This window comes from Cupriavidus sp. GW823-FHT06D04 (assembly GCF_058795055.1).
Window position 1 is genome coordinate 1 of sequence record NZ_JBXAHL010000006.1, and the last position, 111,205, is coordinate 111,205.

The 111,205-nt window shown below is 67.7% G+C and carries 106 protein-coding genes, 2 pseudogenes and 1 riboswitch; of the genes and pseudogenes, 64 read left to right on the forward strand and 44 right to left on the reverse strand.

What is annotated here, in order from left to right:
* Window positions 1-261: 261 nt before the first annotated feature.
* The 3 genes from mdeB to AC1Q7H_RS10750 form a co-directional block, all read right to left on the reverse strand.
* Complete coding sequence (mdeB, locus tag AC1Q7H_RS10740; protein WP_211981313.1) at window positions 262-2,958, reverse strand: alpha-ketoglutarate dehydrogenase; 2,697 nt, start codon at window positions 2,956-2,958, stop codon at window positions 262-264.
* Between the two features lie 181 nt (window positions 2,959-3,139).
* The gene (locus tag AC1Q7H_RS10745) at window positions 3,140-3,619 is read right to left on the reverse strand and encodes an Lrp/AsnC family transcriptional regulator (protein ID WP_010809356.1); all 480 of its coding nucleotides are present in this window, start codon (window positions 3,617-3,619) and stop codon (window positions 3,140-3,142) included.
* 168 nt (window positions 3,620-3,787) lie between these two features.
* Window positions 3,788-4,720, reverse strand: a complete 933-nt coding sequence (locus AC1Q7H_RS10750) for a LysR family transcriptional regulator (RefSeq protein WP_153956198.1) — start codon at window positions 4,718-4,720, stop codon at window positions 3,788-3,790.
* 166 nt (window positions 4,721-4,886) lie between these two features.
* Between AC1Q7H_RS10750 and AC1Q7H_RS10755 the strand changes: the two genes are divergently transcribed.
* From AC1Q7H_RS10755 to AC1Q7H_RS10780, 6 genes are all read left to right on the forward strand, one after another.
* Complete coding sequence (locus AC1Q7H_RS10755) at window positions 4,887-5,651, forward strand: SDR family oxidoreductase (protein WP_153956199.1); 765 nt, start codon at window positions 4,887-4,889, stop codon at window positions 5,649-5,651.
* A 128-nt stretch (window positions 5,652-5,779) separates the two neighbouring features.
* Entirely contained in the window at window positions 5,780-6,634 is an 855-nt protein-coding gene (phnC, locus tag AC1Q7H_RS10760) for a phosphonate ABC transporter ATP-binding protein (RefSeq protein WP_013952927.1), read from the forward strand.
* Between the two features lie 55 nt (window positions 6,635-6,689).
* Complete coding sequence (phnD, locus tag AC1Q7H_RS10765; RefSeq protein ID WP_013952926.1) at window positions 6,690-7,682, forward strand: phosphonate ABC transporter substrate-binding protein; 993 nt, start codon at window positions 6,690-6,692, stop codon at window positions 7,680-7,682.
* Between the two features lie 81 nt (window positions 7,683-7,763).
* Window positions 7,764-8,576 carry a phosphonate ABC transporter, permease protein PhnE gene (phnE, locus tag AC1Q7H_RS10770; RefSeq protein WP_013952925.1) on the forward strand — a complete coding sequence of 271 codons (813 nt, stop codon included), beginning with the start codon at window positions 7,764-7,766 and terminating at the stop codon, window positions 8,574-8,576.
* Window positions 8,577-8,580: 4 nt separating this feature from the next.
* The gene (locus AC1Q7H_RS10775) at window positions 8,581-9,117 is read left to right on the forward strand and encodes a phosphonate degradation HD-domain oxygenase (RefSeq protein ID WP_211981311.1); all 537 of its coding nucleotides are present in this window, start codon (window positions 8,581-8,583) and stop codon (window positions 9,115-9,117) included.
* A complete protein-coding gene (locus AC1Q7H_RS10780) occupies window positions 9,114-9,578 on the forward strand; it encodes a GNAT family N-acetyltransferase (RefSeq protein WP_228772686.1) in 465 nt (154 codons plus the stop codon). The genes AC1Q7H_RS10775 and AC1Q7H_RS10780 overlap by 4 nt, the downstream gene beginning before the upstream one ends.
* A gap of 41 nt (window positions 9,579-9,619) precedes the next feature.
* Here AC1Q7H_RS10780 and phnN read toward each other — a convergent pair whose 3' ends face one another.
* The 3 genes from phnN to phnF form a co-directional block, all read right to left on the reverse strand.
* On the reverse strand, window positions 9,620-10,210 hold the full coding sequence (gene phnN, locus AC1Q7H_RS10785) for a phosphonate metabolism protein/1,5-bisphosphokinase (PRPP-forming) PhnN (protein ID WP_013952922.1): 591 nt from the start codon (window positions 10,208-10,210) through the stop codon (window positions 9,620-9,622).
* On the reverse strand, window positions 10,207-10,932 hold the full coding sequence (locus AC1Q7H_RS10790) for a DUF1045 domain-containing protein (RefSeq protein ID WP_153956201.1): 726 nt from the start codon (window positions 10,930-10,932) through the stop codon (window positions 10,207-10,209). Before AC1Q7H_RS10790 ends, phnN begins: the two co-directional genes overlap by 4 nt.
* A gap of 129 nt (window positions 10,933-11,061) precedes the next feature.
* Window positions 11,062-11,796 (reverse strand): phosphonate metabolism transcriptional regulator PhnF, encoded by a 735-nt coding sequence (phnF, locus tag AC1Q7H_RS10795; RefSeq protein ID WP_041228631.1) that lies wholly within the window; start codon window positions 11,794-11,796, stop codon window positions 11,062-11,064.
* 178 nt (window positions 11,797-11,974) lie between these two features.
* On the opposite strand from phnF, the gene phnG reads away from it, so the two are divergent.
* The 7 genes from phnG to AC1Q7H_RS10830 are packed head-to-tail and all read left to right on the forward strand — an operon-like array spanning window position 11,975 to window position 17,863.
* A complete protein-coding gene (gene phnG, locus AC1Q7H_RS10800; RefSeq protein ID WP_153956203.1) occupies window positions 11,975-12,460 on the forward strand; it encodes a phosphonate C-P lyase system protein PhnG in 486 nt (161 codons plus the stop codon).
* Window position 12,461: 1 nt separating this feature from the next.
* Window positions 12,462-13,079, forward strand: coding sequence for a phosphonate C-P lyase system protein PhnH (gene phnH / locus AC1Q7H_RS10805; RefSeq protein ID WP_013952918.1), 618 nt, complete (start codon window positions 12,462-12,464; stop codon window positions 13,077-13,079).
* A gap of 1 nt (window position 13,080) precedes the next feature.
* Window positions 13,081-14,205 carry a carbon-phosphorus lyase complex subunit gene (locus AC1Q7H_RS10810; protein ID WP_153956205.1) on the forward strand — a complete coding sequence of 375 codons (1,125 nt, stop codon included), beginning with the start codon at window positions 13,081-13,083 and terminating at the stop codon, window positions 14,203-14,205.
* Entirely contained in the window at window positions 14,202-15,104 is a 903-nt protein-coding gene (locus AC1Q7H_RS10815; protein WP_153956206.1) for an alpha-D-ribose 1-methylphosphonate 5-phosphate C-P-lyase PhnJ, read from the forward strand. The genes AC1Q7H_RS10810 and AC1Q7H_RS10815 overlap by 4 nt, the downstream gene beginning before the upstream one ends.
* Entirely contained in the window at window positions 15,101-15,877 is a 777-nt protein-coding gene (gene phnK, locus AC1Q7H_RS10820) for a phosphonate C-P lyase system protein PhnK (protein ID WP_013952915.1), read from the forward strand. Before AC1Q7H_RS10815 ends, phnK begins: the two co-directional genes overlap by 4 nt.
* Before the next feature lie 5 nt (window positions 15,878-15,882).
* Window positions 15,883-16,608: a phosphonate C-P lyase system protein PhnL gene (gene phnL, locus AC1Q7H_RS10825; protein ID WP_013952914.1), complete on the forward strand. Its 726-nt coding sequence runs from the start codon at window positions 15,883-15,885 to the stop codon at window positions 16,606-16,608.
* Between the two features lie 37 nt (window positions 16,609-16,645).
* The gene (locus AC1Q7H_RS10830) at window positions 16,646-17,863 is read left to right on the forward strand and encodes an alpha-D-ribose 1-methylphosphonate 5-triphosphate diphosphatase (protein WP_492381303.1); all 1,218 of its coding nucleotides are present in this window, start codon (window positions 16,646-16,648) and stop codon (window positions 17,861-17,863) included.
* A gap of 184 nt (window positions 17,864-18,047) precedes the next feature.
* Here AC1Q7H_RS10830 and AC1Q7H_RS10835 read toward each other — a convergent pair whose 3' ends face one another.
* Window positions 18,048-18,884, reverse strand: a complete 837-nt coding sequence (locus AC1Q7H_RS10835) for an IclR family transcriptional regulator (RefSeq protein WP_013952912.1) — start codon at window positions 18,882-18,884, stop codon at window positions 18,048-18,050.
* A 224-nt stretch (window positions 18,885-19,108) separates the two neighbouring features.
* Here AC1Q7H_RS10835 and AC1Q7H_RS10840 point away from each other — a divergent pair.
* Window positions 19,109-20,005 (forward strand): annotated as a pseudogene (locus tag AC1Q7H_RS10840) (Bug family tripartite tricarboxylate transporter substrate binding protein); the annotation flags it as partial.
* A gap of 71 nt (window positions 20,006-20,076) precedes the next feature.
* Window positions 20,077-22,419, forward strand: a complete 2,343-nt coding sequence (locus AC1Q7H_RS10845) for a cytochrome P450/oxidoreductase (protein WP_492381304.1) — start codon at window positions 20,077-20,079, stop codon at window positions 22,417-22,419.
* 11 nt (window positions 22,420-22,430) lie between these two features.
* Here AC1Q7H_RS10845 and AC1Q7H_RS10850 read toward each other — a convergent pair whose 3' ends face one another.
* Window positions 22,431-22,937: a GNAT family N-acetyltransferase gene (locus AC1Q7H_RS10850; protein WP_013952909.1), complete on the reverse strand. Its 507-nt coding sequence runs from the start codon at window positions 22,935-22,937 to the stop codon at window positions 22,431-22,433.
* 183 nt (window positions 22,938-23,120) lie between these two features.
* On the opposite strand from AC1Q7H_RS10850, the gene AC1Q7H_RS10855 reads away from it, so the two are divergent.
* Window positions 23,121-23,684, forward strand: a complete 564-nt coding sequence (locus AC1Q7H_RS10855; RefSeq protein WP_153956210.1) for a hypothetical protein — start codon at window positions 23,121-23,123, stop codon at window positions 23,682-23,684.
* A 21-nt stretch (window positions 23,685-23,705) separates the two neighbouring features.
* Here AC1Q7H_RS10855 and AC1Q7H_RS10860 read toward each other — a convergent pair whose 3' ends face one another.
* Entirely contained in the window at window positions 23,706-24,611 is a 906-nt protein-coding gene (locus AC1Q7H_RS10860; RefSeq protein ID WP_041228863.1) for a LysR family transcriptional regulator, read from the reverse strand.
* Window positions 24,612-24,824: 213 nt separating this feature from the next.
* Between AC1Q7H_RS10860 and AC1Q7H_RS10865 the strand changes: the two genes are divergently transcribed.
* From AC1Q7H_RS10865 to AC1Q7H_RS10895, 7 genes are all read left to right on the forward strand, one after another.
* Entirely contained in the window at window positions 24,825-26,819 is a 1,995-nt protein-coding gene (locus AC1Q7H_RS10865) for an FUSC family protein (RefSeq protein ID WP_492381305.1), read from the forward strand.
* 26 nt (window positions 26,820-26,845) lie between these two features.
* Window positions 26,846-27,064: a DUF1656 domain-containing protein gene (locus AC1Q7H_RS10870; protein ID WP_013952905.1), complete on the forward strand. Its 219-nt coding sequence runs from the start codon at window positions 26,846-26,848 to the stop codon at window positions 27,062-27,064.
* The gene (locus AC1Q7H_RS10875) at window positions 27,061-27,969 is read left to right on the forward strand and encodes an efflux RND transporter periplasmic adaptor subunit (RefSeq protein ID WP_013952904.1); all 909 of its coding nucleotides are present in this window, start codon (window positions 27,061-27,063) and stop codon (window positions 27,967-27,969) included. The genes AC1Q7H_RS10870 and AC1Q7H_RS10875 overlap by 4 nt, the downstream gene beginning before the upstream one ends.
* Complete coding sequence (locus tag AC1Q7H_RS10880; protein WP_211981300.1) at window positions 27,966-29,429, forward strand: efflux transporter outer membrane subunit; 1,464 nt, start codon at window positions 27,966-27,968, stop codon at window positions 29,427-29,429. Before AC1Q7H_RS10875 ends, AC1Q7H_RS10880 begins: the two co-directional genes overlap by 4 nt.
* Before the next feature lie 181 nt (window positions 29,430-29,610).
* Window positions 29,611-29,964: a hypothetical protein gene (locus AC1Q7H_RS10885; RefSeq protein ID WP_249221282.1), complete on the forward strand. Its 354-nt coding sequence runs from the start codon at window positions 29,611-29,613 to the stop codon at window positions 29,962-29,964.
* An 88-nt stretch (window positions 29,965-30,052) separates the two neighbouring features.
* Entirely contained in the window at window positions 30,053-30,259 is a 207-nt protein-coding gene (locus AC1Q7H_RS10890; protein WP_153956212.1) for a hypothetical protein, read from the forward strand.
* Window positions 30,260-30,364: 105 nt separating this feature from the next.
* Complete coding sequence (locus AC1Q7H_RS10895) at window positions 30,365-30,700, forward strand: cupin domain-containing protein (protein WP_013952900.1); 336 nt, start codon at window positions 30,365-30,367, stop codon at window positions 30,698-30,700.
* An 11-nt stretch (window positions 30,701-30,711) separates the two neighbouring features.
* Here AC1Q7H_RS10895 and AC1Q7H_RS10900 read toward each other — a convergent pair whose 3' ends face one another.
* Complete coding sequence (locus AC1Q7H_RS10900; RefSeq protein ID WP_013952899.1) at window positions 30,712-31,596, reverse strand: LysR family transcriptional regulator; 885 nt, start codon at window positions 31,594-31,596, stop codon at window positions 30,712-30,714.
* A gap of 122 nt (window positions 31,597-31,718) precedes the next feature.
* Between AC1Q7H_RS10900 and AC1Q7H_RS10905 the strand changes: the two genes are divergently transcribed.
* Window positions 31,719-32,150: a VOC family protein gene (locus tag AC1Q7H_RS10905; RefSeq protein WP_010809388.1), complete on the forward strand. Its 432-nt coding sequence runs from the start codon at window positions 31,719-31,721 to the stop codon at window positions 32,148-32,150.
* A 17-nt stretch (window positions 32,151-32,167) separates the two neighbouring features.
* On the opposite strand, the gene AC1Q7H_RS10910 is transcribed toward AC1Q7H_RS10905, so the two are convergent.
* Together AC1Q7H_RS10910 and AC1Q7H_RS10915 are read right to left on the reverse strand one after the other, a co-directional pair.
* On the reverse strand, window positions 32,168-32,491 hold the full coding sequence (locus AC1Q7H_RS10910) for a thioredoxin family protein (protein WP_211981298.1): 324 nt from the start codon (window positions 32,489-32,491) through the stop codon (window positions 32,168-32,170).
* Between the two features lie 126 nt (window positions 32,492-32,617).
* Window positions 32,618-34,927, reverse strand: a complete 2,310-nt coding sequence (locus tag AC1Q7H_RS10915) for an ATP-dependent DNA helicase (RefSeq protein ID WP_211981296.1) — start codon at window positions 34,925-34,927, stop codon at window positions 32,618-32,620.
* A 195-nt stretch (window positions 34,928-35,122) separates the two neighbouring features.
* Between AC1Q7H_RS10915 and AC1Q7H_RS10920 the strand changes: the two genes are divergently transcribed.
* On the forward strand, window positions 35,123-36,700 hold the full coding sequence (locus AC1Q7H_RS10920) for a fatty acid--CoA ligase (RefSeq protein ID WP_211981293.1): 1,578 nt from the start codon (window positions 35,123-35,125) through the stop codon (window positions 36,698-36,700).
* A gap of 3 nt (window positions 36,701-36,703) precedes the next feature.
* Here the strand turns inward: AC1Q7H_RS10920 and AC1Q7H_RS10925 are convergent, their stop codons facing one another.
* The 3 genes from AC1Q7H_RS10925 to AC1Q7H_RS10935 all read right to left on the reverse strand — a co-directional run bounded on the left by AC1Q7H_RS10925 (window position 36,704) and on the right by AC1Q7H_RS10935 (window position 38,752).
* A complete protein-coding gene (locus AC1Q7H_RS10925) occupies window positions 36,704-37,177 on the reverse strand; it encodes an RES family NAD+ phosphorylase (RefSeq protein ID WP_211981292.1) in 474 nt (157 codons plus the stop codon).
* A complete protein-coding gene (locus AC1Q7H_RS10930; protein ID WP_035823930.1) occupies window positions 37,174-37,689 on the reverse strand; it encodes an Xre family toxin-antitoxin system antitoxin in 516 nt (171 codons plus the stop codon). Before AC1Q7H_RS10930 ends, AC1Q7H_RS10925 begins: the two co-directional genes overlap by 4 nt.
* Before the next feature lie 97 nt (window positions 37,690-37,786).
* Entirely contained in the window at window positions 37,787-38,752 is a 966-nt protein-coding gene (locus AC1Q7H_RS10935) for a DNA-binding protein (protein ID WP_492381306.1), read from the reverse strand.
* Window positions 38,753-38,865: 113 nt separating this feature from the next.
* Here AC1Q7H_RS10935 and AC1Q7H_RS10940 point away from each other — a divergent pair, with 113 nt between their 5' ends.
* Both AC1Q7H_RS10940 and AC1Q7H_RS10945 read left to right on the forward strand, forming a co-directional pair.
* Window positions 38,866-39,993: a site-specific integrase gene (locus AC1Q7H_RS10940; protein WP_153956215.1), complete on the forward strand. Its 1,128-nt coding sequence runs from the start codon at window positions 38,866-38,868 to the stop codon at window positions 39,991-39,993.
* 249 nt (window positions 39,994-40,242) lie between these two features.
* On the forward strand, window positions 40,243-40,668 hold the full coding sequence (locus AC1Q7H_RS10945; protein WP_035823937.1) for a hypothetical protein: 426 nt from the start codon (window positions 40,243-40,245) through the stop codon (window positions 40,666-40,668).
* A gap of 51 nt (window positions 40,669-40,719) precedes the next feature.
* Here AC1Q7H_RS10945 and AC1Q7H_RS10950 read toward each other — a convergent pair whose 3' ends face one another.
* The 4 genes from AC1Q7H_RS10950 to cls form a co-directional block, all read right to left on the reverse strand.
* Complete coding sequence (locus AC1Q7H_RS10950) at window positions 40,720-40,902, reverse strand: hypothetical protein (RefSeq protein WP_153956216.1); 183 nt, start codon at window positions 40,900-40,902, stop codon at window positions 40,720-40,722.
* Between the two features lie 77 nt (window positions 40,903-40,979).
* The gene (locus AC1Q7H_RS10955) at window positions 40,980-41,297 is read right to left on the reverse strand and encodes a hypothetical protein (RefSeq protein WP_153956217.1); all 318 of its coding nucleotides are present in this window, start codon (window positions 41,295-41,297) and stop codon (window positions 40,980-40,982) included.
* A 314-nt stretch (window positions 41,298-41,611) separates the two neighbouring features.
* Window positions 41,612-42,256 (reverse strand): TetR/AcrR family transcriptional regulator, encoded by a 645-nt coding sequence (locus AC1Q7H_RS10960; protein WP_153955736.1) that lies wholly within the window; start codon window positions 42,254-42,256, stop codon window positions 41,612-41,614.
* 129 nt (window positions 42,257-42,385) lie between these two features.
* Window positions 42,386-43,822 (reverse strand): cardiolipin synthase, encoded by a 1,437-nt coding sequence (gene cls / locus AC1Q7H_RS10965; protein WP_153955735.1) that lies wholly within the window; start codon window positions 43,820-43,822, stop codon window positions 42,386-42,388.
* A 408-nt stretch (window positions 43,823-44,230) separates the two neighbouring features.
* Between cls and AC1Q7H_RS10970 the strand changes: the two are divergent.
* Window positions 44,231-44,987, forward strand: a pseudogene (locus tag AC1Q7H_RS10970) (response regulator transcription factor).
* On the opposite strand, the gene AC1Q7H_RS10975 reads toward AC1Q7H_RS10970, so the two are convergent.
* Complete coding sequence (locus AC1Q7H_RS10975) at window positions 44,984-46,834, reverse strand: phosphodiesterase (protein WP_041228626.1); 1,851 nt, start codon at window positions 46,832-46,834, stop codon at window positions 44,984-44,986. The pseudogene AC1Q7H_RS10970 and the gene AC1Q7H_RS10975 overlap by 4 nt on opposite strands.
* Before the next feature lie 230 nt (window positions 46,835-47,064).
* Here AC1Q7H_RS10975 and AC1Q7H_RS10980 point away from each other — a divergent pair, with 230 nt between their 5' ends.
* The 3 genes from AC1Q7H_RS10980 to AC1Q7H_RS10990 all read left to right on the forward strand — a co-directional run bounded on the left by AC1Q7H_RS10980 (window position 47,065) and on the right by AC1Q7H_RS10990 (window position 49,966).
* Complete coding sequence (locus AC1Q7H_RS10980; protein WP_211981286.1) at window positions 47,065-48,693, forward strand: methyl-accepting chemotaxis protein; 1,629 nt, start codon at window positions 47,065-47,067, stop codon at window positions 48,691-48,693.
* A gap of 191 nt (window positions 48,694-48,884) precedes the next feature.
* The gene (locus tag AC1Q7H_RS10985; RefSeq protein ID WP_013952884.1) at window positions 48,885-49,481 is read left to right on the forward strand and encodes an HAD domain-containing protein; all 597 of its coding nucleotides are present in this window, start codon (window positions 48,885-48,887) and stop codon (window positions 49,479-49,481) included.
* Between the two features lie 116 nt (window positions 49,482-49,597).
* Entirely contained in the window at window positions 49,598-49,966 is a 369-nt protein-coding gene (locus tag AC1Q7H_RS10990; protein ID WP_035823957.1) for a 5-carboxymethyl-2-hydroxymuconate Delta-isomerase, read from the forward strand.
* A 224-nt stretch (window positions 49,967-50,190) separates the two neighbouring features.
* Here the strand turns inward: AC1Q7H_RS10990 and AC1Q7H_RS10995 are convergent, their stop codons facing one another.
* From AC1Q7H_RS10995 to AC1Q7H_RS11005, 3 genes are all read right to left on the reverse strand, one after another.
* Window positions 50,191-51,177 carry an alpha/beta hydrolase fold domain-containing protein gene (locus tag AC1Q7H_RS10995; protein ID WP_211981285.1) on the reverse strand — a complete coding sequence of 329 codons (987 nt, stop codon included), beginning with the start codon at window positions 51,175-51,177 and terminating at the stop codon, window positions 50,191-50,193.
* A 129-nt stretch (window positions 51,178-51,306) separates the two neighbouring features.
* Window positions 51,307-51,765, reverse strand: a complete 459-nt coding sequence (locus tag AC1Q7H_RS11000) for an HU family DNA-binding protein (RefSeq protein WP_010809407.1) — start codon at window positions 51,763-51,765, stop codon at window positions 51,307-51,309.
* A gap of 181 nt (window positions 51,766-51,946) precedes the next feature.
* Window positions 51,947-52,336 carry a hypothetical protein gene (locus AC1Q7H_RS11005; protein ID WP_013952880.1) on the reverse strand — a complete coding sequence of 130 codons (390 nt, stop codon included), beginning with the start codon at window positions 52,334-52,336 and terminating at the stop codon, window positions 51,947-51,949.
* 78 nt (window positions 52,337-52,414) lie between these two features.
* Between AC1Q7H_RS11005 and AC1Q7H_RS11010 the strand changes: the two genes are divergently transcribed.
* The 3 genes from AC1Q7H_RS11010 to AC1Q7H_RS11020 are packed head-to-tail and all read left to right on the forward strand — an operon-like array spanning window position 52,415 to window position 54,797.
* Window positions 52,415-52,765, forward strand: a complete 351-nt coding sequence (locus AC1Q7H_RS11010) for a PepSY domain-containing protein (RefSeq protein WP_153955732.1) — start codon at window positions 52,415-52,417, stop codon at window positions 52,763-52,765.
* Between the two features lie 16 nt (window positions 52,766-52,781).
* Entirely contained in the window at window positions 52,782-53,456 is a 675-nt protein-coding gene (locus AC1Q7H_RS11015) for a response regulator transcription factor (protein ID WP_114134748.1), read from the forward strand.
* A complete protein-coding gene (locus AC1Q7H_RS11020; RefSeq protein WP_211981284.1) occupies window positions 53,457-54,797 on the forward strand; it encodes a sensor histidine kinase in 1,341 nt (446 codons plus the stop codon).
* Here the strand turns inward: AC1Q7H_RS11020 and AC1Q7H_RS11025 are convergent, their stop codons facing one another.
* Window positions 54,798-55,295 carry an Mpo1 family 2-hydroxy fatty acid dioxygenase gene (locus AC1Q7H_RS11025; protein ID WP_013952876.1) on the reverse strand — a complete coding sequence of 166 codons (498 nt, stop codon included), beginning with the start codon at window positions 55,293-55,295 and terminating at the stop codon, window positions 54,798-54,800.
* A 185-nt stretch (window positions 55,296-55,480) separates the two neighbouring features.
* On the opposite strand from AC1Q7H_RS11025, the gene AC1Q7H_RS11030 reads away from it, so the two are divergent.
* The 5 genes from AC1Q7H_RS11030 to AC1Q7H_RS11050 all read left to right on the forward strand — a co-directional run bounded on the left by AC1Q7H_RS11030 (window position 55,481) and on the right by AC1Q7H_RS11050 (window position 60,833).
* Window positions 55,481-56,233, forward strand: a complete 753-nt coding sequence (locus tag AC1Q7H_RS11030; RefSeq protein ID WP_153955729.1) for a Crp/Fnr family transcriptional regulator — start codon at window positions 55,481-55,483, stop codon at window positions 56,231-56,233.
* A gap of 27 nt (window positions 56,234-56,260) precedes the next feature.
* A complete protein-coding gene (locus AC1Q7H_RS11035; RefSeq protein WP_211981283.1) occupies window positions 56,261-57,127 on the forward strand; it encodes an arylamine N-acetyltransferase family protein in 867 nt (288 codons plus the stop codon).
* 205 nt (window positions 57,128-57,332) lie between these two features.
* Window positions 57,333-58,097: an SDR family oxidoreductase gene (locus AC1Q7H_RS11040; RefSeq protein WP_011617096.1), complete on the forward strand. Its 765-nt coding sequence runs from the start codon at window positions 57,333-57,335 to the stop codon at window positions 58,095-58,097.
* 97 nt (window positions 58,098-58,194) lie between these two features.
* Window positions 58,195-59,943 carry a class I adenylate-forming enzyme family protein gene (locus AC1Q7H_RS11045; protein WP_492381307.1) on the forward strand — a complete coding sequence of 583 codons (1,749 nt, stop codon included), beginning with the start codon at window positions 58,195-58,197 and terminating at the stop codon, window positions 59,941-59,943.
* Window positions 59,944-59,990: 47 nt separating this feature from the next.
* Window positions 59,991-60,833: an acid phosphatase gene (locus AC1Q7H_RS11050; protein WP_492381308.1), complete on the forward strand. Its 843-nt coding sequence runs from the start codon at window positions 59,991-59,993 to the stop codon at window positions 60,831-60,833.
* Window positions 60,834-60,866: 33 nt separating this feature from the next.
* On the opposite strand, the gene AC1Q7H_RS11055 is transcribed toward AC1Q7H_RS11050, so the two are convergent.
* The 3 genes from AC1Q7H_RS11055 to AC1Q7H_RS11065 all read right to left on the reverse strand — a co-directional run bounded on the left by AC1Q7H_RS11055 (window position 60,867) and on the right by AC1Q7H_RS11065 (window position 62,340).
* The gene (locus tag AC1Q7H_RS11055) at window positions 60,867-61,349 is read right to left on the reverse strand and encodes a CreA family protein (RefSeq protein ID WP_013952871.1); all 483 of its coding nucleotides are present in this window, start codon (window positions 61,347-61,349) and stop codon (window positions 60,867-60,869) included.
* Window positions 61,350-61,363: 14 nt separating this feature from the next.
* Entirely contained in the window at window positions 61,364-61,849 is a 486-nt protein-coding gene (locus tag AC1Q7H_RS11060; RefSeq protein WP_013952870.1) for an acyl-CoA thioesterase, read from the reverse strand.
* A 209-nt stretch (window positions 61,850-62,058) separates the two neighbouring features.
* Entirely contained in the window at window positions 62,059-62,340 is a 282-nt protein-coding gene (locus AC1Q7H_RS11065) for an HU family DNA-binding protein (protein ID WP_010814166.1), read from the reverse strand.
* A gap of 507 nt (window positions 62,341-62,847) precedes the next feature.
* Here AC1Q7H_RS11065 and AC1Q7H_RS11070 point away from each other — a divergent pair.
* Together AC1Q7H_RS11070 and AC1Q7H_RS11075 are read left to right on the forward strand one after the other, a co-directional pair.
* Window positions 62,848-64,050: an ammonium transporter gene (locus tag AC1Q7H_RS11070; RefSeq protein ID WP_153955727.1), complete on the forward strand. Its 1,203-nt coding sequence runs from the start codon at window positions 62,848-62,850 to the stop codon at window positions 64,048-64,050.
* 211 nt (window positions 64,051-64,261) lie between these two features.
* Window positions 64,262-65,116 carry a mechanosensitive ion channel family protein gene (locus AC1Q7H_RS11075; RefSeq protein ID WP_153955726.1) on the forward strand — a complete coding sequence of 285 codons (855 nt, stop codon included), beginning with the start codon at window positions 64,262-64,264 and terminating at the stop codon, window positions 65,114-65,116.
* Between the two features lie 19 nt (window positions 65,117-65,135).
* Here the strand turns inward: AC1Q7H_RS11075 and AC1Q7H_RS11080 are convergent, their stop codons facing one another.
* Window positions 65,136-66,341, reverse strand: a complete 1,206-nt coding sequence (locus tag AC1Q7H_RS11080; protein ID WP_013952867.1) for a Bcr/CflA family multidrug efflux MFS transporter — start codon at window positions 66,339-66,341, stop codon at window positions 65,136-65,138.
* 386 nt (window positions 66,342-66,727) lie between these two features.
* On the opposite strand from AC1Q7H_RS11080, the gene AC1Q7H_RS11085 reads away from it, so the two are divergent.
* Window positions 66,728-67,315: a hypothetical protein gene (locus AC1Q7H_RS11085; protein WP_492381309.1), complete on the forward strand. Its 588-nt coding sequence runs from the start codon at window positions 66,728-66,730 to the stop codon at window positions 67,313-67,315.
* A 105-nt stretch (window positions 67,316-67,420) separates the two neighbouring features.
* Here AC1Q7H_RS11085 and mdoH read toward each other — a convergent pair whose 3' ends face one another.
* From mdoH to AC1Q7H_RS11100, 3 genes are all read right to left on the reverse strand, one after another.
* Window positions 67,421-70,033, reverse strand: coding sequence for a glucans biosynthesis glucosyltransferase MdoH (mdoH, locus tag AC1Q7H_RS11090; RefSeq protein ID WP_153955724.1), 2,613 nt, complete (start codon window positions 70,031-70,033; stop codon window positions 67,421-67,423).
* Window positions 70,006-71,601: a glucan biosynthesis protein G gene (locus AC1Q7H_RS11095; RefSeq protein WP_041228861.1), complete on the reverse strand. Its 1,596-nt coding sequence runs from the start codon at window positions 71,599-71,601 to the stop codon at window positions 70,006-70,008. The genes mdoH and AC1Q7H_RS11095 overlap by 28 nt, the downstream gene beginning before the upstream one ends.
* 367 nt (window positions 71,602-71,968) lie before the next feature.
* Entirely contained in the window at window positions 71,969-72,340 is a 372-nt protein-coding gene (locus AC1Q7H_RS11100) for a hypothetical protein (protein ID WP_114134759.1), read from the reverse strand.
* Between the two features lie 201 nt (window positions 72,341-72,541).
* On the opposite strand from AC1Q7H_RS11100, the gene AC1Q7H_RS11105 reads away from it, so the two are divergent.
* Window positions 72,542-72,973, forward strand: a complete 432-nt coding sequence (locus AC1Q7H_RS11105) for an RT0821/Lpp0805 family surface protein (RefSeq protein ID WP_013952862.1) — start codon at window positions 72,542-72,544, stop codon at window positions 72,971-72,973.
* Window positions 72,974-73,002: 29 nt separating this feature from the next.
* On the opposite strand, the gene AC1Q7H_RS11110 is transcribed toward AC1Q7H_RS11105, so the two are convergent.
* The 4 genes from AC1Q7H_RS11110 to ribB form a co-directional block, all read right to left on the reverse strand.
* Complete coding sequence (locus AC1Q7H_RS11110) at window positions 73,003-74,745, reverse strand: mechanosensitive ion channel family protein (protein ID WP_492381310.1); 1,743 nt, start codon at window positions 74,743-74,745, stop codon at window positions 73,003-73,005.
* Between the two features lie 358 nt (window positions 74,746-75,103).
* Window positions 75,104-75,337, reverse strand: a complete 234-nt coding sequence (locus AC1Q7H_RS11115) for a hypothetical protein (RefSeq protein ID WP_013952860.1) — start codon at window positions 75,335-75,337, stop codon at window positions 75,104-75,106.
* Between the two features lie 175 nt (window positions 75,338-75,512).
* Complete coding sequence (locus AC1Q7H_RS11120) at window positions 75,513-76,100, reverse strand: surface-adhesin E family protein (protein ID WP_153955722.1); 588 nt, start codon at window positions 76,098-76,100, stop codon at window positions 75,513-75,515.
* Window positions 76,101-76,205: 105 nt separating this feature from the next.
* Window positions 76,206-76,889: a 3,4-dihydroxy-2-butanone-4-phosphate synthase gene (gene ribB / locus AC1Q7H_RS11125; protein ID WP_492377980.1), complete on the reverse strand. Its 684-nt coding sequence runs from the start codon at window positions 76,887-76,889 to the stop codon at window positions 76,206-76,208.
* A gap of 171 nt (window positions 76,890-77,060) precedes the next feature.
* Window positions 77,061-77,219: riboswitch (FMN riboswitch) on the reverse strand.
* A 322-nt stretch (window positions 77,220-77,541) separates the two neighbouring features.
* On the opposite strand from ribB, the gene AC1Q7H_RS11130 reads away from it, so the two are divergent.
* Window positions 77,542-78,081, forward strand: a complete 540-nt coding sequence (locus AC1Q7H_RS11130) for an acyloxyacyl hydrolase (RefSeq protein WP_041228622.1) — start codon at window positions 77,542-77,544, stop codon at window positions 78,079-78,081.
* On the opposite strand, the gene AC1Q7H_RS11135 is transcribed toward AC1Q7H_RS11130, so the two are convergent.
* The 5 genes from AC1Q7H_RS11135 to AC1Q7H_RS11155 form a co-directional block, all read right to left on the reverse strand.
* On the reverse strand, window positions 78,056-78,949 hold the full coding sequence (locus tag AC1Q7H_RS11135) for a helix-turn-helix domain-containing protein (protein WP_041228621.1): 894 nt from the start codon (window positions 78,947-78,949) through the stop codon (window positions 78,056-78,058). The two genes, AC1Q7H_RS11130 and AC1Q7H_RS11135, sit on opposite strands and share 26 nt — an antisense overlap.
* A 35-nt stretch (window positions 78,950-78,984) precedes the next feature.
* The gene (locus tag AC1Q7H_RS11140; protein WP_492381311.1) at window positions 78,985-79,974 is read right to left on the reverse strand and encodes a LysR family transcriptional regulator; all 990 of its coding nucleotides are present in this window, start codon (window positions 79,972-79,974) and stop codon (window positions 78,985-78,987) included.
* A 54-nt stretch (window positions 79,975-80,028) separates the two neighbouring features.
* Window positions 80,029-81,024 (reverse strand): amidohydrolase family protein, encoded by a 996-nt coding sequence (locus AC1Q7H_RS11145; protein ID WP_153955718.1) that lies wholly within the window; start codon window positions 81,022-81,024, stop codon window positions 80,029-80,031.
* Window positions 81,021-82,358 carry an MFS transporter gene (locus AC1Q7H_RS11150; protein WP_492381312.1) on the reverse strand — a complete coding sequence of 446 codons (1,338 nt, stop codon included), beginning with the start codon at window positions 82,356-82,358 and terminating at the stop codon, window positions 81,021-81,023. The genes AC1Q7H_RS11145 and AC1Q7H_RS11150 overlap by 4 nt, the downstream gene beginning before the upstream one ends.
* An 84-nt stretch (window positions 82,359-82,442) precedes the next feature.
* A complete protein-coding gene (locus tag AC1Q7H_RS11155) occupies window positions 82,443-83,387 on the reverse strand; it encodes a YncE family protein (protein ID WP_153955717.1) in 945 nt (314 codons plus the stop codon).
* 252 nt (window positions 83,388-83,639) lie between these two features.
* Here AC1Q7H_RS11155 and AC1Q7H_RS11160 point away from each other — a divergent pair, with 252 nt between their 5' ends.
* From AC1Q7H_RS11160 to AC1Q7H_RS11170, 3 genes are all read left to right on the forward strand, one after another.
* The gene (locus tag AC1Q7H_RS11160) at window positions 83,640-84,953 is read left to right on the forward strand and encodes a hemolysin family protein (protein ID WP_041228620.1); all 1,314 of its coding nucleotides are present in this window, start codon (window positions 83,640-83,642) and stop codon (window positions 84,951-84,953) included.
* 316 nt (window positions 84,954-85,269) lie between these two features.
* A complete protein-coding gene (locus AC1Q7H_RS11165) occupies window positions 85,270-86,589 on the forward strand; it encodes a GGDEF domain-containing protein (RefSeq protein ID WP_041228619.1) in 1,320 nt (439 codons plus the stop codon).
* A 144-nt stretch (window positions 86,590-86,733) separates the two neighbouring features.
* Entirely contained in the window at window positions 86,734-86,865 is a 132-nt protein-coding gene (locus AC1Q7H_RS11170; protein WP_010814145.1) for an entericidin A/B family lipoprotein, read from the forward strand.
* A gap of 94 nt (window positions 86,866-86,959) precedes the next feature.
* Here AC1Q7H_RS11170 and AC1Q7H_RS11175 read toward each other — a convergent pair whose 3' ends face one another.
* The 3 genes from AC1Q7H_RS11175 to AC1Q7H_RS11185 all read right to left on the reverse strand — a co-directional run bounded on the left by AC1Q7H_RS11175 (window position 86,960) and on the right by AC1Q7H_RS11185 (window position 89,891).
* Complete coding sequence (locus AC1Q7H_RS11175) at window positions 86,960-87,604, reverse strand: bifunctional 4-hydroxy-2-oxoglutarate aldolase/2-dehydro-3-deoxy-phosphogluconate aldolase (RefSeq protein WP_013952849.1); 645 nt, start codon at window positions 87,602-87,604, stop codon at window positions 86,960-86,962.
* Window positions 87,605-87,673: 69 nt separating this feature from the next.
* The gene (locus tag AC1Q7H_RS11180; protein WP_013952848.1) at window positions 87,674-88,609 is read right to left on the reverse strand and encodes a sugar kinase; all 936 of its coding nucleotides are present in this window, start codon (window positions 88,607-88,609) and stop codon (window positions 87,674-87,676) included.
* A gap of 13 nt (window positions 88,610-88,622) precedes the next feature.
* Window positions 88,623-89,891, reverse strand: a complete 1,269-nt coding sequence (locus AC1Q7H_RS11185) for an amino acid deaminase (RefSeq protein ID WP_013952847.1) — start codon at window positions 89,889-89,891, stop codon at window positions 88,623-88,625.
* 224 nt (window positions 89,892-90,115) lie between these two features.
* Here AC1Q7H_RS11185 and AC1Q7H_RS11190 point away from each other — a divergent pair, with 224 nt between their 5' ends.
* From AC1Q7H_RS11190 to AC1Q7H_RS11255, 14 genes are all read left to right on the forward strand, one after another.
* Window positions 90,116-91,021: a MurR/RpiR family transcriptional regulator gene (locus AC1Q7H_RS11190; RefSeq protein ID WP_153955714.1), complete on the forward strand. Its 906-nt coding sequence runs from the start codon at window positions 90,116-90,118 to the stop codon at window positions 91,019-91,021.
* A gap of 2 nt (window positions 91,022-91,023) precedes the next feature.
* On the forward strand, window positions 91,024-92,496 hold the full coding sequence (locus tag AC1Q7H_RS11195) for an N-acyl-D-amino-acid deacylase family protein (protein ID WP_013952845.1): 1,473 nt from the start codon (window positions 91,024-91,026) through the stop codon (window positions 92,494-92,496).
* 51 nt (window positions 92,497-92,547) lie between these two features.
* Window positions 92,548-92,940 (forward strand): RidA family protein, encoded by a 393-nt coding sequence (locus AC1Q7H_RS11200; RefSeq protein WP_012355941.1) that lies wholly within the window; start codon window positions 92,548-92,550, stop codon window positions 92,938-92,940.
* A 111-nt stretch (window positions 92,941-93,051) separates the two neighbouring features.
* Window positions 93,052-94,413: a GntP family permease gene (locus AC1Q7H_RS11205; RefSeq protein WP_013952844.1), complete on the forward strand. Its 1,362-nt coding sequence runs from the start codon at window positions 93,052-93,054 to the stop codon at window positions 94,411-94,413.
* Between the two features lie 156 nt (window positions 94,414-94,569).
* Complete coding sequence (locus tag AC1Q7H_RS11210; protein WP_153955713.1) at window positions 94,570-95,478, forward strand: aldo/keto reductase; 909 nt, start codon at window positions 94,570-94,572, stop codon at window positions 95,476-95,478.
* Window positions 95,479-95,490: 12 nt separating this feature from the next.
* Complete coding sequence (locus AC1Q7H_RS11215; protein WP_492377982.1) at window positions 95,491-96,858, forward strand: NTP/NDP exchange transporter; 1,368 nt, start codon at window positions 95,491-95,493, stop codon at window positions 96,856-96,858.
* Window positions 96,859-97,008: 150 nt separating this feature from the next.
* Window positions 97,009-98,472, forward strand: coding sequence for an MFS transporter (locus AC1Q7H_RS11220; RefSeq protein WP_013952841.1), 1,464 nt, complete (start codon window positions 97,009-97,011; stop codon window positions 98,470-98,472).
* Entirely contained in the window at window positions 98,469-99,992 is a 1,524-nt protein-coding gene (locus tag AC1Q7H_RS11225) for an FGGY family carbohydrate kinase (protein WP_492377983.1), read from the forward strand. The genes AC1Q7H_RS11220 and AC1Q7H_RS11225 overlap by 4 nt, the downstream gene beginning before the upstream one ends.
* Window positions 99,993-100,010: 18 nt before the next feature.
* Window positions 100,011-101,690, forward strand: coding sequence for a glycerol-3-phosphate dehydrogenase/oxidase (locus AC1Q7H_RS11230; protein WP_035816804.1), 1,680 nt, complete (start codon window positions 100,011-100,013; stop codon window positions 101,688-101,690).
* A complete protein-coding gene (locus AC1Q7H_RS11235) occupies window positions 101,687-103,237 on the forward strand; it encodes an FAD-binding oxidoreductase (RefSeq protein ID WP_153955711.1) in 1,551 nt (516 codons plus the stop codon). Before AC1Q7H_RS11230 ends, AC1Q7H_RS11235 begins: the two co-directional genes overlap by 4 nt.
* A gap of 5 nt (window positions 103,238-103,242) precedes the next feature.
* Window positions 103,243-103,827 carry a glycerol-3-phosphate responsive antiterminator gene (locus AC1Q7H_RS11240; protein WP_013952837.1) on the forward strand — a complete coding sequence of 195 codons (585 nt, stop codon included), beginning with the start codon at window positions 103,243-103,245 and terminating at the stop codon, window positions 103,825-103,827.
* Window positions 103,828-104,007: 180 nt separating this feature from the next.
* Window positions 104,008-105,114 carry an S-(hydroxymethyl)glutathione dehydrogenase/class III alcohol dehydrogenase gene (locus tag AC1Q7H_RS11245; RefSeq protein ID WP_013952836.1) on the forward strand — a complete coding sequence of 369 codons (1,107 nt, stop codon included), beginning with the start codon at window positions 104,008-104,010 and terminating at the stop codon, window positions 105,112-105,114.
* Between the two features lie 13 nt (window positions 105,115-105,127).
* A complete protein-coding gene (fghA, locus tag AC1Q7H_RS11250) occupies window positions 105,128-105,970 on the forward strand; it encodes an S-formylglutathione hydrolase (protein ID WP_013952835.1) in 843 nt (280 codons plus the stop codon).
* A 427-nt stretch (window positions 105,971-106,397) separates the two neighbouring features.
* Window positions 106,398-107,609 (forward strand): GGDEF domain-containing protein, encoded by a 1,212-nt coding sequence (locus tag AC1Q7H_RS11255; protein WP_492377984.1) that lies wholly within the window; start codon window positions 106,398-106,400, stop codon window positions 107,607-107,609.
* A gap of 247 nt (window positions 107,610-107,856) precedes the next feature.
* On the opposite strand, the gene AC1Q7H_RS11260 is transcribed toward AC1Q7H_RS11255, so the two are convergent.
* Window positions 107,857-108,159: a helix-turn-helix domain-containing protein gene (locus tag AC1Q7H_RS11260; protein WP_492377985.1), complete on the reverse strand. Its 303-nt coding sequence runs from the start codon at window positions 108,157-108,159 to the stop codon at window positions 107,857-107,859.
* A 194-nt stretch (window positions 108,160-108,353) separates the two neighbouring features.
* Between AC1Q7H_RS11260 and AC1Q7H_RS11265 the strand changes: the two genes are divergently transcribed.
* The 3 genes from AC1Q7H_RS11265 to AC1Q7H_RS11275 all read left to right on the forward strand — a co-directional run bounded on the left by AC1Q7H_RS11265 (window position 108,354) and on the right by AC1Q7H_RS11275 (window position 111,046).
* The gene (locus tag AC1Q7H_RS11265) at window positions 108,354-108,704 is read left to right on the forward strand and encodes a DUF2958 domain-containing protein (RefSeq protein WP_035816801.1); all 351 of its coding nucleotides are present in this window, start codon (window positions 108,354-108,356) and stop codon (window positions 108,702-108,704) included.
* Window positions 108,705-108,968: 264 nt separating this feature from the next.
* Window positions 108,969-110,357: an MFS transporter gene (locus tag AC1Q7H_RS11270; RefSeq protein WP_492377986.1), complete on the forward strand. Its 1,389-nt coding sequence runs from the start codon at window positions 108,969-108,971 to the stop codon at window positions 110,355-110,357.
* Window positions 110,354-111,046: a helix-turn-helix domain-containing protein gene (locus AC1Q7H_RS11275; RefSeq protein WP_492377987.1), complete on the forward strand. Its 693-nt coding sequence runs from the start codon at window positions 110,354-110,356 to the stop codon at window positions 111,044-111,046. Before AC1Q7H_RS11270 ends, AC1Q7H_RS11275 begins: the two co-directional genes overlap by 4 nt.
* The last annotated feature ends 159 nt before the right edge of the window (window positions 111,047-111,205 follow it).

Below are 111,205 nucleotides of genomic sequence, written 5' to 3' on the forward strand. Positions count from 1 at the left end.
CGTGATACCAATGCTGCGTTAAACATTCTCCGATGCGGACGTGCATCGCCAGGTGTGGGAATCCCCTGCCTTTAGGCAGGGGAGGACGAGGACGTCAAATCTGACGCTTTGCGATCATGCTGGGGCGCGGCGCCGGTCCATGGCGGCACGGGCGCGCACCTGGAACGGCTGCAGAGGGATGAAGCTTAACAGCCGCAGCCGGAGCATGTGGAGTCCCGCACCGGTTCGCCCCGCCGGGCCTGCAGGGCGAACCGGACGATATCAGAGCGAGGACGGCGCAGGCTTGTCCGTGTCGATGCCGTAGCGCGCGATCGCCTCGGCCACCACCGACGCCGGCACCGTGCCCTGCGCCGCAAGCGCGCGCAGCGCCGCCACGCAGACATAGGCGCGATCGACCTCGAAGAAGCGGCGCAGCGACGGCCGGTTGTCGCTGCGGCCATAGCCGTCGGTGCCCAGCACCGTGAAGGGGGCCGGCACATAGGGCGCAATCAGCTGCGGATAGGCGCGCACGTAGTCGGTGGCCGCCACCACCGGGGCGTCGCCGGCCAGCAGCGCTTCCACATGGCTGGGGGCGATGCTGTCCTGCGGATGATGCAGGCGTTGGCGCGCGGTCTCGCGCGCCTCGCGCTCCAGCTCGGAGAAGCTGGTGACGCTGAACACCTCGCTGTCGACCTGCCAGTCCTCGGCCAGCATCCGCGCCGCGGCCTCCACCTCGCGCAGGATGGTGCCGCTGCCGAGCAGCCGCACCCTGGCGCGCCCGCCCCCTGCCACCTGCGCAAGCCGGTACATGCCGCGCACGATGTCGCGCTCCACGCCGGCCGGCATCGACGGCTGGGCGTAGTTCTCGTTCATCACGGTCAGGTAATAGAACACGTCCTCCTGGCGCTCCATCATCGCGCGCATGCCCGCGTCGACGATCACCGCGAGTTCATAGGCATAGGCCGGGTCATAGGCACGGCAGTTGGGGATGGTGGCGGCAATGATGTGGCTGGTGCCGTCCTGGTGCTGCAGCCCTTCGCCCGACAGCGTGGTGCGGCCGGCCGTGGCGCCCACCAGGAAGCCGCGCGCACGCTGGTCGCCGGCGGCCCAGATCAGGTCGCCGATGCGCTGGAAGCCGAACATCGAGTAGTAGATATAGAGCGGCAGCATGGCCGTGCCATGGGTGCTGTAGGCAGTGCCCGCGGCAATCCACGACGACATCGCACCGGCCTCGGTGATGCCCTCTTCCAGGATCTGGCCGCGGATGTCCTCGCGGTAGTACAGCATCGAGCCGGCGTCCTCGGGCTCGTACAACTGGCCCTGCGACGAATAGATGCCGACCTGGCGGAACAGGCTGGCCATGCCAAAGGTGCGCGCCTCGTCGGCGACGATGGGCACCACGCGCGGGCCGAGTGTCTTGTCCTTGAGCAGACCAGTCAGCATGCGCACCATCGCCATGGTGGTCGACATTTCCTTCTGGCCAGCGTCCACGGCGAACTGGCCGTATTTCGCCAGCGGCGGCACCGGCACGGCGTCGGCCTGGCGCCGACGCGCCGGCAGGTAGCCGCCCAGGGCCTGGCGGCGCTCGCGCAGGTAGCGCAGCTCGGCGCTGTCCTCGGCAGGGCGGTAGAAGCGCATCGATTCCAGGTCCTCGTCGGACAAGTCCAGGCCGAAGCGGCTGCGGAACACCTTCAGCGCCTCGAGATCCAGCTTCTTCTGCTGGTGCGTGGTGTTCTGCGCCTGGCCGGCATTGCCCATGCCATAGCCCTTGATGGTCTTGGCCAGGATCACGGTGGGCTGCCCCTTGTGCGCGCGTGCCGCGGCAAAGGCCGCATGGAGCTTGCGCAGGTCGTGCCCGCCGCGGTTCAGCGCGGCCACCTCTTCCGGCGTCATATGGGCGACCAGCGCCTTCAGCGCTTCGTTCTGGCCGAAGAAATGCTCGCGCCCGTAGTGGCCGTCCTTGGCCTTGTAGGTCTGGAACTGGCCGTCCATGGTCGAGGCGAAGGCGCGCAGCAACGCGCCGGAGTGATCGCGCGCGAAGATCGGGTCCCAGGCGCTGCCCCACAGCACCTTGATCACGTTCCAGCCGGCGCCGCGGAACAGCGCTTCCAGCTCCTGCACGATCTGGCCGTTGCCGCGCACCGGCCCGTCCAGGCGCTGCAGGTTGCAGTTGATGACAAAGGTCAGGTTGTCGAGTTTCTCGCGCGCCGCCAGCGGCAGCGCGGCGATCGATTCGGGCTCGTCCATCTCGCCGTCGCCGAACACGCCCCACACGTGCCGGCCCGAAGTGGCCTGCAGCCCCCGGTGCTCCAGGTAGCGCATGAAGCGCGCCTGGTAGACCGACTGGATTGGGCCCAGCCCCATCGAACCGGTCGGGAATTGCCAGAAGTCCGGCATCAGCCAGGGGTGCGGATACGAGCACAGGCCCTGCCCGCCCGCCTCGCGGCGGAAGTTGTCGAGCTGGGCTTCGGACAGGCGCCCTTCCAGGAAGGCGCGTGCGTACACGCCCGGTGCCGAGTGCGGCTGGAAGTAGACCAGGTCGCCGCCGTTGCCGGCATCGGCGCCCTGGAAGAAGTGGTTGAAGCCGACCTCGAACAGGTCCGCCGCCGAGGCATAGCTGGAGATATGCCCACCCAGCTCACCGTAGGCCTGGTTGGCGCGCACCACCATGGCAAGGGCATTCCAGCGCACGATGCCGGTGATGCGCGCTTCCATCGCCAGATCGCCCGGATAAGGGGGCTGGCGCTCGACCGGGATGGTGTTCAGGTAAGGCGTGTTGCTTTGCGCCGTGGTCGACACACCCAGCGCGGGCGCGGCATCGAGCAGCCGGCTGAGCAGGAAGCGCGCGCGCTCCTGCCCGCATTGCGCCACCACCGCCTCGAGCGCGTCCAGCCATTCGCGCGTCTCCTGCGGATCGTTGTCGCCCTCGGGCATGGCTTGGGCGAGCAGCCGGGCGTGTGGGGAGCCAAGGTCGGTCATGGGGAAGTCTCCAATGGGTTTTGTCCCATTCTATGGAGTGCCCTCCCGCATGAGATGCTGAAGTTGACTGCCCATTCGGCAGATGGCAGCACAATCCACTGCCGTTCACCGTCCGGGCTACGCGAGAATGCTGAGGCTGCGGCGTATCCCACGCCGGACGCCGGGGGGGCGCATTGCCCGGTTAGCGCGGATTGCGCAGCGGCAACGCTGTGTCGTACATCACTTGCTTGAGTGCGAAGCTGCTGCGGATGTTGGCGACGCCGGGGATGCGCGTGATCTCGTCGACGATCAGCCGCTCCACGGCCTGGACGTCGGCCACCACGGCGCGGATCAGGTAGTCGGCATCGCCCGTCATCAGGTAGCACTCCATCACGTTGGGCAGCGCGCGCACGGCGCGCTCGAAGGCATCGAGCCCCTCACGCGCCTGCCGCTCCAGCGACACGTGGATAAAGACGTTGACGTTGAGGCCAAGCTTCTGCGGATCGAGCAGCGTCACGCGCTGCCGGATGATCCCGCGCTGCTCCAGCGCGCGCACGCGCGCCAGGCAGGGCGACGGCGAGAGGTTGACGCGCGCGGCCAGCTCGACGTTGGTCAGGCTGGCGTCGCGCTGCAACGCCTCGAGGATCCGGATATTGATTTCATCCAGTTCGGGTTCCTGCATGGGGTTCCTGTATGGCCGGCTCGATGTAAAGCGCATGGCGCCCTGCCTCCTTGCGGAAACGGGGCGCCGGGCAGAGCACTAGAATACAGGCCGCGCCACGCGGGCGGCAATCTTCCGGGCTTGCGGGGTCGCCACATGGCGCTCATGGGACCCGGCCAGCAGCCGGCATCAGGTTCCCGCGCCCTCCCCGCGTGCCTGCGCCCATGCGTCCCAGTACGGCGGACTCCCGATGGCCGTGCGCACGCACTCCGCAAACGCGCGCAGCCGCGCCGACACCCGCCGGCCTTCCGGGTGGGCGATATAGATGGATTCCGGCTCGGCCCGCAGGCCGACATCGATCACTGCCAGCGCACCCTGCCGGATGGCATCGCCGGCAATAAAGGTCGGCAACAACGCGATGCCGACTCCCGCGATGGCGGCATCGCGCATCATGTCGCCGTTGTTGACGCGCAGCGCAACGGCGGCACGGGCGATCTCGGTGCCGTCCGGGCCTTGCAGGCGCCAGTCAGCCGCGCCGCGGTTGGCGTAGAAGATGCCACGGTGCTGCTGCAGCTCCGCCAGCGTAGCCGGCGTGCCCATCTGCGCGAGGTAATCCGGGGATGCGACCAGGAGGCGGTGGCTGGGGGCAAGCTGCCATGCCACCAGGCGCGAGTTCCCCAGCGGGCCGTGCCGCACCACGGCGTCATAACTGTCCGTGGCCGCGTCCACGCGCCGGTCGTCCAGGTCCAGGCTCAGCTCCAGTTCTGGATGCCGGGCCAGGAACGGATAGATGGCAGGCCCCAGGTGCATCCGGCCAAATGTGACCGGCGCGGAAATCCGCAACGACCCGGCCAGAGTGCCGCGCCGCTCGGCAACATCGGTTGCCGCCGCCTCCACTTCATGCAGGATGCGCGCGGCCCGCTCCAGGAAGGCGGCGCCGTCCTCGGTCAGCGACAGCCGCCGCGTGGTCCGGCGCAGCAGGTTGGCACCCATCGCCTTTTCAAGCTCGGCCAGGCGTTCGCTGACCACGGACTTGGACAAGTTGAGCCGCCTCGCGGCCTCGCTGATGGAGCCTGCCTCCACCACGGCGACAAAGCTGGCGACACCTTCTAGCTTGAACATTGTTCGGCATATCCGGAAAGTTGTTCCGCGATCTTCAGTCTAGTGCGAACCGCGCGCGGTACCCATACTGGTTTCACGAGGCAGCGGGACGGTTCCTGCTGCCCTACCCGCAAAACCGGCGCCGTCGACCAGCAAGTTGCCCCGCGCGCCAGACCGGAGATCGATCATGGGACGTTTGTCTGGAAAAGTTGCCATCATTACCGGCGCCAGTGCCGGCATTGGCCGCGCCACTGCCTTGCTGTTTGCCGCCGAAGGCGCCAGGGTGGTAGTCGGTGCCCGCCGCCAGTCCGAACTGGACAGCCTGGTGGCGCAGATCAGTGACGCCGGCGGCGACGCGGTGGCGCTCGCCGGCGATGTGCGGCGCGAGGAATACGCCAGCGCGCTGGTGGCGCTGGCGGTCGAGCGCTATGGCCGCCTGGATATCGCCTTCAACAACGCCGGCACGCTCGGCGAGGGCGGGCCCAGCACCGGGGTTTCGGCGGAGGGCTGGAACGACACCCTTGCCATCAATCTCACCGGCGCGTTCCTCGGCGCCAAGCACCAGCTTGCACAGATGCTGAAGGATGGCGGCGGTTCGGTGATCTTCACATCGACCTTCGTTGGCTACACCGTCGCCTTTCCCGGCGTGGCCGCGTATGCGGCAAGCAAGTCCGGCCTGATCGGCCTGACGCAGGCGCTGGCGGCCGAGTATGGGCCGCAGGGCATCCGCGTCAATGCGATCCTGCCAGGCGCCGTGGACACGGACATGTATCGCACCATGAACGACACCGCGGAGTCGCAGGCGTTCATCACCAACCTGCATGCGCTCAAGCGCGTGGCAACGCCGGAAGAACTGGCGCGCTCGGTGTTGTACCTGGCATCGGACGATTCGGCTTTCGTCACCGGCACGGCGTCGCTGGTGGATGGCGGCGTCTCGATCACGCGCACCTGACCCACCGGCGCCGGCGGCCAGCACGGCTGCCGGCGCTGCCGACTGGTTTCAGCCCCCTTCCGCTCAAGTCATCGTTCTGTCATCCGCCCCGGCCAGAATGCGCAGGTCATTCAAGTCAGGGAGTGGACATGACGCACGCAATTGAAGTCCGCGGGCTTTCCAAATCGTTCCGCGCGGACCGCAAGGCGCTTGACGATGTCACGCTGCACATCGCGCCAGGCGAGATGGTCGCCCTGCTGGGTGCATCGGGATCGGGCAAGTCCACGCTGTTGCGCCACGTTGCCGGATTCATCACGGGCGATGCCGGCGCCGGCGAAATCCTCGTCAACGGCCGCCATGTGCAGCGCAACGGCCGCCTCGCCCGCAACGTGCGCAAGGTGCGTGGCGAGATCGGGTTTGTGTTCCAGCAGTTCAACCTGGTGGGCCGTCTTCCGGTCATCACCAACGTGCTGGTCGGCATGCTGGCCCGCGTGCCCAAGTGGCGCAGCCTGCTGCGCATCTTCACGGCCGATGAAGTCCAGGGCGGGCTCGATGTGCTTGCACAAGTTGGTATAGACGACTATGCGTTTCAACGGGCCTCGACGCTGTCGGGCGGCCAGCAGCAGCGCGCCGCCATCGCCCGCACGCTGGTGCAGAACGCCAGCGTGATCCTGGCCGACGAGCCGATCGCCTCGCTCGACCCGGAATCGTCGCGTCGGGTGATGTCGCTGCTCAGGCAGATCAACCGCACGCGCAAGGTCGCGGTGCTGGTGTCGCTGCACCAGGTGGATGTGGCGATGCGCTACTGCCCCCGCGTGGTGGCGCTGCGCCACGGCAAGGTGGTCTATGACGGACCCTCTGCCGCGCTCACGCCCGGCATGCTGCGCGATCTCTACGGTACCGAAGCCGACGAGCTGCTGCACGATTCCGTGCCCGACGAAGACGTATCCACTACGGCCATGCCGGCACCGGCGATGGTCACGATGAACCTGGCGGCCGCCTGAACGGCAGCCTGTCCAGACCGCTTTCCACCCAAACCGCTTCCCACCGGAGTTGTCCATGCTTCGCAGAACCTTTCTCGCCGTCGTGGCCTCGGGCGTGGTCGCCCTGCCCGCCTTTGCGCAGGATGCCAAGAGCCTGAACATCGGCTTTATCTCGACTGAATCGTCATCGAACCTGAAGTCTGCCTGGCAGCCGCTGATCGACGATCTCAGCAAGACGCTGGGTGTACCCGTCAAGCCCTTCTTTGCGTCCGACTATGCCGGCATCATCGAAGGCATGCGCTTCAACAAGGTGCAGATCGCCTGGTTCGGCAACAAGTCGGCCATGGAGGCCGTGGACCGTGCCAGCGGCGAAGTCTTTGCATCGGTGATCGACAAGGACGGCAACCCGGGCTACTGGTCGGTGCTGATCGTCAACAAGGACAGCGACCTGAAGAGCGTCGAAGACGTGATCAAGCGCGGCAAGGATCTCAGCTACGGCGCCGGCGACCCCAATTCCACCTCTGGCACGGCCGTGCCGGGCTTCTACCTGTGGACTGCCAACAAGGTCGAGCCGAAGACGCTGTTCAAGGCCGTGCGCATCGGCAACCACGAGACCAACCTGCTGTCGGTGCTGAACAAGCAGGTGGATGTGGCGGTGAACAACACCGAGAACATGGAGCGCTATCGCATCAACACCGGCAAGAACGCCTATGACCAGGTGCGGGTGCTGTGGAAGTCGCCGCTGATCCCGGCCGATCCGATGGTCTATCGCAAGGACCTGCCGCCGGAGATGAAGAAGAAGATCCAGGCCTTCTTCGTCAACTACGGCAAGGGTGCCGAGGCCGCGCGTGAAAAGCAGGTGCTGGCCACCCTGACCTACCAGGGCTTCCGCACCGCCAGCGATGCGCAACTGGTGCCGATCCGCCAGATCGAGCTGGCCCGCGAGAAGGCGAAGATCGAATCGGACACCACCCTGGCCGCTGCCGACAAGGAAAAACGGCTGGCCGAAGTGAGCCGCCGCCTGGCTGAGCTGGACAAGGCCGCCGGCAACGCCACCAGCACGCAATAAGCCCCACCCCGACGAGGCCGGTGGCACCCCGCCGCCGGCCTCGCATCGCCTTCGTTCCCCCGCTTGATTCCGGATTGCCCCATGACTGTCACCGCCAGGCCCGGCCTGCCTCCCACACCCCGAAGTAACGTGCGCCCGCCGCGCACTTCCCTTGCCGTGATGCTGACCTGGGCAGTCCTGCTGGCCATGCTCGCCCTGTCCTGGCAAGGCGCCGACATGCGCCCGCTGGACCTGCTGCGCGACTCGGATAACATGGCAAAATTTGCCGCCGATTTCTTCCCGCCCGACTTCCGCGACTGGCGGCACTACCTGGACGAGATGCTCGTCACCGTGCAGATCGCGCTGTGGGGCACCGCCCTGGCCGTGGTGATGGCGGTGCCGCTGGGCCTGCTGTGCTCGGCCAATATCGTCCCGGCGTGGGCCTACCAGCCCGCACGCCGCATCATGGACGCCTGCCGCGCCATCAATGAGATGGTGTTCGCCATGCTGTTCATCGTGGCCGTAGGCCTGGGACCGTTTGCCGGCGTGCTGGCGATCTGGATCCACACCACCGGGGTGCTGGCCAAGCTGTTCGCCGAAGCCGTCGAGGCCATCGACCCGCGCCCGGTGGAAGGCGTGCGCGCCACCGGCGCCGGCCCGATCGAGGAGATCGTCTATGGCGTGATTCCGCAGGTGCTGCCGCTGTGGCTGTCGTTCGCGCTGTACCGCTTCGAGTCCAACGTGCGCTCGGCCTCGGTGGTGGGCATCGTCGGCGCCGGCGGCATCGGCACCGTGCTGTGGGAGATCATCCGCAGCTTCCAGTACGGGCAGACCTGCGCCGTGATGATCATCATCATCCTGTTCGTCTCGGCCATCGACATCATCTCCGCACAAATCCGCAAGGTACTGGTCTGACATCATGCTGAACCTGTCCCACATCGAAACGCTGTTTGCCGACCATGGCAATGCCTGGTACGGCGGCGAAGCCATCAGCCAGACCGAGCACGCGCTGCAATGCGCGCAACTGGCCGAGCAGGCCGGCGAGCCCGAGCCACTAATCGTCGCGGCCCTGCTCCATGACGTTGGCCACCTGCTGCTGGCCGAAAGCACCACCACCGACATGCGCCACCAGGAGGCCGCCGCCGATGCGCTGGCCGGGCTGTTCGGCGATGAAGTGACCGAACCCGTGCGCCTGCACGTGGCGGCCAAACGCTACCTGTGCGCCGTCGATCCCGCGTATTCCGGCACGCTGTCGCCCGCTTCCATGCAAAGCCTGGCGCTGCAAGGCGGCCCGTACAGCGCCGCCCAGGCCGATGCGTTCGCCGCGAGCCGCCACGCCGCCGCCGCGGTGCGCCTGCGCCGCTACGACGACCTGGCCAAGGTGGTCGACCTGGCCACGCCGCCGCTGGCGCACTATCTGGACATGGCCGCGCGTTGCGCGCGGACTGGCGCATGAACACCATGGCTGAAGCTGTACTTACCCTGCGTGAAGTGCGCGGTTCCGACTCGGAACTGCGGCACCTGTCCGCGCTGCTGGCCGCGATGGACGACGAAACGCCGCTGCCGCTGGCCACCATGCGCGAGCGCTACGCTACCATGCGCCGCTATCCGGACTACCGCTGCTACATGATGGTGGACGAGGACGAGGTGCCGCTGGGCACCTTCAGCCTGCTGGTATTCCCCGTGATGGTCCACGACGGGCGTCCCGAGGCGATTGTTGAGGCAGTGGTGGTGGCGCCGTCCGCGCGCGGCATGGGCGTCGGCAAGGCGATGATGCGCGAAGCCATGCGCCTGGCCCGTGAGGCTGGTGCGGCCAAGCTGGCGCTGTCGTCCAACGCGCGGCGCCTGCAGGCCCACCAGTTCTATCGCCGGCTCGGGTTCACCGAGCACGGCATCAGCTTCAGCATCGAAATCTGATGGCAAGGCCGTGCCGTAGGCTTCGCTTCGGCACGGGCTTATCAGCTTAATGTTGCGCTATCGGAAGTAGCCCCAACCAACCGCGCGAACGCATCCGCCGCGCTTTCCAGGGCGCCGCTATTGTCGAACTCGACCAGGCGGCACCCAGCCGGCACGGTGAATGCCTGCGCCGCGCGCGCCAGGCGCCGGGCAATCGCTTCTTCCGACTCGCGGCCACGCTGGCGCAGCCGGGTGGCCAGCACCTCCGGGCGCACGCGCACATGCACGGCGCACAGCTTCGGGTAGCGCGCCACGGCTTGCGGCAGGTACTCGCGCGAGCCATTGACGATCACGGTCAGGCCCCTGGCCAGCCACTGCTCGATCTCGATGCCGATGCCGTAATGCAGCCCGTGGCTGTGCCAGTCCAGCGCCAGGCATCCGAGCGCCTGGCGGCGCCGGAATTCATCGGGGGTGAGCGCAACGGAGGCCTCGTTGGCATCGGCCTCGCGGGTGATATAGCGATGCGCGATGACGATGCGGTCGTCCGGCCCGAGGCGCTCGCGCAACGCGCGCAGCAGCGAGTCCTTGCCGCTGCCGGACGGCCCCATCAGGTAGAACAGGCCGTGTCCGTCGGCCGCGCCATGTGCGTTCATGCGTCCAGGTACGCCGCGCCGGCGCCATCGATGGTGTTGCCATTGAAACCGTAGTGGCGAGCAACGATAAAGTCGTCGCCCGGCGCCGGCTGCACGAATACGCTGATTCCGTCCACATGAAGCGGCGCCTGCAGCAACTTGCCGCTCGCGGCCCCCAGGCGCTCGATGGCGGCGCGCTGGGCGGCAGTATCAAGCATGCCAGTCAGCGTGATATGGAAGACGAAGGTACCGAACACGTACGGGTAGCCCCATGCGTCGAGCATGCGGCGCTCTTCGTCGCTCAACTGGTCCGGTTTGCGCCGGCCGAGTTCTTCGGCCGTGGGCGGAGCGCGGAAGCGCTCGAATGCCAGTACGCTTGTATCGGCCAGCGCCTGCATCGGGGGGGATCCGCCATCGGCCAGGCACCATGCCACAAAACCCCGCAGCGCACGCAGCGCCAGCGGCGCGTCGAATGCCTCGCAGCCACGCACGAAGTCCCGTGCAGCGGCGTCGAGCATCGGGCCGTTGGTGCCCTGCGCAAGCCGGAATGGCGGCTTCAGCGTGGCATGCAGGCCGTAGTGAGCCGGGATATGGACCCATTCCGCGGGCGGCGGCGCCATGCCCGCCGGGGCGGGCAGCGCGGTGCCGGTATCGGCGTCGCGGCCCAGCCACTGGCTGCCAAATGTGCGGAAGGGATCGGAGGGCGCCAGGTAGATGGCGTAACGGTGCGCTGGCAAGGTCATGCGGCAAGGTTACCAGCGGCGCCAAACGCCCGGCGGCGGCGACTGCCCTGGTTTGTGGTCTGGACCGCAGACACGTTAGCGCAGGCAGATGACAGCCGGATGTCTAGACCAATGCCACGGCGCTCCGCCTCAATCACTGTCGGAAACCGTCAGCTGCACCCAGTCCCCGGCAAAGCGCACCACGCTGTACTGCACCGGCGCCCCGTCGATATCAACGTTCAGCGCCTCCACCTGCAGCACCGGGCGCGTCTTCGGCTGGTTCAGCAGCCGCGCCACCGGGGCGCTGGGCATGGCCGCCGTGATGCGCGACCACTTGCGCGTGTAGTCGGCAATGCCGAAATGCGCCAGCGCGCGCGACACGGATTGCCTGGCGCGCAGCACCTCGTCGATACCCGGGAAGCGCTTGAGGTCGAAGTAATGCTCGGCAACGTCGATGGTGCGCGCTTCGGTCTTGCCGATCATCTGCACGTGCAGGATCTCCGCCGTGCGCGCCAGGCCCAGTTGCTTTGCCACTTCCGGCGCGCGCACCACCTGGCTGTCGATGATCTCGGTATGCCCGCGCATGCCCTGCGCGGCCAGGTTTTGCGAGAAGCGCGTGCGGCGCCCGATCGCGTAGTCGATCGCATGCTCCTGCACGAAGGTGCCGCGGCCCTGCTCGATCCGCACCAGCCCGCTCAGCTCCAGCTCGCCCATGGCGCGGCGGATGGTGTGGCGGTTGACCGCGAAGCGCGTGGCCAGTTCAGGCTCAGGGGGCAGCTGTTCGCCGGGCAGGTACAGCTTCTTGCGGATGTCGTCCGCCAGCGCCTCGCCAATCTGGCGCCATACCGCCACGCCGGAACCCCGTTCCACTTCTCGATCAGACATCTCGCGCTGCCCTCTTGTCATCAAGCGTTCACCATTGCCATGCGATTGTGCCTCAACCGCGCCGCGATGGCCGGGTGCCCGAGCAATGCCCCGCCCCGTCATGAAACGTTCATCTGCCTGTGGTCTAGTAGCTGCGTGTTCAAGCAGTGACATCTAAACGTATAGACGTATAGGGGTGATGATGCAAAGCGAAACCGCGCAGGCCCATGCCGCCCGCGCCGCCTGGCTCCGGATCCTGGCGACGGCGCCCACCGACGCGCTCGACGGCGCTTACCAGCGGCTTGGCCAGGCGCAAGCCCTGCCGGCCTATAGGCTGCTGCGCAAGCCGGAGTCCGGCATGGCCATGGTCCGGGCGCGCGCGGGCGGCACCGGCGCCCAGTTCAACCTGGGGGAAATCACGGTCACGCGCTGCGCGGTCGTGCTGGAAGACGGCGCTGCCGGGGCCGCTGCAGGCGTGGCCTATATCCAAGGCCGCAGCGCCCGCCATGCCGAACAGGCCGCGGTGCTGGACGCGCTGCTGCAGCGCCCGGCCTGGCACCAGCGCGTGCAGGACCTTGTGCTGGCGCCGTTGGCAAGCACGCAGGCGGAGCGCGCCGCACACGCAGCGGCCACTGCCGCCCAGACCCGCGTCGAGTTCTTCACCATGGTCCGGGGAGAGGACTGAGATGACTGCCATGCAACCGATCCCGTCCACCCCCGCCGCCTCGCTGCTGCCGGGTTTCAACAACCCGGTCGACGACGCCCAGCAGGTCTTCCGCGCCGCGCTGCAGGCGTTTGCCCATCCGGGCCGGCTGCAAACGCTGCCCGTGGCCAGCGGCCTGCCCGACGGCCTGTCGCCTGCGCTGGCCGCGCTGCTGCTGACGCTGGCCGATCCCGATACCCCGGTCTGGCTGCCTGCCGGCGTGCCGGCCGCGGCGCGCGCGTTCCTGCGCTTCCATTGCGGCTGCCCGCTGACCGACGATGTCGGCGCCGCGGCCTTTGTCTGCGTGCCCGCCGGATATGCCATGCCGGCACTGGCGGACTGCGCGCAAGGCGACCCGGCCTTCCCCGACCGCTCGGCCACGCTGCTGATGGAGGTGGCCTCGCTTGCCGATGGCGACACCCTCACGCTGCACGGCCCCGGCATCGAAACCACGCAGGTGCTGCGCGTGGCCGACCTGCCCGCGGACTTCCGCGCCGGCTGGCGCGCCAACAACGCCGGCTTCCCGCTCGGCGTGGACCTGCTGCTGGCCAGCGGCGACCGATTCTGCGCCTTGACGCGCACCACGCTGGTGGAGGACTGACATGTACGTAGCCGTCAAAGGTGGCGAGCGCGCCATCCTCAATTCCTACCGGATGCTCGATGCCTACCGCCGCGGCGATACCGCGGTGCCGGAACTTACGCTGGCGCAGATCCGCGAACAGATGCCGCTGGCGGTGTCGCGCGTCATGGCCGAGGGCTCGCTGTACGACCCGCACCTGGCCGCGCTGGCCCTGAAACAGGCCGCCGGGGACCAGATCGAGGCAATCTTCCTGCTGCGTGCCTATCGCACCACGCTGGCACGCTTCGGCTACACCCATCCGGTGGATACGGGTTCGATGCGCCTGCAGCGGCGGATCTCGTCCACGTTCAAGGATGTGCCGGGCGGCCAGGTGCTGGGGCCGACCTACGACTACACCCAGCGCCTGCTGGATTTCACGCTCGAAGCAGGCCGCGACCCCGAGCCGCTGCCGCCCTCGCCCGAACCCCTCGCCGCCAGCATGCCGCGCGTGACCGGCCTGCTGGAAGCGGATGAACTGGTCGAAGCCGACCAGATCCCCGCGGGCGACCCCACGCCGCCCGACCTGACGCGCGAGCCGCTGGCCTTCCCCGCCAACCGCGCCGCGCGCCTGCAGAACCTGGCGCGCGCCGATGAGGGTTTCCTGCTGTCGATGGGCTATTCCACCCAGCGCGGCTACGGCAACTCGCACCCGTTCGCGGCCGAGATCCGCTACGGCACGGCCGAGGTCGAACTGTTCGTGGAAGAACTGGGCTTCGCGGTCACTATCGGCGAGATCGAGCTGACAGAATGCCAGATGGTGAGCCAGTTCGCCGGCAATGCCGACGAAGCCCCGCGGTTCACGCGCGGCTACGGGCTGGTGTTCGGCTACAACGAGCGCAAGGCCATGTCGATGGCGCTGGCCGACCGCGCCATGCGCGCCGAAGAGCTCGGCGAAGCCGCCGACGCCCCGGCCAACGATATCGAATTCATGCTGTACCACAGCGACAACGTCGAGGCCTCCGGGTTCGTGCAGCACCTGAAGCTGCCCCACTACGTGGACTTCCAGGCCAACCTGGAACTGCTGCGCCGGCTGCGCGCGGAACAGGATGGCGCCGTGACCGCTACCGTCCAGGCGCAACCGCAGCCGCAAGAGGAGACCCTGGCATGACCACCGCCGACACCACCATGGCAACGGGCATTGCCCGCGACGACCACTACAACTTCGGCTACCTGGACGAGTCGACCAAGCGCATGCTGCGCCGCGCGCTGCTCAAGGCCGTGGCGATTCCCGGCTACCAGGTGCCCTTCGGCAGCCGCGAGATGCCGCTGCCTTACGGCTGGGGCACGGGCGGCATCCAGGTGACGGCCGCCATCATCGGCAAGGATGACGTGCTCAAGGTGATCGACCAGGGCTCGGACGACACCACCAATGCCATCAATATCCGCCGCTTCTTCGGCCGCGTCACCGGCGTGCAGACCACCGAGCGCACTGCCGAGGCCAGCATCATCCAGACCCGTCACCGGATTCCGGAAACGCGGCTGCGCGCTGGCCAGACCATGGTGTTCCAGGTGCCCATCCCCGAGCCGCTGCGCTGGCTGGAACCGAGCGAGGGCGAGACTCGCACCATGCACGCACTGGCCGAATACGGCGCGATGCACGTCAAGCTGTATGAGGACATCGCCCATCACGGCCATATCGCCACCACCTACGACTACCCCGTGATCGTCAACCAGCGCTACATGATGCGGCCGTCGCCGATCCCCAAGTTCGACAATCCCAAGCTCGACCGCAGCCCCGCGCTGATGCTGTTCGGCGCCGGGCGCGAGAAGCGCGTCTATGCCGTGCCGCCGTACACCGCGGTCAGGAGCCTGGACTTCGCCGACCATCCCTTCACGGTGGAAAAGTGGTCCAGTTGCTGCGCCCAGTGCGGCGCCACCGACAGCTACCTGGACGAGATCATCACCGACGACGCCGGCACGCGCCTGTTCGTGTGCTCGGACACCGAGTACTGCGCCGACCGCCAGGCGGCCCAGGCCGTCAAGGCCGCTGCCGGAGGTGCCCGATGAGCGCCACTCCGCTGCTGTCGGTGCGCAACCTGACGCGCACCTGGGAGGGCCTGCACGGCTGCCATGACGTCAGCTTCGACCTGTACCCGGGCGAGGTGCTGTGCGTGGTGGGCGAATCGGGCTCCGGCAAGAGCACGCTGCTGCAGGCCTTGTCGATGCAGGCGCCGGCGCAGCGCGGCAGCGTGAGCTACGACATGCGCGAGTCAGGCCTGACCGACCTGGCCACGCTGTCCAGCGCGCGCTTGCGGCTGCTGGCCCGCACTGACTGGGGCTTCGTGCGCCAGCATGCGCGCGATGGCCTGCGCATGCAGGTCAGCGCCGGTGCCAATATCGCCGAGCGCCTGATGGCCGTGGGCGAGCGCCACTACGGCAACCTGCGCGAGCTCGCCGGCAACTGGCTGGAGAAGATGGAAATCGACCTGGCCCGCTTGGACGACGTTCCCGGCACCTTCTCCGGGGGCATGCAGCAGCGTTTGCAGATCGCGCGCAACCTGGTCACGCACCCGCGCCTGGTGTTCATGGACGAGCCCACGGCGTCATTGGACGTGTCGGTGCAGGCCCGCTTGCTCGATCTGCTGCGCCGCCTGGTGGCAGACCTGGGCCTCGCCGCCGTGCTGGTCACGCACGACCTGGCCGTGGCGCGCCTGCTCGCACACCGCACGCTGGTCATGCAGGGCGGCCGCGTGGTGGAGCAAGGCCTGACCGACCAGATCCTCGACGACCCGCAGCACCCGTACACGCAGTTGCTGGTCTCTTCCATCCTGCAGGGCTGACGACGATGCACGCAGAATACCCACAGAAACTGGTCGAGGTTCGCGGCCTCGGCAAGATGTTTACGCTGCACAACCAGGGCGGCATCCGCCTGCCGGTGCTGCGCGCGATGGATTTCGATGCCGCCCGCGGCGAATGCCTGGTGCTGTCGGGGCCGTCCGGCACCGGCAAGAGCACCCTCCTGCGCTGCCTGTACGGCAACTACCTGGCCACCGAAGGCAGCATCCGCCTGCGCGATACCAGCGCCGAGGGCGAGCCGTGGGTCGAGCTGACCCATGCCCCCGAGCAACGCGTGCTGAAGCTGCGCCGCGACGTGATCGGCTATGTCAGCCAGTTCCTGCGCGCGATTCCCCGCGTCGGCGCGCTCGACGTGGTGGCCGATCCGCTGCAGCAGCGCGGCGCCAGCCATGAGGAAGCGCGTGCCCGCGCGGCAGAGCTGCTGGCACGGCTGAACCTGCCGCGCCGGCTGTGGGATTTGCCGCCGGCCACTTTCTCCGGTGGCGAGCAGCAGCGCGTGAACATCGCGCGCGGCCTGATCGGCGGCCACCCGATCCTGCTGCTGGACGAGCCCACCGCCTCGCTGGACGCCGACAACCGCACCGTGGTGGTCGACCTGATCCGCGAGGCCCTGACCGAAGGCCGCGCGCTGATCGGCATCTTCCACGACGAAGCCGTGCGCGATGCCGTGGCCACGCGCCTGCTGCCGCTGCAACCCGCTACCGCCCTTGCCTGATTTGATCCCAGAACGGAATCCCAGAACGGAGCCGGACATGTCTGCTACCTACCTGACGCACGCCACCCTGGTGCTGCCGGACCGCGTGCTGCACGACAGCGCGCTGCTGATCGAAGATGGCCGCATCGCCGCCATCGAACCGGCACCCGCCGCGGTGCCCGCCCACGCCGCCGTGATCGACCTGCATGGCCACACGGTGATGCCGGGCCTGGTCGACGTGCATTGCGACGCCATCGAGAAGGAAGTCGAACCGCGCGCCAGCGTGCTGTTCCCGCTGGACTTTGCCGTGGCCCAGGTCGACCGCCGCAATGCCGCGGCCGGCATTACCACGCCGTACCACGCGCTGTCGTTCGCCGGCAACCAGTTCGGCGTGCGCAATGTCGATACCGCGGCCACGCTGGTGCGCACCCTGGCCGCGTATCGCCGCCACAGCCTGGTCGACAACCGCATCCATTGCCGCTACGAAGTCACCGATTCCAGCGCCGTGCCGGTGCTGGAAGCCCTGATGGCCGAAGGCGTGGTCGACCTGCTGTCCGTAATGGACCACTCGCCGGGCCAGGGCCAGTTCAAGACCATGGATGCCTACCTGGCCTACATGATGGGCAACCACGGCATGAGCCGCGAGGAAGCCGCCGATGCGGCCCACAAGAAGGCCGCCGCGCTGGAAGGCGCCCATGAGCGCGTCAACCGGCTGGTGGCCAGGGCGCACGCGCTGGGCATCCCTACCGCCAGCCATGACGACGATTCACCGCGGCGCATCGCCGCAATGCACGCGCTGGGCGTGCGCATGAGCGAGTTCCCGATCAACCTGGAAACCGCGCAAGCCGCGTGCGCCCAGGCGCTGCCGACCATCCTGGGCGCGCCCAACGTGCTGCGCGGCAAGAGCCAGAGCGGCTCGATGCGCGCCATCGACGCCATCCACGCCGGGGTCGGCACCATCCTGTGTTCGGACTACCAGCCGTCCACGCTGATCGCGGCCGCGTATGCCGCCGCGCGCCTGGCCGACCTGCCGCTGAACCAGGCGCTGGCGCTGGTCACCGCCAATCCCGCCGAGGCCTGCCTGCTGGACGACCGCGGGCGCCTGGCGCCGGGGCTGCGCGCGGACGTCATCGCCGTGTCCGGCGTGGCAGGCCAGCCGATGGTCACGCATACCTGGTCCGGCGGGCGGCTGGTGTTTGCGGCGGGGTATCCGTCGGTGCGGCACGTTGGCGACGCCGCCATGCCGCGCGAAACCGCGCTGCGCGAGGTGGCATAAGGAGGATTGGCGGGATTCGTAAAATTCCGCTGCGCCTCCGCCAGGCTGCTGATTTGAACAGGAAATCGAGCGCAACCTCGGTCAGCGCTTGGACGAGCCGGCGCCGGTCAGGCCGGCAACACTGTAGCGCTGGCTTGGCCGTTCGCTGCTGGCCGATGGCGGCTTCACCGGCTGAGGGACCGGATCAGGCCCCGGGGTTGAACCCCAGCGCCGTGCTGACCGCGCGCGCCTCGCGCCGGACGGCGCTGCCGATGGGCCCGTCGATGGCGGGATCAAAACCGCCGGTGGCGCCCAGCGCCGTCAGCACCGCGCAGACGCGCCCGGTGTAGTCGCGCACCGGCGCCGCCACGGCGCTGATGCCGGTCAGGTTGGTGTCGCGCACCCAGGCGCAGTCGTCGGCCTGCACCGCGCGCCGCAGCGCGCCGATGGGGTCCCTGGCATCGAGCAACGCCAGCCGCGCCGCGCTGGCCGTGGCCAGTTCTTCTTCGGCCTGGGCATGCACGCGCTTTTCATCGAGCAGCCCCAGGAACACGCGCCCGGTGGCGGACCACAGCAATGGCATCACCGAACCCGCGCGCACGTTCACCGTCACCGGCAAACCCGGTTCCTCAAAGCGCATGATGGTCGGCCCCTTGTTGCCCATCACCGCGACAAAGCAGGTCACTTCCAGTGTTTCGCGCAGGCGCACCAGCGAGGCTTCGGCCAGCCGGATCGGGTCGGCCTGCCGCATCGCCGCCATGCCGATCTGCAGCGCCTCGAAGCCCAGATGGTATTGCTGCGTGCCCGCCTCCTGCGCCACTAGCCCCTCTTCCACCAGGCTGACCAAGTAGCGGTGCACCTTGGCCGGGCTTTCGTCGATATGCGCGGCCAGCGCGGTCAGGCTGGCGCGTCCGCCCAGCCGGGCCAGTCCCTTGAGCACCGCCATGCCGGTGACGGCCGATTGCACGCGCTGGCGGCGTTCGCGCGTGCGGGGTGCGTCGGCGGGTTCGATGGGAGGTTGGGCAGCTTTCGGTCGGGGCATGGCGGGAAGGTCCGGCAAACGGAGGTCATTTCAAGGTTAACCCGCATTTAATCATTACGCAATGCGTATATGATTTACGCAAAATAGAAACACCGGTGCTGTACACCGGGCTGACCAACAAGGAGACAAGCCCCATGCCCCGCCCCCACTTCAAGCGCCTGGCCATTGGCGCCCTGGCGCTGCCGATGCTGGCCGCCATCCCCGCGCACGCCGCCGAAGCCTAGCCCGCCAAGCCGATCCGCTGGATCGTCCCCTACGCCGCCGGCGGCGGTTCGGACTTCCTCGCGCGCACCATCAGCCAGGGGCTGTCGGCCAAGGTCGGCCAGCCGGTGGTGGTGGACAACAAGCCGGGCGGCAATACCGCCATCGGCGCGGCCGAGACGGCGCGCTCGGCCGCCGACGGCTATACCGTGCTGTCGGCCGACAACGGCACACTGGTGTTCAACCCCGTGCTGTACAAATCGCTCTCCTACAACCCTGGCAAGGACCTGGCTCCGGTGACGCTGCTGGGCCGCTTCCCGATGATCCTGGTGGTGGGCGCGACCAGCCCGGTCAAGAGCGCCAAGGAGTTCATCGCGCAGACCAAGGCCACCCAGGGCGGCATCAACTACGGCTCGGCAGGCGCGGGCAGCCCGCACCACCTGGCGATGGAGCTGCTGAAGGTGGAAGCCGGCCTGTCGATGACGCATGCCCCCTACCGCGGCGCCGCGCCGGCGCTGTCGGACGTGGCCGCCGGGCAGGTGGTGGCGATGATGGTGGACTACGCCGCCGGCGCCGGCTTTATCAAGGGCGGCAAGGTCCGGCCGCTGGCGGTGGCCAATGCCACCCGGCTGCCGCAGTTGCCTGACGTGCCGACCTTTGCCGAGCTGGGCTACCCGCGCGTGGAAGCTGCCGCGCTGGTGGGCATGGTGGTGCCGGCCGGCACGCCGCCGGAGGTGGTCAACACGCTGAGCAAGGACGTGGTCGCGGCAATCCGTGAGCCCGCTGTCAACAAGCGGCTGGTGGAATTCGGCGTAGAGCCGGTCGGCAACTCGCCGGCGCAGTTCAGCGAGCTGCTGCGCAGCGAGTCCACCCGCTGGACCAAACTGATCCGCGACCTGAAGATCACGCTGGACAACTGAGTCCGGCGGCAACACCGAATGGCCGTCCGGCCCTGACCGGACGGCCCTGTTTTTCGCCAGGAGTACGCAGTATGGCCAAGCCCTCCCCCAGCGCCGCGCGCAGCGGCTGCCCGATCGACCACAGCGCCTTGACCGCGCCCAACGGCTGCCCGGTCAGCCACAACGCGGCGCAATTCGATCCCTTCGGCGACGGCTACCAGCAGGACCCGCCCGAATACGTGCGCTGGTCGCGCGAGCAGGAGCCGGTGTTCTACAGCCCCCCGCTGGGCTACTGGGTGGTCACGCGCTACCAGGACATCAAGGCGATCTTCCGCGACAACCTGACCTTCAGCCCGTCGATCGCGCTGGAGAAGATCACGCCCACCGGCGACGAGGCCAATGCCGTGCTGGCCTCCTATGGCTACGCCATGAACCGCACGCTGGTCAACGAGGACGAGCCCGCCCACATGCCGCGCCGGCGCGCGCTGATGGCACCGTTCACGCCCGCGGAACTGGCGCACCATGAGCCGCTGGTGCGCCGCCTGGCGCGCGAGTATGTCGACCGCTTTATCGACGATGGCCGCGCCGACCTGGTCGACCAGATGCTGTGGGAGGTGCCGCTGACCGTGGCCCTGCATTTCCTGGGCGTGCCCGAAGAGGACATGGACCTGCTGCGCCAGTACTCCATCGCCCATACCGTCAACACCTGGGGCCGGCCGAAGCCGGAGGAGCAGGTGGCTGTGGCGCATGCCGTGGGCAACTTCTGGCAGCTGGCGGGCCGCATCCTCGACAAGATGCGCGAGGATCCGTCCGGCCCGGGCTGGATGCAGTACGGCCTGCGCAAGCAGAAGGACCTGCCCGAGGTGGTCACCGACTCCTACCTGCATTCAATGATGATGGCCGGCATCGTCGCCGCGCACGAGACCACCGCCAATGCCTCGGCCAATGCCATCAAGCTGCTGCTGCAGCATCCGGATGCGTGGCGCGAGATCTGCGACGATCCATCGCTGATCCCCAATGCGGTGGAAGAATGCCTGCGCCACAACGGCTCCGTCGCCGCATGGCGGCGGCTGGTGACGCGCGACGCCGAAGTCGGCGGCATCCGCCTGCCGGCAGGCAGCAAGCTGCTGATCGTCACGTCTTCGGCCAACCATGACGAGCGCCATTTTGCCGATGCCGATCTGTTCGACATCCGCCGCGACAACGCCAGCGAGCAGCTGACCTTTGGCTACGGCTCGCACCAGTGCATGGGCAAGAACCTGGCGCGCATGGAGATGCAGGTCTTCCTGGAAGAACTGACACGCCGGCTGCCGCATATGCGCCTGGCCGGGCAGACCTTCACCTACGTGCCTAACACCTCGTTCCGCGGCCCGGAGCACCTGCTGGTGGAATGGGACCCCGCGCAGAACCCTGAGCGCCGCGACCCGGCGTTGCTCAGCGTGCACCAGCCGGTGCGCATCGGCGAGCCGTCCGCCCACACCATCGCCCGCACGGTGGTGGTCGAGTGCGTCACGCCCGCCGCCGACGGCGTGGTCCGGCTGCGGCTGGCGGCGCCTGACGGCAAGCCGCTGCCGCGTTGGGCGCCGGGCTCGCATATCGACGTGGAATGCGGCGATACCGGGCTGTCGCGCCAGTATTCGCTGTGCGGCGATCCGGACGACGCCGCGGCGCTGGAGATTGCGGTGCTGCGCGACCCCGACAGCCGCGGCGGCTCGGCCTGGGTGCATGGCAGCGTCCAGGCCGGCGACCGCCTGCACATTCGCGGGCCGCGCAATCACTTCCGTTTCGATGAAGGCTGCAAGCGCGCCATCTTTATCGCCGGCGGCATCGGCATCACGCCGGTCAGCGCGATGGCGCGGCGCGCCCGTGCGCTTGGCATCGATTACGAGTTCCACTACTGCGGCCGTTCGCGCCAGGCGATGGCGATGCTGGATGAACTGCAGGCCCTGCACGGTGCGCGGCTGCAAGTCCATGCCAGCGATGAAGACCAGCGCGCCGACTTCGGCAAGCTGCTGGCGCAGCCCGACCCGCGCACCCAGATCTACGCCTGCGGCCCGCAGCGCATGCTGGATGCGCTGGCCGAGTGCTGCGCGGCGTGGCCGGAAGATGCGCTGCGCGTGGAGCACTTCGTATCGAAGCTGGGCACGCTGGATGCGTCGAAGGAGCAGCCCTTTACCGTCGAGCTGAAGGACTCCGGCCTGGTCATGGAAGTCCCGGCCGGCCAGACCCTGCTGAGCGCGCTGCGCGGCGCCAATATCGACGTGCAGAGCGATTGCGAGGAAGGCCTGTGCGGGTCCTGCGAGGTGCGCGTGCTGGCCGGCCAGGTCGACCATCGCGACGTGGTGCTCACGCGCAGCGAGCGCGAGGCCAACCAGCGCATGATGGCGTGCTGCTCGCGCGCCTGTGGCGGCGGCCGGCTGGTGCTGGAGCTCTGAACGCCCGCCCGTCAGGCGGTGGCGTTGAAGGCGTCGTGGTATTGCACGCTGCCCGCCGGATAGCCATCGTCGAACGCCAGTGCCTGGAAGTACTCGGGCGGCACGCCGTCCAGCACCAGCCCGGGCCGCGCGGCAAAGCCGAAGCGGCCGTAGTAGGCGGGATCGCCCAGCAGCACGCAGCCGGCGGCGCCAAGACGGCGCAGGTCAGCCAGCGCCGCGTGCATCAGCTGTGAGCCGATGCCCTGCCCCTGCAGGTCCGGCGCCACCGAAATCGGGCCCAGTCCGTACCAGCCGGTCGCGCCGGATGAGACCGTCACCGGCGAAATCGCCACGTGTCCCACCAGCCTGTCGCCGGCCTGTGCGACCAGCGACACCGTCAGCTGGCCGGCGCGGCGCAGCGCATTGACGACGAACGCCTCGGTGTGGCTGGTGTGCGGCGCCGTCAGGAAGGCGGCGGTGGTCAGCTGCGCGATGGCGTCGGCGTCGGACGGCGACTCTGGGCGGATCTGCACGGACATGGCGGGACTCGGGACTTCGATCAGGTCCTAGGAACCCGGATTCTACGCTCCCCGTTCGCACGCATGCCGCGGCCGCCAGGGCAAGCCACCGTTGCGCCGTAGGACAACGCCTGACAACGGCAGCAACGCGCCAAGGCTAAAGTAGCAGCGCGAACCCCAAGGCAATCCCGTCCCCGTTGTGTCATGCGCCCTGCCCCTGCTGCCCCCGCTGCCCCCGCCGTCCCCGATCGCCATCCTTTGCGCCATGCCGCTGTGTGCCTGGGCCTGTCCCTGCTGGCTGCGCCACTTGCCGTTTCCGCCACCGTGGCTGCCCCGCCTGCGCCGTCCCCGCCACTGTCAGGGCTGGCCACGCTGCTGCTGGGCACCGTGCGCGGCAAGCCGACCGGCATGAACGGCGTGACCCGCCTGACCGCGGGCGATGTCGACCGTGAGCTGCGCATGGCCTGCCAGGAGCTGATGCGCGCCGGCCCGCTCGACCTGGACGACACCACCCGCTTCGACGGCTGCGTGACGCGGCCGGGCAAGATCGTCGAGTTCCAGCTGAAGGTTTCGGGGGTGGATGCCGCGCGTGACGATACCCGCGCGTTCATGGCGACGGCCAAGCCGATCCTGGAGCGCGGCATCTGCCGCAACCCGGATGTGCCGGTGCTCGGCAAGCTGGGGGTCAGGTTGCGCTACCACTACGTGGCCGGGCAGAAATCGCTGGTCTTGCTGGATATTCAGCCCGACCAGTGCCTGAAGAAGTGAGGCCGCCGCACGCGCGGCGGTTCAGGATCCTTTGCCGCCGCCCAGCACCTCATCGCAAACCGCCAGCCACGCCCGCGCCGCATGCGACAGGTAGCGTCCCGGCGACCAGATATGCGCCATGGTCCAGTCCATTGCCGGCTCGGTCAGCCGAGCCATGGCCAGCGTGCCCTGGCCCTGCAGGCGCTCAGCCAGCGGCTGTGGCAGGAAGGTAGTGCCCAGCCCCGCCGCCGCCATCGACGCCAGGAAATCCCAGTGCCCGCTGCGCGCCACCACGCGCGGCTCGATGCGTGCTTCCAGAAATGCCTGCCGCAGCTTGCGCGTCAGCGAGAAGTCATCGGTCAGCATCACCAGCGGCTCATCGCGCAGCGCCGCCAGCGTGACGGTGCGCCCGCGCGCCCAGGCGGCCTTGCGCGGCCCCACGGCCCAGATCGGGTAGCGGCCGAACTGGCGCGTTTCCAGCGCCAGGCCGCTGTCGCCCGGCAGCACCGTGGCGCCGACTTCGAGCTCGCCACTGGCCACCAGTTGCTCCACCACCTGCCCGCCGTGTTCGTCCAGGGTCAGCAACAGGTTGGGATAGCGCTGCCGGAAGGCGCTGACCGCCGGTGAAAAGAACAGGTTGACCATCGGCGGGATCCCCACCGTCAGCTGCCCCCGGCCCAGCGAGGACAGGTCGGACACCTCCAGCGTCAGCCGGTGCACCACGCCCAGCGCCTCCTGCCCGCGCTCGTAGACCACGCGGCCCACGTCGGTCAGCCGCACGCTCTTGCCTTCACGGATCAGCAGCGGCTGGCCGACCTCGTCCTCCAGCTGCTTGACCATCTTGCTGATGGTCGACTGGGTGACGAACAGCGAGGTCGCGGCCTGGGTAAAGCTGCGCAGCCGGGCAGTCTCGACGAAATAGCGCAGCGCGCGGATATCGATGGGCATGGTGCTGAGGGACGGCGGGCGTGCTGCCTGCAGGCCGCTTGCGCCATCCATGAACAAAGGGAATGGAAAGACCAATATTAAATCATGAATGGAATGCGAAAGGTTTGGCTACACTTCGCTTCCACACATCGCCCCCGCCCAACTGCGCCGCCAAATGAAGCGTGGAGCGGCAGGCCGCGGTGTGCCCTCAACTCCTCCTGAAGACCCCGCTCCATGGCTAGCTGGCCGAATGCACGACAGTGGCTGTTCTCGCTGAAGGCATTCGCCGCCGCGATGCTGGCGCTATATATCGCGCTGGCGCTGGGCCTGCCGCGGCCGTACTGGGCCATGGCGACGGTGTACTTTGTTTCCCATCCCCTGACCGGCGCCACCCGTTCCAAGGCGGCCTACCGCGTGGCCGGCACGATGCTGGGTGCCACCGCCGCGGTGGCCACGGTGCCGCAGCTGGTCAACATGCCGATCGTGCTGATGGGTGCAATCGCGCTGTGGATCACCGTGCTGGTATACCTGTCGCTGCTGCAGCGCACGCCGCGCAGCTATGTTTACCTGCTGGCGGCCTACACCCTGCCGATCGTCGCGCTGCCGGCCGTCAGCGCACCGGCGCAGATCTTCGATATTGCCGTGGCCCGGATCGAGGAAATCGTGATCGGCATCGTCTGCGCCGGGCTGGTGGGCTCGGTCGTCTTCCCGGCCAAGGTGGCGCCCGCGCTGCGGTCCCGCGCCGCCACCTGGCTCGCCGACGCGGCGGCCTGGGCATCGGACATCCTCGCCGGCAGCCCGCGCGCCGACGACAGCCGCCACCGGCTCGCCGCCGACATCCTGGCGCTGGACCAGCTGGTCAGCCAGCTGGCCTATGACACCGAGGGCAGCCACACGCTGCGCCATGCCCGCGCGCTGCGCCAGCGCATGACCATGCTGATGCCGCTGCTGTCGTCGCTGGAAAGCGTGCTGCAGGCGCTGCGCAGCCATCCGGACGGCATGCCGCTGCCACTGCGCGAGGCCCTGGCTGCGACGACCGCCTGGCTGGCGACCGATGCTGCCACGCCGCCTCCGGTCGCCACGGGCGGCTGGCTTGCCAATGGCTGCACGGGCGAGGTCGACTGGCAAGCCCGCCTCGCTGCCACGGCGGCGGACCAGCTGCAGCGCCTGGGCACCTTGTACTCTGAATGCCGGGCGCTGCAGCAAGGCATCGGCGACCGCAGTGCCGGCGCGCCGATGCGACGCGGCGACCCGGCCCCGGAGGCTGCCGGCCATCACCACGACCACGGCATGCTGCTGTTCGGCGCCATGTCCAGCGGCCTGGCTGTTTTCTGCGCGGGGCTGCTGTGGATCTTCTCGGGCTGGGAGGACGGCGCCGGCGCGGTCGCGGTGGCATCGATCGCCTGCTGCTTCTTTGCGGCCATCGACGAGCCGCGCCGCATGGCCGGCGCCTTCCTGCGCTGGAGCACGATCTGCCTGCTGGTGTCGTCCGGCTACCTGTTCCTGGTGGTGCCGCACGCGCACACCTTTGAAGCGCTGGCCGCGATGCTGGCGCTGCCCTACCTCGGTATCGGCCTGCTGATCGCGCGCCCGGGCTTCCAGTTGATTGCGATGCTGCTGTCGGTGAACACGGCGTCGTTCGCCAACGTGCAGGCCGTATTCGATGCGGATTTCCTCGGCACCTTCAATACCTGCCTGGCCAGCGCCGCGGCAATGCTGTTCGCGCCGCTGTGGTCGATGGCGGTACGCCCGTTCGGCGCGCGGGCGGCGGCGCACCGGCTGGTGCGCGCCAGCTGGCAGGACCTGGCCCAGGCCGCCACGCTGCGCGCGGCCGATGGTGATGCGCGGCTGGGCGCGCGCATGCTCGACCGGCTCGGCCAACTGGTGCCGCGGCTGGGGGCTGCCGGCGATCCCTTGTCGTCCGATGGCTTTCATGCGCTGCAAGTCGGCTACTGCGCGCTGGCGCTGCAGAAAGCGCTGCCGGCCTTGCCGCCCGCGGCGCGCAAGCCGGTGCGCCGCGTGCTGGCCGCGGTGGCCCGGCATTTCCGGGCACGGCTGCGCGCGGGCCATGCCGTGCCGGCGCCGGCGGGACTGGCCGGCTGGGTGGCCGACGCCATCGCCGGCGTGGCCGCGCTGCCCGCAGGTGGCCGCTCTGACCACCGCGGCACGCTTGGCGCGCTGGTGGTGCTGCAGGTCACGCTGCAGCCTGGCCCGGCGGCTGCCCGCTGATCTCCCCAACTTTCCGCTGCCGCCGAATGCTCAGTGAAATCGATCTCTATGGCGTCTTCGTGCCAGGCGTGCTGGTGCTGATGGTGCTGGCCTTCGCCGTCACTACCGCGATCCGCATGGTGCTGGCCGCGCTGGGCTGCTACCGGCATATCTGGCACCGCTCGCTGTTCAATCTTTCCCTTTATGTGATCGTCCTTGGCGCCGTGGCCGCAGTCTTTGTCGCGGTGCCGGGACTGCCTTCATGACCTTCCGACTCCGCCCCCTGCTTCCCTTGCTGCCAACGCTGCTGGCCGCCATCGCCGCCCTGCTGGTGCTGCGCCACCTGTGGGACTACTACACGGCCGCGCCATGGACCCGCGACGGACACGTACGTGCCGACATCATCCAGGTGGCGCCCGATGTGTCCGGGCTGGTCACGCGCGTGCTGGCGCGCGACAACCAGCGCGTGCAGCAAGGCGAAGTCCTGTTCGAGATCGATCGCGACCGCTACGCGCTGGCCCTGCAGCAGGCACTGGCCACGGTAGCGACGCAGCGCGCCGCGCTGGCGCAGGCGCGACGCGAAGCCGCGCGCAACCGCAATCTCGACGGCCTGGTTGCTGCCGAAGTCGCGGAACAGGGGCGTGCCCGCGTGGAGCAAGGCGAAGCCGCGCTGGCGCAGGCCGAAGCCGCGGTGCGGCTGGCCCGGCTGAACCTGGAGCGCACCAGCGTGCGCAGCCCGGTGGCGGGCTACCTCAACGACCGGCTGCCGCGCCTGGGCGACTATGTCTCGACCGGCCGCCCGGTGCTGTCGATGGTCGACGCCGGTTCCTTCCACGTGGAAGGCTATTTCGAGGAAACCAAGCTGCACCGGATCCGCATCGGCAGCCCGGTCGACGTGCATATCATGGGCGAGCCCCGGCACCTGCGCGGGCACGTGCAGAGCATCGCCGCCGGCATCGAGGACCGCGACCGCAGCGCGGGCTCAAACCTGCTGCCCAACGTCAACCCGACCTTCAACTGGGTGCGGCTGGCACAGCGCGTGCCGGTGCGCATCGTGCTGGAGGACGTGCCCACGGATGTGCGCCTGGTCTCCGGCCGCACCGCGACTGTGGCCGTTCGCGAAGCTAGGCGCGACGATGACGCCAGCCGCCGCGCGGGGCCGCGGTCGTGAGGCCGCGCCGTCTCTGGCTGGCGTGCGCCGCGGCCTGCCTGTGCGCCTGCACCACCGTGGGCCCGGACTATCGCGTGCCCGATCATGCGGCGGTGCGCACGCCCGCGGCCAACGGCCCGTTGCAGGGCGCCGAAGCGCACGGTGTGGCCATCGCGCCCGTGCCCGACGACTGGTGGCGGCTCTATGACGACGCGCGGCTCGACCAGCTGGTCGAACAGGCGCTGGCCGCCAACACCGACATCCGCGCCGCCAGCGCCAACCTGCGCCGCGCGGTGGCGCTGCTGCACGAGGTGGAGTCCGAGAACCTGCCCCAGGGCGGCGCCAGCGCCAGCGCATCGCGAGCGCAGCTGTCGGCCGAGAGCTTCCTGCAGACCACCAAGCCACCGGTATTCAACCTGGGGGACTTCGGTTTCGGCGTGTCCTACCTGATCGACTTCTTCGGCAAGCTCGCCCGCGCCGACGAGGCCGCGCTGGCCGGCGCCGAAGCCAGCGAGGCCACGCTCGACATGGTGCGCATCACCGTGGCAGCACAGACCGTGCGCGCCTACGTGCAGGGCTGCGCCGCCACGCATGACCTCGCCGCCGCCACGCTGCAGCTCGCGGTACAGCAACGCACGCTGGACGCCACCGGCCGCTTGGTCGCCGCCGGCCGCGGCGAGCCCGCCGACGCAGCGCGCGAGCGCGCCCGCACCGAAGCGCTGCGCGCTGCCTTGCCAACGCTGGAAGCCGCGCGTAGCGCCGCCCGCCACCGGCTGGCGCTGCTGCTGGGCAAACCGCCTGCGGCACTGCCAGAGGCCGAGGTGGACTGCTATGCGGAACCCACGCTGCGTGCGCCGCTGCCCGTGGGCGACGGCGCCGCGCTGCTCAGGCGCCGGCCCGATATCCGGCAGGCGGAACGCGAACTGGCCGCGGCCACCGCTCGCATCGGCGTGGCCACGGCGGACCTGTATCCATCGATCCGCATCGGCGCCAGCGCCGGGCTGACCGGCGTGCTGAGCCACCTTGGCAGCGGCCCGACGGCGCGCTGGAGCGTGGGGCCGCTGCTGAGCTGGTCGCTGCCGACCAACGGCGTGCGCCATCGCATCCACGGGCATGAAGCCGCGGCCGACGCCGCCCTGGCGCGCTTTGACGGCGCGGTGCTGCGCGCGCTGCAGGAAACGGAAACGGCGTTGTCGGCCTACACGCGTGAACTGGAACGACACGAAGCCCTGCACGCGGCGCGTGAACAGGCCGCCGAAGCAGCGCGGCTGCAGCGCCGCCTGCAGCAGGCGGGGCGCATCCCGTACCTGGCACGCCTGGACGCCGAGCGCACGCTGGCCGATGCAGAGGCCGCACTGGCTGCGTCTGAAGGCCATGTCGCCGCGCGCCAGGTTGACCTGTTCCTCGCGCTCGGCGGGGGTTGGCAGGCCGCGCGCAAGGTGGCTGACGCCAATGCGACTGGTGATGAAAAAAACGACTGATCTTTCGACGTTTAAATCATCACAGGAATGGATCAGCCTGACTAAACTTCGTCCTGTGCCGCGCGCTTCCCACGCGACGGCACCGCCCAAAAGGCGAACCCGGACGGCGCGGGAGGCAGATCCGCCATCCCCGCGCGGCCCCTCGCGGGCCATGCCGTCCACCTACCCAAAAACAGCAGACATGCATAAAAACGCTCTCAAAGCCCTCCTTGCCACGACCCTCTCGATCGCAGCACTCGGTGCCGCCGCACTGGCCAGCCCTGCCATGGCGCAAGGCCTGAACGACCGCGGCGTCGCCGCCGACCGCTACGGCTACAACCTGCACAACGGCAAGCGCGACCCGTTCACCGACGGCGCGCACGTCAATGGCAAGCGTGACCCGTTCACCGATGGCGCCCGCGTCAACGACCGGCGCGACCCCTTCACCGACGGCGCCAACCGCGCTGCCGCCGCCATGGAAGTGGCGGGCATGGACCGCAGCGGCGTGTCGGCACCTCCGGCCCATAGCGGCTCGCGCGCTTCGGCTGCCGCCTGACCGGCGCCTGCTCGCGCCACGGCAGCCGCCGTGGCGTGTCGACGGGGCGCACGGCCCCGTCTCTTCTCCGTTGCTCCTGAAGACCCTCATGAAAACCATCCTGTTCGCGCTGCTCGGCCTTGGCGCCCTGGCCGCGTCTTTTCCCGCTGCCGCCGGTCCTGACTGGGCTGTGATCGAGCGCGGCCGCGCCGCTGCCAGAACCGCTGCCGAGCGCACCGCACAAGCCCGCAATGCCACGCCTTGCGCACAGGCGGACGTTGCCGCGTCGGCGGCTTCGCCGGTTACATCACGCTGAGTACTACTGAGGTGCGCGCTCCGGTGCTAGATTGAGAAGGCGTGCCGCCGCCAGGCGCCGGCCGTGCCTGACAAGCCACCCCACCAGAAGAGCGAGGAGCCGCGCATGTCCCTTCCCCATCTTGCATCCGGACAGATCGCCAGCGTGCTGCCACTGGGCACACGGCTGGACCAGACCGCCACCCAGGCCCTGTTCAAGGAAGGCCCGCTGGAAGTGATGCGGCTGGTGCTGAAGGCGGGCAAGCATGTGCCGCCCCATGCAGTGGATGGCCCGATGACCGTGCAATGCCTGGAAGGCGAGGTGCGCGTGCGGGTGGACGGCGCCGAGCGCCAGCTGCACCAGGGCGACCTGCTCTACCTGGGGCCGAGCGTGCGCTACGACGTGACCGCCATCTCCGATGCCTCGGTGCTGGTCACGTTGGTCCTGCCCGGCAGCCGCTGAGTCGTCCGGCCTTACGCCACGACAGGCTGCCAGCGCGCGCTGGCGGCCACAAAGGCATCGATCAGCGCCGCCACCGGCTCGCGGCGCAGTGCCGATTCGCGCACCAGCACGCCTACGTCGCGATAGAGCGGCCCGCCCGCCAAGGGCGCCTGCACCACGCCCGCGGACTGCTGCAATGGCACCAGTTCGGACGGGATGATGGCGCAACCCAGGCCCGCTGCCACCATCTGCAGGATCACCGCAGGCTCATCCAGCTCCATCCCTTCCCTGACCCATAGCCGCTGCCGCTTCAGGTAGCCGTCCACCAGCTGCCCGCCGGTGCTGTGGCGGTTGTAGCGAATGAACGGAAGCGTCTCCAGCAGCGCGCGCAGGTCTGCAGGCGCGCCGGCGGGACCAATGCCAACAAAGCCCTCGCGCACCAGCGGCACCCACTTGAGGTCTGGCGGAAAGCCCAGCCGCGGCCGGATCAGCACGGCGATGTCCAGCTCGCGCGCATCCACCTGCGTCAGCAGCTGGGTGGACATGCCCGGCACCACATTGACGTGCGAGTCCGGAAAGCGCCCCCGGAAATGCCGCATCGCATCCGCCAGCAAGGTGGCCTGGACCGTAGACACCGCGCCCAGCTCCACCGGCGCGGCGTCGGCGTGCGGGCCGGCGCGGTCCTTCATCGCGGCATAGAGCTCGACAAAGCGCCGCGCCTCCGGCACCAGCCGGCGCCCGGCTTCGCTGAGCGCGACCGACTTGCCGGTGCGATCGAAGAGTACGCAGTCCAGGTCCTCTTCCAGCCGCCGGATCTGCGTGCTGACGGCCGACTGCGTCAGCGCCAGCCGCGCCGCGGCGGCGGAAAACGAGCCAGTCTCGGCGGCCACTAGGAAGGTCTGGAAGTAGCGGATCATCTATCGAAAAGTCTGATGCTCAGAGCAAAAATGATTCGCTTCATATTACGGGTTGTGCTGGCTACAATCAACGCGCAGGCCAACGCCTGCCCGCATACCGACCCCCGACAAAGGCCCCCCGCATGAGCGCGACTTCCTCTATCCCCCTGTTCCACCTGGCTTTCCCCGTGCGCGACCTGGCCGAGGCAAGGCGCTTCTATGGCGACTTGCTTGGCTGCCCCGAAGGGCGCAGTTCCGAGGCCTGGGTGGACTTCAATTTCTATGGCCACCAGGTGGTGGCGCACCTGTCGCCCGAGGAATGTGGACACCGCGCCACCAGCGCCGTCGATGGCGATGACGTGCCGGTGCGGCACTTCGGCGCGATCCTGCCGATGGCCGAATGGGAGGCCCTGGCCGAGCGGCTGCGCGCGGCGGGCACGCAGTTCGTGATCGAGCCGCATGTGCGCTTCAAGGGCCAGGTTGGCGAGCAGGCCACCATGTTCTTCCTGGACCCGTCGGGCAATGCGCTGGAGTTCAAGGCCTTTGGCGACCTGAGCCAGGTGTTTGCCAAGTAAGGCTGCGCGCGGCCGGGCTATGCAATGCGGCGCATGGCCTCGCGGATCGGGTCGGACTCGGTCGGGCGCACCAGCCGCGCCACTTCCCGCCCGTCGCGCAGGAACACCAGCGTCGGCCACAGCTTGATGTGAAACGACCGGCCAAGCCGGCGCCCGCTGCCGTCCTCGATCTTGAGATGGCGCAACGCCGGATGCACGGCAAAGGCCTCGGCCAGCGCCGGCTGGGCGCGCTGGCAGTAGCCGCACCACGGGGCGCCGAATTCCAGCACGGTGGCGCCCGGCAGCGCATCCACTTCCGTGCGGGTCGGCTCGGTGGCCGCGTATTGTTGGGTCATGGGCATGGATCTGGTCCTTTCGCGATAGCTGGCACTGATGCCATCCGCATGCCTGCCAGATTCGTTCCAGCGGCAACTCCGGGCAGGCACCGCGCAAAGAGGATGCCCCAGACCGGCCCGGCTGTGTAATTTCTACGCCGCCGTGGCGATTTCCCACCATGCCGGCAGCAGCTCGCGCACTTCGGCCGCGGCAAAGCGGTCGTCGATCAGATAGACCACGCCCTGGTCCTGCTGCGTGCGGATGACCCGGCCTGCCGCCTGCACCACCTTGCGCAGCCCGGGATACAGGTAGGCATAGGCATATCCCTGCCCGAACACCTGCTGCATGCGCGCGCGGAACTGCTCGTTGACCGCGTTGAACTGTGGCAGCCCCAGCGTGGCAACGAAGGCGCCGATCAGGCGCTCGCCGGGCAGGTCCACGCCTTCGGCAAAGGCGCCGCCCAGCACCGCAAAGCCGATGCCCTCGCCGCCTTCCGCAAACGTATCCAGGAACGCCGCCTGCGCGGCTTCGTCCATGCCCCGCGACTGCACCCAATGCGGGATGTCGGGGTGAGACTGAGCGAAGCGGGCCACGGCTTGTTGCAGGTATTCATGGCTGCTGAAGAACGCCAGGTAGTTGCCGCGCCGCGCGCGGAACTGGCCGGCCATCAGCGCGACGATGGCCGGCAGCGATTGTTCGCGCCGCGCATAGCGGGTGGAGATGCGCGCTGCAATCCGCACCGACAGTTGCTCGGCGCGGAACGGCGATGGCACTTGCACCCGCGCGCAATCGGCAGGCAAACCCAGCGTATCGAGGTAATAGGCGGCAGGATCGAGCGTCGCGGAGAACAGCGTGACCGAATGCGCGGCGGCAAAGCGCGGGCGCAGGAACGGGGCCGGGATGACATTGCGCAGGCACAGCCACGCATGGTGGCCGCGGCCGCTGCGCGGCACGCGCTGGATATCGAACAGCGAATGCGCGTCGAGCTGCTCGGCCAGGCGGCCAAAATGCAGCGCATCGAAATAGAAGCGCTGCAGCGCCGGATCCTGCGCGCCTGGATGCTCGGTCATATGCGTCAGTGCCGCCGCGCAGCATTCGTCCAGCGCGCGGCGCAAGGCGGCGGGCACTTCGGGCAGGACTTCGTAGGCGTCATCACTCTGGCGCGCCAGCGTGCTCCATTGTCGGGCCAGCCGCGTCAATGGCTTGCGCACGACGGCCGGCGCGCTGCGGCGCACCTCGCGCAGCGATTGGGGGTCGAGTTCCGCGGTGTACATGGCGCGGCCGCGCTCGACCAGGTTGTGGGCCTCGTCCACCAGCACGCTGGCGCGCCAGCCATTGGCCGCGGTCAGCGCGTACAGCAACGCGCTGCGGTCGAAGTAGTAGTTGTAGTCGGCCACCACCACGTCGCTCCAGCGCACCAGTTCCTGCGACAGATAGTAAGGGCAGATCCCGTGTGCCAGCGCCAGCGTGCGCACTGCGGCGCGGTCGCGCACCGGCACGCCGCGCGCGGCTTCGCGTGCTGCCGGCAGGCGGTCATAGAAGCCGCGCGCCAGCGGGCAGGACTCGCCATGGCAGGCCAGCTCCGGATGCTCGCAGGCCTTGTCGCGGGCCACCAGCTCCAGCACATGCAGCGGCTGCGCGCCATGGCCGCGCAGCGCATTGGCGGCGTGCAGCGCCACGCCGCGCCCGGTGGAGCGGGCCGACAGGAAGTAGACCTTGTCGATGCCCTGCCCCGGCATGGCCTTGAGCACCGGGAACAGCGTGCCGACCGACTTGCCGATGCCGGTGGGCGCCTGCGCCAGCAGGTGGCGGCCCGCGCGGTTGGCGTTGTAGACCGCCTGCGCCAGTTCGCGCTGGCCCGGGCGGAAACCCTGGTGCGGAAAGGCCAGCTGCGCCAGCGCGCCATCGCGTGCCTGCCGATGGGCCAGTTCCGCCTGCGCCCAGTGCAGGAACTGCTCGCAGGTCTGCACGAAGAAGGCTTCAAGCGCCTGCGCAGTGAAGTGCTCCGCGACCGGGTGCTCGCGCTGGCTGATGATGTCGAAATAGACCACCGCGATCTCCAGCCCGGGCAGCCCCAGCTTGCGGCATAACAGGCAGCCGTAGACCTTGGCCTGCGCCCAGTGCAGGTGGCGGTGGTTGTCCGGCACGGCGGCATCGCCGCGCACGGTCTTGATTTCTTCCAGCCGGTTGGCGGCGGGATCGTAGCCATCGGCGCGGCCGCGCACATGCAAGGGGCCGAAATCGGCGGCAAGCGCCACCTCGGCCTGGTAGCCCTCCACGCGCCGGCTGGTCACTACGGCATGCCCGGCCACGCCCTCCTGCGACGATGGCGTCGGCACGAAGCGCAGGTCCAGGTCACCCGCCTTGGCAGTGAACTCGCACAGCGCGCGCACGGCCACCACGTAGGCCGGAGCGGCTGGCGTGGCAGGCGGGGCTGGAATGGGCGGCGGGACGGCAGACACAGGAACGGGGCGCGGCAATAACTGTATGAATATACAGTATCACGCAAGGGCGTTACCGCGTGACGGCCGCTCCGGCATAAGGAAAGAGCAAAACGTTATTTCCATGTGCCCCACCCGCCGCTCTATATTGTCTGGCTTACAAGACAACAACTACCTGCCGGCAAGCCGGCGGCGGACCATGACCGGAGCACAACCTTGACCCGCGGCATCACCCTTGGCGACACCCTCTCCTGGCCCGCGCGCTATCTGCCGCGCAAGACCGCGCTGGTCAGCGGCATCGGTGCCAGTCGACGCGCGTGGACGTATGCGGAGCTCGATGCCGAGGTCAACCGCCACGCGCACGCGCTGCAGTCGCTGGGGATCGGCAAGGGCGACGTGGTCGCGGCCTTCCTCTACAACACCCCGGCCTTCGTCTTCACGCTGCTGGCCACGGCGCGCATTGGCGCGGTCTACAACCCGGTCAACTACCGCCTGGCTGCGCAGGAACTGGCCTACATCCTGAACGATGGCGGCGCCAAGGCAGTGCTGTTCGAGCAGGAAGGCGCGGGCGTGGTGGAGAAGGCCGCCGAACTGGCGCCAGGCACCGCGCTGCGTATCTATGCCGACCCCGATGCCGCGCCCGCCTTCGCCACGCACCGGCTCGACACGCTGGCCGCGGGCCAGCCGGCCACGCCGCCCGCGGTGACGGTCCATGAAGACGACCCCTGCATCCTGATGTACACCAGCGGCACCACCGGCCGCCCCAAGGGCGTGGTGCACACCCATCGCAGCAAGCTGCAGCATAACGCGATGATGCACCAGGCCATGACGCTGTCGCGCGAGGACGTGGGCCTGTCGGTCGCGCCGCTGAACCATACTGCCGAGCTGCATACCAGCTTCCTGCCCCGCCTGCAGGTCGGCGCGACGCAGGTGCTGCAGCGCCGCTTCGACGCGGGCGAGGCCTGGCAACTGGTGGAAAGCGAACGCGTCACGCATTTCTTTGCCGCCCCAACCATGGTGGGCATGCTGCTGAACCATCCGGATGCCGACGCACGCGACGTGTCTTCGCTGCGGCTGGTCGAATACGGCGGCGCATCGATGGCGCCGCACCTGATCCGCGAGTGGGACCGCAAGGTCGGCGCCGGGCTGGTGCAGGTGTACGGCACCACGGAGATGGGCCCGTGCATGTCGGTGCTTTACCCACATGAGCAGCTGAGCCACGCTGGCTCGGCAGGCCTGCCCGCGCTCGGCCATGAACTGGTGGTGGCCAGGCTGCGCGACGACGGCGAGCCGACCGACCCCTTGCAGCCGTGCGCGCCGGGCGAAGTCGGCGAAGTGCTGGTGCGTGGCCCCTGCATGATGCAGGGCTACCTGAACCGCCCGGATGCCAATGCGCGCGCGCTCGCGCACGGCTGGTACCACACCGGCGACCTCGGCAGCCTGGATGCGGACGGCTACCTGTGGATCCGCGACCGCATCGACTACATGATCAATTCCGGCGCGGAGAACGTCTATCCGCGCGAGGTGGAAGACGCACTGATCGAACACCCAGCCGTGCTGGAGGTAGCCGTGCTGGGCGAACCCGATCCGACCTGGGGCCAGGTGGTCGGCGCCTATGTGGTGACGCGCGGCGACGCACCGGTCAGCGCGGCGCAGCTCGACGCCTTCCTGCTGCAGGGTGACCGGCTGGCAGCCTACAAGCGCCCGCGCCGCTATCACTTCCTGGACGCATTGCCCAAGACCACCAGCGGCAAGATCCAGAAGCACATGCTGCGCGCCGGCGCCACGGCCTGAGCCTCAGACTAGGCGCGCGTCATAATGCCAGCGGCGCAGCTTGACGTAGGCCAGCCGCGCCGCGTCGGGGTGTGCCGGGTTGACCAGCACGTTGTGTTCTTCAGGGATGACGATAGAGGGCACCAGCAGCAAGGCGCTGGTGCCCGCGGCGGTCCAGGCTTCGCCGGTGTCGAGGCTGGTCTTGCCGGCGGGAATGGCATCCCATCCAACGGGGGCGGTGTCCGCGCTCAGTTGCTGCGCCGCCGCCCATAGTTCGTCAGGGATGTCGATCCGGACCAGGTAGCGGTTCAGTGGCAGCCCGCCCGCGCCCAGGTGGACCAGCGTTTCCAGGCAAGCCAGCGCGATGCTGGACGCCGCATAGATCAAGGGCGTGCCCTGCCGGTTCCAGCGCCCGCCGGTGGCCTTGGCGCCGGCGCCGCTGGCATCGTCCGCGGTGTAGTCTGGGGTGTCGGTCGCGATCCGCCAGGCTGGCCTCACGCGTACGCCCCGCTCTGCATCCTGGCCACTAGGTCGGAAACGATGCGCTGGCCGGCGAGCGTATCCATCAGCTCAGCGGGGCGGCGCCCGCCCAGCGCCGGCGACGGCTGCTCCAGCCACTGCGCCACCCACTGTGCCGCGCTGAAACCGCGCGGATCGCCCGAGCTTTCCACCAGCGCCTGGACCTGCCCGACCAGCCGCGCCATGCCCAGCACACGCTCGCTCTGCTCGCTCGACAGGTTCTGGTGCGCCCGTGCCTTGCGGTCCACAGTGGCGCGCGGCAAATCCAGTGTCTTGATCAGCTGCTCCTTGGTCGTGCCCATGGATTCGGCCAGGCGGGTCAGGTCTGAAGCCGGCACGCCTTCACGAATCGCGCGGATGACCGACATGGCACCTTGCGTCGACAGGCTGGCCTCATAGACGGCGACATAGTTGTTGACGCTCAGCTCGGGCGGTGCCGGGCGTTCATGAGCCAGCGGATAGCGGCCTTCGGGAGTGAGCGTGAGCGGCATGGCAGACCTCATCAAATGAGCATTCAGTATAGCTCAATTGACAAAAGCCGCCTGCGCACCCGCCATGCATCCGTTGGTGGTTGCCCTGCCAGGCGCACTATAAGCCCCGCGTGTACCGCCGGCTGCCCTTGCCGGCGGCCAGTGCAGCGCGGGCCGGCCGTGTGCGGCGGACTGCCGGACTGGCGGGGCCGGCGGCGGCCGTGGATGCGGCATCCGCCTGGTCGCGATACTCGGCCAGCAGGCTTTCCCGCTGCCGCACCCGTTCTTCCAGCACGGCGAGCGTCTGGCCAAGGCGTGTCATCTCGCTGCCCTGGCGCGACGCGGCCTCGGCGGCACGCGTCAGCCGCTCAACGGCCGCCTTGCGCTCGGCTTCCAGCAGCTTCTGGGCTTCCCTGGCCGCCACGCGCGCGGCATCCAGCTCCAGCGCCATGCGGCGCTCATTGGCAGCGGCGCGCTGGGTCACGGTTTCCCGCTCTTGGTCCCACGCCGCCCGCTGCGCGGCGAAATCCTGCTGCATCGCGTTGTGTGCCAACAGCGCCGCGGCCGATTCTGCGCGCATGGTCTCCGCCTGTTGCTGCAAGGCGGCGGTCGCTGTTTCAGCACGCACGGCGCGCTCCGTGGCGTCGTCTCGGGCCCGTGTCAGTTCCGCCATGGCCGTCTCGGCCCCTTCCAGTCGGACCTGCATGACCTGGCGTTCCTGCGCCAGCGCCTCGCGCTCCTGCTCCAGTGCCGCCCGGGCCTCGGCCAGCGCCGCCTCACGCTGCACCAGCGCGGCCTCGGCCGAAGCCTTGGCCACCTGCAGCGCCGCTTCCCACAGGTAGCGCGCTGCCTCCGTGACTGGCTCCGGGCATCCTGGTGCGGGCGCAAAGCCCTGTGGATCCTGGATACGTCCACCCAGCGCTGCAAACCAGGCATCCAGGTGCGGGCTGACCGTATTGGGCGAACCCCGCCCCAGGTGCAGGCGGATGCGTTCGATGGTGGGCCGCTGGCCGGCCTTGAGCAGGCTGTCGGCGGCCTGCCAGACGTCGTCTCGGGTAATGCCACGGCTGCGGAGGGTTTCCATAATGGGATCCGGCAAAAGTCTGTGAGGAAGACAAATAAGGTTCGATAATGGAGAGTTATCGGCTGTTATTTGTCTTTTCAGTATGATATATTACAGCATACATCATATTTAATATGGTAAAAACCCGAGAAGCCCACGAGGCCTACTTTCCACCGATCGCATCCGATGTCGAACTACCGGCGCCGCTTCGCCCGTCCGAACTGGATCCTCTTGCCGAGCAAGCGGCCAATGCCCTGCGCCGCGAAGGCGAATCCCAAAACACGGTGGCGAGCTACCGGTCCGCATTGCGCTACTGGTCTGCCTGGTATGCCCTGCGCTACCGGCAACCTGTGCGGCTCCCGCTCGCGCCTGCCGTCGTCATCCAGTTCATCGTCGACCACGCCACGCGCCAGACGCCGCAAGGCCCTGTCTGCGAGATGCCTACGGCCATCGACCAGGCGCTGGTCGCTGACGGATACAAGGCACGACCCGGCCCGCCCGCGCTGTCCACGCTGACCCACCGGCTGGCGGTACTGGCCAAGGCCCACCGTCTGCAGGCCCTGCCCAACCCCTGTGCCGAAGCTGCGGTGCGCGAACTGATGGCCGGCATCCGGCGTGCCTATGCGCGCCGCGGGCAGCGGCAGGCGCGCAAGGCGGCGCTGACCCGCGATCCGCTGCTGCGCCTGCTCGATACCTGCGATGACTCGCTGCGCGGCCTGCGCGACCGCGCGCTGCTGCTGTTTGCGTGGGCCAGTGGCGGGCGCCGCCGCTCTGAAGTCGCGCGCGCGACCCTTGAGCACCTCACCCGGCTTGGCCCGGGTGACTTCGTCTATGCACTGGGCTGGTCCAAGACCAACCAGTCGGGCAACGAGCACGCCGATACCGCCAAGCCCGTCACCGGTGCCGCCGGCCAGGCGCTGGAGGCATGGCTTGCGGCCGCCGGCATCAGCAGCGGGCCGCTGTTTCGCCGCATCCGCCGCGGCGGGCATGTGGCAGAAGCTTTGTCCGATGCGGCAGTCAGCCGCATCGTCAAGACGCGCTGCGCACTGGCGGGACTGGAGGGCGACTACTCGGCGCATTCACTGCGCTCGGGCTTTGTCACGGAGGCTGCTGCGCAACAGGTGCCGCTGGCCGAGACCATGGCCATGACCGGCCACGCGAGCGTGTCGACGGTAGTGCGGTATTTCCGCGCCGCGGACGCGCGGCGCTCGCGTGCGGCCGACCTGCTGGCGCAAGCGCCGCAATCCGCCGAAGGCGACTGACGGCGGCTTGCAACTGGCGCCAATCATGCCGCGCAGCCGGCGCAAATACGGGTATTTCGCTAGCTGGCAGCGCTGGCTCGGGCTGCGGGGGGTGCCTATACTGGCAGCGCGCCGCACAGTGCCAGGCATGGCCGGCCGCGCCCGGAGAATCCGGCAGGCAATCGCCACTGGCACGATGTGCAGCGGCGGCCCATGGGATGCCATTGCGCACCACCTGCCTGGACCGGAACAAGCAGAAACGCGGAGAAGATGGGGATGCCCAACGAACAATTCCTCGCCACCCAGGAAACCCGGCGCTCGGGGCTGAAAGCCCTGCGGGCTGCCTTGCTGCAGGTTCACAAGGAAGTCATCGGCTATGACAGGACCCAGTATGAGCGCCTAAACGGCCCGATTCCGGCTGGCCTGTTTGTGCAACTGGTGACTGAAGACAACTACTTCCGCTGGCTCGACCCGCTGTCGCGCCTGATCATCGAGATCGACGAAGAGCTGGAGGCCAAGGAACACCACGACGAAACCTGCCGAGCAGTCGGACGCGCCGCGGAAAGGCTGTTCAGCGACGGTTCTGACCCGGCCTTCCGCAAGCGTTACCAGGAAGCCCTGCAGGACGAGTCCGGCGTCATCGTGGCGCACGGACGGCTGATGTCGGTGATCGGGCAGCTGCGCCAGTTGCCATAGCACGGCGGATTGCGCGGGCGCGTTGCGCGCCCCACGGTATAGCCTGCCCGCCTACTTCGCCGGTTTCGGTTCCGGCCCGGGTTTGCGCGGCGCATGGGTATCGACAGCCACGGGGTCGCTCGCCGGGAACGTCTCTTTCAGCGCCTCGTCCAGTTCGCGCTCGATCAGTTCATCCTTGCGCTGTTGTTCACTGGAGGCCGGCGTCTGGTGCTTCTGCGTTGCGGGCTTGGTCATGGCGATGGGGCTCCGTTGGCGTCCATGAGCGGATGGTAATCCCGTGCGGGCCGCCTTGCCATCACGGCGACGCATGGTCATCGGCCCCTGCCACCGTGGCCGCCACCGCGTCCGCCTCCATGCCAGCCGCCATTCCTGTGGCCACCACCGCCATGCCAGTGATGCCCGCCGTAACCGCCGCCATGGATATAGGTAAAGCTGCCGTAGAAGCCACCGTAGCCGGGCCAGGCACCGTAGTACGGGTAGTACGGCGCAACCGGGTAGCCATCGTAGTAGTAGGCAGACGACACCGGATAGGCCGGATAAGCGGGGTAGTAAGGGTCACCTGCATAGGGATAGGCGACGCAGCCAGCCAGCACTGCCACGCAGAGGGCCGCTCCCAATCCATATCGCATGATCTGCTCCTCACCGTGGCGCCGGTATTCGGCTGTCTGACAGCAAGTTAGACCGCGCCGCAAGCCTCACAATTCCTCGAAATGCAGCCGCGTCCTGATGACGTGCGGGCATCGACGTGCGCATATCGGGACAATTCAACGCCCTATTTAGGAAATATCCGATATTCAGATGAGAAACAACAGAATGCAGTCCTCTTGCACCCGGCCCGCGGGTGCCCCGACTGAGTCAGGTTGACCACCTTCCTGGTTCCTTACACTGCCACGTTGGTCCCCGCCATCGTGGCATTTTTTTCGCCGCGTTCCTGCTGCAGGCGCTACAGGCCCTTCTCGACCATGTCGAGCAAGCGCTGCCCGAGGATCTCTGCCTGCTCCCTGGCGCGGCTGCGCAGCGGGCCGTCGATCAGCAGGATGGCGAGGCCATGCACGGCCGACCACGCCAGGTACTCCGCGCCCGGCCGGCGCTCGGGCGGCAGCACGCCGGCTTCCACCAGCTTGTCGAGCGCCGCGCCCAGCAGCTGGAACGGATTGAGGCCGCTGTTGCCCGCCTTGGCCGGGTCGGCATCGTCTTCCACTTCATTCGGCACCGAAAACGCGGTGCGGAACAGTCCGGTCTCGGCCAGCGCAAAGCGCAGGTAGCCGGTGCCGACCGCACGCAGGCAGGCACGCGCATGCGCGGCGGCCCCGCGGCCCGGCCGCAGCCCGCCGATTTCACCCTCCATGGCAATGGCAAGCGACGACAAGGCCGAGGCCCGCACCGCCTGCAGCAGGTCCTGCCGGCTGGCAAAGTGCCGATACGCGGCATTGGGCACCACACCGGCACGGCGCGTGGCCTCGCGCAGCACGATGGCGTCGGGGCCACCCTCGCGCGCCAGGTCGATGCCGGCGTCCAGCAGCGCGCGGCGCAGGTCTCCGTGGCGGTAGGTGGCGCGCGCCGGGGGCGCGGGGACAGCCCGGGTCATGCGGACCCTCTTGAATATGGATAACGGTTCATGATGTGCATACGCTTATAGTGAACAGTGTACACAATCAAGCGAAAACAAGTCTGTCGCAACGAGGATTGCAGGAATCAGCGGACCGGAATGCGGGCTTCAGAGGATTGGCGCGAACAGCTTGGCGACGTGCATCGCCACGCGCAGCGGCGCCGGCGCGTCAAGGAACTCGTCTACGCCGATGCGCCGGGCCTGGGCGAAGTCGGCTTCGAGCATGGTGGCCACGCTCGCGGCAAAGCCCTTGTCGGCGGTCATCACCATCAGCTCGAAGTTGAGCCGGAACGAGCGGTTGTCCAGGTTGGCCGTGCCGACAGCCGCGGCTTCGTCGTCGACCAGGATGACCTTCTGGTGCAGGAAGCCCGGCTGGTAGCGATACAGCTTGATGCCGGCGGACACGGCCTGGTACGCATAGATGGTGGAGGCGGCATAGACTACCAGGTGATCGGGCCGCGCCGGAATCAGGATGCGCACATCCACGCCGCGCAGCACGGCCAGCCGCAGCACCGCAAACACCGCCTCGTCCGGCACGAAATACGGCGACGTGATCCACAGCCGGTGGCGCGCCGACTGGATGGCCTCGACAAAGAACAGCGAACAGGTCTCCTGCGCGTCGGCAGGGCCTGACGGCACCACCTGGCAGGTCATGCGCCCGCCCACCTCAGGCGGCGGCATCAGCAGGTGCGGCACCTCGCGCGCGGCCCAGAACCAGTCTTCGGCAAAGGCCATCTGCAGGTCCAGCACGGCGCTGCCGCGCAGCGCGATATGGGTGTCGCGCCACGGCGCCAGCGGCGGGCGTTCGCCCAGGTATTCGACGCCGACGTTGTGGCCACCAACAAAAGCCTCGCTGCCGTCGACGATCACCAGCTTGCGATGGTTGCGAAAATTGAGCTGGAACCGATTGACAAAGCCGCGGTGCGTGGAGAACGCCCGCGCATCGACACCGGCCTCGGTCAGCGTACGCACGTAGCGGCGCGGCAGCGCGTGGCAGCCGATGCGATCGAACAGGAAGTACACCTTGACGCCGGCCCGTGCACGCTCACACAGCAGCGCCTGCAGGCGCTGGCCCAGCGCGTCGTCATGCACGATGAAGAACTGCACGATCAGCACCTGGCTGGCCCGCGCGATCGCGGCAAAGATCGCCTCGAAGGTCTGCTCGCCATTGACCAGCAAGCGCACGTCATTGTTGGCCAGGCACGGCATGCCGGTCAGCCGGGGCAGCGCACGCATGCAGACCTGCGCCGGCGCATGGACCACGCAGGCGCTGCGCGCCTCGCGCTCGCGCGGGGTCATGCCGTGGCGCAGCTCGCGCAGGTGGTCGTCATTGAAACGCCGCGCATCGACGTAGCCGGCGAAGGTGCTGCGCCCGAAGACCAGGTAAGGCACCAGCGTGAAGTACGGCATCATCAGCAGCGACCCCGCCCACGCGATCGCGCCGGGCGCGGTGCGCACCGTCATGACGGCATGCAGGGCGGCCACCACGCCGACGACGTGAAAGCACAGGACGATGATGGCGATGACACTCGGGCTCTGCAGCATCGGTGGGCTTGAGTCCCCGGACCAGAACGGGATGCGCGCTATTTTGGCACACCCCGCCCGGATGTTGACAGCACGGCGCCCATAACTTCAACGCGGCTGCCTTCTTTTTTGGCACGCCGACAGCATCACGGTGCCAGGCCGTAGTCTGGCCACTGTTCCCTGGCTTGTCCACAGGAACTGTGGACAACTTTCCATATCGCCATCGGCCCCGTCGACACGCGCTCCGTCACGCCAACAACGCGAGCGCCATCAAAAAAACAGCAGAAATTTCAGAAATGTCTGATTGTCCTGTTGACCGCACTTTTTGTACGCTTGCTGCTTGCGAGCGGTAGTGCTGCGTGCGTGCGCGCCTGCCTTCGTTCCATCGCGGTCCGGCCGTCCCTGCCAAGCTCTCGTATTTCGCCATCGATGAATATTGCGCGGCTCATGGACAAGTCGCCCCAACTCCGGCCGGTGCCGGAACTGCTGGCACGTTCCGGTTATCGTTGCAACGTGTTTGAATCGGGCCGCGACCTGATCCACGGTGTCAGCCAGGTACCGTTCGACCTGCTGCTGATCGATGACGAGTTGCCGGACCTGCCAGCCGTCGACGTTATCCGTGCCGTGCGCTGTGCGCGCTCACGCGATGTGCCCATCATCATGCTTGCGGCCGACAGCAGTGAAGATGGCCTCGTCGATGCACTCGAAGCCGGCGCTGATGACTACGTATGCCGTCCGCTCAATGCGCGCGTGCTGATGGCACGCATCACGGCGCCGCGCCGCCGGGTGACCGGTGAGCGCCTGCGCCAGGGCCTGGTGGTGCGCGTCGGCCCCTATCAGCTCAACAGTGTGGGCCGCTTTGCCACGCTGCGCGACGAGCGCATCGAAATGACGCCGAAGGAATTCGACCTGGCCATGCTGTTGTTCTCCAATGTCGGCCGGGTCCTGTCCAACGACCGCATCCAGCAGGATGGTGTGGCGGCATGAACTGGCGCCGCTGTCACGGGCACTGGCCGGACTGATCTCGCGCCTGCGCAAGACCCTGCGCATCGGCATCGCCAACGGCATCGTCATCACCGTCGTCTACGCGCACGGCTACCGGCTCGACGTACTGGAAGGGGGCGACGCGCCCAGGCTGCCCGCAGTGGGCCGCCGGGTCACCAGACGCAGGCAGCCGGACCGCTAGACCGACAGCGTCGCGGCCAGCGACAGGAAGTCCAGCACGGCCATGCCGGTTGCCGAGCGCTTGGCCTCGCGCTTGGCCGCCGCCGCCGCGGCACCGATATGCTGGCTGCCCAGCCGCTGCAGGCCCGCCACGCCCTCGCCGCTCACACACACCACGCCAACCGCCATCGATACTGGCGCAAAGAAGACCGGCCGCCCGTGCCGGTCTTCGCCATGCATGCCACCGGCGCTGCGATCGGCGGGCGAATACATGGCGCGCGCCGCATCGTTGAAGCGCCGGATTGCCGCTTGCAGGCGCGCGGCCCAGTCGCTGCTCTGGTACAGCACCAGGAAATCGTCGCCGCCCACATGGCCGAGAAAATCGCGTGCGGGATCACAGGCCTCGGCCAGGATGGCGGCCGCGCCCTTGAGCATCTCATCGCCCTTCCAGTAGCCATACTTGTCGTTGAAAGGCTTGAAATGGTTCAGGTCGACATAGCAGGCGCGGAACTCGCTGGCGGCTTCGATCAGTCGCTCGATATGCTGGTTCAGCGGAATATTGCCGGGCAGAAAGGTCAGCGGATTGGCGTAGCGCGCCGCCTCCATGCGCACTTCGGTGATGGCCCGGATCAGGTCGGCGCCGGTGCCCAGGCCGATATAGCAGCCCTGTTCGGTGATCACGAAACCATCGGCAAGCGAACGCGTGTTCTCGCCGGACAGGATCTGCGCCATTTCCTCCAGGCTGGCGCGATGGTCAAAGCAGGCCGGCTCGCGGTTGGCCATGGCGATGCAGGCCTTCTTGCCATACAGCTCGCGATGGAACGGCGCCGCGTAGCGGTCGACAAAGGCCTGGCGGCTGATGATCGCCAGCGGCCGGCCTTCGTCATTGACGACGGCCACGGCCTGCAGGTCGGGCTGGTCCTGGAAGACGCGCAGCACCGCATCGTTGCTGGTGGCAGGGGACACGGTCGGCGCTGGCCGCAGCAGGCGCCCGGCGGTGATGCCCGACCAGCCTGAGCGCACCATTTGCGGAAACACGGCGATATGGCGCGACGCCAGCGCCTGGTGCACGTGCAGCGGCGCCTGCGCGGCCGGCCGCGCCACGGGCCGGCCCACGTAGTAGCCCTGGGCGCCGGTCACGCCCAGGTCGCGGATCACGGCGAGCTCGTCTTCGTCTTCGATGCCTTCGGCGATCACGCGCCCGCCAAAGGCGCTCATCATGCGCAGCAGCGCGCGCAGGATTTCCAGCCGGCGCGAACAGGAAGCAATGCCCCGCACCAGCGATTTGTCGATCTTGACGAAGTGCGGCGACAAGTGCGCCAGCAGGTCGAGGTTGGCATGCCCGGTGCCGAAATCATCCAGCGCGTATTGCATGCCGAGCTCGCGCAGCACCGCCATCGCCTGGGCAAAGCTGGCCGCATCGCCGATCGGGGTCTGTTCGGTGACTTCGATCACCAGGCGCGATGGCGCAATGCCCGCTTCCAGCAGCGCCGCCATCAACCGCCCGCGCTCGGCCAGCAGGTGCCGCAATGTCATGGGGCTGAAATTGAGGAAGAGCTTGCCGGGCAGGTCCAGGCTGCGCCAGGCGGCCAGCGCGGTGCGCGCCGCGTGGATCTCCAGCGCCATGGTCGCGGCAACGCCCTGCGCCAGCCGGAACAACGCGTCGGGTTTCGCCCAGGGCGAGCCGGCCGGGCCCCGGATCAGCGCCTCGTAGCCAAGAATTTCGGCATTGTCGGCCTGCACGATCGGCTGGAATACCGCGTGCAGCGGCGGCAGCCGTGCACGCGCCAGTGCCGCCGCGACGGGGGTGCCAGAAGATGCGACAGGTGCGCGGTCGTGCGAAGGCGTGGCGGCAGGCAGGCCTGTCATGGAGGAAATCCGGGGGTGGAGCAAGATGGGCGAGCGACATTGCATGACATGGAGATGACAGCGTGATGACAAAGATCCTCATTCCATGTCACGCCGGCGTCACGTTGATGACCGACCATCCGTGCGCCGCCTGCGACCGCCCCGGACAGAGGACAGCGCGTGCGGCAATTCGGGTCAAGCCCGGGCCGTGCATCCTTCTGGAGCCAGCGTGCCCGTTTGGAGTCTTCTCCGTGTTGCAAGTCATCAAGACACACCTGCCCGGCCGCAGCCGGGCAGCTGCCCCCGCGCGGCTGTTCGCGCGGCTTTCCGCACGACTGGGCCGCCTGCCGCTGGTGGCGCGCCTGTGCGCCGCCTTTGCCCTGGTGTACCTGTTCGGCGCCGCCGTCGGGTTGACCGGCATCGCCAACCTGGTCTCGATCAAGGCGCGCACCGACACCCTGTACCAGCACGACATGCACGGCGCCATCTCGGCCGAGCGTGCGCAGTCGGCGCTGGCTACGCTTGGCCGTGCCCAGCTGGCGCTGACCATGGCCACCAGCAGCACCGAGCGCGACGATGCCGCCGCCGACATCGCGCGCGGCCTGTCGCAGCTCGATGCTGCGCTGGCCGGCGTACGCCAGGCCGCCGCGGCACAGGCCGCGCCGCTGCTGCGCGAACGCCAGCGCGCCGGCGAGCTGGTGCAGGCCTACGTGGCGCTGCTGCGCAAGCAGCCACTGGACTCGCTGCAATTCGACAGCGCGGTCTCGGTCGACGGCCACTTCGTCACCGAACAGCTGCAATCCCTCAGCCGGCAGGTGGAAGCCGTGCGCCAGCAGCAGGAACAAAAGGCCGCGGCCACGGTGGCCAGCGTGGCGGCCAGCCAGCTGCGCGCGCAGGCATGGATGGCCGCCCTGCTCGGCGCCAGCCTACTGGCGGCCGCCGCGCTGGCGTGGATCGCGGCGCGCAGCCTGCGTGCCGAGCTTGGCGGCGAGCCGCGTGACGCCGCCGAGATCGCGCGCCGCATAGCCGCCGGCGACCTGACCGCCACCATCGCCCTGCGCCCGTCGGACCACAGCAGCATGCTGCACCACGTGGCCGGCATGCGCGACCAGCTTGCCGGCGTGCTGGCGCGTATCCAGGCCAGCGCACAGGAGATCACCGCGGCCGGCCAGCAGATCGCCGAAGACAACCAGGCCCTGTCGGCGCGCACCCAGCAGCAGGCCAGCGCGCTCGATGCCACCACCGGCAGCATGCAGGCACTGGCCGCACGCGTGGCCGACGCGCACGCCCAGGCCACCGAATCGAGCCAGATGGCCAGCCAGGCACGTGCCGCCACCGATGCCGGCGCTGCCGTGGTGCAGCAGATGCGCGGCGCGATGGATACGCTGCACGGCCACTCGCGCCATATCGCCGAGATCGTCGGCGTGATCCAGGGCATCGCCTTCCAGACCAATATCCTGGCCCTGAATGCCGCCGTGGAAGCGGCCCGCGCCGGCCCCGCCGGCCGCGGCTTTGCGGTGGTCGCGCAAGAAGTGCGCGCGCTGGCCCAGCGCAGCGCCGATGCGGCGCGCGAGATCGGTGGCATCGTCGGCACGGCTACACATGAGATCGAGCAAGGCGCGCGCCTGAGCGCCAGCGTGGTGGTGGCGATGGACCGCATCGCGGCTACCGTCGGGCACAGCCATGCGCTGGCCGAGGCGTTGCGCACGATTGCCGACGAGCAGGCCGGCAGCGTGCAGGCCGCCGGGCAATCCGTATCGCAGCTGCGCCAGACCGCCCAGCAGAACGCGGCGCTGGTCGATGACCTGGCCAGCCAGGCAGCCCGGCTGGACCAGCAGGCAGCGGCGCTGGCCGACGATGTGGCCCGCTTCCGCTTCTAGTCTGTGTCATCTTTGTACCGGCCAGATGTGTCTGGGCGAAACATTTGTCATGGCGGCGTAACCGGCATTTACGTCTTCCCCGACAAAGTTACAGATCTGTTTCAACTGAACCCGCGCCGGTTACGTGTCAGCCTGCCCCTGGCGAGTAATCTTGGTTCACACCAACTGAACTGGCACCCGCACAGGAAACCATGGCTGAACGACTCATCATGCTGGACGTACCCGGCGTCCTGTATTCCGACCGCTCCCGCACCCGCCTCGGCGGCATTCCGGATTCGGGCACGCTGCGCGACGTCCGGTTCTTTGATCCTGTCGCGCTGGGGTTCGTACGCAGGTTGTTCGGCGTGGCCGGCGCCCGCGTGGTGGTGTCCGACGCCTGGCGCCGCGGCACGCCCGCGGCAATCCTGCAGCAGCTGGACCTGCAGGTCGAAGCCATGACCCCGCCGGCCGCAGGCGGCCATGGCGCGGAAATCGAAGCCTATTTCGCCCAGGGCGCCATGCCGGTCCACTACGTGATCATCTCCTGCGCCGCCCCGGAGTCGATGCCCGAAGCCTTGCGCGAGCACCTCGTCACCGTTGACCCGGCTGCCGGGCTGACTCTGGAGAACTTCCAGCAGGCGCTAGGCATCCTGGGCGTGGCCTGCCCGTCCACGGTGATGCCCGCACCGAAACTGGATGCCGGCCTGAAGGCCAAGCTGGCCCAGCTGCAGCAGCTCGCCCGGGAAAATCCGGCCCGCTTCGACGGCGCGCGGGCACCGGCACGCAAGCGCACGCCTGTCCACGCCTGATCCCGCAGCAGCAGCACATCCCGACGGGGCGCCCAAAGGCGCCCCGTTTGCATTGGTACGCCCTGCGATCCCGTATCATGCTCGGTTTCACCGGAACGCACAGTCAGGACGCCGCCATGCCTCACCTCGTCATCGAACTCACCGAAAACACCCGCCTGAACTGCTCGCAGGAAGAGTTGCTGGATGAAGCCAATGCCGCCCTGCTGGCTTCCGGACAGTTCCAGGAGGCGGATATCAAGTCGCGCTGCATCACGCTGTCGACTTACCGCCAGGGCGTGGACGCGGTCGAGCGGGCCTTTGTCCACGCGCGCCTGTCGATCCTGGACGGCCGCGACACCGCCGTGCGCCAGGCACTGGCGCAGGCCGTCTGCGACGTGATCGCCGAAGCGGTGCGGGCTGGCTCCGGCACCGGCCAGGACGTGCAGGTGTCGGTAGAGGTCTGCGAGATGGCGCGGGCAACCTATGCCAAGCAGGTGGTGGCCTGAGGTAGCGGACCGGAGGGTGGCCGTCAAATAAAGAACCCGCGGCCATTGCGGCCGCGGGCGGAAGCTTCAGGAAGGCTCCGGAAGCTCTGTCATGGGGAGCGCCCCCGCACCCATGACCTGACCGATTCTAGCGGGGCGCCCGTGCTTCCAGTTTGACGCAGGTTAAACTTGTTCCAGTCGGATCCGCTTGCGGCCAGCCTGGCATGAATCACCCGGCGGCCGCATCAACCCGGGTCGGTCACTTCCTGCGGGGCAACGGCAGCGCGCACCGGCGCCAGCCCGTCCCTGCCCTCCGCGCCATGGGCGTCGTCGGCAAGCACGGACCGCACAATCTCGGCAAACGCCGCGTCCGCTTCCGGCATCGGCAGCAGCATCCAGACGTGGAACATCCCCTCGCCCTCGTGATACCGAAGCGGCAGGCCTTGCTCGTCGGCCATCTGGCGGAACTTCCTGCAGTCGGGCAGCAGGATGTCATGGGTGCCGATGAACAATGTGGTGGGCGGCAACCCGCGCAACACGCCGTGCATGGGACTGACCTGCGGCAAGGTCACCGGATCCGCGCCGGCATAGACGCGCCCGCATTCAATGCCCCCGGGGCGTGACAGCATCGGGTCGAACGGCTCCAGGGCATCGATGCCGGGATTGTCGCCGGTGGCATCCAGGAACGGCGACATCAATACCAGGCGCCGCGGCAGCGGTTGGCCGCTGTCGCGCAGCACCTGTGCCAGCGCCAGCGCCATGCCACCGCCAGCGGAATCGCCCATGACGGTCAGGTCTGCACCCGGATAGCGCTGCTGCAGCGCCTGCCACAGCGGCACCATGGCCGCGAACACGTCGCGGTGAGTATGTTCCGGCGCCAGCGGATAGACCGGCACCGTCACCGCGCAGCCAAGCGCGTCCACCAGCTTGCCGACGAAATCCCAGTGCTGGCTGACGATATCGAAAACATAGCCGCCGCCGTGCAGGTAAAGGATATGACGGGCCTTACCGTGCGCAGGCCCGCTCCTGGGCTGCACGGTGTAGACCTCCATCCCGGCGATCCGCTCCTCGCTGACCGCGTGCCGCGCGAGCAGGCGGCGGGACGGATAGGCGCGCCCGGCGATACGGCGCCGCCGGATTTCATCATGGAGCGCCTGTGCGCTGGCAAACCGCCGCTTGCGCCGGACCAGGCGCAAGGCAAGCCGCCACAGCTGGCATTGCAGACTTGGCATCGTGTCTCCTCCCGCGCCGGTCTGTCGCCGGCGGCTGAAAATGCAGGAACGCGCGGCACGTATTGCGCTCACGCATAAAAAAAGGAGCCGGCAAGCGGCTCCTTTTTTGTCAGGACAATGTGGCGCAGATCAGGCTGCGGCGTCCTTCAGCTTCTTCAGCGGACGGACCTTGACCTTGACGCTGGCCGGCTTGGCCGGGAACCAACGCTCTTCACCGGTGAACGGGTCCTTGCCGAAGCGCTTCTTCTTGGCCGGCACTTGCTGCGCCGTGACCTTCAGCAGGCCGGGCAGCGTGAACTCGCCAGCGCCCTTCTTGTTCAGCGCGCCGATGATGGTGGTTTCCAGGTGGGCCAGCACCGTCTTCACGGCCTTGGCTTCCAGTTGGGTCTGAGCTACCAGGTGAGCGACCAGGCTCGACTTGTTGAAGGTGTCCTTCAGCGGGCGCGCAACGGGCGCAGCGGCCGGAGCAGCCTTCTTGGCCGGCGTGGCCTTCTTGGCGGCAGCCTTCACGGGTGCCTTGGTTGCCGCAGCCTTCTTGGCAGCGGGCTTGGTTGCAGTCTTCGCGGTCGGTTTCGCTTTGGTCGCCATATCGATATTCGTAAGTTGAACAAATGGGTGTCGGCAGGTGTTTCGCATTGCTTCTCAGCGTTGCGCAATCGTCTTCTCGACGCCCACTGAATCATAGCGGAAAGTACCGTAAGTCAAGGGGTTTTCGTGCATGCGAAACGTAAAACCCCGTGAAAACCCCGGGTTTTGTCGCGGCTTTGCCTCAGTGGAAACGCGAATACGGCCTACGTACCCCCGTTTTGGCGTTCGCGTCAGCCGCTTCAGGTGCCTGCGCGCGCAGCGATGCGCGTGCCGCGGCGCTACCGTTTGCTGCCTGGTCACCCGTGCAAAGCGCCAGCACCGAACCCGCGAAGAGAGTGCCGAGCGCAATCATCGCCAGGCTTGCATCGGCATGCCACCATGCCTGCCAGGACGCAAGCAGGCCGGCCTGCATGCCGAACAGGCTCGCCACGCACAGCAGTGAAACCGGCACGCCGGCCGCCAGTGCGAGCCAGCGCAGGCACCTTGCGCGCGGCGAAGACAAGTGGCGGTTGGGTGTCGATACGGGCGGCATGGGCGGGCTCTCTGGCAGGATGGCTGTGATGGCGGCCATTGTCCGTGCCGGCGGCTGAACGCCGCCTGAGGGTTACGTTCAGCCCGCATTCAGGCAATTTGATGCAAACTCCGGCCCATGAAGTTCAATTTCCCGGCCCTCCTGAGCCCGCGCATGCTGGTCGCTGCGGCGCTGCTGGCGCTGGCGGCGATGCCGGCCGCGCACGCCGACAAGGACGCCGACCGCGCCCGCGCGGCCGTGCAGTCGGGCGAAATCCTGCCGCTGTCGCGCATCCTGGAAACAGTATCGCGCCAGTACGCGGGCGACGTGATCGGCGTGGAGCTGGACCGCGATGACGGCATCTGGCAGTACGAGGTCAAGCTGCTGTTGCCCGGCGGTTCGGTGGCCAAGCTCGAGTACGATGCACGCACGGCCGCCCTGCTCAAAGCCAAGGGGCGTGGGCTGGAAGACGCCCGCCGCAAACCCTGACCGACAGGAGACCCCGATGCGCATCTTGCTGGTCGAAGACGAAGCCGCCCTCGCCGCCCAGGTCCGTGCCAGCCTGGCCGACGCCGGCTATGCCGTCGACGTGGCCGCGGACGGCCTGGACGCCTGCCACCTGGGCGAGCAGGAGCCCTACGACGCCGTCATCCTGGACCTGGGCCTGCCGCGGCTGGACGGCCTTTCGGTGCTGCGCCGCTGGCGCGCCGCGCAGGTCAGCGTGCCGGTGCTGATCCTGACCGCGCGCGACAGCTGGACCGAGAAGGTCGAAGGCATCGACGCTGGCGCCGACGACTACCTGGCCAAGCCATTCCGCATGGAAGAGCTGCTCGCGCGCATCCGCGCGCTGATCCGGCGCGCGCACGGCATGCCGGCGCCGGAGCTGCAATGCGGCCCGGTGCGGATGAATCCGCGCGCAGGCACGGTCACCGTCGACGGCACGCCGGTGGCGCTGACCTCGCATGAATTCCGCGTGCTGGACTACCTGATGCACCATCCCGGCGCCATCGTCAGCAAGACCGCGCTGACCGAGCATATCTATGCCCAGGACTTCGACCGCGACAGCAACACCATCGAGGTCTTTGTCGGGCGGCTGCGCCGCAAGCTTGGCGTGGACGTCATCGAGACCGTGCGCGGCCAGGGCTACCGGCTGCGGCCGCCGTCGCAGCTGCAGCCCTAGATGCCCGCCCGCCTGCGCCGGTCCCTTGCGCTGCGCCTGCTGGCAGTGGCGGCGATCTGGCTGGCAGCGGCGCTGGGCGTCAGCGGCTGGCTGCTGTCGACACTGTTCGAGCGCCACGTCAACAACACCTATGTGCGCCAGCTCGACCACCAGTTGGCGGGCCTGGCCGCGGCGCTGGACTGGAGCGCCGACGGCAAGCTGGTCCTTACCCGTACCCCTGCCGATCCCCGCTACGAGCTGCCCTACTCCGGCACCTACTGGCAGGCGCGCGCGCCGGGCGCGCTGCTGCGCTCGCGCTCGCTGTGGGATACGGAAATGCCGGTGACGGTGGAGCGCCGCCTTGCCGGCGCCCAGGCCGACGTGCGCCCGGGGCCCGGCAACCAGTCGTTGCTGGTGGTGTCCCGGCAACTGGTGCTGCCGTCCGCGGATACCCCGGTGGAGATCTCGGTGGCGCTGGACCGGACCGAGCTGCGCGCCGCGCGCCGCAGCTTCAACCGGACGCTGGCGTGGTCGCTGACGGCGCTGGGGCTGGGGCTGATGCTGGCGGTCGCGGCGCAGGTGAAGTTCGGCCTGGCGCCGCTGGCGCGGCTGCGGCGCGCGCTGGGCACAATGCAGGCGCGGCGCGAGGCACGCCTGGGCGGCGACTGGCCCACCGAAGTCGAACCCCTGGTTGCCGAGATCAATGCCCTGCTGGCACGCAATGCCCAGGCGCTGGAACGCTCGCGCCGGCAGGCGGCTGACCTGGCGCACGCGGTCAAGACGCCGCTGGCAGTGCTCGCCAACGAGGCCGAGGCGCTGCCGGGGGCGCCGGCGCAAGCCGTGGCGGCGCAGGTCGAAGCGATGCGCCGGCAGGTCGACCGCCACCTGGCGCGCGCCCGCGCCGCGGGCGCCGCGGCGGCGCGCGGCGAGCGCATCGATGCCGGCCCGCCGGTACGCGAGCTGACGCGTGCACTGGCGCGGCTGCACGCTGAGCGCGCGCTGGCGCTGACGGTTGAAGGCTCCGGGCACTTTGCCGGGGACCGGCAAGACCTGATCGAAATACTCGGCAACCTGCTCGACAATGCCTGCCAGTGGGCGCGCACGCGCGTGCGCGTCACGCTGCAGGAAGCGGATGGCGAGCTCGACATACTGGTCGAAGACGACGGCCCGGGCATGCCGCCGGAGGCGCAGGCACTGGCCACCGCCCGCTATGGCCGGCTCGATGAGGCCGCTGCTGGCAGCGGCCTGGGCTTGGCGATCGTGACGGAAATCGCCGCGATGTACGACGGCAGCCTGGCGCTGGCATCGAGCCCGCTGGGCGGGCTGGCGGCGCGGCTGCGGCTGCCGGCGGGGTTGCCTTGATCAGTGCGCGCGGGCGGCCATGGCCTCGCGCGTGTCGCGTGCCAGCCCCAGCGCAAAGGCGGTTTCCGCCACCAGGAACAGCGGACCGATCAGCAGGCCGACCAGGTCGTCGACGAACGCCGGCTTGCGCCCCTCGTAATAGTGGCCGATGAACTGGATCACCCATCCCGCCACGAACAAGCCAACGCCGATGGCAAGCCACCAGGCGGTGGGCATCGCTGCAATATGTGCGCCGGCATAGAGGAAGAACGCCAGGATGGCCGCCATCGCCACCCCGAACACCAGCGACAGGCGCAGGTAGAACAGGCACGACAGGATGTACAGCAGCATCGCCGGCGTCAGGTAGGCAGAGCCGTCGCCCAGCGGCAGCGCCGGGCGTGCCAGCAGCGTCGTCACTGCCAGCACGATCATCGGGATGCCGATGAAGTGCGTAAAGACGTTGCGCGGGTCGCGATGGTAGGCAGCGTAGTTGGCCAGGTGTTCGATCAGGGTTTTCACGGGGGCGTCTCCTTGTGCGCAGGCGTGCGCGTGCCGCCTGCTGCTGCGCGGCGGGCGCGATGTGGATTTATAGTAGTGGGCGCGCACCGTGCGGTCTGTCAGGTTTTTGACAGTCGGCACAGTCGCGCGTGCCCTTGTGTGTCCCTGCTGACACCCGGCACAGCCCCATATGAAAGGAGACCGGCATGGGACTGGCGAGCCCGCCGCAACGCCCCCGATCGCAACTCGCCGGCACACTGCCCGGCACGGTGCCGCCGCGCGACGATTCACTTGCTGCCGTACGTGCCGGCGCGTGGTTCAGCCAGTTGCCGCCGGCGCTGCGCCAGGCACTGCTCGATGATGGCAGCCTGCGCCGGCTGGTGGCCGGCGAGACGCTCTTTGCCCGCGGCGACCGCTTCGACGGCCTGTATTGTGTCGCCAGCGGCACCATGCAGATCCACGCCAGCGGCGAATCGGGCAAGGCGGCGTTGCTCGGACTGCTGGAGCCCGGCACCTGGTTCGGCGAAATCTGCCTGTTCGACGGCCTGCCGCGCACCCACGACGCGCGCGCGGTCAGCGCCACGATGCTGTGGCACGTGCCGCGCGCCAGCCTGGAGCGGCGCCTGGCGCAGCAGCCGGCATGGTGGCAGGCCTTCGGGCAATTGCTGGCCGCCAAGACGCGCCAAGCCTTCAACTATGTCGAGGAAGCGCAATTGCTGCCGCCGGCGGCGCGCATCGCCCGCCGCCTGGCCGCGATCGCCCATGGCTACGGCAACCTGCCGCAGGACCAGGCCACGCAGCGCGTGCGCATCCCGCAGGAACAGCTTGCGCAGATGCTGGGCCTGTCGCGCCAGACCGTGAACCACGCGTTGCGCGAACTGGAAGCGCGCGGGCTGCTGCGGCTGGAGTATGGCGGCATCGAACTGCTTGACCTGCCGGCGCTGGAAGCGCTCAACTGAATGCATCGCACCGGAGCCCCGCACACCATGATAACCCTGGACGCCCCCCAACTGGACGCCTGGCTGGCACGCCTCGGCATTGCCGCCCCGCCCTCGCCCACGCTGGAAGCTCTAGATATCGTACTGGCCGCGCACCTGGCCAGCATTCCGTTCGAGAACATCGATCCGCTGTTGCGCCGGCCTGTACGGATCGAACTGGATGCGGTCTTCGACAAGCTCGTCACGCGCCGGCGCGGCGGCTACTGCTTTGAGCTCAATACACTGCTGGCGGCCGGGCTGGGCGCGCTCGGCTACGCCGTGACGCCGCTGGCCGCGCGCGTGCGCTGGGGCGTTCCCGACGATGTGCCGACCATGACCTCGCACATGCTGCTGCGCGTGGAAGTGGCGCATCGCAGCTACCTGGCCGATGTCGGCTTCGGCGGCCCCACGCCATACCGGGCGATGCCGCTGTCCGAGCCGGCCGATGACAGCTTCCCTTACCGTCTGGCCCCTTCGCCGCCGGAGGCCACCGCCACCGCGTTCCACAGCTACGATCTGGAGGCGCGCGGCGACACCGGCTGGATCAAGGTCTACCGCTTTGACCTGACGCCGCAGCCGTGGATCGATTTCGTGCCGCGCAACTGGTATGTATCGACGCACCCTGACAGCGTATTCCTGCAGCGGCTGATGGCCGCGCGCACCGACGGCGGCACCCGCGTGACGCTGGCCGACGGCGACCTGGCCGAGCGCGCACCGGACGGCACCGTGCGCCGAACGCGGCTGGCCTCGCCCGAGGCCGTGGTGCAGGCCTTGTCGGATCGCTTTGGCGTGCTGCTGGACGATGACCTGCGGCGTGGCCTGGCCGACGCCCTGCCAGCGCTGCTGGCGCCCGCAACGGCATCCTCCGGCACCTGAGGCGCCATGATTGCGCTATGCAGCATGTCTGCCATGCACGGCGCGCATTGCCCGCAGAAAGAATCCTGATATGGCCGGCGCGCGGCACCCCGGCCTGTGGACTGGTGCCAGCGGCGCCACCATAATGTCCTGGCGATGCTGCCTGCGGGCACGTCGCCAGGACAAAGCCGGCCCCTGACGCCGGCGCAGCCATACAGGAGACTCCATGTCATTGTTTGATCTGACGGGCAAGGTTGCCATCGTCACCGGCTCCTCGCGCGGGATTGGCCGCGCCATCGCCGAGCAGATGGCCGTCCAGGGCGCCAAGGTGGTCATTTCTTCGCGCAAGATCGAGGCCTGCCAGGAAGTGGTGGATGCCATCAACGCTCGCCACGGCGCCGGCACCGCGATCGCGGTCCCTGCCAATATTTCTTCGAAGGACGACCTGCAGCGCCTGGTCGACGAGACCAACCGCGCCTTCGGCAAGATTGATGTGCTGGTCTGCAATGCCGCGTCCAACCCGTACTACGGGCCCATGAGCGGCGTGTCGGACGACCAGTTCCGCAAGGTGCTGGACAACAATGTCATCTCCAACCACTGGCTGATCCAGATGGTGGCCCCGCAGATGATCGACCGCAAGGACGGCTCGATCATCATCGTGTCGTCGATCGGCGGCCTGCGCGGCTCGCCCACCATCGGCGTGTACAACATCTCCAAGGCCGCCGACTTCCAACTGGCGCGCAACCTCGCCGTCGAGTTCGGGCCGCACAACGTGCGCGTGAACTGCATCGCGCCGGGGCTGATCAAGACCGACTTTGCGCGCGCGCTGTGGGAAGATCCCGAGCGCTACAAGCAGTCCACCCAGGGCGCCCCGCTGCGCCGCATCGGCGAACCCGTCGAGATCGCCGGGGCGGCGGTCTACCTGGCGTCGGCGGCCAGCACCTTCATGACCGGCCAGGCGCTGGTCGTGGACGGCGGCGTGACCATCTGAGCGTCAGGCCCCAGCGTTGGGGACGCCGGCCTCAACACCGCCCCCCGCCGCTTTCCTGCATTTCCCTCAACCTGCAGTGCAGTTCCGGGAGGCAGTCATGTCGAGCAATCCGCAGTTGGCCGGCACCTGGCCGGTCATGTCGCTGGCCGAGGCCCACGCCCGGCTTACCGCGCCCGGCGCGCCGTTCGAAACCGAAACGCGCGTGATCCGCGGCATCCCCACCACAGTCTGGAAGAACGCCCCCCCCACGCTGCGCGAGCTGTTGCTGAATACGCGCGCGTTTGCCGACCGCACCTTCGTGGTCTACGAGGACGAGCGCGTCTCCTACGATGCCTTCCGGCGCGCGGCCATCGCCCTGGCCCATGCACTGGTGCGCGACGGCGTGCGCAAGGGCGACCGCGTGGCCGTAGCCATGCGCAACCTGCCTGAATGGCCGGTGGCGTTCTACGGCGCGCTGCTGGCGGGTGCCATCGTGACACCGCTCAATGCCTGGTGGACCGGGGCCGAGCTGGAGTATGGCCTGGCCGATTCGGGCAGCCGCGTGGCGATCGTCGATGCCGAACGGCTCGACCGCATCCTGGAACGCCTGACAGGCTGCCCGGCGCTGGAACGCGTCTATGCCTCACGTGTCGGCGGCACCGCCTCCGAGCCGCGTGTGGCCCCGCTGGAGAGCGTGATCGGCACCCCGGCTGACTGGGCCGCGCTGCCAGACCAGCCGCCGCCACAGGTCGATATCGATCCGGACGACGACGCCACCATCTTCTACACCTCGGGCACCACCGGCAAGCCCAAAGGCGCGCTCGGCACCCACCGCAACTCCACCAACGTGGCGGTCGCCGGCAGCTTCAGCCCGATCCGCAACCTGTTGCGCCGGGGCGAGCCGATTCCCGCGCCGGACCCCGCCGCACCGCAAAAGGCCATGCTGCTGGCGGTGCCGTTCTTCCACGTCACCGGCTGCATGGCGGTGCTCAACGGCGCCATCGCCACCGGCGGCAAGATCGTGCTGATGCACCGCTGGGACGCGCTGCGCGGCATGGAACTGATCGAGCGCGAGCGCTGCACCGCGGCCGGCGGCGTGCCCACCATCGCATGGCAGATCCTGGAGCATCCGGAGCGCGACCGCTTCGACCTGTCCTCGCTGGAGAACGTCAACTACGGCGGCGCGCCGGCATCGCCCGAACTGGTGCGGCGCATCGGCGAGGTATTCCCGCTGGCCGCACCCGGCATCGGCTGGGGCATGACGGAAACGTCGTCCACCTTCACCAGCCACAGCGCCGAGGAATACGTGATGCGCCCGGACAGCAGCGGCCCGGCACTGCCGATCGGCGAGATGAAGGTGGTGGACGGGTACGGCCGCGCGTTACCGCCCGGCGAAACCGGCGAGCTGATGGCGCGCGGCGCCAATGTCGTACGCGGCTACTGGAACAAACCCGAGGCCACGGCGCAGACCTTTGCCGACGGCTGGCTGCGCACCGGCGACATTGCACGGCTGGATGAGGAAGGCTACGTCTATATCGTCGACCGGATGAAGGACATGCTGATCCGCGGCGGCGAGAACATCTACTGCATCGAGGTGGAAAGCACCCTGTACGAGCATCCGGCGGTGATGGATGCCGCGGTGGTCGGGCTCGCGCACAAGACGCTGGGCGAAGAGCCGGCCGCGGTGGTCAGCTTGAAGCCCGGCATGCAGGCGAGCGAGGCCGAGCTGCAGGATTTCGTGCGCACGCGGCTGGCGGCGTTCAAGGTGCCGGTGCGTATCCTGATTTACCAGGAGATGCTGCCGCGCAATGCCAATGGCAAGATCCTGAAGTCGAACCTGCGCAAGCTGTTCGACGCAGCCGCCTGAATCGCGGCAGGACAGCCCCGACTCGACAAAACAACAAGGACGACCAATTGACGGAACAAGCAAAGCGTGACCGCTCCCTGTCCACCCCAGTGCGGGCAATGACCGCGGTGGCACTCGCCGCCCTGGTGGCGGGCTGCGCCGCCGGCGGCACCAACCTGTCCGCGGTGCCAGAGCTGCGCCCCGGCGTGGCGGCGGGGTACCTGGCGGCCGATGCGCGCCCGGACAGCCTGAAGCTGCTGCCCGCGCCGCCGGCGCAGGGCTCCCCCGCCCTGGCGCTGGATGAAGACGCCGCGGGCCAGGCCGGCACGCTGCGCGGCTCGTCGCGCTGGCAGCTGGCCACCGAAGATGCCGTGCTGACGTTCCCGCAGGCTGCCAGCGCGTTCTCATGCGTGCTGGGCGTGCCGGTCAGCGAGAAAGACACGCCCTACCTGAACATCCTGCTGCGGCGCAGCCTGGTCGATGCCGGCCTGTCCACCTACGGCGTCAAGGACCGCTACAAGCGCACCCGCCCCTTTGTGGCCAACAAGACGCCGATGTGCACGCCGGCCGACGCCGCCAAGCTGGAAAAGGATGGCTCGTACCCGTCCGGCCACAGCGCCATCGGCTGGGCCTGGGCGCTGATCCTGGCGGAGGTCGAGCCTGAACGCGCCAATGACATCCTGGCGCGCGGGCGCGCGTTCGGCCAGAGCCGCGTGGTCTGCAACGTGCACTGGCAAAGCGATGTCAACGAGGGCCGCATGATGGCCGCGGCAACGGTGGCGCGGCTGCATGCCGATCCCACCTTCCGCGCCGACCTGGACCAGGCCCGACGCGAAGTGGCGGCGGCACGCGCCAGCGGCGCGCGCCCGTCGCGCGACTGCCAGGCGGAGAGCGCAGCGCTGGCCCCCTGATCCGCCGGTTGCCCGGGCCGGCTACTGCACGGGTTACTTCACCGGGATGACCGTGCCCGCCGGCACCGGCACGGCGGTGACGCTGTTCTGCGGGCTGCCGCTGACAATGCGGTCGGAGTACGTCAGGTACACCAGCGTGTTGCGCTTGCGGTCGACCGCGCGCACGACGTGCAGGACCTTGAACAGGATCGACATGCGTTCGGAGAAGACGTTGTCCTGTTGCCGGATCGGCCCCTTGAAGGCGATCGTGCCCACCTGCCGGCAGGCGATCGATGCCTCCGGCGGGTCTTCGGCCATGCCCAGCTGGCCCTTGATACCGCCCGTGCGGGCGCGCGACACATAGCAGGTCACGCCGTCCACCTGGGGGTCGTCATAAGCTTCGATCACGACCTTGTCGGAGCCGGTCATGCGGAAATTGGTGCTGACGCTGCCGATCTCCTCGGCGTAGGCGCCCGAGGCGGCCGCCAGACAGGCGACGGCCAGGACCGTGCGGATGCGATTGCAGTTGCGCTTCATGGCGGGGTCGGTATTCAGGTCACCGACGACTTGATGTCGTCGTGGCGCTTTTCCATTTCCTGGCGCAGCGCGCGGCGCTGCTGGGCGGCGGCAAAGCGCTGGCGCTCCACCTCGTCGCGCGGCTCCAGCGGCGGCACCTCGGCCGGCGTGCCGTTGTCGTCCACGGCCACCATGGTGAAGTAGCAGCTGTTGGTATGGCGCACCAGCTTGCTGCGGATGTTCTCGGTCACCACCTTGATGCCGATTTCCATCGAGCTGCGGCCGGTGAAGTTGACCGAGGCCAGGAAGGTCACCAGCTCGCCCACGTGGATCGGCTGGCGGAACACCACCTGGTCGACCGACAGCGTCACCACGTAGCGGCCGGCGTAGCGGCTGGCGCAGGCATAGGCAACCATGTCCAGGTACTTGAGGATGGTGCCGCCGTGGACGTTGCCGGAGAAGTTGGCCATGTCCGGCGTCATCAGCACGGTCATGGAAAGCTGGTGGGACTGGTCGTTCATGATGCGGGTACGGATTGCGGGGCGGGATTTCGGGGGCGAACCTGCGAGGGCGGCATTGCCTGAATGCACGCCGGAACGCTGGCGCCGGCAGTTTAACCCGGATCGTGCCCGCCGTTGCCGGCGGCAGCCCGGTGCCGGCAAGGGTGGCCGTGCCGGGCAACAAAAAAGCGGCCTGCAAGGCCGCTTTTCACGCTGTGGACGCAAACTGCTTACTTCTTCTTGTTCACCGCGTCCTTGAAACCCTGCCCGGCAGAGAACTTGACCGTCTTGGCGGCCGGGATCTTGATGGTTTCACCGGTGCGCGGATTGCGGCCGGTGCGGGCGGCGCGTTTGCCGGCGCTGAAGCTGCCAAAGCCCACCAGCGTCACCGAATCGCCCTTTGCCACTGCCTTCTTGATACTGTCCAGCGCTGCGTTGAGCGCGCGCTCGGCGGCGGCATTGCTCAGTTCTGCTTCCGCGGCGATGGCCGATACCAGTTCACCTTTATTCATGGCTGATTTCCCTTGTTGGTCGTCGTCACCGATGTGCGTGCCTCGCGGCAAAGCCATCGATCGGCGCAGTCTAATCTGCCCGTTGCGCGTAGAGCAATCCCCAGTGGCACCAATGCGACAAAAAAACCCGCAAATCCTTGATTGAGGCCGGTTAGCGGGCAATTTCCATCGCTTTTCCCGCTTGCCAGAAGCCGACTTTGCCAGGCCGTCCTGCCGCGCGGCAACGCCAGGCCGGCTCGCGCCCGGGGCAAACCAGAGCATAGGACAAATTCCCACAAATGGGGCGTCGCACCATAACGGTTCAGCCTGCGCCGCCGCTGCGCGCCATTTCGGCGCATCCGCACCACCACGGCGATGCCAGTGGCAACGGTGCCAACAGCGCCGCCCCGGTCTGCGCGCGGCATTCCGGTGCGGTTTTACCCGACAAGGTGCACGTGGCACCAGGATGCGGCCATTGCTGGAATGCTTTTTGCATACCCACGCTCCCATTTTGAGCATGAGGTCACTATGGACAACTGGAAGACCGGCACCGACGCCCTGTTTATCCTGCTAGGCGCCATCATGGTGCTGGCCATGCACGCCGGCTTTGCCTTCCTGGAACTGGGCACGGTGCGCAAGAAGAACCAGGTCAACGCACTGGTAAAGATTCTGGTGGATTTTGCGGTTTCGACGATCGCCTATTTCTTTATCGGCTACACCATTGCCTACGGCGTGCAGTTCATGTCCGGGGCCGAAACGCTGGCGCAGAAAAACGGTTACGAACTGGTCAAGTTCTTTTTCCTGGCGACATTTGCCGCGGCTATTCCGGCGATTATCTCGGGCGGTATTGCCGAGCGTTCACGCTTCAATCCGCAGCTGGTCGCCACCTTCGTGCTGGTGGGTTTTGTCTATCCGTTCTTCGAAGGCATCGCCTGGAACCAGCGCTTTGGCGTGCAGGACTGGATCACGCGCGTGGCCGGCGCACCGTTCCATGACTTTGCCGGCTCGGTGGTGGTGCATGCGCTGGGCGGCTGGATCGCGCTGCCGGCGGTGCTGCTGCTGGGCGCGCGGCGCGGGCGCTACCAGAAGGACGGCCGCATCAGCGCCCATCCGCCCTCAAACATCCCGTTCCTGGCGCTGGGCGCCTGGGTGCTGGCTGTGGGCTGGTTCGGCTTCAACGTCATGAGCGCGCAGACGGTCGACAAGGTCAGCGGCCTGGTGGCGATCAACTCGCTGATGGCAATGGCCGGCGGCACGCTGGCGGCCTGGGCGGCCGGACGTAACGACCCGGGCTTTGCCTACAACGGGCCGCTGGCCGGGCTGGTGGCGGTGTGCGCGGGCTCGGACCTGATGCACCCGCTCGGCGCGCTGATCACCGGGGCGGTGGCCGGCGCGCTCTTTGTCTATATGTTTACGCTGGCGCAGAACAAATGGCATATCGATGACGTGCTCGGCGTGTGGCCGCTGCACGGGCTGTGCGGCGCCTGGGGCGGCATTGCTGCGGGCATCTTCGGGGCCAGGGCGTTGGGCGGGCTGGGCGGCGTGTCGCTGGGCGCGCAGGCAATTGGCACCGTGCTTGGCATCGTGGTGGCGCTGGCCGGCGGCACCCTGGTATATGGCGCGCTGAAGAAGCTGGTGGGCATCCGGCTGGATGCCGAAGGCGAATTCAACGGAGCGGACCTGACCTTGCACCGGATTTCGGCAACGCCGGAGCGGGAAACCAACTGGTAATGGTGCGGGCCGTCCTGATTTAAATAGACAAGCTGCGCAAGGCAGCTTGTCTTAACAATAATTTGCTTGCACTTCCGGTACGGCGTCTCAATAATTGCCGTGCCCATGTATTGCGCCGCAACAGCGCGCAGGGCTAGCACATCGCTGCCGGCTGAATCGGGGGATGTTGTGCCGGCGGCCGGCCGGACACCAACATTAAAGGACTACGCCGATGGATGCCACTACCTTCGATAACCTCAAGGCCCTGGTTGTCACCTACGCGACAGAATTCGGGGTCAAGATCCTGGCGGCCCTTGCCTTCTGGGTCATCGGCCGCTGGCTGATCCACTTTGTCGTGCGCATGGTGCAGAACGCGCTCGGCAAGCAGCAGGTCGATCCCACGCTGCTGCGCTATGTCGGCTCGATCGTCACCGTGACGCTGAACGTGGTGCTGGTGATTGGCATCCTCGGCTACTTCGGCATCCAGACCACGACCTTTGCCGCACTGATCGCCGCCGCTGGCGTGGCCATCGGCATGGCTTGGTCGGGGTTGATGGCGAACTTCGCTGCCGGTGCGTTCCTGGTGGTGCTGCGCCCGTTCAAGGTAGGAGACTTCGTGACAATCGGCGGCGTGACCGGCACGGTGCGCGAGATCGGCCTGTTCGCCACCTCGCTCGACACGCCAGACAATGTGCAAACCGTGGTCGGCAACAACAAGATCTTCAGCGATACCATCCAGAACTTTACGGCCAACCCGTACCGGCGCGTCGAACTGAAAGCGCAGCTTGCCGGCAGCACCGACACTGCCCATGCGGCAGCGCTGCTGAAGACCCGCATCGCGGAGATCCCCAACGTGCTGGCCGAGCCCCCGATCGACGTCGAGATCCTGGAGTTCACGCTGGTCGGCCCGGTGCTGGCGGTGCGTCCGCACTGCCACAATGACCACTACTGGCAAGTCTATTTCGATACCAACCGCATCATCCGCGAGAGCTTCGGCCAGGCCGGCTATGCCGCACCGATGCCGGCGCAGATGGTGGTGGTGCAACAGGCTGCCGCCCAGCAAGCCGCCGCGCAACAGGCCGCCTGACGACGGCTCGCAGCCGGTGTCAACGGGGGCCTGAGCGCCCGTAGTAGCGCATCAGCACCGCGCCTGCACCGCAGGCCGCCATCACCACGCCCAGCGGCAGCGCGGTGCCGTCGCGCCACAGGCTGACGGCCGCGCCGCCCAGCGTGCCGAGTGAAAACTGCAGCGTGCCCATCAGCGCCGAGGCCGTGCCGGCGCGATGGCCCTGATGGGCGAGCGACAGTGCCGACGCATTCGGCGATACGCAACCGAGCGCGCCGATAAAGACGAAAAATCCCGCCAGCAGCACCGGCAGCACCGCCACGCCTGCAAGCGCGGCAAAAGCGAGCGCCAGGCCCGCCGCGCAGGCCGCCAGCAGCGCGCCCCCGAGCACCTGATCGAGCGAGCGGCCGCGCACCAGCCTGGCGTTGAGCTGCGACATCGTGATCAGGCCCAGCGCATTGGCGCCGAACACAAAACCGTAGTGCGACGGCGCGATGCCGTGCAGCTGGATCAGCACGAACGGCGACCCGGAGATATACGCGAACATGCCTGCCGAGCCGAAACCGGCAGACAGCGAGTAGCCGAGGAATTCGCGATCCCGCAGCAGCTCGGCATAGCTTTTCGCCACGGTGCCGAGCCGCAGCGGCGCCGCATGGCGCCGGTCCAGCGATTCTTCCATGCGCAGGTGGACCAGCAGCAGGATCAGCATCCCGGCCGCCGCCAGCACCCAGAAGATCGTGCGCCAGCCCGATACCGAGAGAATGCCGCCACCGACGATCGGTGCCAGGATCGGCGCAACCCCCATCACCAGCATCAGCGACGAGAAAGCGCGCGCCGACTCATGCGCCTCAAGCCGGTCGCGGATTACCGCGCGTGCCATCACCATGCCGGCGCAGCCGCCCAGCGCCTGCAGGAAGCGCCACAGCATCAGCGACTCCACGCTGCGTGCCAGCGCGCAGCCCACCGCGGCGGCCACGTAGAGGCACAGGCCGACATAGAGCGGCGGCTTGCGCCCGAAGCGGTCGCTGAACGGCCCATAGAAGGCCTGCCCCAGCGCCAACCCCACCAGGAATGTGCCGAGGGTCAACTGCACCTGGCCGATGTCCACGCCGAGATCGCCAGCCAGCGACGGAAAACTCGGCAGGTACATGTCGATCGACAACGGCGCGATCGCCATCAGCGAACCGCAGATCAGCAGCCAGGCAGGAAAGCGCGCGGGAGAAGCCGCGCTGGTGGAACGGGGCATGGAAAGTATCCGGGGGAACGGCGTTGTCACGCACGGCCAGCCTGCTTGCGGCCCGCGCCTGCAACCCGTGAAAAGGCGCAATTGTTGCACAGCATAACGAAGGCGGTACGGTCCTGGCGTGCAGGGTTTTGAAACAGTCGTTCAGAAAAACTGCCCTGCCTAAGTCGGGTCCGATGGTGCTGGCGAAGTTGGCGCTATTGGTGAATAGTGAGGTCAGGTCATTTGCGATCACGGCAGCGCGAATCGGCGCTGCAGATGCCCTTGCCGGGTGGCGCGGCTTTCACCTGCGGCAAGGTGGAGGGTACAATGCCAGCCTGTCGGCGCAAGCCACACCGTCGGCCACGCAGAGACGGACGACAGTATCGGTCCCGGCAACGTTAGCCTGCATGAGAATACGACACACGCCGCTTCCCGCTTCGCTAGGCCCGGCCGCACTCGCGGCTGCGCTGCTGTTGCTGCTGCCCCAGCCCGGCAACGCCGCGCCGGTGCAGGCGCGCAATGTCGCCGCCTCGGCGCCGGCCCCCGCGATCGATGAGGCCGACCCGCTGTCACGCATGCTCAAGGGCGCTGCCACCGGCCAGAACACCGGCGCCGCCGGCGTGCCCGAATTGCTGCGCAACACCACACGGCCCGACAACGTACTGGCACGCGCCTGCCGCCAGCTCAACGACGCCCTGCCGATCGAAATCGACGGCGAAACGCGGCTGCGCCGCTGCCAGTCGATCCCCGGCAAGCATGTGCTGTTCCAGCTGGAGCTCACCAACTACCGCGGGCCGATGCTGGACCTGGCCAGCTTCGAGGTCAACTACGCCGCGCCGCTGCAGCGCAATATCTGCGCCAACCGCGACGTCGAGATCCTGACCAAGCTTGGCATCAGCCTGATGTTCCGCTACATGACGCGCAAGGACCGTGGCGAGCGCCGCATCGGCGATGTCTACATCAACGCGCCCATCTGCACGGCGGCGCTGCGCTAGCCAACACAAACAAGAATCGATTGCAATTGACGCGTGACGGCACGCCGCCCGCGCAAAAAAGACGGCCCGCAGATGCGGGCCGTTCTCGTTTTGCGTCAGTCCCGCTCAGGCAGCGCGCGGGCGCAGCGGCAGCACGTTGGCCGCGCGCCGCACCAGGATGCGCGTGTCCTTCCAGCCGGCATCGGCCAGCGGCGAGCCCCATACCAGTTCATGCAGGCGTGCCAGTGCAAACGGATTGCCCAGCAGCACATGCTTCTGCGCGGGGGTCAGCGCGCGCGGGCCATGCGTGAGCGCATGCTCGACCAGGGCCTCATGGCGCCTGCGGGACGATTCCGGCTGCACCACGCGCGGCGTGGCGGTCGCGCACATCAGCGCATTGGTAACCGGGTCCACCACGGCGTCGACAAAGTCAGGCGTTTCGGCCGCGGCTTCGACATGCTGTTGCGTCTCGACGATTTCCCGCGGTACCTGCGTCTCCTCAGGGATCATGAAGAGGCCCGCATTGCGCGAGGCACGACCGAACGACACCCGCGACAGCATCACCGACAACGGGATCGACAGCGCCAGCGAGCCCACGATCGGCAACAACCACAGCACGTAGGACGGGTTCAGCCAGTACACCAGACCACCCCAAGCCAGGCCCAGCGCGGTGTGCCAGCCGTGGCGGCGGAACGCTTCGCCCCAGGTGGTCTCGGTGTCTTCGCGCGGGGGCGACTTCCACGAGATGCCCCAGCCGCTGTATGCGGCGATCACGAACTTGGTATGGAACAGCATGCGCGTGGGCGCCAGCAGCGCGGACAGCAGCACCTCGATCAGCATGCTGGCAATCAGCTGCACCGCCCCGCCATAACGCCGCGCCTGCTTCATCAGCAGCACCACGCTGGCCAGCTTGGGCAGGAACAGCAGCGTGGCCGTGGCAGAGAACAAGGCCAGCGCCTTCTCCGGATGCCATTCGGGCCAGGTCGGGAATAGCTGATATTGCTGCGTGAAATACTCCGGCGGCACCAGCGCATGCTTGGCCAGCATCGCCGTGGACAGCAGCAGGAACAGCAGCCACAGCGGCGCCGACAGGTAGGCCATGATGCCGGTCAGGAACACCGCGCGGTGCACCACGTGGAAGCCCTGCTTGAGCCACAGCCGGAAATTCATCAGGTTGCCCTGGCACCAGCGGCGGTCGCGCTTGACCTCGTCCAGCAGGTTGGGCGGCAGTTCTTCGTACGAGCCTTCCAGGTCGTAGGCGATCCACACGCCCCAGCCGGCACGGCGCATCAGCGCGGCTTCGACAAAGTCGTGCGACAGGATCTCACCCGACAGCGGGCCGCGGCCGGGCAGCGGCGCCAGCGCGCAGTGCTCGATGAACGGGTGCACGCGGATGATGGCGTTATGGCCCCAGTAGTGCGATTCACCCAGCTGCCAGTAATGCAGGCCGGCCGTGAACAGCGGCCCGTACACGCGCGTGGCGAACTGCTGCACGCGCGCGTACAGGGTCTCGCGGCCCACTGCCAGGGGGGCGGACTGGATGATGCCCGCGCCTGGGTTGGCTTCCATCAGCCGTACCAGCGTGGCCAGGCAGTCGCCGCTCATCACGCTGTCGGCATCGAGCACCACCATGTAGCGGTACTTGCTGCCCCAGCGGCGGCAGAAGTCGGCCACGTTGCCGGTCTTGCGCTTCACGCGGTGGCGGCGCCAGCGGTAGAAGATGCGGCCGAAGCCGCCGACGGCGCGGCACAGCTCCATCCACGCGTCATGCTCGGCGGTGCGCAGGTCCGGATTGCCGCTGTCCGACAGCACGATGAAATCGAAGTTGGACAGGTGACTGGTGCGCGCCAGCGATTCATAGGTGGCGCGCAGCCCGGCGAACACGCGCGTCACGTCCTCATTGCAGATCGGCATGATGATCGCGGTGCGCGCCTCGGGCGCGATCGGCCCGTCGGGCGCGGCCGAGCGCGAGATCAGGTGGCGGTCGCCGCCCTTGGCCAGCACCAGGAAGCCCATCATCGCTGTCCAGAAGCCGGCCGACACCCATGAGAACAGGACGGCGAACAGCACCAGGATGGCGATCTCGAGCGGATCGGCGCCATGGTACGGCAGCACATTGCTCATGAAGTACGTAGCCAGCACGGTCTGGATCACGACCAGGCCCAGCAGGAACCAGCGGCGGTGCGAGCCAGCCGGATGCCATTTGCCTTCGGCATCGGGACCGTCGTGCAGCGTGTCCCAGGTCTCGGGCACGGGTGGGCGGCCCAGCATGTGGCGCCAGGTATTGCGCAGCCAGCCGGTGACGATATGCGGCGGCCACTGGCGCGGCACCATCGAGCTGCGCTCGGGCTCGGGGCCGGTGTCGACCTTCACGGTGCCGTCTTCGCGCCGCTGCAGCAGCGGTGCGCCATCCACCTGGGGATTGCCGTATGCCATCGTGAAACGCCGGCCGACGGAGGCGTAGGCACTGCCGCCTTGCGCGGGCGGCGTGTCCTTGGCCGCCAGGCGCGACTGCAGGCGCGTGATCGCGTCCTGCGCATCGCGGCCGTCGGCGGTAACGGCGATCACGGGGGCAACGGATGCCACGGGCGTGACCGGTGCGACCGGCGTCGCGGGCGCGCCGTCCGCCAGCAGTTCGCTGCGCACTTCAGGCGATACCGGCAGGCGGTCGACATAGCGCTCGCATGCCGCCGCCTTGGCCGGTCGCTGCTTTAGCCTGGGGGTAAGATGTAGCTCCATGTCTCGGATAGGGTTGTATTGCCGTTGCGAAGATAGCCGCGCAACTCAACCGGCTTGGTTTCGTCCTTGCGGCGCATCACCATGGTCATGCGCCAGCCGCCGGTCGCCTCATTGCGCTGCACCGACGTTTTCAGCAGCTCACCGTTGGCATCGGCCGAAACCACCGGGTCGATGCGCACGTTCGCCGGCAGCTTGCCGAAGGCCGGGCCTTCGAAGTCCACCACCAGCGAAAAGCTCGTGTCTTCCTTGTTGCGGGTCTGGCCCTGCCCCAGGCGGGTCTGGGTCACCCACGACAGCGGCGGCTGTTGTTCGCCGTCCTTCTGCCACAGCAGCCGGTACTCATAGTCGAAGGGTTGCTTCGGCTTGGGCGGGCTGTCCGGCACCCAGTACGCGACGATGTTGTCATTGGTCTCGTCCGGCGTCGGGATCAGCACCAGCTCTACCCGGCCCGAGCCCCAGTTGCCGCGCGGCTGCACCCAGCCACTGGGCCGGCGCTCATACCATGAGCCGATCTCCTGGTAGCTGTTGAAGGTGCGGTCGCGCTGCATCAGCCCGAAGCCCTGCGGATTGGTCGCCGCAAACGAGGTGACCAGCAAGCGCTTGGGATTGACCAGCGGGCGCCAGACCCATTCGCCGGTGCCCAGGTGGATCGACAGGCCGTCAGAGTCATGCACCTCGGGGCGGAAATCCTGCGCGGCCGACGGCTGGTTCTCACCGAACAGGAACATGCTGGTCAGCGGCGCCAGGCCCAGCTTGGTCACGTTCTCGCGCAGGTAGAGGCGAGACTTGACCTCCATCGCGGTCTCGGCGCCGGGCTTGATGGTGAAACGGTACGCGCCGCTCATGCGGCGCGAATCCATCAGCGCGTAGATCGTGATCTCCTTGGCATTGGGGCCGGGACGCTCGATCCAGTATTCGACAAAGCGCGGGAACTCCTCGCCCGAATTGAGCGCGGTGTCGACCGCCAGGCCGCGTGCCGACAACCCGTACCACTGGTCCTTGCCCAGCGCGCGGAAATAGCTCGCGCCCAGGAACGACGCCAGCTCATCCTTGCGCTTGCCCTGATTCAGCGGGTACAGGATGCGGAAGCCTGCATAGCCCAGGCCCTTGAGCTTGCCGGCATCGACCTTGTGCGGGCCGTAATTGAACGCGGACGGGTCGAAGCGGAATTCACGCACGCTGTCGCCCACCACTTCATGGATACGCACGGGCTGGTCAAACACCATGCCCTCGTGGAAGAACGACAGCTCGAACGGCGAGCGCGTGCCGCGCCAGGCAAAGCGCTCGGGCTTGTATTCGATCTCGCGGTAGCGCTCGTATGACAGCTCGCGCAGCTCGCGCGGCAGGTTCTGCGGCGGCGCCTTGTAGGGCGAGGCCGCCAGCTGGCGCGCGCGCGCCGCCACGGTGTCGAAATCGAACGCATGGGCGGCCATGGCACACAGCGCCAGCGTACTGCCACCAAGCCAGGCTGCGATCCGCACACCCGCCCGTGCCGCGCGGCGGGCCACCGGCCCGGCGGCGGGCAAGGTATGGGTAACGGACAGGCGTGGCGTGGCGATCTGTGACATGTATGCCAGGGTGAGCGGTTGAATCGGGGTGACCGGCATCGGCGGTCGGAACGAAGGACGACACAGCAAGAGACGGGCCCGGCGCCGAGTGGCGAGACCCGGACACGAGGCAGACGGCCCGCGGGGCACTGTGTCCGGTTTGTTGCGATGCGCAATAAACCATAACAATTCGAGACGCGGAAGTCACGTTTCGATCACGCAAGGTTTGAAACAAAATGTTGGCCAGGTTGCCCGAAAGCCGCTCCGGACAAGGCTTTGCGGGCGCTGGGGTCACACGGCCGCAAGCCCCGGCGAGGCCAACGCCTGCCGGCTGTGAGAATCTGGTTGAGATCGGGGCCGGCCGGCAGCCGGCCCCTTTAATACAGTGTTACTTTTTAGCCCCTTCGCTGTACGGATCGAACTTGCCGCTCTTGGCGCCTTCGGAATACGGATCGAACTTCCCGCTCTTCATGCCACCCTGGCTGTATGAGTCGAAGGACTTCTGCGCGCCGCCCTGGATCGGCTCCATCTGGTCAGGGCGGGCACCCGGGTTCAACGAGGTCACGTTGTCGCTTTTTGCGCCATCCGAGTACGGGCTGAATTTGTCCTGCTTGGCACCATCGGAGTAGGGACTGAACTGGTCTTGCTTGGCGCCGTCGGTGTAGGGATTGAACTTGTCGGCCTTGCCTGTGGTCTGGGCGTGCAGCGTGCCGAATGCGCAGGCAAGTGCCAGGCCGATGGTCAGATAGCGCAGCTTCATGGGATCTCCTCTCGCGGGGGGAAAGGCGCTTGCCGTGCAAAGCGCACAGCAGGCTCCGCTGCCGGCCAACGCGAAGCGCGGGGGCAACAATCAACGCTAGGTCAGCGGCTGGCACGTGTCAACCGCACCGCGCGCTGCTGCGGCGCTGCATTGCGCTTACAATGCCACCCAAATGCCACCACGAAGCCACAAGGAATCGTCATGCTGCCTCGGCCATCCGACCCTACCGCCAGCCCTGTCCGCCCTGCCCTGCGCGCCGCCGTCACTGGCGCGCTTGGTGCCGCCCTGCTGTTTGCCGCGGCGGCACCGGCGCAGGCGTACTTTGACAATTACCTGAGCGGCACCATCATCGGCACGCTCAACGACAAGGAAGGCGCGTCGCTGGCCAAGTCAGTGCGCACGGCACTGAACGATACGGCCGACGGCAAGACCGTTGAATGGACGTTCCCCGCGGCGGGGCGGCGCCAGCAGATCGACGGCACCATCACGCCGATCGAAAGCAAGACCGACAAGGGCCAGCCCTGCCGGCGCCTGAAGTCCGATCTCAAGCGCGGCAGCGCTGAAGAGCATTGGAGCGGGTGGTTCTGCAAGCAGTCCAACGGACAATGGAAGTCGCGCCAGGTGGCTGACTAAGCGGCGCTGATCGCTCGCGCAGCCGGCGTTCATGCCGCGCGCGACGGCGCGCGATGCGGCCGCGCTGCCGGATCGACCTGCGGCGACCCTGGTTCCTCGTACCACCTGGTCCCGGGCACGTAGACGGTCTTGTCCGGCTGCGCCATGAAATGCGGCGACATGATCTGCACGCCGTGGGTGTTGAACTGGTCCTGGATCGCCGCGTGCAGCGCCGACAGCGCGTAGAAGCGATTGCGCGGATGGTCCAGCGCGCAGAACAGTTCGTACTCGACATAGAAGTCGGACAGCCCCCGCTGCAGCACGAATGGCGTGGGCGACGGCACAATATGCGCCGATTCGCCGGCGGCTGCCAGCAGCATCGCATGGACCTGCCGCCAGGGCGTGTCGTAGCCGATCGTGACCGAGGTCGAGATCAGCGCAGCCTGCCAGCCTTCCTGCGCGCGGGGATCACGCACGCTGCCGTGGCGGGTGTAGTTATGGATGGCACTGCCGACCACCACCGCGTTGGGCAGCGTGACCTCTTCATTGCGCAGGTTGATCACCTTCACCGAGAGCGCGTCCAGCGAGGCAACGGTGCCCACCGTATCGCCGATGCAGACCATGTCGCCGCGCCGCAGCGCACGCGAATACACCACCACCATGCCGCTCATCAGCTGGTTGACCACATTGGCCGATCCCAGCGTGACCATGAAGCCGAGCAGCACCGACAGCCCCTTGAAGACATCACTCTCTGAGCCCGGGATATAAGGGTAGGCAAAGGTGAAGCCCAGCGCCCAGATCACCACCGCCGCCAGCCGCCGCGTGGCGCCCGCGGTTTCCGGATGCATGCCGGGCACCGTGATCTGGCCTTTCTGCACCGCCTTGAAGATATTCGACACCAGCCGCTGCACCGCGCGGGTAATCAGCAGGATCACCGCCACCGTGACCAGGCCCGGCACCGACGACACCATCGACAGCGCGATCTGCGACAGCAAGCCGACGATAAACGCGCCCATGCGGTCGCCCATGGGCTGGGTCAGCGGAAACTGCTCGAGCGCAAACTCCAGCCAGGCAAAGGCCAGCACCAGCACCAGCCCGATCGCCAGGATCTGCACGATGCGGGCAACCAGCTGGTAGAGCGCGCCGGTCCAGTCGAACTGGCCGCCGACGCGCTGCGCCAGGTGCCGCTCCAGTGCCACCTGCAGGCGGGCGCGCAGGGCCACGCCGGCTCGCGCCACACCCCATGTCAGCGCGGCCAGCACGGCCAGGCCGAGCAGGCTCAGCGCGGCACCGCGCAGCAGGTTTGGCCAGTGCAGGTGCGCGCGCCGTGCGGCAATGGCCTGGCGCAGACCCGCCGCGGTGCGCGTTGCGGCAGCTTCAAGCGTAAGGTGGTCCTCCGGCGAGAGGTCTTGCGAGGTCAGCGCGAACAAGAGCCGGTCGCCCAGCCGATAGGCGACCATCGGCACGTCGCCGACCGTGCCGCTGACCTGTCCGAGGGGCAGTGCCAGCTCGCTTTCCGTCAGGTCGTTGAACACCAGTTGCGCGCGCGAGACGCGCATGGCCGGGGTGGCACCCGCAATCTCGGCGCGCATGGTGGCGATGGGCCGGTCCATCAGGCGCAGCTCGACCGCGGCCCCGCTGCGCACGGCAATCGGAGCCTGCACGGCCGCGACCTCGGACACCGGCGCGGCCAGGCTGGCTTGCATCCACAGCGCGCCTATCACCCAGCCTAGTCCCGCCATCCAGAATGCCGTCAATCGCCGCCACCGCCGCCACACCGCTAGCGCTGCCATAAGACCGCTCCCGTCCGAGTTGGCCTGTGCCGGCGCGAGGGCTCCACGCCCTGCCCGGCACGATGCCCGCAAGCATAGCGTGCGGCGGCGCAGGCGCAAAGCCGGGGCGGCGGCGGCCGCTTGCGGCAGCGGACAAAAAAAAAGGAGGCCGAAGCCTCCTGTTGCGATCCGCCCGACATGCCCGGCTTTATCCCCCCGGAAGACACACAACGCGTGCCGCAGGGCTGTCCTGCGCGCGGCGGGTCCGCGCCATGCAGGCACGGCCGGCCATTATTTGCGTGGCGGCATGGCAGTCACGGACGCAGCCTGCATCCCCGCTTGCCGGGGAGCCGTGCGCCCGCCGCCATCGTCAGCGCGCTCAGGCGCCTTTGTTCTTCGTCGGATCCTTGGCCGCAGGCGCGTGGCTCTTCTTCTTGGTGCTGGTCTTCTTGGCCTTGGCCTTGCCGCTGTCTGCCTTGGCCGGCGCGGCCTTGTCAGTCGACGCTGCCGCCGGCGTGGCCGGGGTGGCAGGCGTCGCCGGAGTCGCAGGCGTCTGCGCCATTGCGCCCGCACCAAACATTGCCATCGACAGCATGACGATCCATTTCTTCATTTCCGTCTCCTCATTTGCCCTGCAGATAGGTATGGCAGGGATGCCTGCCATGACTGGCGCTTCTGGCTCGCGCCCTGTCACCAGCATCAACGAGGAAGGTTCGCGCGCCGTTGACCGGGACAAACCCTGATAGGGAGATGGATAGGGAGCCTTGGATCGCCGGCCGCCGCCAGGCTTACCTGCACAGCTTGCGCAGCAACTCTGCGGCAATCGTGCCGGGGCCAGCGACCTGGAAGGTGCCGTACTGCGGCGCGCGGATCGTATAGAGCGAGTCGCCGCGCGCAAAGCGCTTGCTGTAGAGCGTCTGCTCGACCACGGCGAACATGGACGTGGCGCAGTTCAGCACCATGCGCTTGAGCGACGAGCGGATCGGCTCGCCGCTGGCGGTGCGGATCACGCCCGACGGTGAGTTGCGCATCACCACCACGCCGACTTCGGTGCCCTGGCGGCGCACCGCGGACTGGTCGAAATAGGAAACCACGCCATTGGCACCCATCAGGGGAAGCCATCGCTGCGGATCGGGGGCGGCGGGATCGGGTGCCGCGACCAGCCGGCAGCCTTCCCTGGGCGTGGACCGGAATACCGTGCCGGTGCCGGCGACCTGGCACTCATACAGGCCAGCGGCGGCAGCCGGGCGGGTGGTGCTGGAGGGAACGGGGGACGGTGCCGGCACGGCGCTGCCTTCGGCATGCGCCAGCGGTGCGGCCAGTCCAAGCAGGCAGCCAGCAAACGTGGCTGCGTGCCTAAAAATGCGGAACATCATGGAATTGCCCTCATATAGACGGGAAAAAGCGATCCGCATTGTCGCACAGGAAGCACACATCCCGGCGCGCTTGCATGCCGGAAATGCGTGCAGGCGACGACTTTTCTAGTCGCGCAGGCGCCGCCAGGCCACCAGGTCCTCGATGGTCAGCACCGGCAACTGGTACATCTCGGCAAAGGCCAGCGCCTCCGGCCGGCGTGCCATGGTGCCATCCGGGTTCATCAGCTCGCACAGCACCGCGGCCGGCGACAGGCCTGCCATGCGGGCCAGGTCGACCGAGCCCTCGGTATGGCCGCGGCGCACCAGCACGCCGCCGTCGCGCGCCACCAGCGGAAACACATGGCCCGGGCTGACCACCGCATCGGTGCCCGCGTCCCCGGCAATGGCGGCGCGGATGGTGGTGATGCGATCGGCGGCGCTGACACCCGTGCTGACGCCTTCGCGGGCCTCGATCGATACCGTGAAGGCGGTGCCGTACTGGCTGCGGTTGTGCTCGACCATCGGCCGCAGGCCGAGGCTGCGCACCTTGTCTTCAGTCAGGCACAGGCAGACGATGCCGCTGCATTCGCGGATCATCATCGCCATGTTGGCGTTGGTCAGGCACTCCGCGGCCAGGATCAGGTCGGCCTCGTTCTCGCGGTCGTCATCGTCGAGCAGCACGACCGGGCGGCCTTCGCGCATGGCCTCCAGCGCCTGCGCGATGCGCGCGGCCAGGGAACGGGGGTCGGCATCGGCGGCAAGATCCGCGGACACTTCGGGTACAACAGCTTCGGTGGAAAGGCTAGACATGAAACGCTCCTTGTTCAGCATCAATGGGCGTTCCAGGGGAAGGATCAACGGAGTTGCAGCGCCGCACGCCGCGCCTGAAGCGCAAGCACGAGCGGCCGCGCCCTGCGCGCGGCGCAAGGCAACAGCGAACCGCAAGGCCGGGCAAGGCGCCAAGCCGCGCGGGCAAGCTCCGTCCATCTTCTTTCATCCGGACTATGACCGTCGGCCCTGGCCTCTCACCAGGTCTGCTGACCTCGCACGGGAATGCGAGCGCTCGCGGGCTCGCCGGACACGCACTGCGCGCCGCGGCATACCGCCGGTGGGGACTTTCACCCCGCCCTGAAGACGTAACGAACCGGTGCGGCCATGTAGCCGGCACCGGCCCGCAGATGTTAGCACGATTGTTGTTTTTTTCCTCTCGCGGGCGCTCACCCACGTTCGGCCATGTCCGACCATCGCAAGGTGCCTTCCCGTGTACTACAAATAAGGGGGGGAGGCAGCGCATGTGCAAGCGGTTCCCGCAGTGGCGGCCGCCTCATGCCTTGCCGGACAACAACGCAGCACCTCTTCATCCGTGCTTCCCATGCGCCGACACGAACAAGAAGCCAGACAAGACCGCCGTGTGAGTTGTTCCTCCTTCCATGCGCCCTGCCGGCGTGCGTGGCAACAGCGGGTGCGCCGCACCGTCGCCGCGGGCCTGCTTGCCCTGCCCTTGTGCCTGGCAGCGACGGCGCGCGCCGCGCCTGCCGTGCAGCTTGGCTACGGCTTCGACGATAGCCACGACGTGCAGAAGGCGGAGGTCGCCATGTTGTGGGATTCGGGCTTTGCGTGGGGCAATCCGCAAGGCTGGCAGGTCGACCTGCAATGGGAAGTCAACGTTGCGCGCTGGCGCAGCAGCAGCGACAACCAACCCAACGACCTATGGGAGTTCGGTGCCTCGCCGGTGGTGCGAATCGCATGGTGGCGCCACACCTGGGTGCCCTTCCTTGAGCTGTCGGTCGGGCCGCGCCTGCTGACCAGCACGCACACTTCGGCCGAGCACAACATTGCCACCGCCTTCCAGTTCTCGGACTACGCCGGGATCGGCGTGACAGTCGGCAAGGACCGGCGCTTTACCGCGGGCTACCGCTTCCAGCACCTGTCCAATGCCGGCATCAAGCAGCCCAATCCTGGCACCACCTTCCACGTCATTTACCTGCGCTACCACTTCTGAGCGCCGGCCGCTGCGGCGCGCCCTGCGTTTCAAACAGGGTGCGGGTGGCATCGTCGGCCGGGAAGAAGCATTCGATGCGCAGCTCCTGCAGCGTGATGTCCTGTGGAATGCCGAGCGTGGTCAGCGTCGAGAACAGCGACGCGCGGAACGCACCCGCATGCAGCACCACCGGCAGCAATGGCGCCGGCGGGCCATCGGTGCCGTCGTCCTCGCGCAGCAGCACGCCGCCCGGCCCCACCATGTCAGGGTGCCAGGCAGCGATGCGCCCGAAGATCTCGCGCGCGGTCTGGTCGTGGGCCTGCACCTGCAGCTCCTGCCACACGCGCCGCAGCAGGTAGCGCCCGACCTGGTGCGCGTTCTCGATCACCGGCCACAGGCCCTCTGGATCAAACACGGTCAGCATCAGGTTGATCCGGTGGCTGCCTTCCGTGAGCGATGCAGGCGCGCGCTCCCCCAGCAGGGTATCGAGCATGCGCCGGTAAGCCAGGTTGGCATCCACCAGGTTCCAGAAGCGGTCCAGCACCACGGCCGGGTACGGCTCCTGCTTGGCCAGGATCAGCGCGATCGCCTGCTGCACCATCTGCAGCGGCGGCGAAGCAAGCGCGTGTTCGCTGTATGCCGGGGCAAAGCCGCCGGCCAGCAGCAGCCGGTTGCGCTGGCGCAGCGGCACGCCCAGGCGCTCGGCCAGCGCCAGCACCATCTCGCGGCTGGGGCGGGCGCGGCCGGATTCCAGGAAGGAGATGTGGCGCTGCGACACCCCGGCCGCCAGGGACAACGCCAGCTGGCTGTAACCGCGCTTGCCGCGCCAGTAGCGCAGCAGCCCGGGGAAGTCGAGGGTGGCTTCGGAGGCGGGGGTCAGCGTTTCCATGGCTGCATTACAGCATGCGTTGGGGCGAATGGCCATTACCTGACAGGTAATGGCTCCGATTCAACCACCGCATTCGGATGGCCAGGCCGCGCCGCGCGCACCGCGTCGATCAGCAGGCGCATGGCCGGCGTCGCGGCACGACGCCGGCGCACCACAATCCCATAGGGAACCAACTGCCCTCGCATCGGCACCGGCAGCACTGCCAGCGCTCCCAGCGAGGCGAAGTAGTCCGCGATGGCGCCCGGCACGACAGCAATGCGATCGCTCTCCGCCAGCAGCGGCAGCGTGCCCATGATCGACGAGGTCTCGACAATGTCTTCCGGCAGCGGCACGCGGTTGTCGCGGAAGGTCTGGTCGATGATCTGCCACATCGGCACGGACGCCGGCGGGATGATCCACGGATAGCCAGCCAGGGAAGCCAGACTGACGCTGCGCTTGCCCGCCTGCGGATGGCCGGCGCGCGCCACGATGGCCAGCGACTCCTCGAACAGTGGCTCAAAGTCGAGATCGTCGGCCATCGTCCCCTCGGGGATGCGCCCTATCACCACGTCCAGCGCATCCTGCCGCAGCGCCTGCACCAGCACGTCGCTGGTATCGACCTGCATCACGATATGCAAATGCGGATAGCGCGCCTTGAGCGCGTTGATGACACCGGACAGCACCGAAGGCACCGGGGCCAGGATCGAGCCAAGCCGCACCTTGCCCACCTCGCCGGCTGCGATGGCGGCAAATTCGTCATGCAGGGCATCCAGGTCGGCCAGCACCACGCGCGCGTAGCGGATCAGCGCCTCGCCGAATACCGTCGGCTCGATACCGCGCGCATGGCGCGTGAACAGCAACGTGCCAACCACGCTCTCGAGCTCGCGCAATGCCTTGGTGACGGCTGGCTGGGACAGCGCCATCTGTGCAGCGGCGCGCCGCAGCGAGCGGTGCTCGGCCAGGGCCAGGGCCAGGCGCAGGTGCCGCATATGCAGGCGTTTGCGCAGGGTGGCTGCGCTGGAGAGGGTGGCGGGGAGGTCTGGCATGGTGGCCGCTCAGGAGGGACTTCGGCGAAGATCGGCCTTTATAGCATGCGTGCCTTAGGCAAGCTCTGACGGCTTTGGAGCAGCCTTAGCATCGTTGGCATCGCTTCGCGCCGTCATTTGCGCCGGCGCAATGCGATAGAACCTCGCCGCATTTCCAGCCAGCACGCGCTGTCTGTCCACGGGATCCGGCAGCGCCTCGCACACCATGCCGAGAATCGTGCCGAAGTCCGCACTCAGGCCCGAGACCGGCAGGTTGCTGCCGAACATCGCCCGCTCATGTCCGAAAATCGCCAGCACCTCGCGCACGATGCGGCGGTTGCCCAGCGCATCCCAGCGCCCGCCGGCCAGCCCGAACTCCGACAGCTTGACCGACACATTGGCGCAGGCAGCCAGCGCCTCCATGCCGGCGCGCCAGCAAGCCAGGCCCGCCTCCGAGCGGTCCAGCGGCAGGCCCGCGTGATTGAGCGCGATGGGCACGCCGGGCAAGGCGGCCGCCACCTGGGCCGCCTCGCGCAAGTGCCAGAACGGTACCCGCAGGTCCCACGACAGGCCGTGGCGTTCCAGCCGCGCCAGGTCATCCAGCCAGACCTGGTCCTGCATCGACCCGGGGCGCCCGGCCACCGACTCGCCCGGCGCCGCCGCGTTCAGCGGTTTGCATCGAATCCCCCTGACCCGCGCGAAACCAGCCTGGCGCGCCAGCAGTTCGGCGCACCCGGGAGTCCCGAACGGCGCGTAGGCCACCACCGCCGCAGCCATGCCGGGGCGCCAGTCCTGGCGGTGCACCCACGCAGTCTCGTCGACGGCTTCGCTGCGGTCGCGTTCGGCCTCTACGTGTACGGTAGCAAGTACGGTGACGGCGCTGGTGTCGTACGCATACTGCGCCTCCAGGTAATCGCGGCGCAGGCTCTCGTAGTCGCCGAGAAAGAAAGTCTGCGGCCGGTATTCGTCCTGCAGCCAGGGATAGCGGCCGCGCCCGAGTTGCCACAGGTGGTGGTGGGCGTCGACGATGGCCAGCCCCGGGGGCAGCGCGCCGTTTGCTTCGCGGTTCATCGGCACCGCCTCGGCAACGTGGCAGCCACGGCGCCGGCCAGCACCAGCGCGGCGACCAGCAAGTAGACACCGGCGCCCGCGCCGACGCGCTCGATCAGCACGCCCGCGGCATAGGGACCGCAGAATCCCCCCAGGTTGCCGAGCGCATTGATCACGCCGCGCGCCACACCGGCGTGCTCGGCGGCCAGCAGCCGCGGCGGCAGGGTCCAGAACACCCCCGCAGCGGACTGCAGGAAGAAGCCGCTGCCGACCAGCAGGCCATAGGACACCCAGGTATTGTCGTGCCACCACACCGAACCGGCCAGGCAGGCAGCGAAACCCAGCAGCGGCCAGACCACGAAGGCCTTGCGCCGGCCGGTGCGGTCGGACAGCGAAGACATCGCGAGGATGCCGGCCATGGTACCCAGGTACGGCAGCACGGCCAGCATGCCGACCTGCCCCATGCCGCCTCCGGTCAGGCCTTTCAGGATGGTGGGCAGCCACAGCGTGTAGCCGTAGATCCCCATCTGATAGAGAAAATTGACGGCGATCAGGCGCCAGATCACATCCTGCGACAAGATGTGCGCCAACACCGCCCGCGTGCTGCCCGCGCCCTGCCCCACGTTCGCACCAGCCGCGGCTGCCTGCTGCTCTTCCTCGCGCAGGCGGGCCAGCAGATAAGCCTTCTCTTCGGCGGAAATCCAGCGCGCCTGGTCCGGCCGGTCACAGGCCAGCTTCCACCACACGCCGAGGCAGGCCAGCGAAATCAGGCCTTCCACGATAAACAGCCAGCGCCAGTCGAGCGCCGCGATCACCAGCCCCGACAGCGGCGCGGTGATGATGCCGGCGATCGGCACGAACAGGATCACCAGGGCGTTGGCGCGTCCGCGCTCGTGGTCGGGAAACCAGTTGCCGACCATGGTCAGCACCACCGGCAGCATGCCGCCCTCGGCCACCCCCAGCGCAAAGCGCAGGATCAGCAGTTCGGTCTCGTTGCGCACCAGGCCGGTCAACACGGAAATGACGGCCCAGGCCAGCATCGACCAGGCGATGAAGTTGCGCCCACTGCCGCGCACGGCCAGCTTGCCGCCGGGGATCTGCAGGAACAGATAGCCGACAAAGAAAATGCCGCCGGCCAGGCCGGCCATGCTGGCACCGATACCGAGCGCGTCGCCCATCCCGCCCGGCATCGCGAAGGCGATATTGACGCGATCCATGTACGAGACGATGCAGACCATCAGGATCGGCGGGATGATGCGCCACCAGCGCTGGGCGGGGATGCCGGGCGCACCGGTGAGAGGTGTCGCGTCGATGGCGACGGACGTACCGGCGCCGGCTTGGTCCAAGCCTTTCATACTCTGTCTCCGTATGGATTTCTGGGTATCAGCCGCCGGCATCTGCGCTGCCTTCGCGGCCTTGTCGGTTGAAACGACCGGGTGCTACTGCGGCGGCAAAGCCAGGATGGCAAGACCGTCCGGTTCCTTGCCGGTGGTGAAGGCATGGCGCAGGGTCAGGCCAGGCAGGTCAAGCTGGCCGACGGTGTGGTCGTTGAGCGCGACATAGGCGCGGCTCGGGTCAGCCGGATGGAAGGCGAGCGCGATCGGCTTGGCGCCGGTATCGACCCGACCGGTCTCCGCGAGCGTGTCGGGGTCGAAAATGCGGATGCTGCGCTCGCCGTAGTTGAGTACGAACAGGCGGTTGTCCGGCGACCAGTAGATGCGAGTGGGGTCCTCGCCCGTCGGCACCGTGCGCACCACTTCCATCGTGCGCGCGTCCAGCCGGGTGAGACTGTGGTCGTCGCGGCTGGCAACGTAGAGCGCCGCTTCGTCGCGGCTCAGGCAACAGCCCTCGGGGCGCCTGCCGGCGTTGGCCGCGCGCGGTGCGCGGGTGGCATCGTAGGGGTGCACCAGTGTCACGGTATGCGACAGCAGGTTGGTCACGTAGGCACGCTCGCCATCGGCCGACAACACAAACAGATGGCTCTTGACCCCGCCCGCCGGCACCGCGCGGTCCGGCACCGGGCGCTCTAGTGGGGCCTCGAACACGAGCAGCATATTGTCGCGCTCGCTCAGCGCATAGACGCGCCCTTGCCGGTCAATCTGCAGGCCATGGATGCGGTGATAGGGCGAGCAATCGAGCTGCGCCCTGACCGCGCCGCTCACCAGGTCGACCGCGATCACCATGGCGCCGCCGTCGCCGGCATGTGCGAAGGTCTGCACACCATAGTGGCCGACGTAGCCGCACAGGCGCTCGCGGTCCACCACGAATTCATGGGGATAGTCCGGCAACTGCACGCTGAAGCGGCGCTTGCCGCCTGCCAGTTCGTAAGCGCTGAAGCTATGGCCGAATTTCTCCACCAGCACGGCCGTCCATCGGTTGTCCATTCTGTCTCCTTGTGATTCGCACGCCTGTCGGATCCAGGCTTTTCGTAATGGGGCACAGGTAGTGCCACGGACAGAAGTTTGGCGCGGCCGACGATAACTATCTATTGAATATTAGGCATCGAGCTATCTCCGCTGGTTATCGCTAAGCGACCGGAGCAGCCGCCACCATCGCCAGGCTGCCCGGCGCCGTGTCGTCATGCGCGGATGGTATGCTTGGTGCTTTCAACTCACACGCAAAGGGCGCGTACCCTGATGGAAATTGCCATACTACTGGCGCTGATTCTGCTCAACGGCCTGTTCGCGATGTCCGAGATCGCGCTGGTCACGGCCCGTAAGGCACGTCTGCAGCGCCAGATCGAGAACGGTGACCGCGGCGCGATTGCCGCGGTCCAGCTGGGCGAGGACCCCACGCGCTTCCTGTCCACGGTGCAGATCGGCATCACGTCGATCGGCGTGCTCAATGGCGTGGTCGGAGAATCCACGCTGGCGCAGCCGCTGGGCCTCTGGCTGCAGGGCTTCGGCTTGTCGCCGAACACCTCCGGCTATGTGGCGACCGCCATCGTGGTGGCCGGCCTGACCTACTTTTCCATCGTGCTGGGCGAACTGGTGCCCAAGCGCCTGGGCCAGATGGCCCCGGAAGCGATCGCGCGGCTGGTGGCGCGCCCGATCGGCTGGCTGGCCGTGGCCTCCACCCCGTTCGTCAAGCTGCTGTCCAGCTCCACGCGGCTGGTGCTGCGGATGCTGGGCACCAAGGTCGACCGCGGCCCGGGCGTGACCGAGGAAGAAATCCACGCACTGCTGGTCGAGGGCTCCGAGGCCGGCGTGATCGAGCAGCACGAGCACACCATGGTGCGCAACGTGTTCCGGCTGGACGACCGCCAGCTGGCATCGCTGATGGTGCCGCGCGGCGATGTCGTGTACCTGGACGTCGAAGAGACGCTGGATGAAAACCTGCACCGCATCGAAGAGTCCGACCATTCGCGCTTTCCGGTGGTGCGCGGCGGCATGCACGACATCATCGGCGTGGTCAGCGCGCGCCAGCTGCTGGCGCGCCGGCTGCGCGGCGAGGAAGCCGACCTGAAGGCCGCGGCGCAGCCGGCGGTGTTCGTGCCCGAGAGCGTGACCGGCATGGAACTGCTGGAGAATTTCCGCGGCTCCGGCGGCCAGATGGCCTTTGTCATCGACGAATACGGCGAAGTGCTGGGCCTGGTCACGCTGCAGGACCTGATCGAGGCCATCACCGGCGAATTCAAGGCCGACGCCGCCGGCGAGGAATGGGCGGTGCAGCGCGACGACGGCTCGTGGCTGCTCGACGGCCTGATCCCGATCCCGGAACTGAAGGACCGCATCGGCCTGCGCCAGGTGCCGGAAGAAGAAAAAGAGCGCTACCACACCCTGTCCGGCATGCTGCTCCTGCTGCTGGGCCGCCTGCCGCAGATCGCCGACAGCGTGCAATGGGGCGACTGGCGCTTCGAGATCGTCGACATGGACGGCAAACGCATCGACAAGGTGCTGGCCGCGCGCCTGCCCCCGCAGGAAGGTCCTGAGGAAGAGACCACCGGCTGATCAGGCCAGCCAGTCGGCCGCTGCCGGATTCCGGCGGTGGCGTCAATCCAGGATCACGGTCAATTCCGACCATATTGATCCATATTAAGTTGCAGGTTGCGACCAAGTCACCTTGGCGCAATTTGCAATGTTCCGCCCCCTCCCCTTCGCTTATGATCCGCCTGTGCGGCCCGCATGCGGCCGTGGCAGGCATGGATCACCAGGGCCTAACGACAAGCGCCGGCGGCCGCCCCAGCGGCCAGCCGAACGACCAAATCTGATACCGGGGAGACGCGGGCATCGCACGGCCATCAACAGGCTGCCCGCAAGACCATCCATGCATCCTGATGCCGATGACATCGCCGCGGCCGCGGGCGCACCTGGCGCGATGCAGCCGTCCGCCCTGGTGTCCGCGCTTGCGGCACGCCGCTCCGGCACCGGGCAGCCAGCGACGATCCTTTCTATCCGCCTGGACCGCTTTGCCAGCGCCTGCGAAACCCTGGGGCCCCGGCGCGCAGCGAGGCTGCGGGCCATCGTGCAGGCACGCATCGCCTGCCTGCTGCCGCCTGGCGCCATCATGCACTGGATGGCGGCGGCAGACCTGGTGGTCATTACCGCGCTGCCGGACGGCGTGCCCGACCCCGGCCCGGTGGCCAGCCGGCTGGCCGACGACCTGTCCCGGCCGTTCGCGCTGGACGGCTTCGAGCTGTTTATTTCGTGCAGCATCGGCGTGGCCACCGACCATCCGGATATCCCGGCGGAACGCAGCCTGCAGCAGGCCCTGGACGCCATGCTGCGGGTCGATCGACGGGGGGGCGACGGCCTGGCGCGCGCCGAAAAGCCCGCCGCGCCGCCGACCGCGCCCCTGCTGGCAGCCCTGCCCGATGCGCTGGAGCGCGGCGAACTGAGCCTGCAGCTGCAGCCGCGCGCCGACTTCGCCAGCGCCGTGGTCAGCGGCTACACCGTGCGGCTGCGCTGGCACCATCCGGCGCTCGGGCGCGTGGCGCCGCAGGATTTCCTGCCGGCGGTGGAGTCGCTGGGGCTGGTCGGCCGGATTGGCAGCTGGCTGCTGGAAAGCGTGCTGCCGCTGGTACGCGCCGCCGAAAACGTGGCCCCGCTGCAATTCACCCTGCTGGCCTCCAGCGCCCAGCTGCACCGCCCGCAGATGGTGGAGGCACTGGCCCACGCCATCGACGCAGGCGGCATCGCACCGGACCGCCTGTGCATCGAAGTGTCGGCCAGCGCGGTGCCGGCCGACGCCGACATCATTGCCCGCGTTGCCGCCCTGCGCCGGCGCGGGCTGCAACTGACGCTGGGCGATTTCGACGACAGCCCGGGCTGCCGCCAGTTGCTGGCGGCGCTGCACCCGGACAGCGTCACGCTGGACGCCCGCCGGCTGGGCCATGCACCCCGGCCCGGTGATTCCGCCAACCGTGCCGACAGCCTGCACGCCGCCTGCCGGCTGGCCCGGGGCGCCGGCGTGTCGGTCTGTGCCAAGGGGGTCGAGACCCACCAGCAGCTCGAGGCCGTGCGTGCCTGGGGCTGCCACAGCGTGCAGGGCTACCTACTGGCGCAGCCATTCCCCGCGGCCTGGCTGCTCCAGACCCATGCGGCGATCCAGCAACGCGCGCGGGAGCTGCTGGCGCCCCACGCCTGAGAGGCGGCTGGCGTTGCGGCCGTTGCACGATTTACAAATTGGCACATACCAGATGTCAAACCCGCTCACAGCAGCGGTAAAATCGGCGCAAATCCCTCAATCCCTGAATCTCTCGATTCTTGAAATCTTCGAAAGGAGCCCGGCGTGAAGAAAGGTTGGATCTGGTGCGTTTTGTTTGCCACCCTGTTGGCTGGATGCAACACGATGGCGGGGCTCGGCCAGGACATTCAGCGCGGTGGCCAGAAGCTTGAAAGCTCGGCGGACCGTCACAAGTAAGCCGCCAGCCCCCCAAGTCTGATGCGGCCCGGACCGCGTCGATATGAAAACGGCACGCCGAATGGCGTGCCGTTTCCTTTTGCGCTGCCGGTGCTCAGCCCTTGTTGCGCAGTGCCCTGGCCTGCTCGGCCAGCGTGCGGATGCGGCCCCAGTCGCCGCTGGCGACGGCGTCCTTGGGCACCACCCATGAACCGCCCACGCACACCACGTTGGGCAGCGCCAGGTAGGTCGGCGCCAGCGCGGCGTCGATGCCGCCCGTCGGGCAGAAGCGCAGCTGCGGCAGCGGCCCGCCCAGCGACTTCAGCATCGGCACGCCGCCCGCGGCCTGCGCCGGGAAGAACTTGAGAAAGGTGAAGCCGGCTTCCAGCGCCGCCATCGCCTCACTCGCGGTGGCCACGCCCGGCAGCAGCGAGATGCCCGCGCCCTGCGCGCCCTCGGCCAGCGCCGGGGTCAGGCCGGGCGAGACGGCAAACTGCGCGCCCGCATCGCGCACGGCGTGCAGCTGCTCGACGTTCAGTACCGTGCCGGCACCGACGCAGGCCTGCGGCAAGGCTGCCGCCACCGCCCTGATCGCTTCCAGCGCCACCGGCGTACGCAGCGTGATCTCAAGCAGCGGCAAGCCGCCGGTGACCAGTGCCTCGCTGACGTGCAGGGCCTCGTCGACCGAGTGGAACTCCAGCACCGGGATCACCGGCACATCGGCAAGGCGTTGAAGCAGCGGGGAAGTCTGGTTTTGCATGGCTGTCTCGGAATAAGGAGTGCAGAAGAAGCAGGGGTTCAGGGAAGCAGGAGTTTCAGGCCAACCGGGTCACGCGATCACCGACACTGACTGCGCCAACCGGCCCAGCACGGTCTGGGCGTCGGGGATCGGCGCCACCGCGCCATAACCAGTGGTAGACAGCGCGGCGGCCACGTTGGCATAGCGCGCCGCCTCGAACGGATCGGCACCCGCGGCCAGGCGCGCGACAAAGCTGCCGCCGAAGCAGTCGCCGGCGCCGGTGGCATCGATCGGCTTGACCGGATAAGGCGGCACCAGCGCGCGCGACTCGGGCGTGGCCACATAGGAGCCCTCTTCGCCCAGCTTCAGCGCGACCAGGCCGATGCCGCAGCCCAGCAGGTAGTCGACGATGGCGTCGCGGTCGTCCAGCCCGGTCAGCACGGTGATGTCATCCCAGCTGGGCAGGCACACATCGGTCAGCATGAGGGCCTCGCGCATGATGCCGCGCGCGCGTGCCAGCGACCAAAGCCGCAAGCGCAGGTTGGTGTCCAGCGTGACCTTGGTGCCGGCCTTGCGCGCATGCTCCATCGCGTCCAGCCCGGCATCGCAGGCGCTGGTGCTGATGGCCAGGCTGATGCCCGACAGGTGCAGGTAGCGCGCCGCGGCGATCGCGCCGAGCGGCAGATGCTCATGCTGGTAGCGGCTGGCGGCAGAGCCTTCGCGCAGGTAGTCGAAGCGGTGGCCGTGGTTGTCGTGCGAGACAAAGTAGACCCCGGTAGGCGCGCTCGGGTCGACGCGCACGTGGCGGGTATCGACCCGCTCCTGCGTCCACAGCGCGCGCAAGCGCTCGCCGAAGGTGTCGGCGCCGACCGCGCAGATATAGCCGGTGCTGGCGCCCTGGCGCGCAGCCGCAATGCAGAAGTTGGAAGTGTCGCCGCCAAAGCCTTGCAGGTAGCGCGACGGATCGTCGGGCTGCTGGTTGAACTCCACCAGCGGTTCGCCGTAGGCCAGGATGTCGATGCTCATGGGGCTGCCTGCCTCAGAAGAAGGTTTGCACGATGTCGATCACGCGCATGTCGCGGTCCAGCACCGGGATATGGCGCCACTTGTCGAAAGTCAGGCATGGGTGCGAGATATCGAAGGCGATCATGTCGCCGACCTGAACGTCGTCGCCCGGCTTGACCTGCAGGTAGGCGTGCTGGTCCATCATGCCGGTGACTTCCCAGTGCGCGGGCACGTCCACCGGCGCCTCGGTGCCGGGCCGGTACAGCCGTGCCGGGATCGGCATGCCGGCGTCGAAGGCCGCATCGCGCTTGCCCATGCCGATGATGACGCGGTCCGGCTCAGGGATCGACTGCACATAGGCCCACAGCTGCAGCGCCGGCAGCAGGCCCTCGCGCATCTTCTGCGCGACCGGGTTGCTGGCCAGGATGCGCTGCTGCGCGGCGCGGTAGATGCCCACGTCGTGCGTCAGGTAGCAGCCGGGGCGCAGCACGATGTCGATCGGCGCGCCGATCTCGGTGCGCGCGAATTCCTCGGCCACCACGTCGTACCAGGCCGAGCCCGCGCCCGACATCACCACAGGGCTGCGGCCGAAGCGGCCTTCCCGTGCCAGCCGCCGCGTCACCGCCACGGTGCGCTGCAGGAACTTGCGGATATCGGCTTCTTCCTTGAGCACGCCTTCATAGATCTCGACGCCGGCCAGCGACAGCGCCTGCGGCCAGCGCGCCAGCGCGTCCAGCACGGCCTGCTGCTGCGCGTCGTCGCGCACGCCGGTGCGCCCGCCTTCCACGCCCAGCTCCAGCAGCACCTGCAGCTTCTGCCCGCGCTCCTGGAAGAACTTGCCGAGCTGGTCGACCAGCGCGGCCGAGTCCACCAGCGCGAAGAATTCGAAATCCGGATCGCGCAGCAGGTCAGCGATGATTTCCATATTGCGCCGGCCCACCAGCTGGTTGGCCATCAGCACGCGTTTGACGCCGTGCGCATGCGCGGCCGCGGTCTGGTGCGCAGTGGCCAGCGTGATGCCCCACGCGCCGGCGCCGAGCTGGCGCGCAAACAGCTTGGGCGCCATGGTGGTCTTGCCGTGCGGCGCAAGCTGCACGCCGTATTCGTTCATGAAGCGGCGCATCCATTCCAGGTTGTGCGCAAGCCGGTCTTCATAGAGCACCGCGGCCGGCAGGCTCAACTCTTCCTGCAACAAGTTCCAGCCGGTCTGGCCGGCCGCATCCGGGGCGATCGGGCCTTCCATCCGGCCCAGTGCCTTGTTGAGCGGATCGATCACGCCGGCCTGATACTTTATTTCACGCATGCTTGTCATCACCCTGAAAAAATCTGATTGACGTAATGATAGCCCTGAAAATAAGATATTTCATCCTTGTTATAAAGTAACACGCAGATGCCCGGAAGGGCTAGCCGGGACAACGCGACTGGCACCCGCCACGTGCGCCAATCACAGTTATAGCCCCTGCCCGCGGGCACTGCAGCTTCCGTCACATTTCGATCCGACCCGTCTTCCGACCAGACCTGCCGCCCATGACCGCGCCCTTTGACATCCTGACCCGCATCGCCGAGCGCGGCCCCGCGCTGCGCCTGGCCGAGCAGAAGGTGGCGCAGGTGGTGCTGGAAGACCTGGCCGGCGCGGCCGCCGCCAGCATCAATGAACTGGCGCGCAAGGCCGGCGTCAGCGAGGCCAGCGTGACGCGCTTTGCCAAGGCCATCGGCTGCCGCGACGTGCGCGACCTGAAGCTGCGCCTGGCCCAGGCCACCGCGGTAGGCGCGCGCTTCCTGCAGCCCGGCAGCGTTCCCGCCGGTGAAGCCGCCCCGGCCACGCTGGCCGACAGCATCCACGCCGACATCCTCACCGCGCTGGAAGTCAACCGCGGCATGATGGATGCGCAGCGCATCGAACAGGCCGCGCGCCTGTTGCTCGGTGCACGCATGGTCTACGCTTTTGGCATGGGCGGCGGCTCGTCGTTCATGGCCGACGAGGCCCGCCATCGCCTGGCGCGCCTGGGCCAGCCGGTGGCGAGCTACCAGGACGCGCTTCTGCAGAAGATGGTGGCGGCCACGCTGGGCCGCGACGACGTGGTGCTGGCCTTCTCGGCCAGCGGCCGCGTGCCGGAGATGCTGGCCAGCTGCGATATCGCGCGCGAGTACGGTGCCCGCCTGGTGGCCGTGACCGCGCTGGGCTCGCCGCTGGCCGCGCGTGCCGACGTGCTGCTGCCGGTGCGCACGCTGGAGACGGATTTCATTTTCAAGCCGTCGGCATCGCGCTACGCCATGCTGATGGTGCTGGACGTGCTCGCCACGCAATGCGCGCTGTTGCAGCCGGACCAGAGCAAGGAGCGCCTGCGCCGGCTCAAGTACGTGCTGGACACCCACCGCGGCGAAAGCGGCCCCGCCAGGGGCCCTGACAGCCGCCAGCCGCTGGGAGACTGACCATGCCACACCTGTTCGATACCCTGATCCGCTGCGTCACCCTGATCGACGGCTCCGGCGCCGCCGCGCGCCTGGCCGATGTGGCCCTGCGCGACGGCCGCATCGCCCGCATCGATGAAGCCGGCGCGATCGATCCCGACGCCGCCTCGCATGTAGTCGAAGGCGACGGCCTGGTCCTTGCACCGGGCTTTATCGACGTGCATACGCACGACGACACCAACGTGGTGCGCCAGCCCGAGATGACGCCCAAGCTGTCGCAGGGCGTGACCACGGTGGTGGTCGGCAACTGCGGCATCAGCGCCGCGCCGGTGACGCTGGCGGGCGAGCCGCCCGACCCGATGAACCTGCTCGGCCATGCCGACGCCTTCCGCTACCCGGATTTCAAAAGCTACGTCGATGCGGTGGAAGCCGCGCAGCCCGCGGTCAACGTTGCCGCGCTGGTAGGCCATACCGCGCTGCGCAGCAATCATATGGACCGCTTCGACCGCGCTGCCACGCCGGAAGAAATCGCGGCAATGCGAGCACAGCTGGAAGAAGCGCTGCAGCATGGCGCGCTGGGCCTGTCCACGGGCCTGGCCTACGCCAACGCGTTCAGCGCGCCGACCGATGAGGTGCTGGCGCTGGCCGAACCGCTGGCCAAGGCCGGCGCGCTCTACGCCACCCACCTGCGCAGCGAGTTCGCCGAGATCCTCGACGCCATGGACGAGGCCTTCCGCATCGGCCGTCATGCACGCGTGCCGGTGGTGATCTCGCACCTGAAATGCGCGGGCGTGGCCAACTGGGGCCGCAGCACCGAGGTGCTGGACGCGCTCGACGGCGCGCAGCGCTGGCAGCCGGTGGGCTGCGACTGCTACCCCTACACCGCCAGTTCCTCCACGCTGGACCTGAAGCAGGTCACCAGCGATTTCGACATCATGGTGACCTGGTCCGAAGGCGCGCCCGAAATGAGCGGCCGCCTGCTGGCCGATATCGCCGCCGAATGGCAGGTAGACCTGCACGAAGCCGCGCGACGGCTGATGCCCGCGGGCGCGGTCTACCACTGCATGGAAGACGCCGACGTCGACCGCATCCTGAGCCATCCGGCCACGGTGGTCGGCTCGGACGGGCTGCCCAACGACCCGCTGCCGCATCCACGCCTGTGGGGCGCCTTCCCCCGCGTGCTGGGCCACTACGCCCGCGACCGCGAGCTGTTCCCGCTGTCGGTGGCCGTCAACAAGATGACCGGCATGTCCGCCGAGCGCTTCGGGCTGCAGGAACGCGGCTTCGTGCGCGAAGGCTACTGGGCCGACCTGGTGCTGTTCGACGCCACCACCATCCGCGATGCGGCCAGCTTTACCGATCCCATGCAACCGGCCGAGGGCATTGCCGCGGTCTGGGTCAACGGCGAGCTGTCATGGCAGCAGCGCCAGACCACCGGCGTGCGCGCCGGCCGGTTCCTGCCGCGAGGCTCGCGGCCTGAGTTCGGCGCCGCCTGACCAGCGCGCTGCCCTCTTCCTTCCCATATCCAACCCATCCCAGGAGTACCCATGGACATCAAACGATTCGGCGTCGAAGGCGGCACCGGCACCGGCGGCCAGCACATGCCCTTTGCCCGCGCGGTCGCGGCCGACGGCTGGCTCTACGTCTCCGGCCAGGTGCCGATGGTCAACGGCGAGGTCATCGACGGCGGCATCGTGCCCCAGACCCACCAGGCCATCAAGAACGTGCTGGCCATCCTGGCCGAAGCCGGCTACGGCCCCGAGCACGTCGTGCGCTGCGGCGTCTGGCTGGATGACACGCGCGACTTCGCCTCGTTCAACAAGATCTTCAAGGAATACTTCGGCGCCAACCCGCCCGCGCGCGCCTGCGTGCAGTCGAGCATGGTGGTGGACTGCAAGGTCGAAGTGGACTGCATCGCCTACAAGAAGCCGGCGGCCTGAGCCTGCTGCCTGCGGATTGCGTGCCCCCCTCCCGCTACCGCGGGAGAGGGGAAAAACTAAAAACTAACCCCTGCCGCCACAAGCGGCCTTTTTTCCACACAAGGAGACAATATGGGTGCCGTCACCGGAACCACGCTCTTGGTGTATGCGCTGATCGCAGTGATCGCACTGGTGGTGCTGATCGCGCGCTTCAAGCTCAACCCCTTCATTACCCTGGTGGTCGTTTCAGTGCTGCTCGGCTTTGCCGTGGGCATGCCGATGGGCGACATCGTCAAGTCCTTTGAAGCCGGTGTCGGCGGCACGCTGGGCCATATCGCGCTGGTGGTCGGCCTGGGCACCATGCTCGGCAAGATGATGGCCGAATCCGGCGGCGCCGAGCGCATCGCCAACACACTGATCGATTTCTTCGGCGCAAAGAACGTGCATTGGGCGATGGCCACCATCGCCTTTATCGTCGGCCTGCCGGTGTTCTTTGAAGTGGGCTTCGTGCTGCTGGTGCCGATCGCCTTCAACGTGGCCAAGCGCACCGGCACGTCGATGGTGCTGGTCGGCATCCCGATGGTGGCCGGCCTGTCCGTGGTGCACGGCCTGATCCCGCCGCACCCGGCCGCGCTGCTGGCGGTGACCGCCTATGGCGCCGACATCGGCAAGACCATCATGTACGCGCTGATCGTGGGCATTCCCACGGCAGCCCTCGCTGGCCCGCTGTTCGCCAAGCTGATGGACCGCTACGTCAAGCTACCCGAGATCAACCCGCTGGCGGAGCAGTTCACCGAAGAGGATGAGCGCGTCAAGGCATCGCATGAGTTGCCGGGCTTCGGCATCACCGTGTTCACCATCCTGCTGCCCGTGATCCTGATGCTGATCGGCAGCTGGGCAGACCTCATCGCCACGCCCAAGACCTTTGCCAACGACTTCCTGAAGCTGATTGGCAACTCGGTGATGGCGCTGCTGATTGCCGCGCTGGTGAGCTTCTACACCTTCGGCAAGGCGCGCGGCTTCAACCGCGAGACCATCCTCAAGTTCACCAACGAGTGCGTGGCGCCCACCGCTATCATCACGCTGGTGGTCGGCGCCGGCGGCGGCTTTGGCCGCATCCTGCGTGACTCGGGCATCTCCAACGCCATCGTCGACGTCGCCACCGGCGCCAACGTGTCGGTGCTGGTGCTGGGCTGGCTGGTGGCGGTGATGATCCGCATCGCCACAGGCTCGGCCACGGTGGCCATGACCACCGCCGCGGGCATCGTCGCGCCGATCGCCGCCAGCGTGCCGGGCACCCGCCCGGAGCTGCTGGTGCTGACCACCGGCGCCGGTTCGCTGATCCTGTCGCACGTGAACGACGGCGGCTTCTGGCTGGTCAAGGAGTACTTCAACATGACCGTGACCCAGACCTTCCAGACCTGGTCGGTGTGCGAGACCATCATCTCGGTGGTGGCGCTGCTGCTGACGCTGGGCCTGGCCACGGTGATCTGACGCCCCTTGCCGGTGGCGGCAAGACCGCACTCCAGGCCAGGCTTTGGCGGGATCAGAACGGGTGACATGGCGAAAATGTGCATTGAAGCAACGGTTTACAAGCCCCCGGACAGCTACTAAGGTCAACCAGTGTGTGACCTGCCGCGAACCGTCCCAATGCCACTAGATCGCCGCTCCTTCCTGGCCCTGGCCGCCGGCCTCGCCGCCTGCGCCGCCCTGCCCGCCGGCGCTGCCACCGTAGCCGTGCCAATGCGCCGCAACATCCCGGGCACCACCGAAGCCCTGCCCGTGATCGGCTTGGGCACCGCCGACACCTTCAACGTCGGCACCGGCGCCGATGAACGCAAGCCGCTGGCGGAGGTAATGGGCCTGCTTCTGCAGAGCGAAGGCTCGGTCGTCGATACCGCGCCCAGCTACGGCAGCGCCGAAGCCGTGACCGGCGACCTGCTGCGCGCGGCCAATGCCCGCAGCCGGGTGTTCCTGGCCACCAAGATCTCGGCCAAGTCCGGCGCGCCCGCGCAGGCGCAATGGGCGCACTCGCTGGCCGACCTGCACGTGGACAAGATCGACCTGCTGCAGATACACAACCTGATCGACTGGCAGGCCAACCTGCGCTGGCTGCGCGAGCTGAAGGAACAGGGCCGCATTCGCTACCTGGGCATCACCCATTACCGCGAGGACGCGCACGAGGCGCTGGAGAAGATCGTGCGCAGCGAGCGCGTGGACTTTGTCCAGATCAACTACTCGGTGGCCGAGCGCAATGCCGAGCGTACGCTGCTGCCGCTGTGCGAAGCGCGTGGGGTGGCGGTGCTGGTCAACCGGCCATTCCAGGACGGGCGCCTCTTTCGCGTCGTCAAGGATCGCCCGCTGCCGCCGTGGGCCGGCGATATCGACTGCGGCTCGTGGGGCCAGTTGTTCCTGAAGTTCATCGTCAGCCATCCCGCCGTGACCGCGGCGATCCCGGCCACCTCCAAGCCGCGCAACATGGCCGACAACCTTGGGGCCGGACTGGGCCGCATGCCCGATCCCGGCCAGCGCGAGCGCATCGCCGCGCTGCTGCGCTGAGCCGTATCGATCGTGGACGATCCCGCGCGCGACCCGCCTGCCGGTGGCCTGGCCCGGCTGCGGCGCGGTTTCGGCATCCACCCCGGCGAGACCGGCGCCGTGGTGGCCGGCTTCCTGTTTTTCTTCTGCCTGTTCGCCAGCTATTTCATGCTGCGGCCAGTGCGCGAGACCATGGGCATTGCCGGCGGCGTGAAGAACCTGCAGTGGCTGTTCACCGCCACCTTTGTCGTGATGCTGGCCGCGATTCCGCTGTACGGCGCGATCTGCGCCTGGCTGCCGCGGCGCCGCTTCGTGCCCTGGGTGTACGCCTTCTTTATCGCCAACCTCCTGGGCTTTGCCCTGGCCACTCGCGCCCTGCCTGACAACGTCTGGCTGGCGCGCGTGTTCTACGTCTGGCTGTCGGTGTTCAACCTGTTCGTGGTGTCGGTGGCATGGAGCCTGATGGCCGATGTGTTCCGCCCCGAGCAGGCGCGCCGTCTGTTCGCACTGCTGGCCGCCGGCGCCAGCGCGGGCGGGCTGGTCGGGCCCGTGCTGGGCGGCTGGTTGGTGCCGCGGATCGGCCTGACCGGACTGATGCTGCTGTCGGCCGCGCTGCTGGCCGCCACGCTGCCCGGCGTGGGCTGGCTGTTCGGCTGGCGCCGCCGCGCCGGCGCGGGCGTGGTGCAGCCGGGCGAAGCCCCGGCCGGCGCGGCGCAGGATCCGGCCAACCCGATCGGCGGCGGGCTGCTGGCCGGGCTGTCGCTGCTGCTGCGCTCGCACTACCTGCTCGGCATCGGCCTGTTCGTGATCCTGCTGGCCACGGCCAGTACCTTCCTGTATTTCGAGCAGGCGCGGCTGGTGGCCGAGGCCTTCCCGGAACGCACCCGCCAGACCCAGGTCTTCAGCGCGCTGGATGCTGCCGTGCAGGCGCTGACCATCCTGGTCCAGCTCTTCTTCACCGGCCGCATGGCGCGCCGCTATGGCGTCTCGGTACTGCTGACCGCGGTGCCGCTGGCGGTGGCCTGCGGCTTTCTCGTACTGGCGCTGTTGCCGACCTTCGGCGTGCTGGCCGGCGTGATGATCCTGCGCCGTGTCGGCGAATACGCGCTGCTGCGCCCCGGGCGCGAGATGCTGTTCACCGTGGTCAATCCCGAGACCAAGTACAAGGCCAAGAACGTGATCGACACCGCCGTCTACCGTGCGGGCGATGCAGTCAGTGCGTGGGTCAAGACGGGGATCGATGCGCTGTCGGGCCATCCCGCCACGGTGGCGCTGGCTGGCGCGGTGCTGGCGCTGGCGTGGGCGGGACTGGGGTGGTGGCTGGGGCGGCGGCATGAGGGGCAGCTGGGCCCGCCGGATGCCAGTCTGCGCCGTGCCGTGGGGAATACCGCTGCACGCTAGTGCTCAGGACAAGGGTTTTCCCGGTTGACGCTGTGTCTGCGAAGCCATACATTGGCCACGCAGATCTAGATAAGAGACCATCTGTAGGATGGTCTCTTCGCGCCTTGCAGTCGCTGCGGCCTCTTACAGAACAAATAAGAGGAGACCGCCGTGCAACGCTCTGCCATCAAAATTCGTGGCATCGATGATGTCATTGCCTACATAGATTCCTGCCCAGGCATTCGCGGCAGGGCCGGTGTCATCTGGTGGCTCGCACTCGGCGGGCTATTCCTTGATGCGTTTTCCAATTCTGCGCTGAGCGCCGGCCTCGGGCCGATGACGCGCAACCTTCAACTCGCGCCCGCAAAAGTCGCCCTGTTGACCTCGTTTGCCTCCTGGGTGGCCATTGCCTTCAACCCTATCGGCGGCTGGATGGCCGACCGCTGGGGCCGCGTCCGCCCGCTGATTCTCGCCAAGGTCCTGGCTGTGGTCGGCGCATTGCTGGTGGTGTTTGCCCCCGGCTTCGAGGTGATCCTGGCCGGGCGCTTCTTTGTCGGTGCGGCCTACGGCATCGACTTTGCCATCGCCATGGCGGTGCTGGCGGAGTTCACGCCGGTGAAGCTCAAGAGTCGGCTGAACACGTGGCAAGGCATGTGGTACACGGCCGTCTGCTCCAACTTGCTGCTGGCACTGCTGTTCTACTCCTGGGACGTTGGCGATACGATCTGGCGCTACTCAGTGGCAGCCACCGCGGTCTTTGGCGTGATCATCCTGCTGCTGCAAGGCTTGTTCCTGGTGGAAAGCCCGATCTGGCTGGCACGCAAGGAATGGCTCGATGCCGCCGCGCATGCCATGACGCGCATCTACGGACGTGAGTTCGTTGCCGCCCCGCCCGCGGAACGCATCCCCGTCCTCAACCAGGCGCGCCGCGGCCTGGCCAATGTGCTGTTGATCTTCCGCGGCGTCTACCTGCCGCGCACCATCCTGGCGGCCACCGTGCAGATCGGGCAGTCGATCCAGTACTTCGCGATCGGCTGGTACCTGCCGCTGATCAGTGCGGCCCTGTTCGGCAAGGACTTTGTCTACGCGACGATCGGCGCGCTGGTCTTCAACGTCTGCGGCATCTTTGGCGGCTTCCTCTCGCCCTTTATAGGCCGGAAGCTGGGCCTGCGCCGCGCCTCGGCATTCGGCTTTGCGGCGGTATTCGCCATGCTGCTGATCCTGGGCCTGTTTAACGGCAAGATGCCGATGTGGATGGCAGTGGTCGTTCCGTCGCTGTTCATCCTGTTCCACTCGGGCGGGCCCGGCGCAAACGGCAAGAGCCTGTCGTCACTGTCTTTCCGCAGCGAACTGCGCGCGGGCGCCAACGGCATCATCGGCGCGCTCGGTGCCATCGGCGCTGCACTGGGCCTGCTGGTCTTCCCGCTGTTCCGCGCACAGTATGGGCTGGAGACCACCTTCCTGATTCTCTCCGTGGTCCCGCTGCTGGCAAGCATCATCTGCTTTGCGATCCGCTGGGACCCGACCCGCACCACCATCAACCCCGACAATGAAGCCGACGCCCCGCAGTTCAAGGGCGATGTGCCGGACGCTCCGGGCTTCATGAATCCCGCGATTGAAAAGGCCCGCCCATGACCCAGCGCAGAAATGTCATCCTTGCGATCGATGAGGGCACCTCAGGCACGCGGGCAGCGGTGGTGGCCGCCGACGGTCATGTCATGTGCCTCGAGTACACCACGCTTGAGGTCCGATCCCCCTGCCCTGGCGTGGTCGAACAGGACGCCAACGTCTTGCTCGACAAAACCCTGGCGGTTTGCCGCGCCACCCTGGCGCAGGCTGCTCGCGAAAACCTGAATGTCACCGCCCTCGCCATCGCCACCCAGCGCGCCACCGCGGTACTGTGGGACACGCAGACCGGACGTGCGCTGGTACCCGCCATGGTGTGGCAGGACACGCGGTACGCGGCCGATCTTGACCAGCTCGCGCCGGCATGGGACGCAAATCTGCGCAAAACGGTCGGCCGCCCCACCGGTGTACGCTCGCCATACCTGTGGGCAGCGCGGCACCTGCGCGACACGCCGGCTGTGGCTGACGCCTTCAGTGCGCGCCAGCTCGCCTTCGGCACCATCGACAGCTGGCTGCTCTGGCACCTGTCGACGGCACGCGCATGCATCACCACGCCGACCAACGCCACCTCATGCAACGCCTACGTGCTGACCGGGCATCGCTACCAGCTCGACTGGATCGACGCGCTTGGCTTTCCGCGTGAACTGCTGCCTGAGCTGCGCCAGGATGCGGACGACTTCGGCCGCACGCGGCCGGACGTGCTGGGTATCGACGTACCGATCCTGGCTTGTGCCGGGGACCAGCTCGCCGGCGCAATCGGCCTGGGATGTCTCGATGCCGGCCAGGCGATGTGCCTGCATGGCACCGGCAGCTTCGTCGATCTGGTAGTCGGCCCGAACCTTCCCGCACGCAGTGGCAAGTCGGACAGCACCCTGACCATGACCGCGCGCCGGCAGCTGGGCGTGTCGCACTTCTCCGTCGAAACCTTTGTCGCCACCACCGGCTCCGCGCTCAACTGGGTCTGCGACAAGCTCGGCTGGTTTCAGAACGCCAGGCAAATCAGTGCGCTGGCCAGCACTGTTGCGTCGTCACGGGGCGTGACCTTTATTCCCGCGCTGACAGGGCTGCGGGTCCCACGCATGCAGCCTGAAGCGCGCGCAGCATTGACCGGTATCTCGATGGCAACGACGCAGGCCGAGATGGCCTTTGCCATCCTCGAAGGCATTGCGCATTCGGTAACTTCATGCATCGAGGCAAACCGGGAGATCGCGGGCGTGCCGGTGTCGGAGCTCGTGGTTGGCGGCGGCTTGTCCGGCAGCGATGCGCTGCTGCAAATGCAGGCGGATCTCAGCGGAATTCCCATCCACCGCATGAAGGAGACCGACCGCGCCAGCCTGCGCGGCATCGCTTACCTTGCCGGCTCATCCGGCCTGCTTTGGGATTCCATGCAGCAGGCCCGTGCCACCACCACCCCGGACGCGGTATTCGAACCGGCGATCAGCGCCGATGAACGTGCCCAGCGGCGCGCGCGCTGGAATGCGCGGGTGGCATCCGAGCTCAACCATGCGGACGCGCTTGCGGTCCATTAATCAGGAGCAACAACAGACATGGTGATTTTTCCATCCCGCAGCGCTAACCGCGAGCGCGCCGCCATGACCAGCACCGAGCCGTTGCGGCTGGTGCGCCGGGACCTGCTTGACCGCCTGGAGACAGATGCATTCGACATCCTGGTGGTCGGTGGTGGTGTGACGGGCACCTACGCCGCGCTGGATGCCAGCTTGCGCGGCTATCGCGTGGCGCTGGTTGAAAAGTGCGACTTCGCCGCGGGGACTTCGTCCAAGTCATCCAAGATGGTGCACGGCGGCCTGCGCTATATCGAGCAGGGCAATCTCGGCCTGGTGCGCCATTCACTGCTGGAGCGCCAGCGCCTGCGCCGCAACGCGCGCCACCTGGTGCAACGGCTGCCGTTCCTGTTCCCGGTGATGGAGCGCAACGGCGTGTTCGACAAGCGCCTGGCCAAGGCCTTCGAGAGCCTGCTCTGGACCTACGACCTCGCCGGTGGCTGGCGCGAGGGAATCCTGCACCAGAAGCTGACCAAGGCCGAGGTGCTGTCCCACTGCCCGACCTTCAATGAGGAACATCTGACCGGCGGCTACCTGTACTTCGATGCGCGCGTCGACGATGCCCGCCTGACACTGAACATCGCGCGCACGGCAGCGTTCCATGGCGCGGCCGTGGTCAATCACGCGACCGTCGCCGAGATCACCCGCGACGGCCACGGCAAGGTGGATGGCGCCATTGTCCACGCCGGCGAGCGCGAGATCCGCGTGCGCGCAGGCGTGGTCATCATGGCAACCGGCGTCTGGCTGCGCGACTGGACCGGACGCAGGAAGGGCGAGGCCAGGACCCTGCACATTCGCCCCGCCAAGGGCGTCCACGTTGCCATCCCATGGCTGAAGATCCGCAATGACTGCACGGTGACGATCCCGGTGCCCGGGCGCAGCCGCCGGGCAACCATCACGCGGTGGGGCAATGTGTCCTACCTTGGCACCACCGACGAAGACTATGTGGGCGACCTCGACAATGTCATGTGCACCCGGCAGGAACTCGACTTCCTGCTGGAGGGCGCGCGCTCGGCACTAAAGACCGACCTGACGCCGGAAGACGTGGTGGGCAGCATCGCGGGGTGTCGCCCGCTGGTGGCGCCGCCCGGCGGCAAGACCCTGGAAATCAAGCGCAATCACGAGATTCATACCGCGGACGACGGCCTGGTGACCATCGTCGGCGGCAAGCTCACGACCTCGCGGCACATGGCCGAGCAAACCATCGATGCAGCGCAGAAGGTCATCGGCAAGCGCAGCAAGTGCCTGACCAAAGCGGCCTATCTGCTCGGGGCGGCTGGCTATGACGCGCAGGCCATCGTCGCATCCGGCGGCATGTCCGCGCACCTGGGCGAGCGCTACGGCACAGAGGCGCGCTTTGTCAGCGACATCCTGCAGGCGGACGCCACCCTGGCTAGGCCGATCGTCGAAGGCCTGCCCTATACCGAGGCCGAAATCGTCTACGCCGTGCGCCATGAACTGGCCGGCACGGTTGACGACGTCTTGTCACGACGCATCCGCGCCCGCCTGATGGCGCGCGATGCCTCCGCCCGGGCCGCAGCGCGGGTGGGCCAGATCCTCCAGGCCGAACTCGGATTGTCCGAGGCGGCCGTGGCGCGGCAGGTCAGCGAATACCTGGCCGCCGTCGCCCTCGAAAAATCCGTCCTCATGGGAGACTCAGCATGATCAGCAAGGAAGCCATCAAGCGCGGCTACAACCGCGGCAACTACGTCGTCGGCGCCCACACGCCGCCGGGCTATGCGGCAAACATCCAGGACACCCCGGATGCGCCGGGCCTGCAACGTGACACCATTTCCGTCTGCGCGGCCGATCTCGCGGCCCTGCGCAAAGTGGCCGACGAGGTCTTGACCGATACCGCCGATGTCGTGGCGTGGACCCGCGACTGGTGGGCCGGATCGATGATCACAGAGACCGCAGGCAAGCCCGCCACGCCGCGCGGGGTCATCGTACGCGCTTCCACCGTGGAACAGGTGCAGGCAGTCATGCGCATTGCCAGCGCCAGTGCCATTCCGGTCACCGTATCGGCCGGCCGCAGCAACGTGACGGGCGCCGCCCTGCCCGTACGCGGCGGAATCGTGCTGGACGTGTGCGGCCTTAACAAGCTGGTCGGATTCGACAAGGACAGCCAGATCGTCGACGTGGAAGCCGGCATGTTCGGCGACATCTTCGAGGAGACCATGCAGAAGGAATTCGGCATGACGATGGGCCACTGGCCATCATCGTACGCGATCAGCACGGTCGGCGGATGGGTAGCCTGCCGCGGCGCCGGTCAGTTGTCCACGCGCTACGGCAAGATCGAGGACATGGTGTTTGGCATGGACGTGGTGCTGGCCGACGGCAGCCTGGTCACCGTAGGCGGCTACTCGCGCGCGGCATTGGGCCCGGATCTGCAGCAACTGTTCATCGGGTCCGAAGGCATGCTGGGCGTGATCGTGCGCGTGCGCCTCAAGCTGCACCGCCTGCCCGACTACGGGCGTGCCATCGCCTATGGCTTCAAGACCTTTGCCATTGGCCTGGACGCCTGCCGCGAGATCATGCAACGCGGGGCCAACCCCGCCGCGCTGCGGCTCTATGACAAACTGGAGAGCGGAGTGCAGTTCGGGCTGCCCGACACCAACGTCCTGCTGGTTGCCGACGAGGGCTCGCGCGAGATGGTCGATGCGGTGATGACGATCAGCGAGCGCGTGTGCCAGGAACGTGGTGACAAGCTGGACAGCGCGGCGATTTTCGAACGCTGGCTCGATACGCGCTACCTGACGGGCAAGAGCGCCGAGGGCTTCAAGCGCAGCCCCGGCTTTGTCGCCGACACGCTCGAAATGTCGGGACCGTGGCGCGACCTGGCTGCCATCTACACGGACGTTGTCAAGGCCATCAATGCCGTGCCGGGCACCCTCGCCGGCTCCGCGCATCAGTCGCACGCCTATGTGGACGGCGCCTGCCTGTACTTCTCGCTGCGCGGCGAGGTCGCGGTGGAGGACCGCCAGAAGTGGTATCACCAGGCATGGGATGCTGCCAATGCGGTGCTGATCCAATACAATGCGGCACTGAGCCACCACCACGGAATCGGACTGCTGCGCGCGCCATACATGGCCTCGTCGCTGGACACGGCATTCCCGCTGCTGGCGGCAGTCAAGCAGGCACTTGACCCGCAGAATATCCTGAACCCAGGCAAGCTGGGTCTCAGTGACGTGCTCACCAACGAACCGAAGTAACCAGCATGGACAGGTCCCTCGGTGCGCGCCTGACGCGACACCCCGTCATCGGCACACTCTACGGTGTTGACCAGATCGACGCCATCTTTGAAAGCGTGGCCGAAGTCTGCATCGTCGCCAACGTGGAGTTGCGCAAGCTGCAGCCCGTCATCGCCACGCTGGCCAGCGCTGGCAAGTACGTCATCGTCAATATCGACAGCTGCGAAGGCTTGTCGCAGGACAAGGGCGGGGTGGATTATCTGGCCGACATCGGGGTGACCAGTCTGGTTTCCACGCGCGTGGCAACGATCCAGCGGGCCAACCGCGCGGGCATGGTGACGATGCAGAAGGTCTTTGTGACCGACCGTTCCACCTGGCCGCGCAGCGTCAAGGCGCTCGAACAGAGCGACCCGAACCTGGTGCAGCTGATGCCGGCGCCGATGCTGTCGCACCTGCCCGAAGCGGACCGCAAGGCGCTGCCGCCGATCGTGACATCAGGCTTTGTCTGCAATCGGGATGATATCCGCAGCGCGCTCGCACATGGCGCTGTGGCCGTCTCCACCAGCGACCGCAAGCTCTGGAATCTGGAAGCGAGAGCGCTCAAGGCGTAAGAGTCCCGCCTGGCGCAGCCTGGGCAGTTTCGCTGACCGATGATCGGCCAAAACTGGCCTGCTGCGGCAGGAAGATCGTATAGTCATGTCCTCGGACCTGGCTTGCCCCCGCGCCGCGCCGGCCGTCGCCGCGCAGCCTGCAAGCCCCCCCCCACATTCCTGATCCCGGAGGACTCCCCCATGAAAACCAAAGCCGCCATCGCCTGGAAAGCCGGTGCCCCGCTGACCATTGAAGACGTGGACCTGGACGGCCCGCGCGCCGGGGAAGTGCTGGTGGAAGTCAAGGCCACCGGTATCTGCCATACCGACTACTACACACTGTCTGGAGCCGACCCGGAAGGCATCTTCCCGGCGATCCTGGGCCACGAGGGCGCAGGCATCGTCACCGACGTCGGCCCTGGCGTCACCTCGCTCAAGCCGGGCGACCACGTGATCCCGCTGTACACGCCGGAATGCCGCCAGTGCAAGTTCTGCCTGTCGCGCAAGACCAACCTGTGCCAGGCAATCCGCGCCACCCAGGGCAAGGGCCTGATGCCGGACGGCACCTCGCGCTTCTCGATCGACGGCAAGCCGATCTTCCACTACATGGGCACCTCGACCTTCGCCAACCACATCGTGGTGCCGGAGATCGCGCTGGCCAAGATCCGCCCGGATGCGCCGTTCGACAAGGTCTGCTATATCGGCTGCGGCGTCACCACCGGCGTGGGCGCGGTGCTGTTCACCGCCAAGGTGGAAGCCGGCGCCAACGTGGTGGTGTTCGGCCTCGGCGGCATCGGCCTGAACGTGATCCAGGCGGCCAAGATGGTGGGCGCCGACAAGATCATCGGCGTGGACCTGAACCCTGGCCGCGAAGCCATGGCGCGCAAGTTCGGCATGACGCATTTCATCAACCCGAAGGACGTGGAGAACGTGGTCGACCACATCATCCAGTTGACCGACGGCGGTGCTGACTATTCGTTCGAATGCATCGGCAACACGCAGGTCATGCGCCAGGCGCTGGAGTGCTGCCACAAGGGCTGGGGCAAGTCGATCATCATCGGCGTGGCCGAGGCCGGCGCGGAGATCTCGACGCGTCCGTTCCAGCTGGTGACGGGGCGTGAATGGAAGGGCTCGGCCTTTGGCGGCGCGCGCGGGCGCACCGATGTGCCCAAGATTGTCGACTGGTACATGGAAGGCAAGCTCAATATCGACGACCTGATTACGCACACGCTGCCGCTGGAGCGCATCAATGAGGGCTTCGACCTGATGAAGCGCGGCGAGTCGATCCGCTCGGTGGTGCTGTACTGAGGACGGCGCCGACATGGAACTGATCTCGCAACACGGCTGCTACGGCGGCGTGCAGCGCTTCTATCGGCATGACTCGGCGGCCATCGGGCTGCCGATGCGTTTCTCGGTCTACCTGCCACCGCAGGCGCAGGGAGGCGGCAAGGTGCCGGTGCTGTTCTACCTGGCCGGCCTGACCTGCACCGAAGAAACCTTCATGATCAAGGCCGGTGCGCAGCGCTTTGCCGCCGAGCACGGCCTGATGCTGGTGGCGCCCGATACCAGCCCGCGCGGCGCGGGCCTGCCGGGCGAGGCCGATGCCTGGGACTTCGGCGTGGGTGCCGGGTTCTATGTCGATGCCACCGAGGCGCCGTGGCAGGAGTACTGGCGCATGGAAAGCTACGTGGCCGACGAGCTGTTCGGGCTGGTCACCACCGCGTTGCCGGGCGATGCCGGCCGTGTCGGCATCTTCGGGCATTCCATGGGCGGGCACGGCGCGCTGGTGCTGGCACAGCGCCATCCGCAGCGCTTCCGCTCGGTGTCGGCGTTTGCGCCGATCGCCGCGCCGTCACGCTGCCCGTGGGGGGAGAAGGCTTTTACTGGCTACCTGGGCAGCGACCGCGCCGCGTGGGCCGAATATGACGCCAGCGAGCTGATGGCACGCCAGCAGGGCGCGCCCTTCCCGGCCGGCATCCTGGTCGACCAGGGACTGGACGACCAGTTCCTGCAAAGCCAGCTGCATCCGGAAGCATTCGCGGCGGCCTGCCAGGCCGTCGGCCAGCCGCTGACGCTGCGCCGGCATAGCGGCTACGACCACGGCTACTACTTCATTACGACCTTTATCGCCGACCACATCCGGCATCACGCCGGACAGCTCTAGCGCCTGAGCGCTCAAACGCACCCACTGCCCCGCACCGCCCCCCAATCAGGGGATGCCCGGTGCCGGGCCCGACCCCATAATTGCTGCTCGACCGGCCCCAGAGCCGGAACAAGATGGGGTCACATCATGAACCACGTCGTCTCCCTCGGCGGCTATATCCTCGGCTGCCTGGCAGCGCTGCTGATCGCCGCGCGGTGGTTGTTGCGCAATGACCCGGCGCTGTGCGCCGACTAGCCGCGCGAAGCGCCACGACGAAGCGACTAGCCCAGGCGCCGCGGCAGCCCCGGCACAGGAGGCGGCCGCCTCAAATGCCACGGACAGCGCGACGGCGCCCCCCGGCGGCGCCCGCAGGGCCCGCTCGCCCCTTATCATTACGGGTCGCGCCGGTCCGGCGCATTCCAGCCACGCCGCCGCCAGCCCCTGTCCGATGTCCGTGCCGATCGCCCTGCTCACCATCACGACTGCGCTCAGCGCCATGATGCTGGCCATCGTGTGGTCGCTGCGCCGCTGCGAGCTGCCCGGCGTGGGCGAATGGTGCAATGCCAACCTGACCGCAACCGGAGCGTTGGTGCTGTTCTCGCTGCGCAGCATGATTCCGGATTTGTTGTCGGTCGGCGTTGCCAACGCCGCGCTGGCGTGGTCGCTGGCGCTGTTCTACGCCGGCAGCGTTCGCTTCTGTGGCGGCGTGCCGCCGTGGCGGCGGCTGCTGGCGGCAACGGCGGTGACAACTGCGGGCGTGATTGTCTGGCGCTATGCCGTCGACGTCTTCACCACGCGCGTCGTCATTGTCTCGGTCTTCCATGCGGTGCTGTGCGCGCTGGTCGGGCTGACCTTGCTGCGCCGCCGCCCGCGCGGACAATCGGCACGGTTCTTTATCACGACCGCCTGCTTCGCGCTGTTCTTCGCCACCGGCCATGCAGTGCGCGGCACACTGTCCGCGCTGCAGTGGCTGGGCAATCCCTACCTGCAGGAATCGATGCTGGTCAACACAGTTTTTCTGACCCTGGGCGCACTGGTGATGCCGGCGATGACCATGGGCGCGGTGCTGATGATCCATGACGCCATCGTGCGCCGGCTTGAAGCGGTCGCCAATACCGATACGCTGACGGGCGTGCTGTCGCGCAAGGCGTTCGAGGAAGGCGCCCAGCGCGAGCTGGCGCGCGCCGCCGGCGGCAATCCGGCCCCCGCGATGCTGATCGTCGACATCGACCATTTCAAGTCGGTCAACGACACCTACGGCCACGCGGCCGGCGATGTCGTGCTGCAGGCGTTCGCAAGACTGGCGGCGGCGCAACTGCGGCCCGGCGACCTGCTGGGCCGCCTCGGCGGCGAAGAGTTCATGGTGCTGCTGCCCGCGACCGGCGAGGCGGGTGCCAGCGCGGTGGCGGAGCGCATCCGCGCCAGCGTGCAGCGCCAAGCTGTCACGACGGTCGCGTCGGACGGCAACAGCCACACCGTGCGCTATACCGTCAGCGGCGGTACCGCCGGCTGGCATCCGGGCCTGACGCTGGCGCAGCTGAGCGCGCGTGCCGATGCGGCGCTGTATCGCGCCAAGGTGGGCGGGCGCAATCGTATCGCAGCGCATAGCGTACCAGACTTGGCCACGCAGACCGCACCAGAAGGCGCGCACACGCTCTGACTGCTAATTGCTACAGTCGCCCGCGGCGGTGATTGAGAACGACAACTACCTTCCGCTGTCATGCGTGACGCTCAGCGTCGGCGGTACCTCCGGATGCCGATGCTCCGGGCCTCAAGGCTAAACAAGGCGCGCTCGCCCTCGGTGGCACACGCCCTTCGTCGCTGCACCGTGTTTGCCCGCGACCAGCACCCGCATGCCATGCTGGAACAGCAGGCTCGGCATCGCGGCGCAGCACGAAATATGATAATTAAGGCGCATTCTCGATTGCAAACGCAATCACAGCGGCTCGATGCTTCTTTGGAAGCCTATGAAATACAAGCAGCAACTCGGCTTCGTCGTCTGCTGACGCATAGAAATAGGACGTGGGCACCTTCAGCACGGCTGCTAACCTTTCTACAAGCAGCCAATCGGGCGTTCTTTTCCCGAGCTCGTACCGATTCATTCGCGTGCTGGCAGACATAGGGTCCAGCCCGGATTCAATCCCCAGCTTTTCTTGCGATAACCCGGCACGATGCCGCGCCTCCTTAAGTCGTTTCGCGAGTACTGACATTTCTGCCTTCTAGTTGGTGAAGACAGGAATCGTCCGGCGTTGTGCTGGTGCAAATACTACCGATTTGGTAGTATTCAAATTCTTTGGGATGACCAAGAGGGTGCGGGGCTTCATCTGATTACGGCAAGGCGGCAATTGCCGAGCCCAGTATCGCCTCGCTCCTCTGTGAAGTGAACCTTCCAGGAGGCAACGAAATGATCAAATCCCTGATCACCGTCGAACAACGCGCACAGCTGCTCGCAAACGGCCAAGCATACGCAGCCGGCCACGCTGGCGACCCGCGGCCCGTGGTGCGGCTGTTTACCCCTGACGCGCATGCGACATGGGTCTTGGCCGCGCTCGACCCGGCCGATGGTGACACCGCCTATGGTCTGTGCGACGTGGGTATCGGCATGCCCGAACTAGGCCATGTAAGGCTGTCCGACCTTGCATCCATCGTCGGGCCGCTCAAGAGGCCGATTCTCCGGGACCTGTACTTTAGGCCAACGCGACCGCTATCGGCGTATGCGCAGCTGGCGCAGCTCGACGGCTCGATTCCCGACTGACCGATCCGGTTGGTCCACTCCTGATGGCTGCCCAGGCAGCCCCTACGGCGCCCCATTAGTAGTTGCAGCGGGGGCTGCCGCTGTTCGCTCAGCGCAAACAACATGGAAAGACCGATGGCGTTGGCACCACTTGATGCCCTGGTGCTTCCATGCAGCGTGGCACATGCCTGATCGGCATCGCTCACGCGCAACCAATGGGGTCTTGGTCTCAAAAGGACCAGCCCTGACCGAAGTCCATTGATCACTACCTGACGAGGACCGAACGTGAATCCACAACAAGAACCCCATGTGAATCCCCTGAGCGTACCGGGCGGCGTCTTGCCCGTTCCGGCACGCACGCTGGCTGCTCGCGACTACAAGACCTTGGGTCTTGCCGCCCTCGGCGGCACGCTCGAGTTCTACGACTTCGTCATCTACGTCTTCTTCGTCACGGTGCTGGGCGCGCTATTCTTCCCGCCCAACATGCCAGATTGGCTGCGACAACTGCAGACGTTCGGCATTTTCGCCGCCGGCTACCTGGCACGCCCGCTGGGCGGCATCGTGATCGCCCACTTTGGTGACCGGCTTGGCCGCAAGCGCATGTTCACGCTGTCGATCTTGCTGATGGCCGCGCCCACGCTGATGATCGGCCTGCTGCCCACCTACGCCAGCATCGGCGTCGCGGCACCGCTGCTGCTGCTGGCGATGCGCGTGCTGCAGGGCGCGGCCATCGGTGGCGAGATGCCTGGTGCCTGGGTGTTTGTCGGCGAACACGTGCCGAGCCGGCACTACGGTTTCGGCATCGGGACCCTGACCTCGGGCATCACGGGTGGCATCCTGCTGGGTTCGCTCGTGGCGGTCGCCATCAATCGCCACTACACGCCTGAGCAGGTGAGCGATTTCGCCTGGCGCATCCCTTTTATCCTGGGCGGCGTCTTCGGACTTGTGTCGGTGTACCTGCGCCGGTTTCTTCATGAGACCCCCGTGTTCCGCGAGGTGGCTGAGCGCAGCAATCTGGCGCGCGAACTCCCGATCCGCACCGTGCTGCGCGAGCACCGCTCGGCCAGTCTGTTCGTCGCATTGCTGACCTGGGTACTTTCTACCTCTATCGTCGTGGTGGTCCTGTACACGCCCGCCTACCTACAGAAGGTGCACCACATACCCGCCGCGCTCGCGCTCGAGACCAATGCGTTCGCCACCCTCACGCTGACCATCGGCTGCGTAATCGTCGGCTGGGCATGCGACCGCATCGGCACCCGCGCCGTCATGCTGATCGGCTGGGGCGGACTTCTCATGACCGCTTACCTCTTCTACGGCAGCCTGCCCGGCACGCCTGGCACGCTGTTCTGGCACTACGGACTGCTGGGTCTGTTCGTCGGCACCATCGCCACCGTGCCGATTGCCGGCGTGCGCGCCTTTCCGGCACCAGTGCGGTTCACCGGTCTCTCGTTTGCCTACAACATGTCTTACGCAGTCTTCGGCGGCCTCACGCCGATGATTCTCACGCTGTGGCTACAGCACGACGCAATGGCGCCGGCTCACTATGTGGCAGTACTGGCAGCTGTCGGCTTCTCGCTAGCGCTCTGGCCCCTCGCTAAATGCGGCCATGCCATGCGCAATGGCGTGGCCAGAACGGCTGGCCAGTCGGTCGATAACGAAGGAGCAACGAAATGAATGCGACGGAAAACACGCCACCAGTACGCCTACTGACTCCCGCCGAGCTGGCTGTCTGCATCAAGGTATTTCGCGACGCCCGGCAATGGACGCAAGAGCAGCTAGCCGTGATCGCAGGACTCAACGTGCGAACCGTTCAGCGCGTCGAACAAGGCTGGCCCGCTGGCCCCGACATCTGCCGGGCGCTGGCCAGCGCGTTCGATTTCCTGGACATCGACGCGCTTAACAAGCCATTCGCGATTCCACCGGAAGACGAACTCAAGGCTGCGCAGGAACAGTTCGACCTCGAGCACGTCACCTTCGCGGCGATTCCGCTGACCACGGGTAAGCAGTTGGCCGAGCTGGCGCAGACCAGCACGATGGACATGTCGGAGCTGGCCTTCGAGATGGGCGGCGAAGCGGATAAACGCTTCGCCGCGCTGATGGAATATTTCCGCGACTACCGGGATGGCCTGGACGCCTACACCGAAGCGCAGAAGCGCGAGGCGTCGGACACGATGCAAGCCAACATCGATGTGCTCAAGACCCTTGGCGTTTCGCTCTGCTATGCCGAGCGCCAAGTGCTGCTGAAGGGGGGCTCGGACCCGGACAGGCCAATGCCAGCTAACGTCCTGTACGTGATCGGATTTCCGCTCGGCAAGGAACCAAAGCTATTCGCCACGCCAGCTTCCGTTGATATCCGTCTGTAGAAGGGCTGAAGGGTCAAGATTCGCGCTTGCAAGCGCCGCTCCAAGCCCAACCATCCGACTCGCCCCAGGCATGGGGCTTGAGGAAGAAGGCAGACGCGCACTGACAAACAGGTCGCCTGGTATTGAGCACGAGAGGTACAGCGTGCACAGCCCATGAAC

Bases quoted from the DNA above. Each gene is read 5' to 3' on its own strand.
- mdeB (WP_211981313.1), bottom strand. From the start codon at position 2,958: ATGACCGACCTTGGCTCCCCACACGCCCGGCTGCTCGCCCAAGCCATG.
- AC1Q7H_RS10745 (WP_010809356.1), bottom strand. From the start codon at position 3,619: ATGCAGGAACCCGAACTGGATGAAATCAATATCCGGATCCTCGAGGCG.
- AC1Q7H_RS10750 (WP_153956198.1), bottom strand. From the start codon at position 4,720: ATGTTCAAGCTAGAAGGTGTCGCCAGCTTTGTCGCCGTGGTGGAGGCA.
- AC1Q7H_RS10755 (WP_153956199.1), top strand. From the start codon at position 4,887: ATGGGACGTTTGTCTGGAAAAGTTGCCATCATTACCGGCGCCAGTGCC.
- phnC (WP_013952927.1), top strand. From the start codon at position 5,780: ATGACGCACGCAATTGAAGTCCGCGGGCTTTCCAAATCGTTCCGCGCG.
- phnD (WP_013952926.1), top strand. From the start codon at position 6,690: ATGCTTCGCAGAACCTTTCTCGCCGTCGTGGCCTCGGGCGTGGTCGCC.
- phnE (WP_013952925.1), top strand. From the start codon at position 7,764: ATGACTGTCACCGCCAGGCCCGGCCTGCCTCCCACACCCCGAAGTAAC.
- AC1Q7H_RS10775 (WP_211981311.1), top strand. From the start codon at position 8,581: ATGCTGAACCTGTCCCACATCGAAACGCTGTTTGCCGACCATGGCAAT.
- AC1Q7H_RS10780 (WP_228772686.1), top strand. From the start codon at position 9,114: ATGAACACCATGGCTGAAGCTGTACTTACCCTGCGTGAAGTGCGCGGT.
- phnN (WP_013952922.1), bottom strand. From the start codon at position 10,210: ATGAACGCACATGGCGCGGCCGACGGACACGGCCTGTTCTACCTGATG.
- AC1Q7H_RS10790 (WP_153956201.1), bottom strand. From the start codon at position 10,932: ATGACCTTGCCAGCGCACCGTTACGCCATCTACCTGGCGCCCTCCGAT.
- phnF (WP_041228631.1), bottom strand. From the start codon at position 11,796: ATGTCTGATCGAGAAGTGGAACGGGGTTCCGGCGTGGCGGTATGGCGC.
- phnG (WP_153956203.1), top strand. From the start codon at position 11,975: ATGATGCAAAGCGAAACCGCGCAGGCCCATGCCGCCCGCGCCGCCTGG.
- phnH (WP_013952918.1), top strand. From the start codon at position 12,462: ATGACTGCCATGCAACCGATCCCGTCCACCCCCGCCGCCTCGCTGCTG.
- AC1Q7H_RS10810 (WP_153956205.1), top strand. From the start codon at position 13,081: ATGTACGTAGCCGTCAAAGGTGGCGAGCGCGCCATCCTCAATTCCTAC.
- AC1Q7H_RS10815 (WP_153956206.1), top strand. From the start codon at position 14,202: ATGACCACCGCCGACACCACCATGGCAACGGGCATTGCCCGCGACGAC.
- phnK (WP_013952915.1), top strand. From the start codon at position 15,101: ATGAGCGCCACTCCGCTGCTGTCGGTGCGCAACCTGACGCGCACCTGG.
- phnL (WP_013952914.1), top strand. From the start codon at position 15,883: ATGCACGCAGAATACCCACAGAAACTGGTCGAGGTTCGCGGCCTCGGC.
- AC1Q7H_RS10830 (WP_492381303.1), top strand. From the start codon at position 16,646: ATGTCTGCTACCTACCTGACGCACGCCACCCTGGTGCTGCCGGACCGC.
- AC1Q7H_RS10835 (WP_013952912.1), bottom strand. From the start codon at position 18,884: ATGCCCCGACCGAAAGCTGCCCAACCTCCCATCGAACCCGCCGACGCA.
- AC1Q7H_RS10845 (WP_492381304.1), top strand. From the start codon at position 20,077: ATGGCCAAGCCCTCCCCCAGCGCCGCGCGCAGCGGCTGCCCGATCGAC.
- AC1Q7H_RS10850 (WP_013952909.1), bottom strand. From the start codon at position 22,937: ATGTCCGTGCAGATCCGCCCAGAGTCGCCGTCCGACGCCGACGCCATC.
- AC1Q7H_RS10855 (WP_153956210.1), top strand. From the start codon at position 23,121: ATGCGCCCTGCCCCTGCTGCCCCCGCTGCCCCCGCCGTCCCCGATCGC.
- AC1Q7H_RS10860 (WP_041228863.1), bottom strand. From the start codon at position 24,611: ATGCCCATCGATATCCGCGCGCTGCGCTATTTCGTCGAGACTGCCCGG.
- AC1Q7H_RS10865 (WP_492381305.1), top strand. From the start codon at position 24,825: ATGGCTAGCTGGCCGAATGCACGACAGTGGCTGTTCTCGCTGAAGGCA.
- AC1Q7H_RS10870 (WP_013952905.1), top strand. From the start codon at position 26,846: ATGCTCAGTGAAATCGATCTCTATGGCGTCTTCGTGCCAGGCGTGCTG.
- AC1Q7H_RS10875 (WP_013952904.1), top strand. From the start codon at position 27,061: ATGACCTTCCGACTCCGCCCCCTGCTTCCCTTGCTGCCAACGCTGCTG.
- AC1Q7H_RS10885 (WP_249221282.1), top strand. From the start codon at position 29,611: ATGCATAAAAACGCTCTCAAAGCCCTCCTTGCCACGACCCTCTCGATC.
- AC1Q7H_RS10890 (WP_153956212.1), top strand. From the start codon at position 30,053: ATGAAAACCATCCTGTTCGCGCTGCTCGGCCTTGGCGCCCTGGCCGCG.
- AC1Q7H_RS10895 (WP_013952900.1), top strand. From the start codon at position 30,365: ATGTCCCTTCCCCATCTTGCATCCGGACAGATCGCCAGCGTGCTGCCA.
- AC1Q7H_RS10900 (WP_013952899.1), bottom strand. From the start codon at position 31,596: ATGATCCGCTACTTCCAGACCTTCCTAGTGGCCGCCGAGACTGGCTCG.
- AC1Q7H_RS10905 (WP_010809388.1), top strand. From the start codon at position 31,719: ATGAGCGCGACTTCCTCTATCCCCCTGTTCCACCTGGCTTTCCCCGTG.
- AC1Q7H_RS10910 (WP_211981298.1), bottom strand. From the start codon at position 32,491: ATGCCCATGACCCAACAATACGCGGCCACCGAGCCGACCCGCACGGAA.
- AC1Q7H_RS10930 (WP_035823930.1), bottom strand. From the start codon at position 37,689: ATGCCGCTCACGCTCACTCCCGAAGGCCGCTATCCGCTGGCTCATGAA.
- AC1Q7H_RS10935 (WP_492381306.1), bottom strand. From the start codon at position 38,752: ATGGAAACCCTCCGCAGCCGTGGCATTACCCGAGACGACGTCTGGCAG.
- AC1Q7H_RS10940 (WP_153956215.1), top strand. From the start codon at position 38,866: ATGGTAAAAACCCGAGAAGCCCACGAGGCCTACTTTCCACCGATCGCA.
- AC1Q7H_RS10945 (WP_035823937.1), top strand. From the start codon at position 40,243: ATGGGGATGCCCAACGAACAATTCCTCGCCACCCAGGAAACCCGGCGC.
- AC1Q7H_RS10950 (WP_153956216.1), bottom strand. From the start codon at position 40,902: ATGACCAAGCCCGCAACGCAGAAGCACCAGACGCCGGCCTCCAGTGAA.
- AC1Q7H_RS10955 (WP_153956217.1), bottom strand. From the start codon at position 41,297: ATGCGATATGGATTGGGAGCGGCCCTCTGCGTGGCAGTGCTGGCTGGC.
- AC1Q7H_RS10960 (WP_153955736.1), bottom strand. From the start codon at position 42,256: ATGACCCGGGCTGTCCCCGCGCCCCCGGCGCGCGCCACCTACCGCCAC.
- cls (WP_153955735.1), bottom strand. From the start codon at position 43,822: ATGCTGCAGAGCCCGAGTGTCATCGCCATCATCGTCCTGTGCTTTCAC.
- AC1Q7H_RS10975 (WP_041228626.1), bottom strand. From the start codon at position 46,834: ATGACAGGCCTGCCTGCCGCCACGCCTTCGCACGACCGCGCACCTGTC.
- AC1Q7H_RS10985 (WP_013952884.1), top strand. From the start codon at position 48,885: ATGGCTGAACGACTCATCATGCTGGACGTACCCGGCGTCCTGTATTCC.
- AC1Q7H_RS10990 (WP_035823957.1), top strand. From the start codon at position 49,598: ATGCCTCACCTCGTCATCGAACTCACCGAAAACACCCGCCTGAACTGC.
- AC1Q7H_RS10995 (WP_211981285.1), bottom strand. From the start codon at position 51,177: ATGCCAAGTCTGCAATGCCAGCTGTGGCGGCTTGCCTTGCGCCTGGTC.
- AC1Q7H_RS11000 (WP_010809407.1), bottom strand. From the start codon at position 51,765: ATGGCGACCAAAGCGAAACCGACCGCGAAGACTGCAACCAAGCCCGCT.
- AC1Q7H_RS11005 (WP_013952880.1), bottom strand. From the start codon at position 52,336: ATGGCCGCCATCACAGCCATCCTGCCAGAGAGCCCGCCCATGCCGCCC.
- AC1Q7H_RS11010 (WP_153955732.1), top strand. From the start codon at position 52,415: ATGAAGTTCAATTTCCCGGCCCTCCTGAGCCCGCGCATGCTGGTCGCT.
- AC1Q7H_RS11015 (WP_114134748.1), top strand. From the start codon at position 52,782: ATGCGCATCTTGCTGGTCGAAGACGAAGCCGCCCTCGCCGCCCAGGTC.
- AC1Q7H_RS11020 (WP_211981284.1), top strand. From the start codon at position 53,457: ATGCCCGCCCGCCTGCGCCGGTCCCTTGCGCTGCGCCTGCTGGCAGTG.
- AC1Q7H_RS11030 (WP_153955729.1), top strand. From the start codon at position 55,481: ATGGGACTGGCGAGCCCGCCGCAACGCCCCCGATCGCAACTCGCCGGC.
- AC1Q7H_RS11035 (WP_211981283.1), top strand. From the start codon at position 56,261: ATGATAACCCTGGACGCCCCCCAACTGGACGCCTGGCTGGCACGCCTC.
- AC1Q7H_RS11040 (WP_011617096.1), top strand. From the start codon at position 57,333: ATGTCATTGTTTGATCTGACGGGCAAGGTTGCCATCGTCACCGGCTCC.
- AC1Q7H_RS11045 (WP_492381307.1), top strand. From the start codon at position 58,195: ATGTCGAGCAATCCGCAGTTGGCCGGCACCTGGCCGGTCATGTCGCTG.
- AC1Q7H_RS11055 (WP_013952871.1), bottom strand. From the start codon at position 61,349: ATGAAGCGCAACTGCAATCGCATCCGCACGGTCCTGGCCGTCGCCTGT.
- AC1Q7H_RS11060 (WP_013952870.1), bottom strand. From the start codon at position 61,849: ATGAACGACCAGTCCCACCAGCTTTCCATGACCGTGCTGATGACGCCG.
- AC1Q7H_RS11065 (WP_010814166.1), bottom strand. From the start codon at position 62,340: ATGAATAAAGGTGAACTGGTATCGGCCATCGCCGCGGAAGCAGAACTG.
- AC1Q7H_RS11070 (WP_153955727.1), top strand. From the start codon at position 62,848: ATGGACAACTGGAAGACCGGCACCGACGCCCTGTTTATCCTGCTAGGC.
- AC1Q7H_RS11075 (WP_153955726.1), top strand. From the start codon at position 64,262: ATGGATGCCACTACCTTCGATAACCTCAAGGCCCTGGTTGTCACCTAC.
- AC1Q7H_RS11080 (WP_013952867.1), bottom strand. From the start codon at position 66,341: ATGCCCCGTTCCACCAGCGCGGCTTCTCCCGCGCGCTTTCCTGCCTGG.
- AC1Q7H_RS11085 (WP_492381309.1), top strand. From the start codon at position 66,728: ATGAGAATACGACACACGCCGCTTCCCGCTTCGCTAGGCCCGGCCGCA.
- mdoH (WP_153955724.1), bottom strand. From the start codon at position 70,033: ATGGAGCTACATCTTACCCCCAGGCTAAAGCAGCGACCGGCCAAGGCG.
- AC1Q7H_RS11095 (WP_041228861.1), bottom strand. From the start codon at position 71,601: ATGTCACAGATCGCCACGCCACGCCTGTCCGTTACCCATACCTTGCCC.
- AC1Q7H_RS11100 (WP_114134759.1), bottom strand. From the start codon at position 72,340: ATGAAGCTGCGCTATCTGACCATCGGCCTGGCACTTGCCTGCGCATTC.
- AC1Q7H_RS11105 (WP_013952862.1), top strand. From the start codon at position 72,542: ATGCTGCCTCGGCCATCCGACCCTACCGCCAGCCCTGTCCGCCCTGCC.
- AC1Q7H_RS11110 (WP_492381310.1), bottom strand. From the start codon at position 74,745: ATGGCAGCGCTAGCGGTGTGGCGGCGGTGGCGGCGATTGACGGCATTC.
- AC1Q7H_RS11115 (WP_013952860.1), bottom strand. From the start codon at position 75,337: ATGAAGAAATGGATCGTCATGCTGTCGATGGCAATGTTTGGTGCGGGC.
- AC1Q7H_RS11120 (WP_153955722.1), bottom strand. From the start codon at position 76,100: ATGATGTTCCGCATTTTTAGGCACGCAGCCACGTTTGCTGGCTGCCTG.
- ribB (WP_492377980.1), bottom strand. From the start codon at position 76,889: ATGTCTAGCCTTTCCACCGAAGCTGTTGTACCCGAAGTGTCCGCGGAT.
- AC1Q7H_RS11135 (WP_041228621.1), bottom strand. From the start codon at position 78,949: ATGGAAACGCTGACCCCCGCCTCCGAAGCCACCCTCGACTTCCCCGGG.
- AC1Q7H_RS11140 (WP_492381311.1), bottom strand. From the start codon at position 79,974: ATGCCAGACCTCCCCGCCACCCTCTCCAGCGCAGCCACCCTGCGCAAA.
- AC1Q7H_RS11145 (WP_153955718.1), bottom strand. From the start codon at position 81,024: ATGAACCGCGAAGCAAACGGCGCGCTGCCCCCGGGGCTGGCCATCGTC.
- AC1Q7H_RS11150 (WP_492381312.1), bottom strand. From the start codon at position 82,358: ATGAAAGGCTTGGACCAAGCCGGCGCCGGTACGTCCGTCGCCATCGAC.
- AC1Q7H_RS11155 (WP_153955717.1), bottom strand. From the start codon at position 83,387: ATGGACAACCGATGGACGGCCGTGCTGGTGGAGAAATTCGGCCATAGC.
- AC1Q7H_RS11160 (WP_041228620.1), top strand. From the start codon at position 83,640: ATGGAAATTGCCATACTACTGGCGCTGATTCTGCTCAACGGCCTGTTC.
- AC1Q7H_RS11165 (WP_041228619.1), top strand. From the start codon at position 85,270: ATGCATCCTGATGCCGATGACATCGCCGCGGCCGCGGGCGCACCTGGC.
- AC1Q7H_RS11175 (WP_013952849.1), bottom strand. From the start codon at position 87,604: ATGCAAAACCAGACTTCCCCGCTGCTTCAACGCCTTGCCGATGTGCCG.
- AC1Q7H_RS11180 (WP_013952848.1), bottom strand. From the start codon at position 88,609: ATGAGCATCGACATCCTGGCCTACGGCGAACCGCTGGTGGAGTTCAAC.
- AC1Q7H_RS11185 (WP_013952847.1), bottom strand. From the start codon at position 89,891: ATGCGTGAAATAAAGTATCAGGCCGGCGTGATCGATCCGCTCAACAAG.
- AC1Q7H_RS11190 (WP_153955714.1), top strand. From the start codon at position 90,116: ATGACCGCGCCCTTTGACATCCTGACCCGCATCGCCGAGCGCGGCCCC.
- AC1Q7H_RS11195 (WP_013952845.1), top strand. From the start codon at position 91,024: ATGCCACACCTGTTCGATACCCTGATCCGCTGCGTCACCCTGATCGAC.
- AC1Q7H_RS11200 (WP_012355941.1), top strand. From the start codon at position 92,548: ATGGACATCAAACGATTCGGCGTCGAAGGCGGCACCGGCACCGGCGGC.
- AC1Q7H_RS11205 (WP_013952844.1), top strand. From the start codon at position 93,052: ATGGGTGCCGTCACCGGAACCACGCTCTTGGTGTATGCGCTGATCGCA.
- AC1Q7H_RS11210 (WP_153955713.1), top strand. From the start codon at position 94,570: ATGCCACTAGATCGCCGCTCCTTCCTGGCCCTGGCCGCCGGCCTCGCC.
- AC1Q7H_RS11225 (WP_492377983.1), top strand. From the start codon at position 98,469: ATGACCCAGCGCAGAAATGTCATCCTTGCGATCGATGAGGGCACCTCA.
- AC1Q7H_RS11230 (WP_035816804.1), top strand. From the start codon at position 100,011: ATGGTGATTTTTCCATCCCGCAGCGCTAACCGCGAGCGCGCCGCCATG.
- AC1Q7H_RS11235 (WP_153955711.1), top strand. From the start codon at position 101,687: ATGATCAGCAAGGAAGCCATCAAGCGCGGCTACAACCGCGGCAACTAC.
- AC1Q7H_RS11240 (WP_013952837.1), top strand. From the start codon at position 103,243: ATGGACAGGTCCCTCGGTGCGCGCCTGACGCGACACCCCGTCATCGGC.
- AC1Q7H_RS11245 (WP_013952836.1), top strand. From the start codon at position 104,008: ATGAAAACCAAAGCCGCCATCGCCTGGAAAGCCGGTGCCCCGCTGACC.
- fghA (WP_013952835.1), top strand. From the start codon at position 105,128: ATGGAACTGATCTCGCAACACGGCTGCTACGGCGGCGTGCAGCGCTTC.
- AC1Q7H_RS11255 (WP_492377984.1), top strand. From the start codon at position 106,398: ATGTCCGTGCCGATCGCCCTGCTCACCATCACGACTGCGCTCAGCGCC.
- AC1Q7H_RS11260 (WP_492377985.1), bottom strand. From the start codon at position 108,159: ATGTCAGTACTCGCGAAACGACTTAAGGAGGCGCGGCATCGTGCCGGG.
- AC1Q7H_RS11265 (WP_035816801.1), top strand. From the start codon at position 108,354: ATGATCAAATCCCTGATCACCGTCGAACAACGCGCACAGCTGCTCGCA.
- AC1Q7H_RS11275 (WP_492377987.1), top strand. From the start codon at position 110,354: ATGAATGCGACGGAAAACACGCCACCAGTACGCCTACTGACTCCCGCC.